A 114,357-nucleotide genomic window follows, 5' to 3' on the forward strand; every position below is an offset into this window, starting at 1 on the left:
GCGCCCATAGCCACCGGAGCCCCGGAAGTTGACGCGCAGCACGGCAAAGCCCTGGCTGGCGAGCAGGGCCGCTTCGGCGTCGTACGCCCAGTGATCGAACACCTCGTAAGGACCGCCATGCGCGACCACCACCATCGGCAGGCGTTCCTGCGCACGGCCGGGCGGGGTGGTCAGCAGGGCATGCAGCTGTTCGCCATCACGGGCCTGGAAACTGACGCCACGGGTCGACGGGATGGGCTTGCCAGCCAGCCAGCCAGGGCATGCTGTGGGCAAGCAGGGATGCCTGTCGCGCGGCACGATCGAACAGGTAGAAATCGCCGGGTTGGGTATCGCTGGAGACGTCGACCACCACCAGGTTGCGGTCTGCGGATGCGCTGACCACGCGCACGAGCTTTCCGGGGAACGCCGCCAGGATCTGCTTCAGTGGCGGGATGTCGGGATGGCTGGCGTCCCACAACACCGGCCGCGGCCGGACCGGGTCGAAATAGGCACCCACGGCGACGTTCCCGTCGAGCGACATGATCATCCAGATCGGGTCGGACACCGCGTCCGCATACACGTCGCTGCGCTGCCCGTCGGCGATCGCGTAGCGCTGCACCATCGAAGTCCCCTGCTTGCGTTCGGTCAACAGGAAGGCATGGCGACCATCCGCGTCGATCCCCAGTGGGGTCGAATCGACCCCGGAGACGGCGGCATCGTTGACCAGTGTCCAACCTTCGCCGCTGCTGCGATGGACGTGCAGGCGGCTCTGGCTTTCATCGTTCCACGAGATCGCGAACCGGACCTCGCCCTTGCGGTCGGTCACCAGTTCCGAGCGCGCATCGGGTGCGGCGATGACCAGCTCGCCGGTCTTGGTGGTGTGCCCAACCTCGACCTTGCGCACCTCGTCGATGCAGCCGTCGCCGCCCGCGCAACTGTAGCGGGTGACCAGCAGGTGCTCGGGATCGCCATCGATGGTCGCCAGGAAGTTCGCGGGCATCTTCGCCTTGGAACGGCCGTCGCGGCCGACGATGTACAGCGCGGGCTCGATGAGGGCGATCCGGTAGCGGGTATCGGCGCGGCTGGCGCCGATCACCAGGCGGTCGTTGTCGATCCACTTCAGGATCCCCACTTCGCCCAGCGCTCCCGGATTGAAGCGGACGAGTTCCTGCAAGCTGCGACGGTCGCGGATGACCACCATGGTGCGGCTGTTGTCGCGTTCGGCGATGGCCAGGTGATTGCCATCGGGCGACAGCTTGATCGTCTCGATGGTGCCTCGGCGCAGGTGGTCGCGCCAGTCGGCCTGGGCATGGCCGGCCTGCGGCAAGCCAATGCCCAGCACCAGCAGCAGGGCGAGCGAGCGGAGCCGAAACTTCGAAGGCATGGGACGTTTCCAGGCGATGGATGCGTCGCGGATTCTGGCGTCGCCACGCAGGTCTTGCATGAACGTGCAGGCGCGGGCCTTGCCAATTGCAGGTGCAACCGCTGCAATGCCCGCATGACCATGCCGCGCCTGACACGCCTCGCGATCACCTGCCTGCTGGTTGCGGGCTGCAGCCACGCGCCGCAGGCACCACGCAACGCGCTGGCCGAGTGGGTGCCGTCGCCGAACTTCGACGCGCGCCGTCCGGTGGCGATCGTGATCCACGCGACCGAGCAGGGTTCGGCCGAACAGAGCCTGGAGACGCTGCGCACGCGCAATCGCGGCGGGCCGGTGAGCGCGCATTACCTGATCGGCGACGATGGCCGGATCTACCAGCTGGTGGGCGATGGCGACCGCGCCTGGCATGCGGGCGGCGGGCGCTGGGGCACGATCACCGATCTCAATTCGGCGTCGATCGGCATCGAGCTGGACAACGAGGTCGGCGAGGCGTTCACCGAGGAGCAGATCGCGTCGCTCTTGCGCCTGCTCGAAGACCTCACCAAGCGCCTGTCGATCCCGAAGGCGCAGGTGATCGGGCACGCCGACATGGCGCCCACGCGCAAGCGCGATCCGGGATCGCTGTTCCCGTGGCAGCGGTTGGCCGAGGCCGGGTTCGGCCTGTGGCCGCAAGGCGAATTGCGCGATCCTCCTGCCGGCTTCGATCCATGGCTGGCGATGGCGGCGATCGGTTATCCGCTCAACGATCGCCCTGCGGCGGTGCGTGCCTTCCATCGCCACTACCGCGGCCGCGACGACGGCGAGGATCCGCAGGCCGCGTTCGATGCCGACGACCTGCGCATCCTGCATGCGCTGGCGCAGCAGCGACTGCAGCCGGTGGCGCGATGAGTGCGGCCTGCTTGCTGTCCCGGCACATATCGCAATGGAGCGCGACGCCTAGCGCGCGTCGCCGCGCAACTGCGAATACGGATTGATCGCGGTGCCCTTCCACCACTGCTGTTCCGGGCCGAGTTCGAAGATCGCGAAGTGCAGGTGCGGGGCGGCGGGATTCGCATTGCCGGTGGTGCCGACGTAGCCGAGCACTTGCCCGCGCCTGAGCGATTGTTTCTCCGCGATGCCGGGCGCGTAACCCTGCAGGTGGGCGTAGTAGTACGCCAGCGTGCGCTGCGGATTGAACTGGTACAGGGTGGTGCCGCCGAGCTCGCTGTCGAACAGCTTCTCGACCGTGCCGTCCGCGACCGCCAGCACCGGCGTGCCGGCCGGCGCCATGATGTCGATCGCATCGTGCACGCGGCCGCCGCTGCGCGCGTCGGTGAAGGTGTCCTGCAATTGCGCGGCGGTGATGCCCTGTACTGGCAGCAGCAGGCCCTCGCCGGTCATGGTGGCTGCATCGCCGCTTGCTGGCACCGCTGTGGGGCCGACGCCGGTGGCGCGTACCGCGGGCGGCGGCAACATCGGGCCGGTGGAAGGCGATGCGGGATTGCTGTTGTTCGCACTGGCATCCGGCTCGGTCGCGGGCTGCATCGGCAGTGGTGTTTCGATGCGCTCGCCTGCTGGCGTTGCGGTGCGCGGGCCGGCATCGCGCGTCATCACGAAATACGTCGCGTTGGCACCGACCAGCGCGCCCAGCACGAACAGCAGCAGGCCGCGCAGGACGGGACGCTGGCGGCGTTCGCCGCGCATCCTCTACTCGACCATGCTGACGGTCATGCCGACCGTGGACGCCGCCGCCACTGCGGTCGCGCTCCAGTTGGTCAGGCGCACACAGCCGCTGCTCTGGGTGCGACCGATGAGATGCGGTTCCGGCGTGCCGTGGATGCCGTAATGCGGCTTCGACAGCGCCATCCACATCGTGCCCACCGGGCCGTTCGGGCCGGGCGGGAGCTTGGCCTTGCGATCACCCTTGCGCGCGGTGACGATCAGCGCGGGATCGTAGTTGTACCAGGGGTCGGGCGTCATCGATTCGATCGTCCAGTCGCCGATCGGCAGCGGGAATTTCGCGGTGCCGCTGGTGATCGGGAACATCGCGTAGGCCTTGCCGCTGGCATCCAGCAGGCGCAGCGCGGCATCGGACTTGTCGACCTCGATCTTCGCGGCGGTGGGCATCGGGGTGATGCCGGCGACATTGGGCACGCGGATCGTGCCGCCGGCCACGTCTAGGCGGATGCCGGGATTGAGCGCGGCGAGCAGCTTGGGGCTGGCGTGGAACTTCTCGCCCAGCGCTTCGGCGGCCGACTGGAACGGGATCGCCTTCAGTTTCGCCTTCGCCATCATTCCCGAGGGCGTGGGCGCGAACGGACCGGCGACGTCGGCCTCGGTGATCGTGTAGTCGACCAGTGCGGGTGCGTTGGCCCGGCGCAGTTCCGCCCAGGTCGCGGCATCGAGTTCGCCGCTCACGGTCAACCCGCGCGACAACTGGAAGCCGGCCACCGCCTTGCGGCTCTTGCTGCCCCATTCGCCATCGATCTCGCCGGGCGAAAACCATGCGCGCTCCAGCAGCACCTGCGCTTCCAGGTGCTCCGATGCCGCACCGGCGGTTGGGGTGGCTGGTGCCGTTGCCGGCGCGACGGCCTGCGGCTCAGTGGCTGCGGGCGTCGTGGTCACCGGCGTGGCCGGCTTGGGATCCTGGGCCTGCAGGGTGGCGGTGGCGAGCAGGAGCGAGGCGAACAGCAGCGATCGATTCATGGGGTCACCTGAGGAATGCCGATGCAGGCTGCGGGAGTGCGGATCGTCATCGCGTGAAAGGGGTGCGGTCGCGAGTCGCGCATTCATCCGGTGTTTGCACTAGATTCGACGGATGCACGGGGACCCGTCGACCATCGAGGTGCTGGACGCGCTGGCCACGCCGGTCTTGCAGGTGGCCGGCGACGGGCGCATCCGCCACGCCAATGAAGCCGCCGGGCGCTGGCTGCGGGTTGGTCGCAAGCGGCTGATCGGTTTGCCGCTGGCGGCGCTGGAACGCGACGGCCAGGCGGTGACGGCGGCGCTGGCGCAGACCGACGGCAGCCCGCACCTGCTGCGGCGCGTGCAACTGGCGTTTCCCGGTGCGAATGAATCGCTGTTCGCCGACCTGTGGCTGAGCCCGGTCGCCGATGGCACGTGGTGCGAGGCGCATCCGGTCGACGAATTCGCCGGCAGCGATCCGTCGGAAGTGCTGCCGCTGGCGTTGTCGGCCTCGCTGAAGGGATTGGCGCACGAATTGCGCAATCCGCTGGCCGGGATCAAGGGTGCGGCGCAGCTGCTCGCCCGGCGCAGCGATGCCGATGCGCGCGAGCTCACCGCACTGATCGAAAGCGAAGTGGAGCGACTGGCCGGCCTGGTCGACCGCCTGTTGTCGCCGGCACCTGCGCGCCCGTTCGAGCCGGTCAACATCCACCTGGTGCTGGAACGCGTGCTGCGCCTGGCCGAGAGCGAAGCCGGCTGGGCCACCCAGTTGCAGCGCGACTACGATCCCTCGCTGCCCGAATTCCCCGGCGATGCCGACCGCCTGACCCAGGCGGTCTGGAATCTGGTGCGCAACGCGATCGAAGCCGGCGCCGCCAGCGTGCAACTGCGCACCCGCGCCGAGCACCACGTGCGCATCGGCGAAGACGCGCATGCGCTGGCGCTGCGCCTGGAGATCGTCGACGACGGCCGCGGGGTGTCGCCCGAGCTGGCCGAACAGGTGTTCCTGCCGCTGGTCAGCGGGCGCGCCGAGGGCACCGGCCTGGGCCTGGCGCTGGCCCAGCAGGTGGCGCGCGAGCATCGCGGCACCCTGGGATTCCGCTCGCGGCCGGGGCATACCGTGTTCACCCTGTTGCTGCCCCTGGAACCGATGGCCTGAGCGGCGTTTCGGCGCGATGAACTGGGCTAGGATGCACCTTCATGGTGCAAATCCGATGGGGCAGGCAACGATGAGCGGCAATGCACCCGACGTCTGGGTCGTGGACGACGACCGCTCGGTGCGTTTCGTGCTGGCCACCGCGCTGAGCGAGGCCGGCTACCGCGTGTCCGCGTTCGGCGATGCTGGCGAGGCGCTGGATGCGCTGGCCGGCCATCGCCCGCCGGCGCTGGTCATCACCGACGTGCGCATGCCCGGCGACAGCGGCCTGGTGCTGCTCGACAAGCTCAAGCAGGCGCGACCGAACCTGCCGGTGATCGTGATGTCCGCGCATACCGACGTGGCCAGCACCGCCGGTGCGTTCCGCGGTGGTGCGCACGAATTCCTGTCGAAACCCTTCGACCTGGACGAAGCCGTCGCGCTGGCCCGTCGCGCGCTGCCGCAGGCCGAGGAGATCGCGCTGCCGGCATCGCCACTGCCGCAGGCGGCCGACGAATTCCCCGCCCTGGTCGGCGATGCGCCGGCGATGCGTGCGTTGTTCCGGGCGATCGGCCGGCTGGCGCAGGCACCGCTGTCGGTGCTGGTGACCGGCGAAACCGGCACCGGCAAGGAACTGGTGGCGCGCGCCCTGCATCGCGAATCGCCGCGCGCGTCGCGTCCCTTCGTTGCCCTCAACACCGCGGCGATCCCGTCCGAACTGCTGGAAAGCGAACTGTTCGGCCACGAGGCCGGCGCGTTCACCGGCGCCGGCAAACGCCACATCGGCCGCTTCGAACAAGCCGACGGCGGAACCCTGTTCCTCGACGAGATCGGCGACATGCCCGCGGCGCTGCAGACGCGCCTGCTGCGCGTGCTGGCCGAGGGCGAGTTCTTCCGTGTCGGCGGGCGCGAGCTGATCCGCGTGGACGTGCGCGTGGTCGCCGCCACCCACCAGCCGCTGGAGGCGCTGGTCGAGCAGGGTCGCTTTCGCGCCGACCTCCTGCACCGGCTGGACGTGGTCCGCCTGCGCCTGCCGCCGCTGCGCGAGCGCCGCGAGGACATCCCGCAACTCGCCGCACGCTTCATGGCCGGTGCGGCGAAACGCCTGCAGGTGCCGACGAAAACCCTGTCGTCCGCCGCGCTGGAACGGATGCGCGCGCACCACTGGCCCGGCAACGTGCGCGAACTCGAAAATGTCTGCTGGCGGCTGGCCGCGCTGGCCCCGGGCGAGGTGGTCACCGCCAACGATCTGGCCGACGTATTGCCGGAAGCGCAGGTCGCTGCTGCCGATGCCGGTGCCGCCTGGCTGCAACCACTCGATGGTTGGGTGCGCCAGCAGTTGCAGGCCGGCGTGGAAGACCTGCATGCACAGGCGAAGGTTGCCTTCGACCGCACCCTGCTGCAGGCCGCGCTGGATCATTGCGATGGTCACCGCGGCGAGGCGGCTTCCGTACTCGGCCTGGGTCGCAACACCGTCACCCGCAAACTCGGTGCGTCGCGCAAGCGTCGCTGAGGCGGCTTGCCTTCATCGCGAATGAAGGCGGGCGCTGCCACAGTCCCGCACCACGACATCCCTGCAAGGACATCCCCACACATGGCCCGCACCTCCACCGCATCGACCCTCATGCTGGCGATCGCCGCCGCCCTGCTCGCCGGTTGCGCCAGCACCGGCACGCCGACCGCCACCGCTGCCGCCGCGGCACCCGCGAAGAGCACGGCCAGCCGCGCGACCGTCAACCTCGCGCCGGCATCCGCCAGCCTGGTCAGCGGCACGCTGACCCTGGTGCCGATGGGCGACGGCGTGCACATCACCGGTGAAGTCGGCGGGCTGAAGCCGGGCGACACCCGTGGTTTCCACATCCACGAGAAGGGGGATTGCAGCGCGGCCGATGCCTCCACCGCCGGTGGCCACTTCAACCCGGCGGCGCAGGCGCATGGCCGCAGCGGCCATGGCGCGCACCATGCCGGCGACACCGACAACATCGTCGCCGACGCCAGGGGCGTGGCACGCATCAATGCCCATGTGCGCGGCGTGACCCTGGGCGGCGGCGCGGCCAACGACATCGCCGGCCGTGCGGTGATCGTGCACGCGGCGACCGACGACTACACCAGCCAGCCCACCGGCAACGCCGGCGCGCGCGTGGCCTGTGGCGTGATCAGGGTCGCGCCGTAACCGCGCAGGCAACGTAGCCCGGATAAGCGAAGCGCATCCGGGACTGCATGACATGGCGACATCATCCCGGATGCGGCCTGTGGTCTTATCCGGGCTACAAGTGATCGAATGAAGTGATCGCATGCGGCTTTAGCGCGGTCGCCGCGCTCACCAGGCTGGCAGGAGAATCGCGGGTATCAAGCACGGTGGCGGATTGCAGCGGGCGTGACTGGATCCGCGGCTGTTTCCCGCTAGTGAGGGAACACCCCGCCGGAATCCTGTCATGCCTGCTTCGTTCCGCACCTGCCTGCCGCTTGTCATGCTGGTGCTGGCGGCATGTTCGCCGCAGCCCGACAAGGCAGTCACTACGCCTGCTGCAGATTCGCCGATGGCCAAGGCCAAGGCCGAATTCTCCCGCCTGCAGGCGCAGGGCCCGGACGCGACCGCGCGCGAAATCACCAAACTCGAATACGCGCTCACCCGCAACCTGATGAAGGCGGGCGGACTGGACGCCGCGCTGGGCGGCGAGGCCAAGGCGGAGGCCGCGCTCACGGCGTTGTACGCGGACTACGAACGCAAGGCGCGTGCGCTGCAATCCGGATTGCCGCAGGCGTTCGTGCCGGTAAACGAAGGCGGTGGCGGCAGCCTGGGCGGCGAAGGCTGGGGCGGCGCGGCGGCTTCGACGGTGCTGGGTGGCGCGCAGGCGGAGACCGCGGCAGAGGCGTGGGAACGCGGCCAGGATCGCGGCGAAACCAACGGCCACGCTGAGTCGGATGCGGGCGGCGACAACGTCTCGGTGGTGTGGACGATGGACACCGTGACCCTGACCACCGAAGTGAAGGCCAACGTCGCCGGCATCAAGGGCAAGGTCAGGACCACGGTGAAGATGAAGGTCTGTCCCGATCCGCAAGGCAAGGTCAAGGCCGAGTTCGAATCCGTCTCCAGCATCGCCGCCGGCGGCGGCAACGCCAATACCCGGATCAGCGCATCGGTCGAAGCCAGCGTTGACGACGACGCCAACCTGATCGAAGGCAACGACGATACCGAATCCACTGCGCAGCAAAGTACCGACCACGGCGATTTCGTCGATGTCAGCGACCGCATTTCCACCAGCACCGGGCAAATGGGGCCGAAGGTCAACGGGCAGGGCGGCAGCGCCAGCGACCAGGACGTGCAGGCGGCCCAGTTCATGGCCAGGATGGGCCGCTTCGCCGCACACCAGACCATGCGCGCGGCGCAGAAGGCCTGGCAGTCGGGCCAGTGCATCGACCTGCAGGTGCGCAGCGATCCCGCCAAACGCAAGGGCGCGAAACCGAATACCGCCTACACCCTGTACGCCGAGCCGCGCGCGAAGTCCGATGGCGCGCCGGCGGGCGGCACGGTCAAGGCCACGCTGAGCGGCGGCAGCCGGCTCAACCCGACCGGCAAGGTCAAGGCCGACGCAACGTTCGACTACCAGAATCCGACGAAGAAGGACGAGCGCGCCAGCATCGACTTCGAATCGCGCAGCAAGCGCGGCGTCGGCAAGGCGACGGTGGAATTCGATACGAAGAAGCGGCCTTCCTACCGCATCGATTTCGCCCAGTGTCCCGGCGGCGGTCGCGAAAGCATGCGCGCCTGCGACGTGAGCAAACCCTTCACCGTCACGGCCTGCGGCGGCATGGCGAGCATCACCCACATCCCCAGCAGCGACCGGGCCGGCACGTGGACGTTCAAGTTCAGTGGTGCCGGCGGCTTTGCCGACGCCACCGGCAGCTACACGTTGAGCGGGACGGAGGAGTCGCTGACCCAGCGTGTCGTCAGCAACAAGGTCTGCGGGCATGCCGCCGGCCGGACGGTCTGCGCCACGCCGAAGCCGAGTACCGCCACCTGGACCAAGATCGAGGACTGCGACGAATGAACATGCACGACGAACATGGCCATCCGATGCGCAAGCATGCGGTCGTTTCCGCCTTCGCCATCGCATTCGCGCTGTTGGCAGTGGCGGCGTGTTCGCCCGAGCGCGATCACACACCCATCGCGGCGCCTTCGTCCGCGCGTACGCCTGCAAGCGCCGCGATTGCAGACGCAGCGGATGAGCGCACATGCACCAACGAGCCGCGCACCGATGAAAACGACAAGCGGCCACGTTGCGAAGGCATGGGTGCCACGCCGCCTGCGGCGCGCGCATACCGCGTGGTCGGCGGCGGCGATCCGGTCGACCAGGTGGTCTGCGACATCGAGCAGACCTTCGTGCTGGATGGAAAGCTGTTCGGCGTGGAGCTCAGCGGCGGCATCGATGGCACTTATCGTTTCGTGCGTACGCCGAACATCCCAGGCCTGAGCTGGACGGCGGCCGGCCGTTACCACATCGAATTCCCCGACGGTGCCGACCAGCCCGGCACGCTGACCACCGCAGGCGGTGGCACCACGACCGCCGGCAGCACGTCCCGCGCGACATCGGGTGGCGAGCGCTTCACCCTGACCCTAGTCGAGGCCTGCGCGCCATGAACGACCGCATTCGATGCAGCACCACGATACGCCGGCCTGCCGGTCCGCTGCTGCGCGTGCTCCTTGTCCTGGTCTTCCTGCTCGCCGTGCCGTGGGCGAACGCGCAATCGCAGCCGGCCGCCACCCGCTTCACCCCGGTCGCCGGCGACGATTCGGTGAAGCAGCTGGCCGACAGCCTCGGCAACACCCCGGAGGAGCGTGCGCAGATCCTGCAACTGGCCGGCGCGGGCAAGGAGCTGTTCGCGCAGAAGTACAAGGGCAAGTGGGCCAATACGCTGGCCGGCGCGATGACTTTCCTCGTGGTCGCGTCCCACATCGTCAGCATGGACCAGGAGCCTTCAGCCGCTGCCGAGGCCGAACTGTTCGCCTCGCTCGACGCGATGCTGGCGCAGTCGGAGATCGGGCGCGCCCCGAACAGGGAGAAAACCGCGCTGTACAACACGCTGCTGGCCAGCGCGGGCTTGCCGTTGGTGATTTACGTGGAAGGCAAGCAGGGCAAGAACGATGCGCTGGTCGGACAGGCAAAAACGATGGCCGCCGGGTTTGGCAGGAAACTCTTCAACATGGAAATGCCGGCCTTGCTGGCCTTGCTGGACTCCGGCACCGGCGCGAATGCGGTCGCGTCCGCACCGGGTGCTCCGGCTGCGCGCGCGTCCGCCAGCGGGGCAGGGCTCGATGGTCGCTACGACTGCCAGATGAACGCGATGCAGTTCAACGGCGCGAGCTTCGTCGTGCAGTACCAGCCCACCGGGATGTGGTTCACCATCGCCGGCAATCGTTATTCCGCCCAATCGGGTGGCGGCACGATCGATGCCTCCGCGGATGTCGTCGGTTTCCGCGGCGGTGCCTACGATGGCTGGCGCGGCGCGCGCCGTGGCGATGCCATCGTGTTCCGCAAGGACGACCACGCAAACCCGCGCGCCGGCGAGGGCATCAAGGTCGGCGATTTCCGCTGCGGCAGGCGCTCGGGCTGACATTCCGCGATGAGCAGCGCACTCAGCGCGATGGCGCGGCCGCTGCCTCGGCACCGATCCGGCGCTTGAGCTCCAGCAGCGGCGCGCTGTCGGCCTTGTCGAGAGTCGCCAGTGCGCGGCGGTAGTGGTCCGCGCGCTTGCCCGCGTCGCCCAGCTTGCCCCAGGCCATCCCCTGGCCGGCGAGGATCTTGGCCTCGGTGCCGGGCTGGACGGCCTTGCCGGCGATGATGCGTTCCGCGCGTGCGTAGGCCTCGAGTGCCTCGCGCGGGCGCCCGAGGTCGTTCAATGCGCCGCCGATGCCGATGTGACCATTGACCAGCGCCGGATTGTCCACGCCGTAGATGCGGCCGGCGATGTCGGTCGCCTGGCGGAAGCTGGCCAACGCGCCGGCGGCGTCGCCGAGGGGCTTCTGCGCCGTGGCCTTCAGGCTCAGCAACACCGCGCGCCCATCCCAGTCTGCTGCCAGTCCCTGCCGGTCGGCGAAAGCCGTGGCGTCGTCGACGGTGCGCAATGCCGCTGCGTACTGCGCCTGCGCGTTCAGCGCACGGGCCAGCCCGATCGAAGCCACCAGCGCATCGATCGCCTGCACCTGGTCGGTGATGTCGACCTTCTTGAATGCAGCGATCGCCTGTTCGTAGTTCCTGCGCGCATGGTCGTGGTCGCCATCGCCGAGATAGGCGTCGCCGAGGTTGCGCAGCGAGACCGCCTGTTCGAACACGTCGTCGGGCAGGTACTGCCGGCGCAGGGCCGTCGCGCGCTGGGCGGCCGCGATCGCTTCCTTCGGCTTGCCCATCACGCCCAGCACCTGCGCGTAGTTGCCGAACTGCGCCGCCAGCTCCGTCGCGTCGTCGCGGTCGTAGGGCGCTGCGGGATCCTGCAAGCCCTGCCGATACAGCGTTTCGGCAGTGCCCCAGTCCTGGCCGATGGCATACAGGTTGGCCAGGGTCCGCTGCATCGCCTTGCGTGCCTGCGGGTCGAATTGCGGATCCTGCTCCAGTGTCTCCCGCGACCGTGCCAGCAGGTCGTTCAGGCTGAACTGTGCGTCGAGTTGGCCCTGCGGCGCCACGCCAAACATCGCATCCTGCAGGAAGACGAAGGCTTGGCGCGCCCGCTTGGCCTGCAGTTGCGCTTCGCTGCGCTGCTGCCCGGCGATGCGCGCCTGAGACCGCGCCTCGTTGGCCTGCCAAAGCGCAATGCTGGTGCCGGCAATCAACGCAATCGCGACCGCACCGACCGCGGCGGCCAGCAGGCGATTGCGTCGCAACCACAGCGCGACGCGTTCGCCCTTGCCGAGCTGCGCCGCGTCGACAGGCCGGTGCTCCAGCCAGCGTTGCAGGTCAGCGGCCAGCGCGTCCGCGCTGGCGTAGCGTGCCTCGGGGCTGCGCCGCAGGCAGGTCTCGACGATCGCGGCCAGTCCGCCGCGCAGCGACTTCGCCAAGGCCGATGGATCCGCTTCGCCACGCAGTGCGGCCTGTTGCACGCTGGCCTGCGTGGCGGCGCGGGTCAGCGGTTCCGGTTCGCGTTCCAGCAGCTGCAACTGTTTTGCCAGCGGGGTGTCGCGGGCCAGGCCGAACGGGTGCGAGCCGCTCAGCAGGCGATGCAGCACGATGCCCAGCTGCCAGATGTCGGTGGCGGTCGTGATCGGCGCGGCGTGCAGTTGCTCGGGCGAGGCGTATTCGAAGGTCAGCGCGCGGTCGCGGGTGGCGGTGGCGTCGTTGCCTTCGAGCTGCTTGGCGATGCCGAAGTCGAGCAGCTTCACCCGGCCGTCCGCATCGACCAGCAGGTTCGAGGGCTTGAGGTCGCGGTGGATGACCAGGTTGCGGTGCGCATGGCCGACCGCCTCCAGCACCTGCACGAACAGCTGCACGCGCTGGCGCAGTCCCAGCGTGCGGGTGTCGCACCACTGGTCGATGGGCGCGCCGTCCACGTACTCCATGACGAAGTACGGGTCGCCGTCGTCGCTGAAGCCGCCGTCGAGCAGGGTGGCGATGTTCGGGTGGCGCAGCTGCGCCAGCAGCTGGCGTTCGCGCAGGAAACGCTCGCGCGCGGCCGGCGAATCCGCGGCGGTGCGGATCAGCTTCAGCGCAGCCCGTTGCGCATACGCGCCGTCGCTGCGTTGCGCCGCATAGACCGTGCCCATGCCGCCGCGGCCGATCGCCTCGACGATCCGCCACGCGCCCAGTTGACGGCCCGTCATCGGCTCGCCGTGGGCACCGTTGCCGCCTTCGTGCAAGGCCTGTCCCCAGGCCGCGGCATCGCCACGGAAGGGCTGGCCCTCGCGGGCGTCCGCCGCCAGCATCGCGCGCACTTCTTCAAGCAGGTCGGCATCGTCGCCGCAGACCTCGCGGATCCGTCGTTCGCGCGTATCGCCATCGAGGTCGACCAGCGCATCGAACGCCGCCATCGCGCGACGCTGGCGTTCGACCGGATCCGTCACGGCGCGGTTTCCTTCATCAGGAAGGCGCGCGCGCGCCGCCAGTCGCGACGCAGGGTGCTCTCGCTGATGCCGAGCATGCCGGCGACTTCCGGTTCGGTATAGCCGCCGAAGTAACGCAGTTCCACGACCTGCGCGGCGCGCTCGTCGAGCCGGTGCAAGGCATCCAGCAGCTCGTCGAGCTTGAGTACCTCGACCGCCGCGGCTTCGCCGGCATTGGCGAGCGCGCCGAGGGTGAGCGCGTCCTGCCCGCCACCGCGCTTGTCCGCCTTGCGCGCGCGTGCATCGTCCACCAGCACCTGGCGCATCGCCCGCGCGGAGAGCGCCAGCAGGTGGTTGCGGTCCTGTGCCGCCAGTTGTGCGCCGCCGAGCTTCAGGTAGGCCTCGTGGACCAGCGCGGTGGTCTCGAAATCGTCGTGCATGCGCCCAACTGCAGGCGCGCGGCACGCTTGAGTTCGTCGTACAACGCCGAGAACACGTCGCCCATCGCCTGCGCGTCGCCTGCGCGCGCGCGCGCCAGCAGGCGGGTCACTTCGATCGGGGCGCGGGCTCCACCGTGTCTTGCTCGGCATCAGGGGATCGGCCCGGAGTGTCGCACAGGCGTTGCCGGGTGCGGCTCGTCCCTACCGGTCCGCGCGGCTAGCGCAGGCAGTCGCCGCCGCCATCGACGCAATGCACGAACTGCACCGGCACGCCATGCGCGTCCAGCACCGCGGCGAACTGCCGCTGGCGCGCCTGGAAGTATGCGAAGCCCCGCTCCAGCCGCGCGCAGTCGGATTCGTTCGCGGCATTGCGGGTGCGCCACGCGGCTGGATCGAGCAGGGCGATCCGCACTTCGCCGTCGCCGTAACGCGCCAGCGGCTCCGGCGGTGCGTCCAGCCAGGCCTCGGCGTCGGGTTCCAGCAGGGCGGTTTCCAGCAGTGGCCACAGTGCGTCCAAGCCGGTATTGCGGTATTGCAGGGCGATCATCGCGGCCAGGTCGTGGAGGCTGAGGTAGCGCGCGTGTTCGACCTGCGCCCCCAGCCCGTCCTGCAGGGCCAATGCGGTATCCGCCGCCGCCATGCCGCGATCCAGCAGAACCTCTTCGAGCGCATCGCCGGCATCGCGCGCGGCCTCGCCGTGCAGCACGAACGGCAGGATCCGCAGGCCACCGCCGTGCAGGTCGGGATCGCACTGCAGCGGCATCGGTACATCGCCGGCCGCATCTGCGCCGATGCCGACCATGCGTGCGCCTTGCGCCTGTCCGGGTGCGCGCTGCAACAACTCCGAGGCACGCCTGTGCAGCGGCCAATCGGGGCGCAACGCTTCGGCGGCATCGAAATGCGCAGCGAGCAGGGCGAGGTTGCACTCGCGCACGCCCAGCACCAGCGCGGCAAGGTCGCGGCCGAGCATCGCCACCAGGTCGCCGGCCGCGTCGGCGGTGAGTGCCGCATGCCGGGGAGGCGCGCCGTCGCGCAGTTCCAGGGCGATCAGGCCGCGGAAGGTCGCGGGTTCTGCGGGTGTCGACGGCATGTGGAGCTTCGGCTCGGGAAGGCGGCGTTAGACTGCGGCCATTATGCCCGCGGTTGCGGGCGCAGCCAGGTGAAGCCCATGCAACACGGCCGTCCCGTCGCCATCCTTGGTGGTGTCCGCATCCCGTTCTGCCGGCAGAACACGGCGTATGCCGATGTCGGCAACCTCGGCATGTCGGTGCGCACGCTGGGCGCGCTGGTGGAGAAGTACGGCCTGCACGGGCAGCAGCTCGGCGAAGTTGCGATGGGCGCGGTGATCAAGCATTCGTCGGACTGGAACCTGGGCCGCGAAGCCGCGCTGAGTTCCGGCCTGTCGCCGCTGACCCCCGGCATCACCCTGCAGCGCGCCTGCGGCACCTCGCTGGACACGATCATCCACATCGCCGGCAAGATCGCGACCGGGCAGATCGAGGCCGGTATCGGCGGCGGTTCGGACACCACCTCGGATGCGCCGATCGTCTACGGCCGCACATTGCGGCAGCGCCTGATCAAGGCCAACTTCGCCAAGTCGATGGGCGACCGCCTGCGCGCGTTCAAGGGCTTCCGGCTCTCCGAGATCAAGCCGGATTTCCCCGGCGTGGCCGAGCCGCGCACCGGCAAGTCGATGGGCCAGCACTGCGAAGACATGGCCAAGGAATGGAACATCGCCCGCGACTCGCAGGATGAGCTGGCCGTCGCCTCGCACCACAAGTTGGCCGCGGCGTACGCGCGCGGTTTCTTCGACGACCTGGTGGTGAGTTTCCGCGGCGTCTCGCGCGACAACATCCTGCGTCCCGATAGCAGCATCGAGAAGCTGGCCACGCTGAAGCCGGCGTTCGACAAGACCTCGGGCAAGGGCACGCTGACCGCGGGCAACTCGACGCCGCTGACCGATGGTGCATCCGCCTGCCTGCTGGCCACCGACGAATGGGCCGAGCAACACGGCCATGAAGTGCTCTGCCACCTGCGCGACGCGCACGTGTCCGCCGTCGATTTCGTCCACGGCGAAGGCCTGCTGATGGCGCCGACCGTGGCCGTGGCCGAGATGCTCAAGCGCAACCACCTGACGTTGCAGGATTTCGATTTCTACGAGATCCACGAAGCCTTCGCCGCGCAGGTGCTGTGCACGCTGCGTGCCTGGGAAGACGAGGCCTACTGCAAGAACCGCCTCGGCCTGGATGCGCCGCTCGGCCGCATCGATCCGGCAAAGATCAACCCGAACGGCTCGTCGCTCGCTGCTGGCCATCCGTTCGCCGCGACCGGCGCGCGCATCGTCGCCGCGGCGGCGAAGGAACTGAAGCAGCGCGGCGGCGGCCGCTGCCTGATCAGCATCTGCACCGCCGGCGGCATGGGCGTGGTGGCGATCCTGGAGCGTTGATGGCGCTGGCGGCAGCGATGTTGCTCGCGGGCGCCACGGCGCCTGCTCAGGTCGCGCCGGTCGATGTGCAGCACTACCGGGTGCGCTTGCAGCCCGACATCGTGGCGGGCACGTTGCGCGGCGAGGAGGACGTCCGCCTGTGCCTGCTGGGCGATGGCGATACGGTGTTGCTCGATGCCGGCGCGCTGGTGATCGAGCGCGCAACGTTGGGCAAGCAATCACTGACCACATCGCGTGATGGCAAGACACTGGCGATCACGCTGCCGCGCATGTATCGCACGAGTGCGTGCCTGACCTTGAACCTGCGCTACAACGGCAAGAGCTCCTACGGGCTGCAGATGCATCCCGAACACCGGCAGGCGTACACGATCTTTTCGACCAGCCAGTGGATGCCGACCAACGATGCGCCGGCGGACCGCGCGACCCTCGATCTTGATGTCGTGCTGCCTCGCGGATTGCAGGCGATCGGCACCGGCGTTGCGCAACCGCTGCGTCATGCGGAGGAATCGGCGACGCATCGATGGCGGCTGCGCCAACCGATGCCGAGCTATCTGTACGGCTTCGCCGCGGGACCCTTCGCCCGTGTGCAATTCGATGCGAACGGCATCCATCACGAATGGCTCGGCGACGGCTTCGATGACGCACAACTGCGGCACATCTTCGCGGACACGCCGGCGATGCTCGCGTTCTTCGCCGACAAGGCCGGTGTGGCGTATCCCCATCGCACCTATTCACAGGCATTGGTCGCGGACACCGTGGGCCAGGAGCTGGCCGGGATGGCGCTGGTCTCGGAGGTCTACGGGCGCGAGGTGCTGGACGATGAAACGCGACAGGGACTGATCGCGCACGAAGCGGCGCACCAGTGGTGGGGCAATGGCGTCACCAACCTCGACTGGCGGCAGTTCTGGTTGAACGAAGGCATCACCACCTTCATGGCGGCGGCGTGGATGCAGCACCGCTTCGGCGATGCCACGTACGACGCGCAGGTCGAGCGCTGGCGCGTGCGCGTGGAGAAACTGCGCGCCGACGGCAAGGACAAGCCGCTGGTGTTCCCCGACTGGAACAAGCCCGGCAGCGACGACCGCGCGGTGGTCTACACCAAAGGTGCGTACGCGATGCACCTGCTGCGCGTGCAGCTTGGCGAGGACGCCTTCTGGCGCGGCCTGCGCGACTACACGCGCACGCACTTTGGCAAGTCGGTGACGACGGCCGACCTGCAGGCAGCGATGGAGCGCAGCAGCGGCCGCGACCTGTCGGCGTTCTTCCGCGAATGGGCGGGTATCAACCGCTGACTGCTGCCGGGTCTGCCGGCGAAGCTGGGCTTTTGCTCGTCATCCCTGCGAAGGCAGAGATCCAGTGTCTTCGAATCATTGAAAGACACCGGACTCCTGCCTTCGCAGGAGTGACGAGCAAAGATCGAATTTTCCGGACTTGTTCCGGGACCCAAGACTCAACCGCTCCCGACGATGCTCCGCGCCACCGCTTCCGCCGTCTTGATCCCGTCCACGCCCGCGGACAGGATGCCGCCTGCATAACCCGCGCCTTCGCCGGCCGGGAACAGGCCGCGCGTGTTGAGGCTGTGGCCATCTTCGCCGCGGGTGATGCGCAATGGCGATGAAGTGCGGGTCTCCACGCCGGTCAGTAGCGCATCATCCATGTCGAAGCCGCGAATCTGCTTCCCGAAGGCGGGCAGGGCTTCGCGGATGGCGTCGATCGCATAGCGCGGCAGCGCTTCGTCCAGTGAGCCCAGGGTCACGCCCGGCGTGTAGGAAGGCTGCACCGCGCCGAATCCGATCGACGGGCGATTGCGGATGAAGTCGCCGACCCGTTGCGCCGGGGCCGAATAGTCGCCGCCGCCGAGCACGAAAGCCTGCGATTCCCAATGCCGCTGCAGGGCGATGCCGGCCAGCGGGCCTTCGCCATACGGCGCGTAGTCTTCCGGCGTGATGCCGACCACGATGCCGGCATTGGCATTGCGTTCGTTGCGCGAGTACTGGCTCATGCCGTTGGTGACCACGCGGTTCGGCTCGCTGGTCGCGGCGACCACGGTGCCGCCCGGGCACATGCAGAAGCTGTACACCGAGCGCCCGTTGCTGGCGTGGTGCACCAGTTTGTAGTCGGCCGCGCCGAGCAGCGCGTGGCCGGCTTGCGGGCCGAAGCGCGCCTGGTCGATCAGCGATTGCGGATGTTCGATGCGGAAGCCGATCGAAAAAGGTTTCGCTTCGACGAACACGCCACGCGCATGCAGCATCGCGAAGGTATCGCGCGCGCTGTGGCCGAGCGCCAGCACCACGTGGTCGGCGCGCAGCTGTTCGCCATTCGCCAGGGTGACGCCGCGCAACCGGCGCACGCCGGCCGCATCGACTTCGACCAGGATGTCGTCGACGCGATGGCCGAAGCGGATTTCGCCGCCCAACGATTTGATGGTCGCGCGCATGTGTTCGACCATCGACACCAGCCGGAACGTGCCGATATGCGGCTTGCTGACGTAGAGGATTTCCTCGGGCGCGCCGGCGGCGACGAATTCCTCCAGCACCTTGCGGCCGTGGTGCTGCTTGTCGCTGATCTGGCTGTACAGCTTGCCGTCCGAGAACGTGCCCGCGCCGCCCTCGCCGAACTGCACGTTGGATTCCGGATCCAGCACGCGCTTGCGCCACAGGCCGAAGGTGTCGACCGTGCGCTCGCGCACCGCCTTGCCGCGCTCCAGGATGATCGGCCGGAAGCCCATCTGCGCCAGCACCAGCCCGGCGAACAGGCCGCACGGGCCCATGCCGATGACCAGCGGGCGCAGCGGCAGGTGCGCTGGTGCCTGCGCGACGAACTTGTATGCCGTGTCCGGGGTCGGGATGACCTTGCTGCCGGACGTACCAGGATCTTGTTGCAGACGCGCCAGCAGTTCCGCCTCGCGCGGCGTGTCCACGTCCACCGAATAGATCAGCACGATCGCACCGCGCTTGCGCGCGTCGTAGCTGCGCTTGGCGACGGTGTAGCTGGTCAGCTCATCGGCGGTGATGCCCAGCCGTGCGACGATCGCCGCGGCGAGCGCATCGTCATCGTGGTCCAGCGGCAACTTGAGGTCGGTGATGCGCAACATGGGGAAGATCCGGAATTACTTCAGCGTGCGCTCGAACAGTTCGTAAATGCGCCGGTATTCGTCGTACCACGCGTCCGGGTGGGTGAAGCCGTGCCGTTCCAGCGGATACGGCGCCAGCTCCCACTTGTCCTTGCGCAGCTCGATCAGCCGCTGCGCCAGCATCACCGAATCCTTGAAGAACACGTTGTCGTCGATCATGCCGTGCGCGATCAGCAGCGAATCCTGCAGGCCTTCGGCGTATTCGAGCGGGCTGGAGCGCTTGTAGGCCTCCGGATCGAATTCCGGCGTGTTGAGGATGTTGCTGGTGTACTCGTGGTTGTACTGCGACCAGTCGCTGACCGGGCGCAGCGCGGCGCCGGCCTTGAACACGCCGGGCTTCTGGAACAGGGCGGCGAAGGTCATGAAGCCGCCGTAGCTGCCGCCGTAGATGCCGGCGCGGTCGCGGTCGGCCTGCTTGTTGGCGACCAGCCAGTCGAGGCCGTCCAGGTAATCCTCGAGCTCCGGCTTGCCCATCCAGCGATAGATCGCGGTGCGCCAGTCGCGGCCGTACCCTTCGGACGCGCGGTAGTCCAGGTCGAGGACGATATAGCCCTGGTCCACCAGCAGGTTGTGGAACATCTGCTCGCGGTAGTAGTTCGGATAGCGCGCGCTGACGTTCTGCAGGTAGCCGGCGCCGTGCACGAACATCACGACGGGATATTTCCTGCCCGGCTCCATCGTCGCCGGCCCGTAGTACTTGCCCCAGATGGTGCCGGCGCCGTGCTTGCTTGGGACCTGGACGATCTGCGGCTGGATCCAGGTGCGCGCCTTGAAGTCGGCGGTGCGGGTGTCGGTGAGTTGCGTGGCCGCGCCACCTGCCGCATCGACCACCGACAGCTGCGGCGGCATGTACGCGGACGAATGCCGCACCAGCAACTTCGAACCGTCCGGCGACGGTACGAAGCTCTCCACGCCATCCAGCGACGTCACTTCGCGCACCGCACCGCCGCGCGCAGGCACGTTGCACACCTCGTAGTCGCCCGGCTGCGCGCGGTTGCACACGAAGAAGAAGCTGGCGCCATCGCGTGTCGGCACGACGGCGGAGGTTTCCCATTTGCCGTCGGTGAGCTGGGCCTTCTTCGCGCCTTCGAGTGTGTAGAGATGTGAAAAGCCGCTTTCCTCGCTCAGGTACCAAAGCGTCTTCGCATCCGGCAGCCAGCCGAATTCGTTGAAGCCCCAGTTGATCCACGCCGGGTCGGTGAGCCGGTGGCGCGGCTGCAGCTTCGCATTCGCAAGATCGATGCTGGCGATCCAGCGATCCTTGTTGTCGATCGCACGCACCATCACCGCGGCGTTGCGACCGTCGTTGCTCCACAGCAGGGTTGGCGCGCTGCCGTTGTCGCCGCTGGTCGCGACCTGCGCCGCGCGGTTGCCTTTCAGCGCGTCCTTGCCCGCCGCCTTGCGCAGTGCCGCCAGTGGATCGGTGGCGATGCCGGGCAGTGCGTCGAACTTGAGTTCACGGACGTTGCCGGTGGCGACCTCGGCCAGCCAGAGTGCCTGCGGCAGCGGATCGCCGCGGCCGACGCGGGTGCGCACGTCTTCGAATTCCTCGTAGCCGGACTCGGTCACGTACTTCGGCATCTTGCCGGTGGCGCCCGCATCCGCGCCCTTGACCGTGGTCGCGACCAGCAGCCAGGCGCCATCCGGCGACAGCGCGGAATCGACGATGTCGACGTCCTTGCCCAGGTAGATCGGTGCAGGCGCGCGGGTGGGGTCGCTGCTGCGCCAGGCTTCGGCCTGGTCGCGCACGGCATCGCGGCGCGCGCGGTCGTCCTTCAGCGTGGCGATGAGGCGCAACTGGCGGTCGCGCAAATCATCGGGCTTGGGCGCGGTGGTCGGTGCGTCCTCGGCCTTCGGCACGGCGGCCTGGGTGATGACGCGACCGTCCCAGCGCTGCCAGGCCGCACCGCTGCGCCAGGTCAGTGCACCGTCGCGGCTCCACTGCAGGCGGCCGGCATCGCCACCGCTGCGGGTGAGCTGGGCCAGTGCGCCGCTGCGCAGGTCGCGCACGAACACATCGCCGTTGCGCACGAACGCGCTGCGCATGCCGGATGCGTCGAGCACTGCATCGGCGGTGTCGAGGTCGGCGCGTGCGCTGCCATCGAGGCGTATCGGCGTGCCGCCGTCGATGCCGACCTGCCAGGTGTCGCGGATCGTCGCGCCATTGCGCTTGAGCAGGTACTGCGCGGCCTTGCCGTCCCAGCGCCACCACGCGCTGTCGACCGGCGGGCCGATCCAGTCCGGATCCGCCATCGCCTGGGTCAATGTGATCGGTTCGGCGGCCGTGGCGACGGGTGCCGTCACCAGCGTGGCGAGCAGGGCAAACGCAAGGGGAGCAAGGCGCATCGTGCGATCCGGGATCGAAGTCGGCGCAGGGTAGCAGCCGGCACGCGCACTGCATGCGCCGGAAGTCCCCTGTCACGTTGGCAGGCGGGCCGGGATCGATATTTTGAATCGCTCGCGCCGCGCGTGCGTGGGACAATACCCGGCGCGACGCCTCCCCCTCTGCGTCGCGGAGCGCATGCGTGGATGCACTGCTGCTGTCCCGGATCCAGTTCGGGTTCGTGATTTCGTTCCACATCCTGTTCCCGGCCTTCACCATCGGCCTGGCGAGCTGGCTGGCTTTCATCGAATGGCGCTGGCTGCGCACGAAAGACGATCTCTGGCGCGACCTGTACTTCTTCTGGTTGAAGATCTTCGCCGTGTCGTTCGGCATGGGCGTGGTCAGCGGCATCGTCATGAGCTTCCAGTTCGGCACCAACTGGGCGGTGCTCAGCGAAAAGGCCGGCAACATCCTCGGCCCGCTGCTCAGTTACGAAGTGCTGACCGCGTTCTTCCTGGAAGCCAGCTTCCTCGGGGTGATGCTGTTCGGCTGGAAGAAGGTCTCGGACAAGCTGCATTTCTTCGCGACGATGATGGTCGCGATCGGCACCCTGATCTCGACGTTCTGGATCATCTCCGCCAACAGCTGGATGCAGACGCCGCAGGGTTTCAGCATCGATGCGCAGGGCGTGTTCCAGCCCGAGAGCTGGTGGGCGATCGTGTTCAATCCGTCGTTCCCGTACCGGCTGGCGCACATGGTGCTGGCGGCGTTCATCACCACCTGTTTCGTGATCGGCGGCGTCAGTGCGTGGTACCTGCGGCGTGGCGTGCATGTCGAGGCCGGCAAGCGGATGCTCCAGCATGCGGTGGCGTTCGCCGCGATCGCGGTGCCGCTGCAGATCTTCGTCGGCGACCTGCACGGCCTGAACGTGGGCGAGCACCAGCCGGTGAAACTGGCGGCGATGGAAGCGCACTGGCGCAGCGAGCCGCCGGGCCATGGCGTGCCGCTGATCCTGTTCGCGGTGCCGAACGAGCGCGAGGAACGCAACGACTACGAGGTCGCAATCCCGAAACTCGGCAGCCTGATCCTCACCCACACGCTGGATGGCGACATCCAGCCGCTGACCGCGGTACCGCGCGAGGAGCGCCCGCCGGTGGCGCCGGTGTTCTATGCGTTCCGGATCATGGTCGGCCTGGGCATGGCGATGCTGCTGCTCACGTTGGCGTCGTTGTGGGCGTGGAAGCGCAAGACGCTGTTCGAGTCGAAGTGGTTGTTGGATGGCTGGCGCCTGCTCGCGCCGTCGGGCTTCATCGCATTGCTGGCAGGCTGGTACGTGGTCGAAATCGGCCGCCAGCCCTATGTGGTCTATGGCCTGCTGCGCACGAGCGATGCGGTGAGTCCGAACATCGTCGCGGCGGCGGTGCTGTCATCGCTGATCATTTACGCCTTGGCGTATGCCTTCGTGTTCGGCGCCGGCATCTGGTACCTGCAGAAGCTGCTGCGCAAGGGGCCGGTGAAACAGCCGCCCAAGGACACCGACGGCGGCGAGAAAACCCCGGCACGGCCGTTGTCGTTGCCCGACGAAAAAATCGAAGGGAGCGCGTGATGGAGTATTGGCTTCCCGTCATCTGGTTCGGGGTGATCGGTTTCGGCGTGCTGATGTACGTGCTGCTGGACGGCTTCGTGCTCGGCCTCGGCATCCTTGCGCCGTTCGCGGAGGACGAGCACCAGCTCGACCACATGATGAACACCGCGGCGCCTATCTGGGACGGTAACGAGACCTGGCTGGTGCTTGGGGGTGCCGGCCTGCTGGCGGCGTTCCCGAAAGCGTACGCGCTGATCCTCTCCGCGCTGTACCTGCCGGTGCTGATGATGCTGATCGCGCTGGTGTTCCGCGGCGTGGCCTTCGAGTTCCGCTTCAAGGCCGAGCGTTCGAAATGGCTGTGGGGCTGGGCGTTCGTGCTGGGGTCGCTGTGCGCGGCGTTCTGGCAGGGCGTGATCCTCGGCGCCATCGTCGAGGGCATGCCGATGCAGGAAGGCAAGTACGTCGGCGGGATGTTCGGTTTCTTCAGTCCGTTCTCGATGCTGACCGGTGCCGCGGTGGTGTTCGGTTATGCGCTGCTCGGCGCCAGCTGGCTGATCCTCAAGACCGAGGGCGAGCTGCAGAAGACCGCGCGCACGCTGGCGCGGCCGCTGGTGCTGGTGGTGGTGGCGTTCATCGGCCTGGTCAGCGCGTGGCTGCCGTTCCTGAGCTCGAAGATCATGGCGCGCTGGTTCGATACCGGGAATTTCTGGTGGCTGTCGCCGGTGCCGCTGCTGGTGCTGCTGGTGGCGTTCGCGCTGTGGCGCGCGGCGATGGAACAGGGCCGCGATGGCAAGCCGTTCATCCTCACCCTGTGCCTGTTCGCGCTGGGCTTCGCCGGGCTGGTGCTGGGGATCTGGCCGTACATCGTGCCGCCGGCGCTGACGATCTGGCAGGCCGCGTCGCCGCCGTCCTCGCAAGGCTTCGTGCTGGTCGGGCTGGTGGTCCTGCTGCCGGTGATCCTGGGCTACACGTGGTGGTCGTATCGCGTCTTCGCCGGCAAGGTGGAATCGGATTCCGGGTACCACTAGGCACCATCCGCTCGCCGGGATCGCTTGTGCAACCGCTGCGGGTCGCGCCGCCGGGCGCTTTCCCGCACAATCGGGCCTGTTCCCGACACGGCGGTTCCCCCGGATCGCGCGATGCACGCCTACGTCTACAAGAGCCTGAAAAAGGCCGATACCTACGTCTACCTCGCCGCCCGCGACGATTTCGCGCGTCTGCCCGAACCGCTGCGCAAGCAACTGGGGGAACTGCGCTTCGTGCTGGACGTCGCCCTGGTCGAAGGGCGCAGGCTCGCCCAGGCCGATCCCGCGGTGGTGCGCAACAACCTGGCCGCGCAGGGCTTCCACCTGCAGTTCCCGCCGACCATGGCGGATCCGATGACCGACGACTGGGGCACCGATGCCTGAGCGTCATCCCGGGATCGGCGTGGCCTTGTTGCTGGCCGGCCTGCTGCTTGCGGCCGCGTGCTGGTTCGATGTCGGCAGCGCCGGCGCGGCGGCATGGCTGGCGCAGGTGCCGATGGCGCTGGGCATCGCCTGCCTGCGCGGCACCCGCAAGCGTGCGCGCCTGCTGGCCGATGCCGGCAGCCTGGCCCTGCTGTGGGCCGGCGGGTTTGCGTTGGCGGGTGTGCTGGTGGCCTTGCCGCTGCAGCGCGTCCTGGCGGCTCCGGCCTTGCTGCCGGTGCTCGCGCTGAGCGCGGCTGCGGGCCTGCTGCTGGTGCTGCTGTGGTGGCACTGGCCGCTGTGGCACGGCACCGAACGCGAAGGCGGCCGCCTGGGCCTGCGCTTCGCCCGCCAGCACCTGCAGGATCGCCAGGCTTGGCGCGCGCTCACCCAAGTGGCCTTGCCGGTGTTCCTGTTGCTGGCCGGCGGTGTGTTGTTGGCCTGGCCCGGCCTGCTGGCCGGCCAGGTGCGCATCGTCGCCACCGCGATCTACGCGGGCCTGCTGCCGATCGCCCACCTGCTGCTGCAGGCCGCGCCCGTGCTGGCGTTGGCGCGCGGCCTGCCGGTGGTGGAAATGGATGCGGTCGAAGACGAAGCGGACGACGTCGATGCCGACGTCGAGGATGCGCCGGAACTGGCGCTGCCGCTGGCCACGGTGCCGACGATCGATACCGTCGCGCTGGGCCGCGAGCTGTACATCGCAGCGCGCAACGGTCGGGTCGAGAAAGCCCTGCAATTGCTGGAGGCCGGTGCCGACCCCAATCTCCCGCCGGAGCCAGGCGCGCGCGATCGTCGCGGCCTGGCGGTGCTCGCCGCAGTGCTGCCCGACCTGCGCCTGCTGCGCGCGCTGATCGAGCGCGGCGCCGACGTGAACAGCATGCTGGCCGGGATGAACCCGCTGCTGGCCGCCACTCGCGACAGCTGGCACGGCCGCCCGGAAGCGGTGATGACCCTGCTCGCCAACGGGGCCGACCCGCGCGCCACCGACGCCGAGGGCAACACCCCGCTGCACCACGCCGCGCGCAGTTCCGATCCCGGCGTCGCTGCGCTGCTGCGCGACGCGGGTGCGGAGATGGATGCGTTGAACGCCGATGGCGTGTCGCCGCTCGGCACCGCCTGCAGCACCGGCAACTGGCGGCTGGCGCGCTTCCTGCTGGAGCGCGGCGCGAAGACCGAACCCGCCGGCGGGCAACCGGTGCTGCTCGCCGCCGCCGGCACCGAGGAAGACGACGCCGCCGGCGTGCAACTGCTGCTGCGCCACAAGGCGCGCGTGGATGCCCGCGACGCGCGCGGCCGCAGCGCCCTGCACGAGGCTGCCTTCGCCGGCCACGCCGGCATCTGCCAAACCTTGCTCGATGCCGGTGCCGACGCGAATGCGCGCGATGGCGAAGGCCGCACGCCGCTGCTGGACGCGGCCCGGGCCGGTGCGCTGGTCGCCCTGGAGGCGCTGGTCGCGGCCAAGGCCGAGGTGCAGGCCAGCGATGGCCAAGGCGCGAATGCATTGCACCTGGCCTGCGCCGCGGAAGCGCCGTCGGCGGCGATGGTCCGACGCCTGCTGGAACTCGGCGTCGACCCGCGCGCCAGCGATGCGCAGGGCCAGGGCGCGATCGACCTGGCCTCCGCGGCCGGCCGCTGGACGCTGGTGGCCGCACTGGATCCGCAACGCGCGCTGCCGGTGTCGATGGACGAGGACGACGGCGCACCGGACCGGCCACCGCCGCTGCTGCTGCGCGAGCGCCTGCTGGACGAGGCGGTGGATACCCAGCTCGCGGCGCTGTTGCCGTTGCTGGCCCGTGGCGATCTGGACGGCCTGCTCTGCGATGCCGACGTGGCCGCGGATCCTGCGCGCGTCGCCTGGCTGCTGGCCCGCGGTGCCAATCCGGAAGCGCGGGTCCGCGCCGCGCCGATGCCGGTGCCCGCCGCATTGGCGCGCGGCACCGCCGGCATCGACAACGCCCGCCTGCTGTTCGCGCGGGGTGCGTCGCCGGCCGGCGCGGGCGGGCTGGCCAGTTATCTCGCCGCCTGCCTGACCGAAGGTTTCACCGATGCGCGCGGCGAAGGCTTCGCCTTGGAACTGCTGGAGCGCGGCGCGGATCCGTATGCGGCCTCGCCGGCCGGCGATCCGCTGGTGGCGCTGGCGGTGCGCCTGCACTGGCCGCGCCTGCTGCAGCGGCTGGTCGCCCATGGCGTGGACCTGGATGCGCGCGACAGCCACGGCATGAGCGCCCTGCACCTGGCCGCGGCGCTCGGCCGGATCGACGAGCTCAAGCAGCTGATCGCCGCTGGCGCGGCACCGGATCGGCGCGCGGCGGACGGACAGACCCCCTTGGGCGTGGCCCTGGCGGCGGGGCGTCGCGACCTGGCCGGCTGGCTGGACTGGCGCGGCTGGAAGCTGCCGCGGCGACCGCTGCAGCCGGTGGACGTGCCGGCCGCGGCGATCGTGGGCGACCTTGACGCGGTCCGCCGCCTGCTCGACCTCGGGTTGCCGGTGGATGCCACCGACAGCCAGGGCTGCAGCGCCTTGCTGCGGGCCGCCGGTGGCGGTCATCGCGCATTGGTCGAACTGCTGCTGGAACGTGGCGCGGATCCCGCCCTGGCCGCGAATACCGGGGCCACCCCGTTGTCGGCGGCGGTGAGCATGCGCCAATTCGAGATCGTCGAGCGCCTGCTGGAGGCCGGTGCGGGGCTGGAACAGCGACTGCCGGGAGACGTCACCGTGCTGATGCTGGCCGCGGCGCTGGGCCTGCCGGAACTGGTCGCGCGCTTGCTCCAGGCCGGCGCCGACCTGCATGCAGTGGATGCGCAGGGACTCACCCCGCTGCACTGCGCCGCCCTGTACGGCTTCACCGCGCGCGATCGCACCCGCCTGCTTGCCCTGCTGGATGCGCTGCTGCTGGCCGGTGCCGATCCGCAGCGGACCGCGACCGGCGGCGCCACCCCGTTGCTGCTGCTGCTCGGCGCGCGCGCCGAGCCCGGCACGCCGAGCGCCGAGGACGTGGTGCTGGCCGGCGTGGAACGGCTGTTCGACGAGGACGTGCGCCTGGACGCGCGCGACCAGCGCGGGTTCGGCCCACTGCATCTGGCTGGCCTGCACGGGCTGCTGCGGGTCGCCCGGGCGCTGCTCCGCGAGGGTGCCGATCCCGACCAGCGCGACCTGCTCAACCGCAGCCCGCGCGAGATCGCCCTGATGCGCGGCTACGTCGACGTCGCCGCCGAACTGGCATTGCCCGGCAATGCGCCGCAGGCGCCGGTCTCGATGGCGCGCTTCCTGCGCGAATAACGCAACCCGCCGGGGCAGGCCCGTGTTGGATTGCCGTAGGGGCAGGCCCCCGTGCCTGCCCTTGGTTTGTCGGAATACCGGGCCGGATATGGTCGGAAAAGCGGGCAGGCACGGGGGCTTGCCCCTACAGTTGTCGACGGGCGAAACGGGATCAGTCCTTGCGTTCGACGATCCGGCCCAGCGTGCCCTCGCCGACATCCGCCTCGAACAGTTCGGCCAGTTCCAGGCGCGCTTCCTGGGTGCTCTGCAGCAGGGCCGCCTCGTCGTCCTGCAGCAGGCGCTGCGCTTCCAGCAGCTTCTGGTCGAAGGTGCGGAAGCGCTGCGCGCGGTCGTCCGCCTGCGCCGGCGAAAGGCCCAGCGCGACCAGTACGTCGCGGCCCATTTCCAGGCTGCTGCCGAAGGTCTCGCGGAACACCCGTGCGCCCAGGTCCATCAACTGCCAGGCATGCCGGCGGTCGCGCGCGCGGGCAAAGACCAGGGCATCGGGGTATTGCTGGCGGATCAGTCGGGTCGCGGCCATGCTGGCGGCGACGCCGTCAATCGCGACCACGAAGACCTTGACCCGCGCCGCGCCGGCGGAGCGCAGCAGTTCCGGCCGGGTCGGGTCGCCGTAGTACAGGGTGTTGCCGAACCGGCGGGAGAAATCGACCTGTTCCACGTCGGGGTCGATGGCGATGAACGGGATCTTCTGCGCGCGCAGCAACCGCGCCACGATCTGGCCGAAGCGGCCGAAGCCGGCGATCAGCACCTGCGGGTGCTCGTCCGGGATCTCGTCGAAGGCGCGCTTCCCGGACTTGTCGGCCTTGGGCGCGAAGCGCGAGATCAGCAGCAGCAACAGCGGCGTGGCCGCCATCGACAGGCCGACGATCGCCACCAGCCGGTCGCGCAGCGGTTCGTCCAGCAGGCCGGCCTTGGTCGCTTCGGCGAACACCACGAAGGCGAATTCGCCGCCCAGCGCCAGCACGCCGCCGAGCAGCATCGCCCCGCGCAGGTCGAGCCTGCCGGGACCCAGGCCCAGCGCGAACAGCAGGGCGAGCTTCACCGCCAGCAACACCGCCACCCAGGTGCCGATCGCCACCGGCTCGGCGGCGATCTGCTGCAGGTCGATGGTCATGCCCACCGCCATGAAGAACAGGCCCAGCAGCAGGCCCTCGAACGGCTTGATCTGTGCTTCCAGCTCGTGCCGGTATTCGGACTCCGCCAGCAGCACGCCGGCCAGGAACGCACCCAGGCCTGCGCTCAGTTCGACCAGTTGCATCAACCAGGCGCTGCCCAGCACCACCAGCAGGGCAGCCCCGGTGAACACCTCCGGCATGCCGGTGCGCGCGATGAACCGGAACACGTGGCGCAGCAGGTAGCGGCCACCCAGCACCAGCGCGGCGATCGCCAGCACCGCCTTGGCCACGTCGTCCCCGCCCAGCCCCTCGCCGCCGGCCTTGCCGAGCAACGGGATCGCGGCGAGCAGCGGGATCGCCGCCAGGTCCTGGAACAGCAGGATCGCGAAGGCGAGGCGGCCGTGCTCGGCGGTGAGCTCCTTGCGTTCCGCAAGCAACTGCAGGCCGACCGCGGTGGACGACAGGGCCAGCCCCATGCCCACCACCAGCGCCGCCTTCCAGCCCAGGTCCTGCGACATCGCCAGTGCGCCCAGCACCAGCCCGGACAGCAGCACCTGCAGCCCGCCCACGCCGAAGATCGGCTTGCGCATCACCTTCAGCCGCGGCAACGACAGCTCCAGGCCGATCACGAACAGCAGCATCACCACGCCGATCTCGCTGGCCGCCAGCACCGGTTCCGGATTGCGCACCAGCCGCAGCGCATGCGGCCCGAGCAGCGCGCCGGCGACCAGGTAGCCGAGCACCGCACCCAGCCCGAAGCGCTTGAACACCGGCACCGCGACCACCGCCGCGAGCAGGAACACCAGAGCGAGCTCGAGGCCTTCGCCGTGCATGCAGGATGACTCCGTTCAGGGACTTCAGTATCGGCGATCGATGCGTCCGCCGGCACTGGCATATTCCAGCCCTGCACCCCGGGAGACTGCACGATGAAGATGCGTTTGATGGCCGCCGTCGCGTTGCTGGGCGGGATCCTGCTCGCGATGCCGGCGCTGTCCGGTTCGCGCGGAGCGGCGGCGGTGCGCAAGCAGGCCGAATCCAGCCTGCAGGTATCCGGCACGATCACCATCGGCAAGGACGGCAGCGTCATCGCCCATACCCTCGATCCCGACGCACCGCTCGGCGCCACGTTGACCGTATTCGTGGACAACGCCGTCGCCGGTTGGCGCTTCGCGCCGGTGATGGTCGATGGCCAGGCGGTCAACGCCCGGGTCCCGATGCACCTGCGGCTGGTCGCGAAGCGCGCCGAGGGCGACAAGGTGAACGTGACCATCGCCAGCAGCTATTTCGGCAGCAATGATGCCGCGGCCAGCACCGACAATCCGGGAAGCACGAGGCTTTCACCTCCGAAGTATCCGCAGGTGGCGCAGCGGATGGGTGGCGAGGGCACGGTCTACCTGATCGTGCAGGTCGATCGCGCCGGCAAGGTGGCGAATGTCGACGCCGAGCAGGTCAACCTGCGCGTCGCCGGTACCGAGAACGGGATGACGCGCTTGCGCGACATGCTGACCGCGGCGGCGGTCCGCGCCGCCCGTGACTGGAGCTTCACCCCACCGACCACCGGCGAAACCGCGGACGACGACCACTGGCTGATCCGCGTGCCGGTCGACTTCGTGCTCGTCGGGCCCGGCTACAAGCAACGCAAGGAAGGCGAGTGGGATACCTACATCCCGGGTCCGCGCAACATGGGCATGCCGTGGGCGCAGGAAAAACTGAAGACCGCGGGCAGCCCGGATGCACTGCCCGGTAGCGGAGCGTATCCGCTGCGCCAGGGCGCGACCCTGCTGACGCCGCTGGGCTGACCATGAAGACGCTATCGCTCTGCGTCGCGATTGCCTGCGCGGCCGCGCAGCCGGTCGCCGCGGCCGATGACGCGGCCGACGCCGATGTCGTGGCCTTCAATGCCTCGGTGCGCGTCGAGGTGGATGCCGCTGGCAAGCCGGTCAGGATCGAAGCACCCGCCGACCTCCCCGAGGCAATCCGCGCCTTCGTGGAAAAGCGGGTCGCATCGTGGCAATACACGCCAGCGCAGGTGGCAGGCGTGCCGCAGGCCGCGGTCACCTATGTCGGGGTCAACGCCTGCGCCGTCCCGGTCGGGGCGGGCTCTCGGCTCGGCGTCGATTTCGCCGGCAACGGGCCGCGCACCGCGGCCGACCGGACGCTGGTGCCGCCGATGTATCCGCGCCTCGCGCAGCGGCGCAATACCTCGGCGGAGTTCGTCCTGATCCTGGGGATCGAGGCGGATGGCCGTGCGGTGATCGACCAGATCGAACGTGCGGACATCTCGGGCAGGGCTGGCGCGAGCGAGTTCGAGATGGTGCTTCGGCAGTGGGTCAAGACCGTGCGTTTCGATCCCGAGCACGTCGCCGGGAAGCCCGTCCGTGGCCAGGTCCGCATGCCGGTCGAATTCTCGATGCGCGACCTCGGCGACCGCGAGGCCCGGCGCGAGGCGCTGCAGGTCCAGGCGAAGATCTCGCGTGAATGCCGGATCGCATCCGGCGCAGGCGACATGAAGCCCGTGGCGGTGCAGTCGGTCGTGACCGTGATTCCGACGCCTGCGGGCTGATTGCCATGGAACTTGGACTTTCACAAGGATTCGCGATGAAGCGTGGCATGTGGCTGTTGCTCGGAATGGGTTTGATGGCGCCCGCCGTGGCCGCGGATGACGTCCGCAAACCCGGCGTGGTGGCCTTCAACGCCAGCGTCCGGGTCGATGTCGATGCCAGCGGCAAGCCGGTCAAGGTGGAAGCGCCCGCCGACCTTCCGGACTCGATCCGCAGTTTCATCGAGAAGCGCGTTGCCTCGTGGCAATACCAGCCGGCGAAGGCGGCCGGGGTTCCCGTCGGGGCAACCACCTACGTCAAGGTTGGCGCCTGCGCGATACCCGATGCGACCAGTGGCGGCTACAAGCTTGGCGTGGACTTCAAGGGCAATGGACCGAGGCTCGTCAGTGCGTCGGGCAACCTGCCGCCGCCGCAATACCCGATCGAGGCGCTTCGCAAGAGCGTGACGGGGACGTACATCGTGAACTATTCGATCCAGCCGGATGGCAGCACGCAGGTAGGCGACATCAAGCTCGCGGATGGCCCCAACCAATCCGCGAAATGGCTTCGACCTGCCATCGCCCGTTGGGCGGAAAGCCTGCGCTATGAGCCCGAGCAAGTGAATGGCCAGGCGGTCGTGACGACCATGAGTTTCCCGGTGGAATTCAAGATCAACACCAGCACGAAGCGCGAAAGCACGGAAGCGTGGCGCACGCGTTACAAGGCGGAATTGGAGGCGCGCGCGATGGCGTCTACCGAGTGCCTGCTCGCCTCGGGTGGCCCGCCGGGCCTGACGCCGATCGCGCTGGACTCACCGGTCAAGGTCACCCCCACGCCCGCAGGCTGAGCGGCACGGGTCGCCAGGCTGGCGGCCGCTGCACCACCCGCTTCGCGTTGCCACCTGTATCGAGGGTGGATGGGGAGCGGGTCATGCGTGCATCGCGATTCGGGTTCTGCGTGGCGCTGCTCTGTGCCGCGCTGTCGGCAGGCGCCACCGACCGCGGCAGCGGCCACTTCCGCAAGGGCGAGGTGCGCCTCGAGGCGAAGCACGTCATCGCGGTGACCGTCGATGAAGAGGGCGATGCCGCCAGCGCGCAGACCTACGTCTACCTGAGCAGCGTGCCGATGGACGCGGGCAAGGTGGCGTCCGCGTTCCAGCCCAGCTCCGCCGCCGAGGAGCAACTGCGCGACGCCAGCGCCGGCTATGTGCGCATCTGCATCAACGCGGAAGGCGGCGAATGCGGCCTGTACTTCTCGCATAACAATCCGAATGCCTCGTTCAATTCCTCCGGCTATGGCGTGTTCAAGCTGGAGGCGGCGCCTGCGGGCCGCATCAACGGGCGCTGGGTGCTGGCCGAACCCGACGATTTCTTCGGCGAAACCTACGACTTCGACCTGAATTTCGATGTCGCGATCACCCCGCCACCGGGCAAGCCGTTGCCGGCGGACGGCGGCGAGCCGGGCAAGGCGTACCGAACGTGGACGACCGCGATTGCAAAGGGCGACCTGCCGGCGTTGCGCGCCCTGGTCGGCGACGACTACAACAGCTGGCGGATCAAGTCCGACGACCAGGACGACGTGAAGGGCGCGCTCAAGGACCTGCGCGACGGCACCCCGGTGCAAGCCAAGGTCCTGCGCGGCCGCATCGACGGCGACAACGCCGTGCTCTGGGTCGAGGGCAAGGACCGCGACGACATCCTGCGCCGCGGTCGGGTGTCGCTGGCACGCGTCGAGGGCGCGTGGCGCTTCATGGAAGCGGACCTGGACAGCGTGTCGGAGTAACCTGCCCGTTCGCGCAACCGGTAACGAAAAAGCCCCGCGAAGCGGGGCTTTTTCTGATGGTCGTCTCGCGCGGTCAGCGCTTCATCGAGCCGAAGAACTCGTCGTTGGACTTCGTGCTCTTCATCTTGTCGAGCAAGAATTCCATCGCCGCGATTTCGTCCATCGGGTGCAGCAGCTTGCGCAGGATCCAGATCTTCTGCAGCAGGTCCGGGTCGATCAGCAGGTCCTCGCGGCGGGTGCCGGAGGCGTTGACGCCGATCGCCGGGTACACGCGCTTCTCGGTGATGCGGCGGTCCAGGTGCACTTCGCTGTTGCCGGTGCCCTTGAACTCCTCGTAGATCACCTTGTCCATCGCGCTGCCGGTATCGATCAGGGCGGTGGCGATGATGGTCAGCGAACCGCCCTCCTCGACGTTGCGCGCGGCGCCGAAGAAGCGCTTCGGGCGATGCAGCGCATTGGCGTCGACGCCGCCGGTGAGCACCTTGCCGCTGCTAGGCAGCACGTTGTTGTAGGCACGGGCCAGGCGGGTGATCGAGTCGAGCAGGATCACCACGTCCTTCTTGTGCTCGACCAGGCGCTTGGCGCGCTCGATCACCATTTCGGCGACCTGCACGTGGCGCGCGGCGGGCTCGTCGAAGGTCGAGGAAATCACTTCGCCGCGCACGGTGCGCTGCATCTCGGTGACTTCTTCCGGGCGCTCGTCGATCAGCAGCACGATCAGGTGCACGTCGGGATGGTTGTAGCTGATCGCGCTGGCGATCTGCTGCATCATCATCGTCTTGCCGGCCTTCGGCGGGCTGACGATCAACGCGCGCTGGCCCTTGCCCTGCGGCGCCATCAGGTCGAGGATGCGGCCGGTGATGTCCTCGCTGGAGCCGTCGCCGCGCTCGAGCTTGAACTTCTTGCGCGGGAACAGCGGAGTCAGGTTCTCGAACAGCGCCTTGTTCTTCGAGGCCTCGATCGGCTCGCCATTGATGGTGTCGACGATGTTCAGCGCGAAGTAGCGCTCGCCGTCCTTCGGCCAGCGGATGCGGCCGGAGATGTGGTCGCCGGTGCGCAGGTTGAAGCGGCGGATCTGGCTGGGGCTGATGTAGGTGTCGTCCGGTCCGGCAAGGTAGGACGCCTCGGCCGCGCGCAGGAAGCCGAAGCCGTCCGGCAGGATTTCCAGCACGCCGTCGGCGGCCACGCCTTCGCCGTGGCGGGTCAGCACCTTGAGGATGCCGAAGATGATGTCCTGCTTGCGCGCGCGGGCCACGCCCTCGCTGATCTGCAGCTGGTCGGCGATCTCGAGCAGCTTGTGCGCCGGCATCCGCTTGAGGTCGCCCAGCGAGTACTGCGGGAAGCCCTCGGGTACCTGCGGGTGCGGGCGGGCGACGAAGCCCTCGCCATTGCCGCCGCCGTTGTCATCCGGGAAGCCCTGGTCGCGCGGGCGGTCGCGATTGCGGTCGCGGCGATTCTTGAAGCGGTCGCGGCGATTGCCCTGCTGGCCCTGGCCGTTGTTGTGGTGCTGCTGGTCGCGGTTCTGTCCGTGCTGCGGGCCCTGCTGCGGGGTGTTGCCGCCGGCATCGCCACCGTCGTTCGAACCGGAGGTTGGCGCGGGCGCCTGCTGGACAGCGGCGGGTGCCGGCGGAGGTGGCGCTGCGCTCGGCGGGGGCGCGGGCGGTGCGGGGGCGGGCTGCGGGGCCGACGGTGCGGCGTCCAGCGGCGGGATGGTCAAGCTGTCCTTGGGCGCGGCGGTCTTGGCCACGCGGGTCTTGCGCACGCGCTTTTCGGCGGGTTCGCCGGGATCAACGGTCGGGTCTGACAAGGGAAATCCTCGCTAACGTTGCGAGCGCCCGCGGGTGTCGCGGGCGGGGTCGTGGGGAGTGGATCAGAAGGGGTGCGGCGCGCCCGAAGGCTGCATTTCGCGATGGATCGGCGCCGGGTTCAGCGGAAAACTAGCACTGGCGCGGCAGCGCGCGCAAGTTGCGGGACGTTCGGTGGTTCAGTTGCCGCGACCCTCACCCCGGCCCTCTCCCGCCAGCGGGAGAGGGAGAAAACAGGTTCGAAGCGCGGCGCGTTACAGCGCCTTTTCGATCAGCTGCGCGAGCTGGGCCTTGCCCACCGCGCCGATCTGGGTGGCCTGGACCTGGCCGCCCTTGAACAGGAGGAGCATCGGGATGCTGCGCACGTGGTACTTCAGCGCGGTGGCCTGGTTCTGGTCGACATCGACCTTCACGATCTTGGCGCGGCCGGCGTAGGTGCCGGCCAGGTCATCCAGCGCCGGCGCGATCATCTTGCAGGGGCCGCACCACGGCGCCCAGAAGTCGACCAGCACGGGCTGGTGGGAGGACAGCACCTGATGGTCGAAGTCGGCGTCGGTGGCGTGCAGGACGGTGTCGCTCATGGTGGCTCCAATGACTCGCGGGGCCGTGCGCAAAGGGGGGGGGCGCCGGCCGGGGTGGTAGGATGATGGGGTTGCATTCCGCCCGAACCAAGGCGGATGCCGTGCCGGGAATGACCAGACCCGGAACCTGTCCCGGCAGTCTGCGTGGCTGCCCCCAATTCATGCAAGCGCGGATCGTGGCGTCCCCTGGAACGCTGCGTCAGTCCGCCGGAGGCCGCCCCATGTCCGACAAGCCGTTGACCGACGTCACCTTTTCCTCGTTCGACCTGCATCCGGCGCTGATCGCCGGGCTGGAGGCCGCCGGCTTCACCCGCTGCACCCCGATCCAGGCGCTGACCCTGCCGCTGGCGCTGGCCGGCCGCGACGTCGCCGGCCAGGCACAGACCGGCACCGGCAAGACCCTGGCCTTCCTGGTGGCGGTGGTCGATCGCCTGCTCAAGCGCCCCGCGCTGGCCGACCGCAAGGCCGAAGACCCGCGCGCGCTGATCCTGGCGCCGACCCGCGAGCTGGCGATCCAGATCCACAAGGACGCGGTGAAGCTGGGCGACCAGCTCGGCCTGAAGTTCGCCCTGGTCTACGGCGGCGTGGACTACGACAAGCAGCGCGAACTGCTGCAGCGCGGCGCCGACGTGATCATCGCCACCCCCGGCCGGCTGATCGACTACGTCAAGCAGCACAAGGTGGTCAGCCTGCACGCCTGCGAGCTGTGCGTGCTGGACGAAGCCGACCGCATGTTCGACCTCGGCTTCATCAAGGACATCCGTTTCCTGCTGCGGCGCATGCCGGAGCGCACCACCCGCCAGACCCTCCTGTTCTCGGCCACGTTGAGCCATCGCGTGCTGGAGCTCGCCTACGAGCACATGAACGAGCCGGAAAAGCTCGTGGTCGAGACCGAAACCATCACCGCCGCGCGGGTGCGCCAGAAGCTGTACTACCCGGCCGACGAGGAAAAACTGCCGTTGCTGATCGGCCTGCTGTCGCGCAGCGAAGGCGCGCGCACGATGGTCTTCGTCAACACCAAGGCGTTCGTCGAGCGCGTGGCCCGCGGGCTTGAACGCGCGGGCTACCGCGTCGGCGTGCTCAGCGGCGACGTGCCGCAGAAGAAGCGCGAATCGCTGCTGAAGAAGTTCCAGGCCGGCCAGCTGGAATTGCTGGTGGCCACCGACGTCGCCGCGCGCGGCCTGCACATCGACGGGGTCTCGCACGTCTACAACTACGACCTGCCGTTCGATGCCGAGGACTACGTGCACCGCATCGGCCGGACGGCCCGTCTGGGAGCAGAGGGCGACGCGATCAGCTTCGCCTGCGAGCGCTACGGCATGTCGCTGCCCGACATCGAGGCCTACATCGACCAGAAGATCCCGGGCGAACACGTCACTCCGGAAATGCTCATCGCGCTGCCGCGCAAGCCACGCGAAGGCGTGGAAGCGAACGCAGAGGAAGGCGAAAGCATCGGCGAGATCTTCAAGGAAGTGCGCGAGGCCCGCGCCGCCGAGGACGCCAAGCGTGGCGGCGGCCGTGGTGGTCCGCGCAGCGGTGGCGGTGGTGGACGCAGCGGCGACCGTTCCTCGTCCGCGCCGCGTTCCGGTTCCGGCGATCGGCCCGCGCGTGGCCCGCGTCCGCCGCGCAAGCCGCGCGTCGAAGGCGAGGCCGTCGCCAACGCCAGTGTGGATGCCGCCATCGTGCAGTCTGCTGCCGCCCAGGCGCCGCGCCCGCCGCAGCCGACCACCGGACTCGAGGACGACGCGCGCAAGCCGCGCAAGCGTCGCCGTCGCCGGCACGGTCGTCCGCTGGAAGGCGAGGCCGGTAGCACGTCGAACGCAACACCAGCGCCCGGCGACAAGGCCGCAACCACGCCGGCAGCGAGCGGCGACAAGCCCTCGTTGCTGAGCCGGATCGGCCGCCGCATCAAGTCGCTGGTCGGCGGCTGATCGCGCCGGCGCGTCAGCGCGCCTGGCACGCCGCGGCGGTCGTGCAGACCCGCGCGCGCACCTTGTCCAGGTAGGCCAGCATGCTGGGCGCGGGATCCTTCACCGGGGCCAGCACCGCGTCCGCGCGCCGCAGTGCGGCAGACGCACCGGCCACGTCGCCGTTGGCCAGGCGCACGTCCGCCACGGTCGCCCAGGTCGAGGCATGGCGGCCGTTCGGCGCATCCGCATAGACGCGGTCGGCCATCGCACCCGCCGCTTCCGCCAGCGGCAGCGCCTGCTTCGCCTCGCCGGTCTCCAGCGACATCCGCGCGACGTTGGTCAGCGCGGTCAGGGTCATCGGGTGCTCGCTGCTGAACACCTTGCGGCGCATCGCCAGCGATTGCCGATGCAGGGCCAGCGCGCCGGCGCGGTCGCCGCGATCCTCGGCCAGCAGGGCGCGGTTGTTGAGCAGGATCGCCTGGTCCGGGCTGCCTTGCGGGTACGCGATCGCCATCGCCGCCTGCGCGCGCGCGTACAGCGCGTCGGCGCGCGGCAGGTCTTCCAGGCCGTGCGCGGCATGGGCGAGGTTGGACAGGATGTTGGCGCGGTCGTTGGCCGCTGCCTCCGGGTGCGCATCGAACCAGGCCATCGCCTTGCGCAGCCAGGGGTCGGCCTGGCGGTAGTCCTCGCGGACCAGGAACAGGTTGCCGAGGTTGCCCAGCACATTGCCGTACAGCGGATCGTCGGTCAGGCGGTTGCGTTGCAGCCGCGCGATGACGTTGCGGAAGCCGGCTTCCGCCTCCTGGCCGCGATCCTGTTCCTGCCGCAGGTAGGCGATCGCATCGCCGACGCGCAGGGTGCGGATGTCGTCCTCGCCGAACGCCGTGCGGCTCTCCGCCAGCGCCCTCGCCAGCTGCGTGTCCGCCGCCTCCAGCCGGTAGCGGCTGAGCATGCTGTAGCCGATGCCGAAGCGGAGTTCCGCGGCCAGCTCCGGGCGGCCGGCGAAGCGCTCGTCGATGCGCGTAGCGGCGACATCCAACGCCTCGCTGAGGGTGAGCTCGCGGTCGGCATCGAAGGGATCCGAGGCCTGGGTGACTTCGAGCAGGAAGTGGTTCATCTCGCGCAGGTCGGCAGCGCCCTGGCGTGCCTGTCGGGCCTGCCAGAGCGCCATTCCGGATGCCGCCAGCACCGCCACCAGCGCCAGCGTGCCCGCGATGACGCCCAGCGGATGCCGGCCGACGAACTTGCGCATCCGATAACCGGCAGAGTCCGGATGCGCCAGCACCGGCTTGCCCTGCAGCCAGCGCTCGATGTCGGTGGCCAGCGACTGCGCGGTGCCGTAACGGCGCGCGGCGTCCTTGTGCATCGCCTTCGCCACGACCTGCTGCAAATCGTCGGTCAACTGCGAGGCACGCATGGCGCCGGCCGGATCGTCCTTGGCCGCGCGTTGCAGCGCGTTGCGCAACGACGGCGGATCGCCATCGCAGATCGCGCGTTCGGCCTCGGCCGGTGTGAGGCCGTCCAGGCGATACGGGCGCTCGCCGGTCACCAATTGGAACAGCAGCACGCCCAGGGAATACACATCCGATGCGGTGGTCAGCGGTTGCCGCCGCACATGCTCCGGGCTGGCATACGCCGGCGTCATCGCGGTCAGCTGGGTCGCGCCGGGATCGCCACCGGCATCCTCGCCCAGCGTGCGGGCGATGCCGAAGTCGAGCAGCTTCGGTGTGCCGTCGCGGGTGACCAGGATGTTGTCCGGCTTCAGGTCGCGATGCACCACCAGGTGCCGATGCGCCTCCTGCACGCCGGCGCAGACCTTCAGGAACAGCTGCAGGCGCGCATGCAGGTCGAGGGCCTGGCGGTCGCAGTGCTCGGTCAGCGACACGCCGTCGACGAATTCCATCGCCAGCCACGGCAGGCCGGACGCGGTGCGCCCGCCGTCCAGGATGCGCGCGATATTGGGGTGCTGCAGGCGCGCCAGCAGGACGCGCTCCTGCTCGAAGCGCGCCAGCATCTGTCGGCGGAACTCGGGCGCGGCCAGCAGGTGCAGCGGGCGGATCAGCTTGACCGCCACGTCCTGCTCGTAGCTGCCGTCGGCGCGGCGCGCGCGATACACCACGCCCATCCCGCCGGCATCGAGCCGCGCCAGCAACTGGTAGTTGCCGACGTGTTCGCCGACCGCCGGGAAGCCTTCCGGTTCCGGCGCGCTGGCGCTCTCTTCGAGGAAGCCGCCGAGCGACGATTCGGTCTGCAGCAGGCGCTGCACGCGCAGGCGTAGCGCACCGGGCAGCGATTGAGCCGTGAGCCACGCCTCGCGTTGTGCGGTGGGCTGATCCAGCGCGCGCTCGAACCAGTCCAGCACGGCGCTTTCGGTCGACGACTCGGTCGGCGCGTTCATCGCTGCATCCCCTGTCGTCGCATCGCGTCCCGGCACGACGACCAACCTAGCAGATGGCGATGCGCACCAGCCGTGCACGCGCCGTTGCTAGACTCGGGCGCATGTCTTCGAGCGACGATTTCACCGCGCTGCTGGGCGCCTGGCGCGCAGGCGACGAGCATGCGCGCGACCGCCTGGTCGGCATCGCCTATCCAGAGTTGCGCGCGATCGCACGCCGGCAACTGGCCAACGAACGCGGCGACCACACCCTGCAGCCCACCGCGCTGGTCAACGAGGCCTACATGCGGCTCAGCCGGCTCGATCGCATCGACTGGCAGGATCGCGTGCATTTCGTGCGGATGGCGTCGCGGGTGATGCGCGAGATCCTGGTCGACCACGCGCGCCGGCATGGCGCGGGCAAGCGCGACGGCGGCGAGCGCGTGCCGATCACCCAGGTCGACGTGGCCGCGCCGGTGGGGGACATCGACATGCTCGCCCTCGACGGTGCGCTGGACCGATTGGCGGCGATCGACCCGGCGCGCGCGCAACTGGTCGAGCTGCGCTATTTCGGCGGCCTCACCATCGAGGAAACCGCGGAGGCGCTGGCGATCTCCCCGGCCACCGCCAAGCGCCACTGGCAGGCCGCACGGGCGTGGCTGTTCGAGGCCCTGTCCGAGCCGTCCTGAAGGTTCGCGGGGCGACATCGCGCGCATCGTGGCTCCGGGCCTTGGCAGGCCGTCCTGCATGCACAGGCGCAATCCGGGGCGATGCCGGCTCAATCGCGTGTCGCGACCGAGGCGTGAGCCGATTCGCCGGCGTCCTGCGCCTGATCCATCGACAGGACATTCCGTCCGGGGGATCGGCACATGGCAGGGCATCGGGGAACGGGACTGGCGGTGATCGCGGTATTCGCGCTGGCGGCATGTCAAGGGGGCGGTGATCCGGCGCAGGCGGCCGTGGTGCAGGGCGCTCTTGCGGCCAATGTGCCGCCCGCCGCGAACGAAACGCCACCCGTGCAGGCGGACGCCATCGCGGCGATGCCGCCACCGCTCGACACCAGCCGCATGCAACCGGCGCAGATCATCGACCAGAACGGCTTCGGCCAGCCGATGGTCGCCGCCGATGTGCAGGTCCCGGCGGGTTGGCAAACCGTGGGCGGGGTGAGCTGGAACGACAACACGAACTGCGTGGCCAACCAGTTGCAGCTGGGCTGGAGCGCGATGGCGCCGGACAGCCTGACCGCGGTCGAGATCCTGCCCGGCTTCAACTGGCAGGTGTCGGGCACGGAGAACCAGATGAACCCGTGCCCGGCCGCGCCCTGGCGCAGCACCCGCGAGTTCCTGGAGGCCACGGTGCAGCGCACCCGGCCGGGCGCACGCGTGCTCGGCTACGAGCGGCTGGCCGATGTCGAGCAACGGATGGCCCAATCCGCGCAGGCCAACCCGCAGGCGCAGCTGCGGCATGACGCCGGCCGCCTGCTGATCGGCTACGCCAAGGACGGCGTGGCGATGCAGGAGCTGCTCAGCGCCGCGATCACCTTCTCGTCGATGCAGGGCAACGTGGTCGCCGGCACCGCGACGATCTCGTCGCTGCGCGCGCCGGAAGGGCGGCTGGATCGCGAGCTGGGCAAGCGCATCGGCGACAGCATGCGCGCCAACCCGCAATGGATGCAGGCGATGCAGCAACGCAGCATGGCCAGCCTGCAGCGCTACGACAACGCGCAGCGCAGCAGCATCAATGACTGGCACCACCGGCAGATGGCGATCATCAATGCCCGCGGTGCCGCCGACCGCGCGGCGATCCGCATGCGCGGCAACCAGGAAGTGGCCGGCATCTACAGCGCGATCGCCGCCAACAGCAGCGCGACCAGCGACCGCATGCACAAGACGACGATGTCCGGCGTCCAGCAGGTCGACAACTACGCTGGCGTGGATGGAAGCACGGTGCAGGCCAGCATCCACGGCGGCGACCGCGTGTTCCAGGACACCGCAAACCCCGGCAATGCCTACGCCACCGACGCGCCTTACGCCGAAGCGCCGGCCGGTTACGTGGAGCTGCAGCGGGAGCAATGACCAGGAGGCTGGCCCGGATCGCCACGGCAACCCCCGCCGTGGCGATCCGGGACATGCCGCACGCTCCTGATCCTTGTGCTGGTCGCGGCCGGCGGCTCGGGCGATACTCCACCCCCGCCCGCTCACGATCCCCCGCGATGACGGTCCTGCGTTTCGACAGCGTCAGCAAGCAATACCCCGGCGGTCACGCGGCCCTGTCCGAGGTGAGCTTCGCCGTGGACGCGGGCGAAATGCTGTTCGTCACCGGTCATTCCGGCGCCGGCAAGAGCACCCTCCTCAAGCTGATCCAGCTCGCCGAGCGGCCCAGCCGCGGCGCGGTGCTGTTCGCCGACCGCAACCTGCTGAAGGTGCGCGGCGGTGCGATCGCCCGGCATCGGCGCAGCATCGGCGTGGTCTACCAGAACCACCAGCTGCTGATGGACCGCAGCGTGGCCGAGAACGTCGCCCTGCCCCTGGTCCTGCGCGGGATGAAGCGCGCGGAAACCGGCAAGCGCGTGCGCTCGATCCTGGAACGCCTTGGGCTGGGTGCGCGCGACCGCGCATTGCCGTCGCAGCTGTCCGCGGGCGAGCAGCAACGCGTCGGCATCGCCCGTGCGGTGGTCGCCGAGCCGACCCTGCTGATCGCCGACGAACCCACCGGCAACCTGGACCCCACCCTGTCCGCCGAGATCATGGCGCTGTTCGCCTCGCTGCCCGAGCGCGGCACCAGCGTGCTGGTGGCCAGCCACGACCTGGGCCTGGTCAAGCGCATGAAGAAGCGCGTGCTGGTGCTCGACCACGGCCAGCTGTTGGACGACATCTCGCCGGAGGACCTGGCGGATGAATGAGCGCGCGGCCGCGAACGCCCAAGCCAGTCGCTTCGGTGCGTGGCTCGACCATCACGGCTTCAGCATCGTCGCCAGCCTTGGCCGGATGCTGCGCAAGCCGTGGGCGACCATGCTCACCGTCGGCGTCATGGCGGTCGCGCTGGCGTTGCCGCTGGGTCTGTGGGTGGTGATGCAGAACCTGTCCCGGCTCGGCGGTGAGGTGCAGTCCTCGCGCGATGTCGCCGTCTTCCTCAAGCCGGAGGTCGATGCCGCCAAGGCGCAGGCCATCGCCGACAGCCTGCGTGCGCGCGGCGACGTGGCGAAGGTCGACCTCATCGCCCCCGAACAGGCCCTGCAGCAGTTGCGCGCCCGAGAAGACCTCGCGGCCGCGATCGACGCGCTTGGCGAGGACGCCGCGCGCGCCGCGTTGCCCAGCGTGCTGCGGGTCAGTCCGCGCGGCGACGAATTGCTGCTGGCGGAATCGCTGAAGGCATTACCCGATGCCGAGCGCGTGCAGCACGACGCGGTCTGGCGCGAACGGCTGGATGCCTGGCTGCGCTTCGGCGGCCGCGCGGTGCTGGTGCTGGCCGCACTGCTCGGCCTCGGTGCGTTGCTGGTGGTCGGCAATACCGTGCGCCTGGACATCCAGTCGCGCCGCGAGGAGATCGGCGTGCTGCAATTGCTCGGCGCCAGCGACGGATTCGTGCGGCGGCCGTTCCTGTATCTCGGCGCGTGGTACGGGCTGGGCGCGGGTGCGCTGGCGCTGGGCGTGCTCACGCTGGCCTGGCTCGCCCTGCGCGAACCCCTGGCCGACCTCGCCGCCCGTTACGGCAGCAATTTCGCCTTGCAGGGCCTGCCGCCGCTGCCGGCCCTCGCCGTGCTCGCGACTGCGGGCGTGCTCGGCTGGCTGGGCGCCGGCCTGGTGACCGGTCACTATCTGCGGCAGACCCGGCCGGTGGAGCGCTGACATGGCCAACGATCTCCGTCACGTCGTCAGCGATGCCCCGCGGGTCATGGTCGTCGATGGCAGCAAGCTGGTGCGCAAGTTGATCGGCGACACCTTGTTGCGCGAATTGCCCGGTACCGAGGTAATCGGTTGCGCCGGCATCGCCGAAGCGCGCGAGATCCTGGCCCGGGGCGCGGTCGATCTGGTGACCACCGCGCTGGTCCTGCCGGACGGCGATGGCCTCGCACTGGCACGCAGCGTGCGCGAGGCACAGGGGCAGGCCTATGTTCCGGTGATCGTGGTCTCCGGCAACGCGCAGGAAGCGCTGGAATCGCGCGCGTTCACCGAGGACGTGACCGACTATTTCGACAAGTCGCTGGGCCACGGCGCGCTGGCGGCGTTCATCCGCGGCTACGTGCAGCCGGCGCCGATCGAGGGTGCGCGGGTCCTGTACGTCGAGGACAGCCGGGTGGTGGCGGTGGCGACCAAGCGCATGCTGGAACGACAGAACATGCAGGTACTGCATGTCCTCAGCGTGGAGGATGCGCTGGAGCACCTGCACCGCTTCCGCGGTCGCACCGATGGCGACGTCGGCGCGGATCTTGTCCTCAGCGATGTCTATCTGAAAGGCATCCTCAATGGCCACGATCTGCTGGCGCAGATCCGCACCGCGTTCGGTTACGGCAAGCGCCGGCTGCCGATGGTGATGATGACCGGCGATGACAATCGCGATAACCAGGCCTCGTTGCTGCGCGATGGCGCCAACGACCTGGTGCTGAAGCCGATCGAGGAGCGCCTGCTGGTGACCAAGGTGCTGTTCCAGCTGCGCCTGGCGAAGTTGCCGGAGCCGGGAAAAGGGTGATTCGCGTGCTCGTAAACGACGGCTGGACGGGTGTCCGCCGATCAGCAGCCGGTTGGGTGGGGGTTGCGCAACCAAGCGAGTATCGGGGAGCGACTAGCGCAACTCCCACCCAGCCGGCTGCGAAGTGGCATGGCTGACATCCGCCTCGAACCCAACTGGAAATCCCGCATCGGCGACTGGTTCGCCCGCGAGGACATGCAGCAGCTGTCCGCCTTCCTGCGCCAGCGCAAGGCGGCCGGCGCGTCTATCTACCCGGCCGGTGCCAACATCTTCGCCGCGTTCGATGCCACCCCGTTCGATGCGGTGAAGGTCGTGATCCTCGGCCAGGATCCGTACCACGGGCCAGGGCAGGCGCACGGGTTGTGCTTCTCGGTGCTGCCCGGCGTCGACGTCCCGCCGTCGCTGCAGAACATCTACAAGGAGCTGGCCAGCGATGTCGGTTTCGCGCGTCCCGACCACGGCTGCCTGCTGCCGTGGGCGCGGCAAGGGGTGCTGCTGCTCAACAGCGTGCTGACGGTGGAGGCCGGCCAGCCGGGCTCGCACCAGGGCAAGGGCTGGGAAGGCTTCACCGACCACGTGGTCGATGTGCTGAATCGCGAGCGCGAGGGCCTGGTGTTCCTGCTCTGGGGCAGCTACGCCCAAGCCAAGGGCAAGGTCATCGACGCGCGCCGGCATCGCGTGCAGAAGGCGCCGCATCCGTCGCCGCTCTCGGCGCATCGCGGTTTCCTGGGCTGCCGGCATTTCTCCGCGGCCAACGAGTATCTGATCCGCAACGGACAGGCACCGGTGGATTGGACGTTGCCATCGCGCGCTGCGCTGGATCTCGCCGCCCTCCGGTGAGTGCCTGGCGCGAGCCGCCTTGCGTGCGCGAGGGTCGATGTGGGTTCGACGCTCTACGCATCCGCATCGCGCCGCGCGGTTGATTTGCCGCGCCGGCAGACGCATCTCGATCGGATCGCACTCTCGTTGCAGGACGCCATGGACAACCCGCTGCTCGATTTCTCCGGCCTGCCGCGCTTCGACGCGATCCGTGCCGCACACGTCACGCCCGCCATCGATGCCTTGCTCGCCGAGGCTGAGGCGGCGGTGTCGCAAGCGGAAACCGTCGCGCCGGTGACATGGGCCAGCTTCGTGACGCCGCTCGAAGACGCCACCGAGCGCCTGTGGCGGGCATGGGGGCAAGTCGCCCATCTGCAGGCCGTGGTCGATACCCCCGAACTGCGGGAGGCCTACAACGCCAACCTGCCCAGGGTCACCCGTTTCGGTACCGCGCTGGGCCAGAACCTGGCGTTGTTCGCGCAATACAAGGCGCTGGCGGCATCGCCCGAACATGCGCAATACGATGCCACCCGTCGCAAGGTCGTCGACAACGCGCTGCGCGATTTCCGCCTGGGTGGCGCCGAGCTGGACGATGCCGGCAAGGCGCGTTTCGCCGCGATCCAGGAAGCACTCTCGGCGCTGTCGGCTACCTTCTCGCAGAACGTGCTCGACGCGACCGATGCCTTCAGCCTGCACCTCGACGACGAGGCGCGGCTGTCCGGCCTGCCCGCCGACGTGGTGGCCACTGCCCGCGCCACCGCCGGAAAAGCCGGAAAGCCTGGCTGGACGCTGACCCTGAAGATGCCCTGCTATCTGCCGGTGCAAACCTACGCGGACGACCGCGGCCTGCGCGAGGCGCTGTATCGCGCCAGCGGCGTGCGTGCCTCGGAACAGGGACCGGCCACGCTCGACAACAGCGGCCACATCGACCGCATCCTCGCGTTGCGCACGGAGCTCGCCGCGCTGCTCGGTTTCGCCAGTTATGCCGACTATTCGCTGGCGACCAAGATGGCGAAGTCGCCGGCCGAGGTCCTGGGCTTCCTGCGCGATCTCGCCGGACGCGCGCTGCCTTTCGCGCGTCGTGATCGCATGGAGCTGGAGGCCTTCGCCCGCGACGAACTCGGCATCGACGACCTGCAGCCCTGGGACGTGGCCTACGCCAGTGACAAGCTGAAGCAGGCGCGCTATGGCTATTCCGGACAGGAGGTGAAGCGCTACTTCACTGAGCCCAGGGTGCTGGCCGGCCTGTTCGACGTGATCGAGTCGCTGTACGGCGTGCGCGTGCGCGAGGACGAGGCACCCACGTGGCACGCGGACGTGCGTTTCTTCCGCGTGGAGGATCGCGACGGGCGCTTGCTCGGCCAGTTCTATCTGGACCTGTACGCCCGCGAGGGCAAGCGGGGTGGCGCGTGGATGGACGACTGCCGCAACCGGCGCGTCGTCGCAGGCGGCACGCAGACACCGCTTGTCTATCTGGTCTGCAATTTCGGCAAGGGCGTGGACGGCCAGCCAGCGACCTTCAACCACGATGAGGTCACCACCCTGTTCCACGAGATGGGCCACGGCCTGCACCAGCTGCTGACCGCGGTCGACGTGCTGCCGGTGGCCGGCATCAACGGCGTGGAATGGGATGCGGTGGAACTGCCCAGCCAGTTCATGGAGAACTTCTGCTGGGAGTGGGCGCGGGTGCAGGCCATGACCGCGCACGTGGACACCGGCGAGCCGTTGTCGCGCGCGCTGTTCGACAAGATGCTGGCGGCGCGCAATTTCCAGAGCGGCATGGCCACCGTGCGCCAGCTGGAATTCGCCCTGTTCGACATGGCCATCCATGGCGACTTCGATCCGGCGAACGACAGCGTCGCCGCGCTCCTCGAGCGGATCCGCGACGAGGTCGCGGTCAACCGCCCGCCAGCCTGGCACCGCTTCCCGCAGCAGTTCAGCCACATCTTCGCCGGCGGCTATGCGGCCGGGTACTACAGCTACAAATGGGCCGAGGTGCTCAGCGCCGACGCCTATGCCGCCTTCGAGGAAGCCCCGGACCGACTCGCCGAGACCGGCGTGCGGTTCCTGGCCGAAGTCCTGTCGCGCGGCGGCAGCCGCAGCGCGCTGGAGAACTTCACCGCTTTCCGTGGCCGCGCGCCCCGCATCGATGCCCTGTTGCGGCATGCCGGCATGGCCGCAGGGGCGGCCTGACCCGGCCCGGAACCATGGGCTTGTACCCGCCTGCAGGCATCCCCACGTCGGGTTGACGGGGCCTGTGCCTCAATGGGGTTCGGAGCGCGCCAGCGTTCCATGAATGCAACAGTAGTGAACTATCGGCACGGTTAGCAGTCGGATATGTCGACTGCTAAGATCGCCCACATGAACGGAGCCACCATGTCCACCGCCCTCGTCGCCAACAACCTGCCGATCCCCAGCGCCATGGGTTCGCTGGAGGCCTACATCGGCGCCGTGCACCAGATTCCCGTCCTCACCGTCGAGGACGAGCAGCGCCTGGCCCATCGCCTGCGCGAAGACAACGACATCGCCGCGGCGCAGGAACTCATCCTGTCGCACCTGCGGTTCGTCATCCACGTGGCCCGCGGCTACAGCGGTTACGGCCTGCAGATCGGCGACCTGATCCAGGAAGGCAACATCGGCCTGATGAAGGCGGTGAAGCGTTTCGATCCGACCGTCGGCGTGCGCCTGGTCAGTTTCGCCGTGCATTGGATCCGCGCGGAGATGCACGAGTTCATCATCAAGAACTGGCGCATCGTCAAGGTCGCGACCACCAAGGCGCAGCGCAAGCTGTTCTTCAACCTGCGCAAGAGCAAGACCCGCCTGGGTTGGCTCAACGCGGACGAAGTGCGCGCGGTGGCCAAGGACCTCAACGTCTCCGAGCGCGAAGTGCTGGAAATGGAATCGCGCCTGTCTGGTCGCGACATCGGCTTCGATGCGCCGGACGATGCCGACGACGACAACGCGCCGCCGGCGCCGGTGAACTACCTCGTCGCGAGCAACGACATCGATCCCGCGATGGCCTACGAGTCGGCCAACGACGAGGATAACCAGCTGGAACTGCTGCGCGAAGGCATGGCCTCGCTGGATGCGCGCTCGCGCGACATCATCAAGCGTCGCTGGCTGGATGCCGACAGCAAGGTGACCTTGCAGGAACTGGCCGACGAATATGGCGTCTCCGCCGAACGCATCCGCCAGGTCGAGGCCAACGCGCTGAAGAAGATGAAGGCGTTGTTCGCGGCGTAAGCGCAGCGGCATCGATGCATTGAAAACGGCCCGGAGCGATCCGGGCCGTTTGCATTTGTGGATCAGGGCGTGTCGGCGTCGCGCGCCACCGGCAAGCGCCAGCCGCGGCGGATCGCCATGAAGCGCAGGCCGAAGCACAGCAGGGCGCCGACCACCATCGCCGGGGCCTGAGGCCAGCCGAGCGCATGGGCGATGGCGACGATGCCGCCGCCTGCCAATGCTGCGACGGCGTACAGCTCGGTCTGCTGCAGCACCACCGGCGTGCGCGCGACCAGCAGGTCGCGGGCGATGCCGCCGCCGATGCCGGTAATGATGCCGAGCAGGGTGGCCGCGAACGGCGACAGCCCGAAGGCCAAGGCCTTGCCGGTGCCGAGCACCGCATACAGCGCCAGCCCGGCGGCATCGAACATCAGCACCGGGTTGCGCAGGCGCTCGATGATGCGGTGCCAGCGGAACGTGACCAGGCCGGCAAACATCGCGGTGGCCAGGTAGCGCCAGTCGGCCAGCGATGCAGGCGGAATCGCGCCGATCAGCACGTCGCGGACCATGCCGCCGGTAACCGCGGTGGCGCAGGCCAGGACCAGCACGCCGAACAGGTCCAGCCGATGGCGCACCGCCAGCACGCCGCCGCTGAGCGCGAACACGAAGATGCCGACCAGGTCGAACAGCTGCAGGGCGAAGGCGAAGGACACGGAGAGGATCGCGGGCGTGGGGTGGCGGCAGGATCGCAGCAGCGTGCGTGATTGTCATGCGCAGCGCAAGAAACGGTGTTCGCGGCGTGCGTGCGGTTGCGATGCTGCTGCTCCCACGAAGGAGTGCCGCCATGACGTTCCAGCTCCATGCGTTGCCTGTCGAGCCATTCGCCGCCGACTTCCCGCTGGGCGATGGCGTCCTGCGCGAGCGCGGGATCCGCCGCGTCATCGCCGATGGCAAGCCGCACTATCCCTGCCGGGTCAGCCTGGAGGATGCACGCGAGGGCGAGCGCGTGTTGCTGTTGCCCTACCTGCACCATGACGTGGACACGCCGTATCGCGCATCGGGGCCGATCTACGTGCGCGAAGCCGCCATGCGTTCACGGCCCGCCGTCGGCGAAGTACCCGAACAACTGCGGTCGCGCCTGCTGTCGCTGCGCACCTACGATGCGCGCGGGATGATGGCCTGGGCGGAGGTGGTGCCGGGCAACGGCATCGAGGCCGGCATCGCCGCATTGTTCGCCCTCGAGCGCGTGGCCTACCTGCACGTGCACTACGCCAAGCCGGGCTGCTACGCCTGCCGCGTCGAGCGTGCCTGATCGGTGTCTTCCGCATCGCGGCCGAGGATGATCCGCGCCGCGCGCTGGTAGCTCCAGTACGCCCACCACCAGTTGAGCAGCACGACCACGCGGTTGCGGAAACCGATCAGGAAGAACACGTGCATGACCAGCCAGAACCACCATGCCAGCAGGCCGGAGAATTTCAGCTTGCCCAGGTCCACCACCGCGGCCATGCGGCCGATGGTGGCCAGGTTGCCGTAGTCCTTGTAGGCGAACGCGTTCGTCTTGCCGCCCGACAGCCGCGCGCGGATGTTGTGCGCGACCAGTCGTCCCATCTGCTTGGCGGCGGGTGCGACGCCGGGCACTGGCTTGCCATTCGCCTGCGTCAGCGCGGCGAGGTCGCCGGCGACGAAGATGTCGAGATGGCCGGGCACGCTGAGGTCCGGCTGCACCTGCACGCGCCCGGCGCGATCCAGCGCCGTGCCGAGCATCGCGCCCAGCGGTGATGCGGCCACGCCCGCGGCCCAGACCACGGTTTTCGCCGGCACGAAGGCCTCGCCCAATTGGTAGCCATCGGCGTTGATCTCTTTCACCGGCGTGCCTGTCGATACTTCGACGCCGAGTTTTTCGAGCTGGCGTTTCGCCTTCGCCGACAGGTCGTCGGGGAATGCCGCGAGCACGCGCGGTCCGGCTTCGACCAGGCGCACGCGCGCACTGGCCGGATCGATGTTGCGGAACTCGTCCTTCAGCGTGTGCTTCGCGATCTCGGCCAGGGTGCCGGCGAGCTCCACTCCGGTCGGGCCGCCACCGACGATGGCGAAATGCAGCCAGGCTTCGCGCTCGGCGGGATCGCTGGCGGCTTCGGCGCGCTCGAACGCGAGCAACAGCTTGCGACGCAGGTCCAGCGCATCGTCCAGCGTCTTCAGGCCGGGCGCGTGCTCGGCCCAGTGGTCGTTGCCGAAATAGGCATGCGTCGCACCGCTGGCCAATAGCAGGAAATCGAAATCGAGCGACGTGCCATCGTCCAGCGCAATGCGCTTCGCGTCGGCCTCGATGCCAGTGACCGAAGCCATGCGCACTTCGACATTGCGCTGCTTGCGCAGGATGTGCCGCAGCGGCGCGGCGATGTCCGGCGCGGACAAGCCTGCGGTGGCGACCTGGTACAGCAGCGGCTGGAACAGGTGGTGGTTGCCGCGATCGACCAGGGTGATGCGCACCTTTGCCGTGGCCAGCGCGCGCACTGCCCACAGGCCGGCGAAACCGCCGCCGACGATGACGACGTGGGGACTTTTCTTCATGCAAGCCTGTCCTAGATGCTCATATAGGGTCTTGCTCTAGACTGTTGCCACAGGATCGAGAGAAGGCTAATGATTCGCCGAAACCACGTCGATGTGCAGTTTTTTAACTCGAAAGCCAAACTCCCGTTCGAGTTGCGTCTGAAGGACTTCGAGTTGGCGATGCAGGATATTTATGACTTTTTCTACGATGTGAATACTGCGCTCATCGGGAAGGGTCTGCAGCGGATGGATGACATGCTAAGGCCCGCGATCATGTCCGGTTTGCTATCCGACATGCTCACGGCGAGCGTGGCGCGGCATTCGCGAGCATTGACCGAGAATAGATACTTCAACGGTCATCCAGATCTGATCGTCAAGGGCGTTTATGCTGGTGATGCGATCAAGTCCGGTAGCGAAGGTGTCGAGATCAAGACAACGCGCAAGGCGGGTGGTGCGGTCGATACCCACGGTGCCCGCGACCAGTGGATGTGCGTTTTCGTCTATATGATCGACGCAGAGAGCGAGCCGGCGAACGCGCGGCAGCCGATGACATTTACCGAGGTCTATATGGGTGACGTGACGCGCGAAGATTTTCGCAAGAATGCGCGAGGCGAACTCGGAACAAGGACTGCGACGCTGCACAAGGACGGCGTCGCCAAGTTGCGGTCGAACTGGATCTACAAATCTCAGGGCTGAAATTTCGCGAGTTTGGGGATCGCCCCGCGGGCAAGTGCGAAATACTCGGCGTCGCGTTCGATGCCGATACTCGCGTACCCAACGGCTTCTGCGGCAGCCAATGTCGAGCCTGAACCTGCGAACGGATCGCACACGATGCCTGTTCCAAGGGGAAGCGATGCGCGAACCAGTTTTCGCATGAAATCCTGGGGCTTGAGGCTTGGGTGCGGCACGATCGAGCGCTCTCGGGCGCGAGTCGGTGCGGAAGGAATCACATCGCCGAATGGCTTGTCGCGAGAGGGGCGGCGGAATCCCCCGGTTCCCCACTTCCGGAGATTGTCCTGAGCCCTGCCTTCTAGCGGCTTGCGGAAGGTCAGCCACGGTTCCCACATGGAACGAGGCATGACGCTGACATCCGGAAATTCTTCGTGGGCGGCCTTGGGCCTATCCCCGCCACGCATTGTCATCACCAACCTGGCGATCTCGCCCCTTCGCTCCAAACCAGCCTTTGCCAGAGCAGTGGAAACCACATGCGATAGAAGGGGATTGGAGGCGACGACGACATTTGCGCCCGGCACAAGTGCCCGCAGGAGTAGCTTCCCCCATTGTAGAAAGAACTCCTCGAGCGCGACGACATCCTGCTGGGTCAGAACCGTGAATCTTGGGAGAGGCGTGCGTTTGGCGCCGTCGAATGAAGGGGGGATTCTCCACACTCCACCCTTTCCACCGCGTAGCTTGGCTTGCTCGACATCGCTGTACTCGATCAAGCCATAAGGTGGGTCGGTAATTACCGCATGCAGAGACGAAGCAGGCCGTGTCCGCAACCAATCGAAGCAGTCCGCATGCACCAGAGACGCGGCTCCAAAGCGGAATGTTTCGGAAGCTGGACTATCGTTGGCAATTCCTTTCTCGAAAAGATCAAAGCGAGAGGAGTCGAACATGTCTTCGTGCAATCGATAGACGCCGCGCTCACTTCTGACGAAATAACGGCCTGCATTGAGGTTCAGATAGGAGCGTATCGAAGAAGCAGGTGTCGGGCCGAGCTTGTCATTGACTGCATCGATGATGTCCTTGACGGGCGCGCCCTTGGGTCGGGCCGAAAGGGCGCGGATGATGGAGTCGCGAACTGCGCCTGGCATCTGTTTCATGTTGGATCTCGCATATACACCCTGACCCAGGCACGACAATAGACGTCAAGACGTCTTTTTGCAATCGCGGACGAACAGAGTCCCGCAGGGGTGTCGCACCGTTTGCGAATCCGCGACCGCGTAGTCGGAGGACCGGGCGCTCTCTATCCCAGCTTCGCGGCCAGCAGCGCTTCCAGCTTGCGCTGGTCCACCGCGAACTTGCGGATGCCGTCGGCGAGCTTGTCGGTGGCCATCGCGTCCTCGTTGTGCTGCCAGCGGAACGCGGCTTCATCGAGGCGCGCGGGCGGCACGGTGCGCGTGCCGGCGTCGACCAGCGCGGCGTCGACCGCGGCATCGGATTGCTCGAGCGCGGCCAGCAGGTCGGGCGAGATCGTCAGCCGGTCGCAACCGGCCAGCGCCAGCACTTCGCCGGTGTTGCGGAAGCTCGCGCCCATCACCACGGTGTCGTAGCCGTGCTGCTTGTAGTAGTGCCAGATGCGCTGCACCGACTGCACGCCGGGATCGTCCTGCGGCGTGGCCGGTTGCTGCATGCCGTTGGCCAGGTGCCAGTCGAGGATGCGGCCGACGAAGGGCGAGATCAGGAACACACCGGCTTCCGCGCAGGCGACGGCCTGTGCGAACGAGAACAGCAGGGTCAGGTTGCACTGGATGCCGTCGCGCTCCAGCCGTTCGGCGGCACGGATGCCTTCCCAGGTCGATGCGAGCTTGATCAACAGGCGTTCGCTGCCGATGCCGGCATCGGCATACAGCTGCACCAGCTTGTGCGCCTTGGCGATGCTGGCCTCGGTATCGAAGCTCAGCCGCGCATCGACCTCGGTGGAGACGCGGCCGGGCACCAGCTTGAGGATCTCGCTGCCGATCGCCACCGCCAGCCGGTCGCAGGCGTCGCCGACCTTGTCGTCGCCATGCGCTGCGGCGACGGCGGCCTCGATATGCGATGCGTAGGCGGGCAGCGATGCCGCCTTCAGCAACAGCGACGGATTGGTGGTGGCGTCGATCGGCTTGAAGCGGGCGATGGCCTCGATGTCGCCGGTGTCTGCGACCACGACGGACTGCTGGCGGAGCTGTTCGAGCTGGTTGGTCATGGCGACGACTGCGTGGGGTGTGCCGCGATTGTCGCCGATGCGGCGCGCGCGACCAATGCGGAGGCGTGATCGCCGATGCCGAAAACGGCATGGCCGTTGCGCTCAGTACAACTCGACCGGATCCACGTCCAGCGACCAGCGCAGCTTGCGCGCGTCCGGCGCGGCGTACAGCACGGGCAGCATCGCATCCAGCGCGCCATGCAGGTCGCGGCGCTGCGCGGCGGACAGGATGAGTTGCGCGCGCTGGTAGCCGGCGCGGCGCGGCATCGGTGCGGGCAGCGGGCCGGCGACGCCGACCACGGCATCGCGCAGTGCGTCCTTTGCCCGTTGCAGGAACTGCATCGGCGGGTCGGCGTGCTTCGCTTCCGCGCGCAGCAGGGCGAGATGGGCGAACGGCGGAAAGCCGGCGGCCTGGCGCAGCGCCAGTTCGCCCTCGGCGAAGGCGTGGTAGCCGCCATGGACCAGGATCTGCAGCAACGGATGCTCGGGATGGTGGGTCTGCAGCAGCACGGTGCCGGCCTTGTCCGCGCGGCCAGCGCGACCCGCGACCTGCACCAGCAATTGCGCGAGCTTCTCGCTGCTGCGGAAATCGGCGGAGAACAGGCCTTCGTCGATGCCGACGACCACGACCAGGGTGAGGTCGGGCAGGTCGTGGCCCTTCGCCAGCATCTGCGTGCCGACCAGGATGCCGGGCCGGCTGCCGAGGTCGTCGAAGTGTTGCTGCAGGGCATCGCGATGCCCGGTGCTGCCGCGGTCGATGCGCAGCACCGGCACGGCGGCGAAGCGCGCCTGCAGTTCGGCCTCGATGCGCTCGGTGCCATTGCCTTGCGGTTGCAGGCCCAGGCTGGCGCAATCCGGGCAGGCCAGCGGCGACGGCTTGCGATGGCCGCAGTGATGGCATTGCAGGCGCCGGCCATGCGCATGCACGGTCATCGGCGTGGGCTTGTCCGGCGTGCTGCAACGCGGGCAGTGCGCGCTCCATCCGCAGTCGTGGCAGAGCAGCACCGGCGCGTAGCCGCGACGATTGCGGAACACCAGCACCTGGCCGCCTGCCTCCAGCGCGCGGTGGATCGCGGTGAGTGCGTCCTCGCCCAAGCCCGCGTGCAAGGGCCGCTTGCGCACGTCCAGCACCTGCACGTGAGGCGGCCTCGCGTTGCCGGCGCGATGGCGCAGCCGCAAGTGCGCGTAACGACCGGCCTGCGCGTTGTGCAGCGATTCCAGCGAGGGCGTGGCGCTGCCCAGTACCACCGGCACGCCGAGTGCGCGGGCGCGGACGATGGCGACATCGCGCGCGTGGTAGCGGATGCCGTCGAACTGCTTGTAGCTGCCGTCGTGCTCCTCGTCGACGATGACGATGCCGGCTTCCGGCAACGGCACGAACACTGCCGATCGCGTGCCCACGATCACCCGTGCCTGCCCGCGCGCGGCGGCCAGCCAGACCCGCGCGCGCGCGTTGTCGTTCAGGCCGGAATGCAGCGCGTGCACCGGCACGCCCAGGCGCGTGCGGAAGCGGGCGAGCGCCTGCGGGGTCAGGCCGATCTCCGGCACCAGCACCAGCGCCTGTTTGTCGCGCGCGAGACAGTCGGCAATGGCGTCCAGGTAGACCTCGGTCTTGCCGCTTCCGGTCACGCCGTCCAGCAGGAACGCGGCGAAGCCGTCGGCGGCGCGGATTGCGTCGGCGGCAGCGCGCTGTTCGTCGTTGAGCGCAGAAAAGGGGTCAGAGTCATGTTTTCGGTCGTGATGTCTCGGTGGTTCGTGCTCTTCGACCGAAAAATGACTCTGACCCCTTTTCTGCTCGATCTCGACACGCTCGACCAGCCCGCGTTCGCGCAGGCTGCGCAGCGCCGTGCGCCAGCCGGGCGCGGCATCGTCCAGGCCGTCTTCGTCGCGCAGGCTTTCCAGCAGCATCGCCAGTGTCTTCGGCTTGCCCGCGCGCATCGCCGGCAGGGCGGTGCGGCCGGCCTCGGTCAGCACCCAGCCGTATGCCGTCGTGTCTGCGGCGGGTTCGCCACGCCGCAGTGCGGCCGGCAGGGCGGTGGCCAGCACCTCGCCGAGCGGCGCGTGCAGGTAGCCCGCCAGCCACTGCAGCGAGGCCAGCAGCTCGCCCTGCAGCAGCGGCGCCGGATCGGGCAGGGCCAGCGCCTGGCGCAGCTCCACGCCGGGTTCGGCATGGCCGTGGCCGATGACGATCCCGCAGACCTCGCGCGCACCGAACGGCACCCGCAGCCGCTGGCCGACGGCGACCGATCCGGCGTCGCAGCCGGTGGGTGGCAGGTAGTCGAACAGCCGCGGCAGCGGCACCGGCAGGGCCACGTGCAGCACGGGGGTGGAGGTCGGGGCCGGCATCGGGCCAGTCTAGCGGGCCCGGGTCTGGTTGCTGCCGAGTTGCAGCGCAAAGCTGAGCCGATCCGCACCAAAGTGCCACAAGTGCCTGTTCCTGCTGGGAAAGCCCGCTTATCCACATTGCATGTGGATAAGTCTGTGAATCGCCTCAGGATGACCCTGCGCGAGGGCCGTCACATGGGCCTTGTCCTGCCGCTGGCGAAAAAACCACCATCCAAGCCATTTCCTTGGAAATCAGTCACTTGACCGTGAAACACGGTTGTCACGCGGTGTTCCGATTGCGTGAAACCGGCTTGCGTGACGATTTCTTGACGGCTGTGCACAACTGGTTTGCCCGCCACCCGCGCCATTGCTTGCGGAGCCGCCCGCGGAGGGCGTGTCAAGCGGTTTTTTGGCCGGCCTGCGACGGATTGCCCGGCTAAGATGGGGCGTGCCCATGACTTGCCCATGACCCCCGCCGCATCCGACACCCCTTCGCCGGCGGCGGTGACCGCGTTCCTGCGCGGCATCGACAGGCGCGCCCGCCTGTTTGCCGAGGTGCAGGCCGGCGACGAGGCGTCGGCCCGGCATGCGCTGGCGGTGGTCGCCCGGGTCTTCGCCAGCGAGGCCGGGCAATGGCCGATCGCCGAATGGCCGCGCCAGTACTGGCGGCTGCTGCTGGCCGCGCCGTCGATGCGCAAGCCGCCGGTCGCCGGCCCCGCAGCACGCTTGCCGGGCATCGCTCGCCTGCCGGTGGAGGCGCGGGCGGCGGTTCTGCTGCACCTGGTCGCGGCGCTGGACGATGCGGATGCGGCCGGCGCGCTCGGCATCGGCACCGCCGCCTACCAGGCACGCATTCGCGACGCCCTGCCGCTCGACGCGCTGGACCAGCCCGATGTCGATGTCTGGCGCGCCTGGCGCGCGGCGGCGGAGCGTGAACTGGCGCAGCCGACGGAACCCGAAGCACCCACCGCCGTGCCGGCGAGACCCGCTCCGCAGGTGCGTGCGCACTCCCCATCGGTCGATGTCGATACTCGCCACCGCCATCGCCTGCGTTGGCTGTGGATCGGCGTGGCGCTGTGCGTCGTTGCGATGGTCGCCACGTTCTTCCTGCATCCGCGCGGACGCGAGGTCCTGGGCCAGTGGCGCGCGGAGATCAAGCGCGAGCCCCTCGACGCCGCGGCATCGCCCCGGGCGCGCTTCGATGCCGACGACCTCGCCCTGCACCCGGACCGCGAGCTGTTGGCCGCGCCGGGCGAACTGGCCATTGCGCGGCAACTGCCGTTGCTGGCCTGGCTGGGCGACGCCGCAGACGATGCGAAGGCCGCGGATGCGCCACGCCTGCCGGTGGTGATCGCGCCGCTCGATGCGCCGCCGGCCGCCCCGTCCGCCGATGCCGGCGACATCGCCCGGCGCATGCGTGGATGGGATGCGTTACCTCCCAAGCAGCGTGCGCTGCAACGCGCTGCCTGGGCCGCATGGCGCGCGCTGCAGCCGGCGGAGCGGGTCCTGCTGCGTGCCATCGCCGCGCGCTGGCAGCGTGTCGGCAGCGAAGACCAGGACGCCTTGCGCATGCGCTTCCGCGCCTTGCCCGCGGACGCACGCCAAGGGTGGTGGCTGGGTCCGAAGATGGGCCGCGATTGGCCACGCGTCGCGCCGCTGTTCGCGTTCGCGCCGGAAGCGCAGCGCGTCCCCTTGCTGGCCCTCTTGCGCGCCGCCGACGCGGTGGACATCGACGCGCTGGAACGGCTGGCGCAGATCACTCCGCCGGAGGAGCGCGACGCATTGCGGCTTGACCTGCTGCGGGTGCCGGCGGCAGAGCGGCGGGCGTGGATGCTGGCGAAAGTGCAGGGCTGAAGCGGCCTGCACTACATCGCCACCAGTCCGATCGCCGCGCTCGCCACCAGCGCAAAGCTGAGCAGGACCGTGTAGCAGGTGCCCAGCAGGAAATACTTCAGCAGGGTCATCGGCCACCCCTGCGCATACACGCGCTTCTGCATCAGCAGCAGGTGGATCGGCATCCACAGGATCAGCAGTCCTTCGATCCAGCCGAAGACCGTGGCCAGCGCGCCGGGGTTGGGCGCCACCCAGCCTTCCAGCGCGCGCACCAGCAGTACCAGCAGCAGGTCCAGGCACAGGAAGGCGTGGCTGTGCAGCGCCACCACGATGTGCTCCATGTACAGCCTGCGCTTGAACACGAAGGCCAGCTTCAGCATCAGCGCGAACACCGGCACCAGCACGAACAGGGTGGTGGGCACCGCACTCAGCACCGCGTCCTTGAAGGCGGTGCGGTCCTTCTTGAGCCGCTGGATATTGCCGTTGGCGCGCGCGATCTGATCGTTGACCCAGCCATCGACAAAGCCGGGCCCCCATGTGTCGAGGGGATTCTTCTGCCGATCCCAGCGTTCGCCGTTGACCTTGAAGTTGAAGCTGTCCTGCATCGGCGGTGGCGGCGCTTCACCTTTCGCCTGTGCCTCCCGCAGTTGCCTGATGCGTTCCGTCGCGGTGGCGCGCACTTGCGCCTCACCTGCCTCGATGCCGCCAATCCCGGTCTTGGCCGGCGTGTTCGCCATGCGTGCCTTCGCTGCGGCCAGGTTGGCCAGGCGTGCGTCGCGCGCCTTCTCGACCTCCGCCACCGTGCTGGCGCTGCCGATGTCGTCGTTGTCGTTGTCGTTGCTGTCTTCGGCGTTCACCTGGACGATGTCGGAGCCGACATCGGTGGTCAGCTGGGCGACGAAAAACGTGATGATCGCGAGGAAGAAGAACAGCCGCACCGGGGTGACGTAACGCACCTGGCGGCCGGCGAAATATTCGGTGGTCAGGAAGCCCGGCTTGGCGAACAGCGGCGGGATCGTCCGCAGCACCCGCGTGTCGATGTTGAACACGCTGTCCAGAAAGTCGCCGAACAGGTTGCCCAGCGGGCGCACCAAGCCTTTCACCGGTTGCCCGCAGGCATAGCAGTGCGGGCCGTGCAACGGCGAGCCACAGTTGCGGCAGGTCGCTTGCGCGGGCGTGCCCGCGCTGTCCGTGGTCGCTGCGGCTTGGTCGGTGGTGGTGTTCATCGGCATCGCTCCATGTGCCGTTAAGATGGCAGCCCGCGCGTGCCAACGCCACCGCGCGTGATCGAATCCATGACACCCGAAGCCCTGCAGACGCCGCGCTTCCGCACGGAAGTGGCCCGCACCGCGCGCCTGGCCGCCCCGCTCGCGGCCGGGCATCTGTCGCATGGGCTGGTCGGTTTCGTGGATGCGGTGGTGGCCGGCCACCATGGCACTGCGACGCTGGCGGCGGTCGCTGTGGGCACCGCGCTGTTCTGGCTGCCGATGATGCTGCCGATGGGCGTGCTGATGGCCTTGCCGCCGTCGGTCTCGCAGCTGGACGGCGCCGGTCGTCGCGGCGAGATCGGCCCGCTGTTCCGCCAGGCGCTGTGGCTGGCGGTCGCCCTGGGCCTGCTGCTGTTCGGATTGATGACGCTGGCGCCGCTGGCGCTCGCACCGATGGGCATGGCCGCCGACATCATTCCCGGCGCCACCGACTTCATCCACGCGATCCGCTGGGGCATCCCGGCGTTCACCCTGTACCTGGCGATGCGCTACCTCAGCGATGGCCTGCACTGGTCGATGCCGACGATGGTGCTGGGCTTCGGCGGCCTGCTGCTGCTGGCGCCGCTGGGCTACGTGATGGCGAATGGCTTGTACGGTTTCCCGGAGATGGGGGCGGTTGGCCTCGGCATTGCCTCGGCGCTGATGTTCTGGGCGCAGGCGATCGCGTTCGCGCTGTACCTGTGGCGTTCGCGCCGCTTCGCCGACCTGCAGCTGTTCTCGCACTGGCAGGCACCGCATTGGCACGTGCAGCGCGACCTGCTGCGCACCGGCCTGCCGATCGGGGTGATGGTGGCGATGGAGGGCAGCCTGTTCATCGTCACCGCGTTGCTGATCGGGCGCTTGGGCGAACTGCCGGTGGCCGCGCACCAGATCGCGATCAACGTTGCCTCGCTGTGTTTCATGATTCCGTTCGGCGTGGCCGAGGCCACCACGATCCGGGTCGGCCATGCACTCGGCCGCGGTGATCGCGGCGGGCTGCGCCGCGCCTACTTCGCCGGGTTGGTCCTGGTGCTGGCCATGCAGGCCACTTCCGCGCTGGTGCTGCTGTTCGGCAACCAGGCGATCGCCGTGCTGTACACCGGCGATGCCGCGGTGGTCGCATTGGCCGCGTCGTTGCTGCTGTACGCCGCTTTGTTCCAGTTCCCGGACGGCATCCAGGTGCTGTCGGCCGGTGCGTTGCGCGGACTCAAGGACACGCGTGTCCCGATGTTGCTGGCGATGCTGGCTTACTGGGGCATCGGCATGCCGGTCGGTGCCGGGCTGGGCCTGGTGCTGGGCTGGGGGCCGCGCGGGATGTGGCTGGGCCTGACCGCCGGACTCACCGTCGCCGCCTTCCTGATGGCGCGTCGATTCTTGCGCAGCAGCCTGCGCGTCCCCATCGTGTCCCCCGCGCCATCGGTCACGGTGACCGACGGCGGATGAGCGTTTCACGCCCGCCCGCTAGCATGCCCATGTCCACGCGCCGCATCGGCGTTGCATTCCCGGAGTTCCCCGCATGAACGAACCGCGCCGTCGCGGACCCATCGCCCGCATCGCCATCGGCCTGTGGGACACGGTCAACTTCACCCGCCGGCTGGTGTTCAACCTGCTGTTCCTGGCCCTGCTGGTCCTCGTGCTGGCCATGCTGTTCGGCGGCGGCAAGCTGGCGCCGATCGGCGAACGCTCGACCCTGGTGATCGCGCCTGAAGGCCGGCTGGTCGAGCAGTACAGCTGCGATCCGCTGAGCCGCAGCTTTGCCCGTGCCACCAACAGCCAGGACTGCCGCGAGGTGCGCCTGCGCGACCTGCTGCGCGCGCTCGACGCCGCCCGCACGGACACCCGCATCGAGCGCGTCGTCCTGCACCTGGATGACCTGCAGCCCAGCGGCTTCGCCAGCTTGCGCGATGTCGCCGCGGCGATCGCCAAGGTCAAGGCCGCGAAGAAGCAGGTGGTCGCGTTCGGCGACAACTACAGCCAGGGCCAGTACCTGCTGGCCGCGCAGGCCAACGAGATCTACCTGGACCCGATGTCGCAGGGCGGGGTGATGCTGGAAGGCCTGGCCTCGTACCGCCAGTACTTCCGCGAGGCGCTGCAGGACAAGCTCGGCGTGGACGTGCACCTGTTCAAGGTCGGCGAGTACAAGTCCGCGGCCGAGCCCTACATCCTCGACGGCGCATCGCCGGAATCGAAGGAAGCCGACCTGTTCTGGATGAACGACCTCTGGCAGCGGATGCTGGCCGACGCCGGCAAGGCGCGCGGCATCGCTCCGGCCACGCTGGCGCTGCAGGCCGATGCGCTGGCCGAGCAGGTGAAGGCGGTCAATGGCGACCTCGCCCAGCTGGCGTTGAACCAGAAACTGGTCGATGGCCTGAAGACCCGCGAGGAGGTCGAGGACCTGCTGCTCGAGCGCGGCGTGGCCGATGAGGGCGCGGCCGGCGGTTTCCGCCAGGTCGCGCTGGACACCTACCTCCAGCACCTCGACGGCGCGTTGCCGCAGGCGGACGTGCGTCCGCAGGTCGCGGTGGTGGTGGCCGAAGGCGCGATCGCCGGCGGCGAACTGCCACCCGGCCAGGTTGGCGGCGAATCCACCTCGATGCTGCTGCGCGACGCGCGCGACGACGACAACGTGAAGGCGGTGGTGCTGCGGGTGAACTCCCCGGGCGGCGAAGTGTTCGCCTCCGAGCAGATCCGCCGCGAAGTCGCGGCGCTGAAGCAGGCCGGCAAGCCGGTGGTGGTCTCGATGGGCGATGTCGCCGCATCGGGCGGCTACTGGATCAGCATGAACGCGGATCGCATCTACGCGGATCCGTCGACGATCACCGGCTCGATCGGCATCTTCGGGCTGTTCCCGACCATCGACCGCAGCCTGGGCAAGATCGGCGTGCGCACCGATGGCGTGTCCACCGCGAAGTACGCCGGCGCCTTCGACATTACCCGTCCGCTGGATCCGGGCGTGGCCACCACGGTGCAGTCGGTGATCGAAAAGGGCTACCGCGACTTCACGGGCAAGGTCGCGCAGGCGCGCGGCCGCAGCGTGCAGCAGATCGACGAGGTCGCGCGCGGTCGCGTGTGGAGCGGCGCGCAGGCCAGGGAACGCGGCCTGGTCGACGTGCTCGGCGGCCTGGATGCCGCGCTGGCCGATGCCGCGGCGCGCGCCAAGCTCGGCAAGCCCGATGCCTGGCAGGCGCGTTACATCGAAGACAGCGCCACGCCGCTGTCGCAGTGGTTCGGCGGCATGCTGCAGAGCCGCGCCGGATTGTCGGTGCTGCAGGCGTCCGGCATCGGCGAGCTCGTGCTGGCGCGCCAGTTGCAGGCGCAGGCACCGTTGCGCTTCATCGAGAACGCGCTGCGCACGCCGGGCAACGCACGGGTGACGCCGTTGGCCTATTGCTTCTGCATGCCGCAGTAAGCACACGCGCAGCCTCGTCCGCAGGCCGACGTCGCGGCGCTCGCCATTCGCTGGTGCGGTGTCACCATGCGGCCCTGGACCAGTCTTCCACCGTGGCTGACACGTCGAGGTGCGCGGTCGCTAGAATCAAAGCAGGTCAGCTGCCCAGCGAAGAGCAAGCCCGACAATGATCGCTCGCAGGAAAGCCGCCGGTTCCGATGCCTCTGCATCGGGCAAGGCCTCCACGATCAACGACATCGCGCGCCTGTCGGGAGTGTCGAAGAAGACCGTATCGCGGATCATCAACGACTCGCCGCTGGTGCGGAAGGACACCCGCGAACGGGTCGAGGCGGTGATGCGCGAGGTCGGCTACAGTCCCGACCCGATGGCGCGCGGATTGGCGTTCCGCAAGTCGTTCCTGATCGGCATGGTCTACGACAATCCGACCGCGCAGTACATCGTCAACATGCAGTACGGCGCACTGGACGCGCTGCGCGATTCCGGCTTCGAGCTGGTCGTGCATCCCTGCGACAGCCGCAGCCCCGGCTACATCGATGGCGTGCGCCGCTTCGCCCAGCAGCAGAAGCTGCACGGGGTGATGCTGGTGCCGCGCGCCTCGGAAGACCAGGCGCTGGCCGACATGCTCGCCGACATCGACTGCCGCTACACCCGCATCGCCTCGGTGGCGATGGACGAGCCCTCGCGGATGGTGGTGACGCACGACCGCAACGGCGCGGCCGAAGTCGCCGATTACCTCTTGGGGCTGGGCCATGCCGACATCGCCCTGATCACCGGCCCGCAGGCGTACCGCTCGGCGATCGAGCGCACCCAGGGCTTCATCGAGGCGATGGCCAGCAAGGGCGTGCAGGTGCCGAAGGCGCGCGTGGTCGAAGCCGGCTACACCTTCGAATCCGGCGTGGCTGCGGCGGAGAAGTTGCTGTTCGGCAAGCAGCGTCCCACCGCGATCTTCTGCAGCAACGACGAGATGGCCGCCGGCGTGTACAAGGTCGCGATGCGCGCCGGCATCGCCATCCCGCGCCAGCTGTCGGTGGTCGGCTTCGACGACAGTCCTTTGGCCTCGCGCCTGTGGCCCTCGCTGACCTCGGTGCGCCGGCACACCCGCGATACCGGCCGCATCGCCGCGGCCATGCTGATCCAGCCGGAAGCCGCGGTGGCCCTGTCCGCGGCCAGCATTCGCCCGCACCTGATCATCCGCGATTCAGCCCGGCCACCCGAGTGACCCGTACGCGGCTTGTTGACGGGTTTCCCCGCAGAAGGGACCGCTGGTCCTGTTGCGACTGGTGGAACGGTTTCGACTAGCGACTCACTGCGTCGCGGCGTCGAGCGCCGCCTTCTCCTTCGCGGCCGCGTCTTCGGTCTTCGCCACCGCGGCACGCGCGGCATCCTTGTACGCATCCGCGGCCTGCACGACCCCCGCAGCCTGTGGCTCCGGACGACGTTCCTCTTCCGGCGGCTTCGGCGGCGAGCATCCCGACAGTGCGACCACGAGCAGCCAGGCGAGGGACGTTGCGATGCGCATGACAGGCTCCAGCGGTGCGGACGTGGCCTATCCTACGCCCGACCCCACGCATCGGAGCCGCGCATGGCATCGCACCGCTGGACCCTGGATGGACAACGCGCGCTGGTGACCGGCGCCAGCGCCGGCATCGGCCTGGCCATCTGCCGCGAGCTGCTCGGCCTGGGCGCGCAGGTGCTGATGGTCGCGCGCGACGCCGACGCGCTGGAGCAGGCGCGCGCCGAACTGGAAGACGAATTCCCCGGTCCCGAGGACGCAGTGCTGGCGTTGCCGGCCGACGTCACCGACGAAGAACAGCGCAACGAGATCCTCGACTGGGCGACCGACCTGGGCGGCCTGCACCTGCTGGTCAACAACGCCGGCGGCAACATCACCCGCCCGGTGCTCGACTACGGCGAAGACCAATGGCGCGGCATCTTCGAAACCAACCTGTTCTCCGCCTTCGAGCTCTGCCGCGGCGCGTATCCGTTGCTCGCGAAACACGCGGCCTCCGCCATCGTCAACATCGGCAGTGTCTCCGGCATCACCCACGTGCGCAGCGGTGCGCCCTATGGCATGAGCAAGGCCGCGTTGCAGCAGATGACCCGCAACCTGGCGGTGGAGTGGGCCGAAGACGGCGTGCGGGTGAATTCAGTGGCACCGTGGTACATCCGCACCCGCCGCACCAGCACCAAGCTGGCCGATCCCGACTACCTCGACGAAGTCCTGCTGCGCACCCCGCTCGGCCGCATCGGCGAACCCGAGGAAGTGGCGGCCGCGGTGGCGTTCCTGTGCATGCCGGCGTCGAGCTACATCACCGGCGAATGCATCGCGGTGGATGGCGGGTTCCTGCGTTACGGGTTTTGAGTTTCAGGCGTGGGCGGCCAGCGATTCATATCCACACCGACAACGAAATCGCCAGGTTGGCCTTGAAGCCTTTCGCCGATTCCATCGGGATCGCGAACACCGACGACGCATCCTGCTCGATGCCGACCGCGCCACCGCCCAGGCGGACCAGCTCCGCTTCGGATTTCGATCCCGATGCCCAGCGGTCGTCGGCCCAGACGTAGCGGAGTTTCCACTGCTTCGCGTCGTCCTGCTTCGCGAACAGCACCAGGGTGTTGCGGAACAGGTATTCGCCCGGGATGTGGCTCTTGAGGAACAGCGCGCCATCGACTTCGTAGCCCGCGTTCGACACGGCGAGGTCGATCGAGAACGCCACTTCCTTGCCGGTCTCGATCTTGGATGAATCCAGGAACACGGAGAACAGCACCGGCGAGCGCGCGGCCGCGCCCAGGTTGCCGTCCTTGTCGAACAGTTCGGCATAGTCGCGGCGCACCGCACTCGCATGCGCCTGCGTGCGCGAGGTCAGGTCATAGGTGTAGGCGCCGCGCGGCGCCACCGTCGCCTCGATGTAGTACGACGAGGCGATGCGCTTGCCACGTTTGCGCGCCTGTTCGATCTCCGGCGGGAACGGCAACGCCTTGATCTCCATCCGCGCAGTCGCGCTCATGTCGCCAAACAGGAAACGCACCAGGTTCTGGTAGCCCTCCTCGGAATTCACGATGCCGAAGTGGCCGCTATGGCTGCGATTGACGAAGGCGCGCGGGCTGCGGTCGACGTAGGCGTTCTCGATCCGCACCAGCCCATCGCTCATCGGGCCCACCGCGAACGACGACAGGCCGTTCGCCACGGTGTAATCCCGGCTGTTGGTCCCGATCAGGCAGAAGAAGCGCTCCTCCGGAAAGCCCGAACCCTCCAGGCTGTTGACCTTGGCCTTCGGCACGCCGAGGTACTTGGCCATGTTCGTGCGGTTGAAATTGTTCATGTCGTTCATCGACAGGAAATTCGGTACGTTGATGCCGCCGAGTTCGATGCCGTTGTGCGGCGTGGCGTAGGTGAACACCTTGTCGACCATGCCGCGGACTTCCTCTGTGGTCACGGTCTTGTTCTGCAGCAGGCAGCGGCAGATCAGCCCGCCCATCGAGTGCGCGACCAGGTAGACCTTGAAGTCGCGGCGTGCCGCCTCGGAAGTCCCGCAGATGCTGTCCCGCAAGTCCAGGATCTTCTGTGCCAGTGCCGCGGCCGCATCGGGGATCGACGGCTTCCTGCCATTGCCGAAGGCGGGATCGGCAGGATCGTAGTAGCGGTGGATCGCAATGGTGCGCGCCGGCAACTTGTTGTCCCGGCGTTCGGCGCCGGAGGCATAGTTGTCCCGGTAGTCGTAGTCCTTCATCAACCGCACCAGCGGCGACTCGAACACGAACTTCACGATGCTGCCGTCGTGCGCCTGGCGGATCTTGGTCGACCCCGCCTCGAAGCCCATGAACGGCGTCGAGGTAGTCTGCACGATCTCGTCCTGGGTCATCGCATAACCGCGCACATAGATGATCGGATAGGAGGGTCGCTCGATCCTGGCCACGTCCGTGTCCTGCTGTTGGAGGGGGAGTGTTGCGTGGTGCCTAGGCGATGGATTCACCGAGCTTCGTTCGCCGACGCAGTTCGGCCAGCATCGCGCTGTCGCGCATCGCCGATGCCCATGCAGGCCGCAACTGGAAATGCGGCTGGTCGACGATCGACGTCCAGTTGCCGCCCCATTCCAGTCCCAACTCCATCCCCAGCGCGCCGACCGCCTTGTACAGCGGCGACTCCGGCAGGTAGCGGTTGCCGCTGAACACGCCGATATCGAAGGCGATGCCGAAGTTGTGGTTGGAATACCCGCCGCGTGCGTTGGTCACGATCTCGCCGCCGGTGGTGCGGCCCTGCGCGTACAGCGCGTCCTGCTCGGCATGGGTGCGGGTGCCGCTGATGATGTTGATCGCGATGCCGTTGTCGCGCGCCTTGAAATACAGCGCACGCGCATATGGCCTGACATGCGGCAGCAGGGTGGCGATCATGCGCTCGCTCCTGGCGTTGGCCTGGTCGCGTGGCCCGGTGAACGCGACCGAGGGCGTTGCTCGTGGACGGACGATGGTCTGGTAAATGGCGCCCCATGTCTGCGGCCCCGCCTTGCCATCCACCTCGATGCCGAGCTTCTGCTGCACAGCGCGGATCATTGCCTCGGTCTTCATGGCGGACGCCTCGCTGATTGATCGCTCGCACTGGATTCAACGCAGGTATGAGCGATGCTCGGTCAGGTTTGCGCGAGACATCGAGAGGCAATATGAACAGCGCCGCCGGCGCTCGACGTGACAAGCCATCGGCCGATGGCGTGTGCGACTCGCGCGCTACCAGTGCTTCGGCAGCTTCTTCACGATCGTCATCCGGTGCCGCTCGTCCTTCAGGATGAACCCGCCGCGCACCAGGTCGCGCAGCACGTGGTTCACCATCTCGCGGCTGGCGCCGACCCGCTTCGCGATCTCCAGTTGGGTGAAGGAGCGGGGCACGCGCAGCACGTCGCCGTCCATCACTGCTGCGTCCGCCAGCAGGGCCGCCACCCGCTCGTACACGCCATCCAGCGCCAGCCCGCGGATCTTGCTGGTGGCGTTGCGCAGGCGGGAGATCAGCGTCAGCACCAGGCATTCGGCGAACTCGGGATGCGCCAGCAACAGGCCGCTCAGTTCGCTGCCGGGCACCAGCACGCATTCCGCGTCCACCACCGCCTTCACCGACGCCGAGCGCGGTTCGCCGTCCAGCATCATCTCGCCGAAGAACTCCCCCGGCTCCAGGATGTTGTAGACCACCTCGCGGCCCTTGCTGTTGCAGGCGTACACCTTCAGCTGCCCCTCGATCAGCACGTAGAGGAAGTCCGCGGAGTCGCCTTCCGTCAGCAAGGTCGTACCAGCGGGGAAGCGCTGCACGGGCATGCTCGCCGCCAGCTCGCGGAGCAGGTTGCCTGAGAGACGGCGGGTGGTCGCGTTCAAGGTCATGGGGACGTCGCGTGCCGGTGATGGCGCGACTGCATACATAGACCAAGTCGGGCCGGCAGGGGAAGCACGCTGGTGGATAACGTGAAATATTACCGTTGTGGACTGGTGGGGGACGTCCAGAGGCTACGTCGACGTCCGACCCGAAGCGGACGTGAGGTTGCCGCGTCATGGCGGCTACCGGGCGCCTAGAACGTTATACGGCTCACTGGAGTTCGTTTCCCACGCTTGCCTTCTTTGGAGGCGATCAGTGCTCCGAACAGGTCCAGGATCAAGTCCTGGGAGCGTCGTGGCACTGATCGAAACAGGGCAAGCAACTCCCGCTCATTCTCGGCATCGACAAGTTCGGCATGTGCCGCGGTGCCCGCCTGGGCCGGCAGCGCGCCGTCGGCCCGTTCCTGCTGGAGGCGGCGGAGCTGGGCCTGGACATCGACACGGTCGAAGACCTCGCAACCGCCCGCGAGAGGGGCTGGCTGGACGGCTGACCAGTCGGATCGGGCGGTTTTTGCCGGTTTTCAAGGGGTTTTGCCTGTGCGGCGCGTGACTTATCGCGCAGACGATGATCCAATCTCGCTGTCCAGTGGCGACCAACCCAAGGAGATTCGAAATGGCAACGAAGAAAGCGGCTCCGGCCAAGAAAACCGCAACGAAAACCGCGGCTGCTCCCAAGCCGATCAAGGAAACCATGACCAAGACCGGCCTGGTCGCGCATATCGCCGAAGTCAGCGCGGTTGCAGCCAAGGACGTGCGCGCGGTGATGGCCGCGCTGGAAGGCGCGATCCATGGTTCGGTCAGCAAGAAGGGCGCCGGCGAATTCGTGCTGCCGGGCATCCTCAAGATCACCTCGGTGAAGGTCGCCGCCAAGCCGAAGCGCAAGGGCATCAATCCCTTCACCAAGGAAGAAGTCTGGTTCGCCGCCAAGCCGGCTTCGACCAAGCTGAAGGTGCGTCCGCTCAAGAAGCTCAAGGACGCGGCGCTCTGATCGCGTCGCCAAGACGCAATCGCCAGTAATTCGCGGGGCGTTGGGCAGTGATGTCCAACGCCCCGCGAGCGTTTTGGGGCTTCGTTGATCACGTGATCCGGCGCAGTCCCGTCGGTGGTTCGACGGTTCATCACGAACGCGGCTGGGCCAGTGCTACGACTAGGGCTTGGCCGGATCTTCCGCGGGCGCCACCGTCGAACAATTGCTCGCCTTGATCTTCTTGTTGATCGTGTCGAAGGCGAATTGCCGATCACGGCGGTTGTCGTTGCCGGCGTATTTCAGCTTGAACTCGGCATCGTCCAGGTGGCGGTACCAGGACGCGCATAACTGCTCAGCGGGGATCGCGGTGCAGGTGTCGTATTTCATCTCGCAGGCGCTACCCATGCCCAACGCGGCGCTGCCATCGATGCCGACGACCTCCAGTCGCGCGCAGGTAGGTTCGGGGCTGTCGGTTTCGCCCAGGTAGTCCTTGTTTTCCCAGGTGCGGCACTGGAACAGCGCCGGGGGCGCGGGCAGCGCGGCTGCTTCCGGTGCGGGCGCGCGCTTCATCGCCGGGCCGCGCACCATCACGAATTCGCCGTACGCCGGCTTTTCCTCCGGCGCTTCCATCACGACGGGTTTCTTCGCGGGCACCGGCACGGTCTTCACTTCGCCGATGCGCCGCACTTCCTGCTTCATGCCGGCGGCGCAGGGCACGCCGTTCTGCATCGAGACATTGCCCTTGGCGTCGGTGCACTTGTAGAAGACGGTTTCCTGCGCGCAGGCCGCGTGCGTGGCGAACAGCAACGCAAGCGCGAGGACCAGGCGGCGCATCTCAGCGGCCACCGCAGTCGTCGGCAAGGCGCGTGTTGATGCCGCGTTCCTCGAGGCGCAAGGCATCGCGTTCCTTTTCCTGGGCGTTGAAGAAGCGCGTGCGGATCGCGTCGCGGCGATCGCGCAAACGGTTGCAGGTTTCGCGCGGCGGCAGCATCGCGCACTGGTCGCGGATCCAGGTACCGCCACCGCCGACCATTGGCCGATGGAGGCCGCCATGTGGAGGACGCATCGGACCCGCCGGTTGCAAGGGCGCTTGTGCGAGACCGCTGCCGGTGGATCGTGTCGGCCGACCGACGGCGTGATAGCCCAGTGTCCACAACGGCACCCAGCGCGGATTGCCTTCGCCGTTTTCGCTGGTGTAGCGGTCGCCGTCGGGCGTGGTGCATTCGTACATCGGCCGCGGCGGTGCCAGGTAGACCGTGCGCACCTCGGGCGTTGCCACGACCGGGCCGGGTGCGGGTGTCGGCACGGGAACAGGCTTCGGCTTCGGCGCGTCCTGCGGGCGCAGCATCTCGCGCGCCTGTTGCTGCTGGCCCTTCGGGCACGGCGTATCGCGCAGGCTCTGCTTGCCACCGGCATCGGTGCAGCGGTAGACGGTGACCGTGCTGCCGGTGGGCTTCGCCTGTGCGACCACAGCGCCGGTGAATGGCAGCAGCAGGCTCGACAACAGGACGGTGGCGCTTCGCATCGGTCTATCTTGGCCGCGCACGCGCCGGCGCGGAAGTGCGCGCGTGGGTGGCGTTCAGCGAAAAGGGGTCCAGCTGTGAAAAGGAGTCAGAGTGAATGTTTCGGCGAGCCTGCTCACCTCATCGGCAGACGGAATCGAGAAACTTCACTCTGGACCCTTTTCGTCGCGCTCAGGCGGACTCCAGTGCAGCCGGGATCGCCTTGACCCCGCGCAGCACCATGCGCGCGATGCTGGCGGCGGCGTCGCGGCCTTCCTGCACCGCGGTCACCACCAGGTCGGCGCCGCGCACGCAATCGCCACCGGCGAACAGCTTGTCGTGGCCGGTCTGGTACGCAAGCCGACCGTTGCCGCCCACCGCCAGGCGGCCGTTGGGCTGGGCCTGGACGCCCTGCGCGGCCAGCCAGTCCGGCGCCTTCGGCGAGAACCCGAACGCGATGATCACGATGTCGGCCTCGACCACCGATTCGCTGCCGGCGATCGGTTCCGCGTTGCGGCGGCCCTTCGCATCCGGCGCGCCGAGGCGCGTTTCGACCATGCGCACGCCGCTGGCGGCCTTGCCGTCGGCGCTGTCGATCGCCAACGGTTGCCGGTTGAACAGGAAGTGCACGCCTTCCTCGCGGGCGTTGGCGACCTCGCGCGCGGAGCCGGGCATGTTGGCCTCGTCGCGGCGATAGGCGCAGGTCACGCTGGCCGCACCCAGGCGGATCGCCGAGCGCACGCAGTCCATGCCGGTATCGCCGCCGCCCAGCACGACCACGCGCTTGCCGGCGAGATCCGGCATCGCCAGGGTGTCCTCCCAGCCGGCGATGGGGCGACCGTGCGGATCGCTGCCGGTGACGATGCGGCCGTTCTGCACCAGGAAGGGCAGCGCCGGCAGCACGCCGGCCAGGTCCTGACCGGGCAGGCCGCCGTCGGTGTAGCGATAGGCGCCAAGCCCGAGGAAGACCGCGTCGTAGCCGGTCAACAGATGCTCCAGGCTGAGGTGGCGGCCGATCTCCACGCCCAGCTTGAACACCACGCCCATGCCTTCCAGCACCTCGCGTCGGGTAGCGATCACCGCCTTGTCCAGCTTGAAGCTGGGGATGCCGAACTGCAGCAGCCCGCCGATCTGCTCGTAGCGGTCGAACACGGTCGCTTCGATGCCGCTGCGCGCCAGCCGATCCGCGCAGGCCAGCCCCGCCGGTCCCGCGCCGACGACGGCCACGCGCCTGCCGGTGGGCTTCACCTTCGACAAGTCGGGCCGCCAGCCCTGCTCGAAGGCGGTATCGACGATGTACTTCTCCACTGCGCCGATGGTGACCGCGCCGAAGCCGTCGTTGAGCGTGCACGCGCCCTCGCACAGGCGATCCTGTGGACAGACGCGCCCGCACATCTCCGGCAGCGGGTTGGTTTCGTGGCAGAGCGCCGCCGCCTCATGGATGCGGCCTTCCTGCACCAGCTGCAGCCAGTCGGGAATGTAATTGTGGACGGGGCACTTGGCTTCGCAATACGGATTGCCGCAATCCAGGCAGCGCCCGGCCTGGTGCGCCGCCTCGGCCTGCCCGAAACGCCCGTACAGCTCGTCGAAGCTGCCGGCGACGCGATCGGACAGCGGCACCTTGGCCGGCATCTCGCGCGGCGATTCCAGGAACTGGAACAGCTGCTTCTTGCTCATCACGCCGCCCTCTTCAATTCGTCAGCCAACGCTTCCAGGCTGGCCGCCTTCGGCTTGACCAGCCAGAACTTGCCGACGAAGTCGCGGAAGTCGTCGCGGATGCGCGCACTCCAGGCACTGCCGGTCAACAGTGCGTGCATCTCGATCAGGTCGGTGAGGTGCTGGCGGTAGCCATCCAGCCCTTCCGGGGTGATCCGCGAGATATCGACAAGTTCGTGGTTGTAGCGATCGACGAAATCGCGCTCCAGATCCAGCACATAAGCCAGCCCGCCGGTGAAGCCGGCGCCGAAGTTCAACCCGGTGCGGCCCAGCACGACCACAGCGCCGCCGGTCATGTATTCGCAGCAGTGGTCGCCCGCGCCCTCGATGACCGCGGTGGCGCCGGAGTTGCGCACCGCGAAGCGCTCGCCGGCGCGGCCTGCGGCGAACAACTCGCCGCCGGTGGCGCCGTACAGGCAGGTGTTGCCGAGGATCGGCGTGTCCTGCGAGGCGAACCGGCTGCCACCCGGCGGCTGCAGCACGATGCGGCCGCCGGCCATGCCCTTGCCGACGTAGTCGTTGGCTTCGCCCTGCAGGTGCAGGTGCAGGCCGCCGGCATTGAACGCACCGAAGCTCTGGCCGGCGCTGCCGCTCAGGCGCACGTCGATGGGCGTAGCGCTCATGCCGGTATCGCCATGGACGCGGGCGATGCGCCCGGACAGGCGCGCGCCGATGCTGCGGTCGGTATTGCGGATGCTGCCGACGAAGGCGCCGCCGGCACCGCTGGCAATCGCATCGGCCAATGCCGCGTCCAGCTGCGCGGCCAATCCGTCCGGCGGCGCCTGCAACGCGGGCGAACCGCAGTAAGCGGAGGCCTGCGCCGGATCGCGCGCCAGCAGCCGCGACAGGTCCACGTCGACATCCTCGCGCGTCGCGCGCAGGTGCTGTTCCAGCAGGTCGGTGCGGCCGATCGCCTCGTCCAGCGTGCGCAGGCCCAGCAAGGCCAGCCATTCGCGCACGTCTTCGGCGACGTTGCGGAAGTAGCATTCGACGCGCTCGGGCAGACCCTTGAAGTGGTCGCGGCGCAACCGTTCGTCCTGCGTGGCCATGCCGGTGGCGCAGTTGTTGAGATGGCAGATGCGCAGGTATTTGCAGCCCAGCACGATCATCGGCGCGGTGCCGAAGCCGAAGCTGTCCGCGCCCAGCAGCGCTGCCTTGATCACGTCGAGGCCAGTCTTCAGGCCGCCGTCGGTCTGCAGCAGCACGCGCCCGCGCAGGTCGTTGGCCTGCAGCGCCTGACGCGCTTCGGACAGGCCCAGCTCCCACGGCACGCCGGCATAGCGCACCGAGCCGATCGGGCTGGCGCCGGTGCCGCCGTCGTGTCCGGCAATGGTGATGAGGTCGGCGCCGGTCTTGGCCACGCCGGCGGCAATCGTGCCGACGCCGGCATGGCTGACCAGCTTCACCGAGATCAGCGCCTCCGGATTGACCTGGCGCAGGTCGAAGATCAGCTGGGCCAAGTCTTCGATGGAATAGATGTCGTGGTGCGGCGGCGGCGAGATCAGGCCGATGCCGGGCTTGGCATGGCGCAGCCGCGCGATCAGCGGGTTGACCTTGCTGCCCGGCAGCTGGCCGCCCTCGCCGGGCTTGGCGCCCTGCGCCAGCTTGATCTGCAGCACCTCGGCATTGATCAGGTAGTCCGGCGTCACCCCGAAGCGCCCGGAGGCGATCTGGCGGATCTTGCTGCGCCTGTCGGTGCCGTTGCGCGCCGGGTCTTCGCCGCCTTCGCCGGAGTTGCTGCGCCCGCCGAGCCGGTTCATCGCGATCGCCAGCGCCTCGTGCGCCTCGGGCGAGAGCGCGCCCAGACTCATCGCCGCGCTGTCGAAGCGGCGCACGATGCTTTCAACCGGCTCCACCTCGGACAGCGGCAGTGGCGTGGCAGCGGCTTTCAGCCGCAGCAGGTCGCGCAGCGCCGCCGGCGGGCGCGTATCAACGTGATCGGCGTAGACCTTCCAGTCCGCGCGGTCGCCGGTCAGCACCGCGTGCTGCAACGACTGCACCACGTCGGGGTTGTACTGGTGGTATTCGCCGCCGTTGACGTAGCGCAGCAGGCCGCCCTGCTCGGGCAGCGCGCAGTCGTCCCAACCGAGCGCGGCGACATGCCAGGCATCGGCCTCCAGACGGGCGAAACCCGCGCCGCCGATCCGCGACGGCGTGCCGTCGAAGCAGCGCGCCACCACCTCGTCGCTCAGGCCGACGATCTCGAACAACTGCGCGCCGCGATAGCTCGCGATGCAGCCGATGCCCATCTTCGACAGGATCTTCAGCAGTCCTTTCTTGACCCCGCGCCGGTAGCTGCGACCGATCTGCTGCGGCTCGCCACTGGCCTTGCCGCCCAGGATCCCGCGACGACCGAGCGCGTGCAGGGTCTGGTAGGCCAGGTACGGATACACCGCGGTGGCGCCGAAGCCGACCAGGCAGGCGAAGTGGTGCGGATCGCGTGCGGTGCCGGTTTCGACGATCAGGTTGACCTCGCAGCGCAGGCCGGTGCGGACGAGGTGCTGGTGAACCGCGCCGGTGGCAAGCAGGGCATGCACGGCGGCGGTGTCGCGGCGCGGGCGACGGTCACTGAGGATCAGCAGTTCGATGCCGGCGCGAGCGGCGGCTTCGGCCTCGGCGCAGATGCGCTCGAGCGCCAGTTCGAGCGAAGACTCGGCATCGAAATACAGGTCGATGTAACGGTGCGAGGCAGCGAAGCGCGGCAACGCCAGCAACTGGTGCAGCTTGCGCTGCGACAGCACCGGCGAGTTCAGCAGCACGTGGTCCACGTTCTCCGGGCCGTCGTGGAAGATGTTGCCCTCGCGCCCGATCTGGGTGGACAGCGACATCACGCAGTCCTCGCGCAGCGGATCGATCGGCGGGTTGGTCACCTGCGCGAACGCCTGGCGGAAGCAGTCGTACAACGGCCGCACCTTCTGGCTGACCGCCGCCATCGGAATGTCGTCGCCCATCGAGCCGATCGCTTCCTGCTCGGTCTCTGCCAGCGGCCTGAGCACCCCTTCCTGTTCCTCGCGGGTCAGCAGGAACAGCTTCTGGAAACCGAGCAACGTGTCGTCGGCGAACGGCGCGTCGGCCAGCGCGGGATCGATCAGCTCGGTGTGCAGGTAGGTCATGCCGCGCTTGAGCCACTGCTTGTACGGCCGGCGCGCGCGGTTGATCGCATCGATCGCGTCGTTGTCGAGCAGGCGGCCCTCGACCAGGTCCACCGCGATCATCTCGCCCGGACCCAGCTTGCCCTTGGCGCGCACGCGCTCTGCCGGCAGATCCCACACGCCGGTCTCGGAGGCGATCACGAAGATGCCGTCCTCCGACAGCGTCCAGCGCGCCGGGCGCAGGCCGTTGCGGTCGAGCGCGCAGGCCGCGTGGCGGCCGTCGCAGGTGACCACGCCGGCGGGGCCGTCCCACGGCTCGGAATTGATCGCGTAGTACTCGTAGAACGCGGCGAGGTCGGTGTCCTTGTACTCCAGCGACTGGGTGGCCGGCGGCATCAGGATGCGCATCGCCTTCGGCAGGTCCATGCCGCCCAGCAGCAGCCACTCCAGCATGTTGTCCAGGCTCTGCGAATCCGAGCCGTGCTGTGAAACCACGCTGTCGAACTCGGCCACGTCGAGCAGCGGCGAGCGCCACACGTTCTTGCGCGCATTCGCCCAGCAGCGGTTGCCTTCGATGCTGTTGATCTCGCCGTTGTGGGCGAGCCGGCGGAACGGATGCGCCAGCGGCCAGCGCGGCAACGTGTTGGTGGAGAAGCGCTGGTGGAACACCACCGCGCGCGCTTCCAGTTCCGGCCGCGACAAGTCGGGGAACAACTGGCGCAGGTGGCTGGGCAGGACCATGCCCTTGTAGCCCAGCAGCCGCGGCGACAGTCCGACCACGTGGAAATCCGGGTATGCCCGCAGGGTGTCCTCGCTGCGCTTGCGGGCCAGGAACAGCGCGCGCTCGAAGGCGTCGGTGTCGGCCTCGTCGCTCTCCACGAAGACCTGCTGGATCCGCGGCATCGACGACCGCGCCAGTTGCCCGCAGGCGGCCGGATCGACCGGTACGTCGCGCCAGCCGGCCACGCGCACGCCGACCTTCGCCAACTCGCCTTGCAGGATGCTGCGGCAATCGGCCGCGGCATTGTCGTCGGCTGGCAGGAACACATTACCGGCGGCGATGCTGCCCGGATGCAGGGCGATGCCGGCCTCGTCCGCCAGCACGCGCAGGAAGCGCTGCGCGCCGTGGATCAGCACGCCGCAGCCGTCGCCCGAGAGACCATCGGCGGCCACGCCGCCGCGATGCGCCATCCGCGACAGGGCCTCGAGCGCGATATCGACGATGGCACGCGACCCGGAACCCTCGACCTGGGCGATGAGGCCGAAGCCGCAACTGTCGTGTTCGCTAGCGGGGTCGTAGAGACCCCGATCCGGGCTGGGCCGCATCGTCGTGATCGTCTTCGGGAGGGGGGGCGACGGCGCGACGTGGCAGAGGCCAAGAAACGTATCGCTTCATCCGAATAGAACACATTTTGTGCGATGCGACAACTCAGTTCCGGAAGAAAATTTCGTTGCCGCAGAAACTACTTACGCGTCATCCGGTAAGACGCTTCAGCGCAGGCTGCGACCATCGCGGGCGTCGCGGATCGGGGTGGCCTGCAGCAGCCCGCCGGTTTCGCCGGGGGCGATCGCATCGACGCCGGCGACGATGCGCGGATCCAGTTCTTCACGGGTGCGCGGCGCCGGCAGGGTGGCGATGTTGGCGCTGGTCGACACGAGTGCGCCGCCGAAGGCATCGCAGAGCGCAATCACCACCGGATGGGCGCTCACGCGAACCGCGATGCCGTCGTGATCGCCGGTGATCCAGCGCGGCGCACTGGCCGATGCAGGCACGATCCAGGTGTTCGCGCCCGGCCAGGTGGTGCGCACGGCGTCGCGCTGATCGGGCGCCAGTGCATCCATGTCGATGAAGGGCGCGAGTTGCGCTTCATCGGCGGCGATCAGGATCAGGCCCTTGCCGACCTCGCGTTGCTTGAGCGCGAGCAGGCGCATCGTCGCGGCTTCATCGCGCGGATCGCAGCCCAGGCCCCACACGCCTTCGGTGGGATAGGCGATGACGCCGCGCTTCTGGAGGACGGCGACGGCTTCGTCGAGCGTTGCTGTTGCGATCATGCTGCTCTTGCTCATCATCCCGGCGAACGCCGGGATCCAGTTCTTTCGTCCGGATTGCCGTGTAGTTGCCGGCGCGCCGAGCCACCCTCACCCCAGCCCTCTCCCGCCAGCGGGAGAGGGAGAAAGACTCAGAACGGCGCGTCTTCGCGCGAGGCCTTCTTGATGATGCGTTTCTTGCCCGGCTCAACCTTGCTCGCGGTCAGCAGCGGCTTGGCCGGCTCCGGATGCGGGCTGACGTAGGCCTTCTTCGCGGCGACCTTCTTGGTCGCTTTCTTGGCGGTTTTCTTCGCCGCCTTCTTCACTGCTTTCCTGGCGGCGGCCGGTTTTTTCTCGGCAGGCGCTTTCTTGGCGACGACTTTCTTCGCCGCGGCCTTCTTCGCGCCGAAGCCCTTGCGTGCCGGCTTGCCGGTCTCCGCCATCAACTGTTGCGCTTCCTCGAGGGTCAGCGAGGCCGGCTCGCGATCCTTCGGGATCTTGCCGTTGAACTTGCCGTCGCTGAGGTACGGGCCGAAGCGGCCATTGAGGACCTGGATCTCGCTCTCCGCCCATTCCTTGATGATGCGGTTGCGCGCGATCTCTTCCTTTTCCTCGATCAGGAACACCGCGCGGGCGAGGTCGATGGTGTACGGATCGTCTTCCTTCTTCAGCGAGGCATACGTGCTGCCCCGCTTGGCGAACGGTCCGAAGCGGCCGATGCCGACGCTGACGTCTTCGTCCTTGTCCTGGCCGAGCTTGCGCGGCAACTTGAACAGTTCCAGCGCATCCTCGATCGAGATCGTGTGCATCGACTGGCCGGGACGCAGCGAGGCGAACTCCAGCTTCTCGTCGGTGTCCTTGTCGCCGATCTGCGCATACGGCCCGTAGCGCCCCAGGCGCACGCTGACCGGCTTGCCGGACTTCGGGTCGGTGCCGAGTTCGCGCGCACCGGTGGCCTCGGTGCGGTCCACCGATTCGGATTTTTCGTCGACCAGTTGCTTGAACGGACCCCAGAACTTCTCCATCAGCGGGATCCAGTCCTCCTCGCCGGCGGCCACCGAGTCGAGTTCGTCCTCGAGCTTCGCGGTGAAGTCGTAGTCCACGTAGCGGGTGAAGTGCGAGCTGAGGAAATTCGACACCGCGCGACCCACGTCGGTCGGCCGGAAGCTGCGGCCTTCCATCTCGGTGTACTTGCGGAACAGCAGGGTCTGGATGATCGACGCATACGTCGACGGCCGGCCGATGCCGTATTCCTCCAGCGCCTTGACCAGCGCGGCTTCGGTGAAGCGCGGCGGCGGCTGGGTGAAATGCTGGTCGGCGTGGATGCGCTCCAGCGGAATGGTGTCGCCGGGCTTCATCAACGGCAGCTTGCGGCCTTCGTCGTCGTCGTCCGCCGACTTGCTGTCCTTGCCTTCCTCGTAGACGGCGAGAAAGCCGGATACGACCACGGTGGTGCCGCTGGCGCGGAAACTGTGCTCGCTGCCGGCGGCCAGTTCCACGGTGACGGTGTTGAGCGTGGCCGGGATCATCTGGCTGGCCACCGCGCGCTTCCACACCAGGTCGTAGAGCTTGCGTTCGTCGTCGCTGAGGAAGCGGCCGACCTGCGCCGGCGTGCGCAGGGCCGAGGTCGGGCGCACCGCTTCGTGCGCTTCCTGCGCGTTCTTCGACTTGGTCTGGTAAGTGTTCGGCTTGTCCGGCAGCGAGGCCGTGCCGTAGTCGCGCGCGATCACGTCGCGGATCTCGTCCAGCGCGTCCTGCGACAGGTTGACCGAGTCGGTACGCATGTAGCTGATCAGGCCGACCGTGCCTTCCTCGCCGATCGCCACGCCTTCGTACAGCTTCTGCGCAACCTGCATGGTCTTGCGGGTGGTGAAGCCGAGCTTGCGCGCGGCTTCCTGCTGCAGGGTCGAGGTGGTGAACGGCGGCGCCGGCCGGCGCTTGCGCTCCTTCGCACCGACATCGGTGACGTGCAGCGAACCGCCGGCGGCCTTCTGGATGCGCGCGCGCGCGGCTTCGGCGTCCTCGCCGTTGGTCAGGCTGAACTCGAGGTTCTTGGTGTCGCTGACGAACTTCTTGCCATCCAGCTTGGACAGGCGCGCGGTGAAGCCCTGCGAGGGATGCGCGACCTCGGCCTCGATCGACCAGTATTCGTGCGCCTTGAACGCCTCGATCTCCTCCTCGCGCTCCACGATCATGCGCAGCGCCGGCGATTGCACGCGGCCGGCGGACAGCCCGCGCTGGACCTTGCGCCACAGCACCGGCGACAGGTTGAAGCCGACCAGGTAGTCCAGCGCGCGGCGTGCCTGCTGGGCATCGACCAGGTCGCTGGCGATCGCCCGCGGTTGCTGCATCGCTTCCTTGATCGCGCGCGGGGTGATCTCGGTGAACACCACCCGCTGCAGCGGCTTGTCGCCGACCAGCCCGCGCTCGCGCAGGATCTCGGCGATGTGCCAGCTGATCGCCTCGCCCTCGCGGTCAGGGTCGGTCGCCAGGAACAGGTTGTCGGCACCCTTGGCCGCCTTGGCGATGGCCTCGACGTGCTTCTCGTTCTTCTCGATCAGGTCGTAGCGCATCGCGAAGCCGTGTTCGGGATCGACCGCGCCTTCCTTCGGCACCAGGTCGCGCACGTGCCCGTAGCTGGCGAGGACGGTGAAGTCCTTGCCGAGGTATTTGTTGATCGTCTTGGCCTTGGCTGGCGATTCGACGACGAGCAGGTTCTTGGGCATGCGGCGCAGCTTCCGAGGGGGCGGTGAAGGCGGCGTGACATCCCATCGGAGCCGCCGCCGCAGAAGCCAACGCCCGGGGTGCTTGGCCCCGGGCGCTCGATTCATCTCTTTTACAGTGGACTCACGGCGCGGGGGCTGTGTCAAGCCTTTGCCGCCGGCCGGTGGCCGGCCAGGCCCCGCTCGGACGGTGTCAGGCACCCGCGGCGGCGGCGCGCTCCACGTAGCCCTGGTAGGCCGGGATCGCGATCGCCAGCACGATGCCGAGGTAGAGCAGCGCGACAAGCGCGAGCACGATGACGGTCACGGCGCCCAGTCCTTTCTGCTGGCGACCCGGCTCCTGGGTGAAGGCCCAGCGATCCACCACCAGGGTGCTGGCGACCATGTCGTGCAGCCCGCGCTTGCGCTCGGTGAAGGCGGCCATGATGTAGCCGATGTAGAGGGTCATGTAGCACAGCAGGTGCGAGGCCCAACGGCCCAGGCCGCGGCCGCGGCTGATCCTGCGGCCATCGGCATCGGTGACCTTGATCCCCACCGCCATCTTGCCCAGCGTGGCTTGCGTGCCGGAGGACTCCATCCCGACGAAGTAGAGCGCGCTGATGACGGGGTAGGCCACGTAGATCGCGACCAGGAATCCCCCGATGGCGCCGGCGCCCAGCGCGTCGGGGTTCTCGAACGCCGCCAGGCCGCCACCGAGGGTCATCAGCCCACCGAAGAACAGGGCGTAGAAGACGATGCCGACCAGGATCGAGTCGATGCACAGGGCCGCCAGTCGTCGCCAGAAGCCGGCATACACCACGGCGTCGCCCGCACGGAACCCGTCGCCCATGTCCTCCACGACTGCTCTTGGCGGGGCGTACAGCGAGCCCTGGCCTTCTGCCAGCGCGGTGTCGCTCGTGTTCAATGCACCGGCTCCGGTTCGTCGAGGAACATCTGCGTTTCCATCCAGGCATAGGCCGCTTCCGACCCCGGCTGGTTGAACAGGACCATCAGCACCACCCACTTCAGGTCGTCCAGGTCCAGCTCGTCCTGGTCCAGCGCCATCGCCCGGTCCAGCACCAGTTCGCGTTGGTCGGCGTCGACGACCCCGTGCTGTTCCAGGAACAGCAGGAAGCCGCGGGATTCGACGTCCAGCTTGTCCAGTTCGCTGCCGTGGAAGATGCGGGTCGGGCCATTCACCCGCGGCTGGCCGACGGTGGGCCGTTGGCGTGCCAGGGTGTCGAGCCAGTCGAAGGCCTTGCGGATCTCGGCGCCGGAGAACCCGGCTTCGGTCAGTTCCCCGACCAGTGGGCTGTCCAGCGCGGTGAAGTCGTCGCCGGTGAGGATCGCGTCGTTGGCGAAATAGTGTTCGAAGAGGTACAGCAGGACGTCCAGGATGCTTTCTTTCATGTCCCCCGGCCTGCGCCCGGGCGGGCGCCGTGAACCGCTGTCAGGGCCCGATCCTGGCATAGCGTCCGTGTTCCGACGCGATCCGGCCGTCGAGCTCCAGCGCCAGCAGCATGGAGGACAGTGCCGCAGCCGTCAATCCGGTGCGCATCACAAGTTCATCCATACCGGTTGGGTCATGGCCGATGGCTTGCCACAAGCGGTTGTAGTCGCTGTCGGCGTCGGATGGTGTCGGCGCAGGCCCTGGAGAGTCCCCCGGCAGCGGCTCCAGCTGTCCGCGCAAGGCCCGGGCCAGGTCGACCACCAGCGGTGCCAGCGCGTCCAGCACCTCGACCGGCGATTCCACCAGCTGCGCACCCTCGCGCAGCAGGCGGTGGCAGCCGCGCGCCATCGGGTTGTGGATCGATCCGGGGATGGCGAACACCTCGCGGCCCATGTCCGCGGCCAGCCGGGCGGTGATCAGGGCACCGGATTTCTCCGCGGCTTCCACCACCAGCGTGCCCAGGCTGAGGCCGGCCAGGATCCGGTTGCGGCTGGGGAAATGCTGGCGCAACGGCCCGGTGCCCGGCGCGTGTTCACTGATCACCGCGCCCGCCATGGCGAGCCGGTCCAGCAGTGGGCGATGGCGCACCGGGTAGGCGATGTCCGGCCCGGTGCCGAGCACGGCCACGGTCGGCCCGGCGACGTCGAGGGCGGCTGCGTGTGCGGCGGCATCGATCCCGGCCGCCAGTCCGCTGGTCACGCACAGCCCGGCCCGGGCCAAGGCGCGGGCGAACAGGGCGGCATTGGCGCAACCGCCGGCGGTTGCCGCCCTGCTGCCGACCACCGCGACGGAGGGTCGCCACAGCAGGCCGGGGTCGCCGGCGACGAACAACATTGCCGGCGGCGAGGCGATCCGCCGCAGCAGCGGTGGGTAGGCATCGTCGCGCCAGCCGAGCAGGTGGTGGTGGCCGGCGTCCAGCCAGCGCTCGGCGCGGGCAATGGCCTCCGGCGCAGGGGTGCGGATAGCCCTGCAGGCGTCAGGGTTCAGGCCGTGGCTGGTCCAGTCGCGCGGGCCGGCGCGGCAGGCGGCCTCGGCGCTGCCATGGGTGTCCAGCAGCCGGCGGAGGGTGCTGGCCGGGGCGCCGCTGAGCAGCAGGCGAAGCAGCGACGCGGGTTCGGACGTGAGCGGCATGCGACCAGCATCCGCCGCAAACGACGACGGCGCCCGAGGGCGCCGTCGCGTGCCGGGGTCGGAAAACCCCGCGATCTCGAGCCGATGATCAGTAAGGCGCGTCCGGATGCTTGAGTTCGTAGCCGATCTGGGTCGGCTTGACGCTGCTCATCACCAGCGCGTAGCTGACATTGTTGAAGGTGCGGAACACCATCGCGTGGCCAGCGAACTCGTCCGGCAGGCGCACCTTGGACTCGAACAGGGTCAGGGTCTCTTCCTTGTCGAGTCCGCCCTTGATGGTGTCGAAGGTGGAGCTGCCGCGCCGCCAGATCGAGAACACGGTGCCGTTGTCGATGCCTTCGCGGGCGCCACCGGAGATCGCGATCACGTCGTGCGGGCCTCCGGTGCGGTACTTGTCAGCCACCGACATCACCGTCAGCCGGCCGTACTTCTGCTGTTCCTTCGGCGGGTGCGGGAAGAACTGCAGGTCGTAGGGCTGTGCCTCGACCGGCACCAAACGGTCGCCGACGCGGACGTCGCGGCCTTCGGCATCGAGTAGCAGGGTGGAGGCCTGGATCCCGGCGACTTCGCCGCGGGTCACGGTGCCGGTGGTCTGGGTGATCAGCTCATAGCCGAGCATCTCGGTGTTCTTGCTCGGGAACACCGCATTGGTCCAGAACTCGCCGGTGCCGCGGAACGTATCCCCGCGGGCATCGAGATCCTCGCTCTGGAACAGGTCGCAGCACAGGCCGGCGCGCTCGACGAAGCGGTAGCGCTTCTCCGCGCGCACCACCAGGTAGCGCTGGCCCGGCGCAGCTTGCAGGCCGCGGACATAGGCGACCTGGCCTCGCGTGCTGCGCAGGCGGTCGTCTTCCAGGCCGACCACGTAGGGCAGGTCGTCGATGCTGTCGACGATCCGCAGGTCCTTCAGGAAGGGCTCGATCTCGGACAGGTTGACCGCATTGACCGGGCCTTCCGCGCGCTGGCCTGGCTGCACCGCGACGCGATCCAGGTAGGCCAGGCTGAGCACGTCACCGGGATAGATCAGGTGCGGGTTCTTGACCTGCGGGTTGGCCTGCCAGATCTCCGGCCACAGCCACGGGCGCTGCAGGAAACGGCCGGCGATGTCCCACAGCGTGTCGCCACGCTTCACCACGTAGGTGTCGGGATGGTCGCCGCGCAGTTCCACCGCGGCAGCAAAAGTCGCAGCCGTCAGCAGTGCGACGGCAAGCAGAGTGCGTACACCACGTGCACGCGGCACGGCGGGACGTAGCGCCTTAGAAACACGTTCAAGCATTGCGGCCATCTCCCCGCTCCCCTTGGTAAAAAACCCCCTGAAGCCGACCCACTATAGTCCACAAACCGGCCCTGCTGGCAAGCACCGGCCCGGTCCGGGGCGGGTACAATCGCGAAGACTGTCGCAAATACGGACGATGACGTCCCGGACGCCCTGCCATGGCCCTGCTCCCCATCCTCGAATTCCCGGACCCGCGCCTGCGCACCAAGGCGGCCGCCGTTGCCCCCGCCGAACTGGCCGAACCCGCCTTCCAGCGCCTGTTCGACGACATGTTCGAAACCATGTACGACGCCCCCGGCATCGGCCTGGCGGCCAGCCAGGTGGACGTGCACAAGCGCTTCATGGTGATTGACGTGACCGAAGACAAAAGCCGGCCGCTGGTGTTCGTCAACCCGGTGATCGTTGCCCGCCAGGGCGAACAGGTCTACCAGGAAGGCTGCCTGTCGGTGCCCGGCATCTATGCCGACGTGACCCGCAGCGACGTGATCACCGTCGACGCGCTGGATCGCCATGGCGTGCCGTTCACCCTGGAGGCCGACGGCGTGCTGGCGGTCTGCATCCAGCACGAGATGGACCATCTCGACGGCAAGCTGTTCGTCGACTACCTCAGCCCGCTGAAGCGGGAGATGGTGCGCAAGAAGCTGGCCAAGGCGCGCCGCGCCGCCTGACCTGCCCCCGGATCGGCGGTCGCCGGCGTCCTGTCGCCGCGCCGCCGTCCACGTTTGGAGAACCACGCTTGAGGATCGTCTTCGCCGGCACGCCGGAGTTCGCCGTGCCCTGCCTGCGCGCCTGCGCGCGCCATGGCGAGGTGGTGGCCGCCTACACCCAACCGGACCGGCCGGCCGGCCGCGGTCGTGGCCTGCAGCCATCGCCGGTCAAGCTGGAAGCCGTGCAGCGCGGCATCCCGGTCCATCAGCCCGAGAATTTCCGCAGCCTCGCCTCCAAGGCCGAGTTGCGCGCGCTGCAGCCGGACCTGATGGTGGTGGTGGCCTACGGCCTGCTGCTGCCGCAGCCGGTGCTGGACATTCCCGTGTACGGTTGCTGGAACGTGCATGCCTCGCTGCTGCCGCGCTGGCGCGGCGCGGCGCCGATCCAGCGTGCGATCGAAGCCGGTGATACCCGCAGTGGCGTCTGCCTGATGCAGATGGAGAAGGGGCTGGATACCGGCCCGGTGCTGCTGGCGCAGGCGATCGACATCGGCCCGGCCGAGACCGGTGGCCAGTTGCACGACCGCTTGAGCGAACTTGGCGCGCGCGTGCTCGGCGATGCGCTGGGGTTGCTGCGCGCCACCATCCAGCTGCCGCCGCATCCGCAGCCGGAGGACGGCGCGACCTACGCCCACAAGCTGGACAAGGCCGAGGCGCGGCTCGACTGGTCGCTGCCGGCGACCACGCTGGCGAACAAGGTCCGCGCCTTCAACCCGTGGCCGATGGCCGACGCGATGCTGCTCGGCGAGCGCGTGCGCATCCACGGCGCGGTCGCGCTGGATGAGGCGCACGGCGCCCGTCCCGGCGAGGTCCTGCGCAGCGGCCGCGATGGCATCGACATCGCCTGCGGCGACGGTGTGTTGCGGATCCGCGTGCTGCAGCGCGATGGCGGCAAGGCGATCACCGCGGCGGATTACGTGAACGCGCGCCGAAACACCAGCGCATGAGTGCCGGCGTCAACGCACGCGTCAGTGCCGCCCGCGTCCTCGACGTGGTCCTGCATCGTGGTCGCTCGCTGAAGGCGACGCTGGCCGCGGCCCTGCCCGCGCTGGACGATCCGCGCGACCGCGCGCTGGTGGAAGCCATCGTGATGTGCGCGTTGCGGCAACTGGCGCGTTTCGATGCAGCGCTCGCGCAGTGGATGGCGAAGCCGCTCGAGGCCCGCGACCACGAATTGCGCGCGTTGCTGCTGGCCGGTTTCGCCCAGCTGGAAATGGGCTTGCCCGCGCACGCGGCGGTGGCGGCCAGCGTGGACGCGGCGCGCGCGTTGGGGCGTCCTCACCAGGCCGGCCTGGTCAATGCGGTGCTCCGACGCGCGCAGCGCGAGGGCCTGCCGCAGGCGGGCAATGAGGCGGCGTGGCCCGCCTGGCTGGCGCAACGCATCCGTGGCGACTGGCCCGCCCAGGCCGAAGCGATCTTCGCCGCCAGTGCGCAGGAAGCGCCGATGTGGCTGCGCGTGAATCGTCGCCTGCAGGCCCGCGATGCCTACGCCGAATGCTTGCAAGAGGCCGGCATCGCAGCCCATGCCGCGCCCGCGCTGGCCGATGCCTTGCGCCTGGACACCACACTGCCGGTGCATGAATTGCCGGGCTTCGATGCCGGTGCGGCTTCGGTGCAGGACGCTGCCGCGCAGGCGGTGGCCGATGCGCTGGCACCGCCGGGCGGTGCGCGCGTGCTGGATGCCTGTGCGGCCCCCGGCGGCAAGGCCGCGCACCTGGCCGAGCGCGATCCGTCGCTGCGCATCACCGCGCTCGACGTGGACGCGCGGCGGGTGCGGCGGATGCAGGATACCTTCGCGCGGCTCGCGCTCGACATCGACGCGCGCACCGCCGATGCGCTGCGGCCGGATGCATGGTGGGATGGCGTGGCCTACGACGCGATCCTGATCGATGCACCGTGCAGCGCGACCGGCATCGTGCGCCGCCAGCCGGACATCCTGTTGCACCGGCGCGAGGGCGACATCGACGCGCTGGTCGACATCCAGGCCAAGCTGCTCGACGCCGCATGGCCGCTGTTGGCACCGGGCGGGGTGCTGCTGTACGCGACCTGCTCGATCCTGCGCGCGGAGAACACGGCACAGGTCGAGGCCTTTCTGGCGCGCATGCCGGGCGCGGTGCTGGAACCGCTCGATGACACCTTCGGTCGCGATACCGGTGCCGGCCACCAGCGCCTGCCCGGCGATGACGGCATGGACGGGTTCTTCTACGCGCGGCTGAGGAAGCCGTAACCACGCATCGCTATGATCCCGCGATGACCCAAACCCGTCGCGAGACCTGGTTGTTCTGGCTGTTCGCCCTGTTGATCCTGGGCGCGGGGCTGGGCCTGCGCGATCCGTGGCCGGCGGACGAGCCTCGCTTTGCGCTTGTCGCGAAGCAGATGGTCGAAAGCGGCGACTGGCTGTTCCCGCATCGCGGCAGCGAGCTGTATTCGGACAAGCCGCCGTTGTTCATGTGGCTGCAGGCGGCGTTCCTGTGGCTGACCGGGAACCTGCGCATCGCCTTCCTGTTGCCCTCGCTGCTGGCGGCACTGGGGACGTTGTGGTGCGTGACGGATCTCGGTGCGCGGTTGTGGTCGCGGCGCGTCGGCTTGTACGCCGGCTGGGCGGTGCTGCTCACCATCCAGTTCACCTGGCAGGCGAAAAAGGCGCAGATCGACCCGCTGGTGGTGTTCTGGATCACCCTGTCCTGCTACGGCCTGCTGCGGCACGCGCTGCGTGGTCCGGACTGGCGGATGTGGGCGTTGGGCTGGGCCGCGGCCGGGCTGGGCACGATCAGCAAGGGCGTGGGCGTGATCGCGCTGTTCGTGCTGCTGCCGATGGCGTTCGCTTCGCTGCGTGGCTGGCCGGGCGTGCGCCTGCATGCGCGCAGCGCGAAATTCTGGTTGGGCCCGCTGGCCTTCCTCGCCGCCTGCGGGGTGTGGCTGGTGCCGATGTTGCTGGCTGCGCTGGGCAATGGCGGCGATGCGTATCGCGCCTACGTCAACGACATCCTGCTGCGGCAAACGCTGACCCGCTACGCCGATTCCTGGCACCACGGCCAGCCGGCCTGGTATTTCATCGAAGTCGCGCTGACCGCATGGCTGCCGACGATGCTGGCGCTGCCGTGGGCGATCCCGGCGTGGCGTCGTCGCTTGCAGCGTCACGATGCACGTTATCTGTTGCCGCTGGTCTGGGTGCTGCTGGTCTTCGTGTTCTTCAGCATCCCCTCCGGCAAGCGCGACATGTACATCCTGCCGGCGCTGCCGATGCTGTGCCTGGCGCTGGCGCCGTTGTTGCCGGGCATCCTGCGCAAGCGCGATGCGCAGCGGTTGCTCACCGGGTTCGTCGCGGTGTTCTCGCTGGCCTTGCTGGGCGCGGGGCTGGCGATGCTGTTCGGCGAGCCCGGCTTCGAGCGCAGGTTCATGGACGGTCGCGATTCGGTTGTCGCGCATGGGCTGGCGGCGATGTTCGTGGCGTCGGGTGGCGCGGGTGTCGGTGCGCTGCTTTGGCTCGGGCGTCGGCGGGCGCAAGCGGCGTTGGTGGCGATGCTGGCCACGCTGTGGGTGCTGTATTCGCTGGTGGGTGCGCCGTTGCTCAATGACGGGTCGTCATCGCGCGGGTTGATGCGCGCGGTCGGCGCGGCGCTCGGGCCCGACGCGCAACTCGGCCTGGTGGGCTGGCGCGAACAGCAGTTGCTGATGGCCGATCGACCGGCCACGGATTTCGGTTTCAAGCGCGATCCGAAGCTTCAATTCGCAGATGGATTGAAGTGGCAGCGACAGGCCCCGTCGTCGCGTTGGTTGCTGGTCGAGGGTGAAGCCTTGCAGGCATGCGTGGACAAGGCGTTGTCGCGCGACATGGGCAATGCCAACCGCCGTCGCTGGTGGTTGCTGCCGGACGCCGCGACGTTGTATTGCCCCTAGGCGTGGTGCGAGCTGGTCTGCTCGATTGCGTTCAGAATCGGTTGCCAGAATGCCCGCACGTGATGCTTGTCGAAACCGTGACAGGCAAATGGAAGGCGGCCCGCATTCATCTTCATCGCCAAGCCAGGGCGGCGATCCATGCAGAATGCAACGGCTTCGCGGTAGTCGGGAATACGCATCTCAGGGATATGGTTGGGTGCCACGATCGACATGTAGCGGTCCTCGATATGGCGGTCCCGGTGATCAGGGTTCGCCAAGTGCCAATCGATGTCCTCGCGCAACTCGGCCACGATTCGACGCATCATGCTCAGACGGCGAAGCGAGAAGCCGCCATTCCCCACCTTGAAAAAATACTCGTCACTCTTCTTGCGCTTGCGGAACAGGTTGTTGAAGTTAAACAGCGCGCGATTGAGCGGTGTGCGCTTCGTCGCGATCCATGGTGCCCCAATGTAGTCGTACGCTTTGGCGCACCAATGATCTAGTCCGTCGTGAAAGACATAAGCATCTGTCTGGCAGACCAGGAGGTAGTCATGGTTTGCGAATCGCTCGTACAGTGCCTGCGAGAGCATCAACCGGTTGTAACCGACGATCCCGTCGAAGTAGCTTGCATCGAAGCGTTCCACTCGAGGCTTTGCCGGTGCCAAAAGGGCATCAAGCGGGCTCAAGTCCAGCCCCTGAGGGCAGACAATCGCGAATGGGTGGTGGCCGAGTACGCGCACTGAACGGGCCAGCGATAGGGCGGCGTCAGCGGACAGGTGTGAGGTATACAACGGCACCATCACGATCGCAGATGGCTTCTGGTCAGGTATGTTTGGCGCAATGGTGTGAGATGCATCGAGCACTAGAGTATTCTGCCGCTGGGCGGATGGCCGGTCACCATTTGTAGCAAGAAAGATCAGGCATATGCCGGCCGAACCATCCACAAATTCTCACTATCCAGTCCCGAGTCGGGTGCGCGTCCTCCATTTCGTCACCGGCGGCTTTTCCGGTGGCGCGACGCAAGTGGCGGTGCAACTGGTCAACGCCGCACGAGAAAGCACGGCGATCGAGCCGCTGCTGGTATTGCGACGCAAGCGCCATGCCGATCCCGCGCGCATCGACGAGTTGCGCCGCGCCGGCGTACCACTGGAACTGGTCGCCGGCTGGTCGCATGCGGCGACCATCGCTGCGCTGGTCGGCGTGTGCAGGCGCTTCAAGCCCGACGTGCTGGTGGCGCACGGTTTCAGCGAACACCTGTGGGGTCGCTACGCGGGCCTGCTGGCGAAGGTGCCGCACCTGGTGCATGTCGAGCACAACACCCGCGAGCGCTACACCGCGTGGCGACGCGCGCAGACGCGCTGGCTGGCACGGCGCACCGACCGCATCGTCGGGTGTTCGGAAGGCGTCCGACAGGCGCTGCTGGCGATGGACATGCCGGCCGAGCGCACCATCGCGATCCCGAACGGCGTGCGCCTGGAACCGTTCGCGCAGGCCGATGCGCATCCGTTCGCGCAGCGCATCCCCGGCATCGTCATGGTCGCGCGCTTCTCGAAGCAGAAAGACCACGCCACGGTGTTGCGTGCCCTGGCCCTGTTGCGTGAGCGTGGACTGTCGCCGCCGCTGCTGTTCGCGGGTGGCGGCAAGGACCTGCATCGCAAGCCGCTGGAGCGATTGGCCGATGAACTCGGCATCGCTGCCCAGGTGCAATTCCTTGGTGTGGTGCGCAACGTGCCGGAGTTGTTGATGACCCACCAGCTGGCGGTGCTCGGAACCCATTACGAAGGCATGCCGCTGGCTTTGCTGGAAGGCATGGCGGCCGGTTGCGCGGTGGTCGGCAGCGCGGTGCCCGGCGTGCGCGAGGTCCTCGAGGACGGCGTCGATGGCCTGCTGGTGGCGGAATCCGATCCGATTGCGATGGCCGATGCGCTGGAGCGCGTGCTCCGCGATCCCGAACGCGCCTCACGCATGGCGGCGACGGCGCGCGACGTTGCCTTGCAGCGCCACGGACGCGGGCTGATGAACCAGCGTTACGAGGACCTGTTCGTGTCGCTGGTGGGAGGCGCGTGATCCAGCTCCGCCGCGTTCCGCTGCTCGCAGGCCCAGGCGTGGGCCACGATGGTCTGCAGGTCCGCGTAGCGCGGCGTCCAGCCCAGCGCGGCGCGCGCGGCGGTGGCATCGGCCACCAGCGACGGCGGGTCGCCGGCGCGGCGAGGCTCCATCACCACCGGGATCGGATGGCCGGTGATCCGGCGCGCGGTGTCGATCACTTCGCGCACCGAGAACCCGTTGCCGTTGCCCAGGTTGTAGCGTGCGCTGCCGGCGCCGGCCAGCAGCTGGCGCAGGGCCAGCAGGTGGGCGTCGCAGAGGTCGGCCACGTGCACGTAGTCGCGCACGCAGGTGCCGTCCGCGGTGGGGTAGTTGTCGCCGTACACGCCGATTCGCGGGCGACGGCCGGACGCGACCTGCAGGATCAGCGGCACCAGGTGGGTCTCCGGATCGTGGCGCTCGCCGATCTCGTTGTCCGGATCCGCGCCGGCGGCGTTGAAGTAGCGCAGGCAGACAGACTTCAATCCGTAGGCGTGGTCGTAGTCTTCCAGCAGTTGCTCGACGAACCACTTGCTGCGCCCGTACGGATTGATCGGCGCCTTCGGATGGGCTTCGTCGATCGGCACGTACTGCGGTTCGCCGAAGATCGCCGCGGTGGACGAGAAGATGAAGCGCGCGATGCCGTGCATGCGCATCGCGTCCAGCAGCACCTGGGTGGCGCTGACGTTGTTGCGGAAGTACTTGCCGGGATCCACCACGGACTCACCGACCTGGATGAAGCCGGCGAAATGCATCACCGCCGCGGGCCGGACCTCGGCCAGCACGCGATCGACGAACGCCGCATCGCCCACGTCGCCCACGTGCAGTTCCTCGTCGCGCACCGCGCTGCGATGGCCGCTGCTGAGGTCGTCCAGCACCACCGGGCGGAAGCCGGCCTGGCGCAGCGCCTTGACCATCTGCGAGCCGATGTAGCCGGCGCCGCCGGTGACCAGGATGGTGTCTGCCATGGGAGAAGGGACATGCCGTTGGGGATCCGGATTGTCGCCGATGCGGGCATCGCCGCGCCTTGCCGGTGCGCGCCATGATCCGTGCCGTCGAGTGGCGCGACCTGCGCCTTCCGCTGCTGGCCTGGGCCGTGGTCGCGCTGGTCTCGATCTTCCTGCACGGGCCGGTGCCGCTGTATTCCACCCGCAGCCTGGCGGTGGCGTGGGAGATGTGGGACCGCGGCAGCTGGCTGGTGCCGTTGTTCAACGGCGCGCCGTATTCGCACAAGACGCCGCTGCTGCCGTGGCTGATCCACGCCGGCTGGCTGGTGGGCGGCGTCAACGATGTCTGGCCCCGCCTGCTGATGGTGTTGCTGGGCGGCATCGTGGTCGCCCAAACCGGCGTGCTTGCGCGACGGCTGTACCCGCAGCGCGCCGGCATCGCCGCGAATGCGGCATGGGCGATGGCGGGTTTCTGGTACTTCTTCCTGTTCGCCCTGCAGGTCATGTACGAGCTGCCGCTGGCGGTGGCGGTGCTCGGCGGGCTGATCGCCCTGTGCCGGCGCGATGGCGAGGCATGGCGGCCGTGGTGGCCCGGGGTGGCGCTGGCGATCGGCGTCGGCCTGCTGGCGAAAGGCCCGGTGGCCCTGCTGCACCTGGGCGTGCCGATGCTGGCCGCGCGCTGGTGGCATCCGGCGGCGCGGGCCGATGGCAGGCGCTTCGCGAAATCCGCGCTGCTCGCCTTGCTGGGCGGCATCGCCCTGTTCGCGCTCTGGCTGGTGCCGGCCCTGCTGCTGGGCGATCCCGAATACCGCGAGGCCCTGCTGGTCACCCAGACCGCCGGGCGGATCAAGGACAGCTTCGACCATGCCGAGCCCTGGTGGTGGTACGCGCCGACGCTGCTGGTGCTGATGGCGCCGTGGTGGTGGCAGGCCTGGTGGTGGCGGCAGGTCCCGGCGCTGTGGCGCGATCCCGGCAACCGCTTCGCCTGGATCTGGGCGCTCGGCATGGTGTTCTGCTTCAGCCTGATCAGCGGCAAGCAGCCGTACTACCTGTTGCCGGGCTTCGCTGCCTTCGCGCTTTTGCTGGCGGTCGCCGCGGATGCACGGCCACGCCTGGGGGTAATGCCGGGCATCGCGGTGGCGATGCTCGCCTTGGTCCTGCTGGCCTTCCCGCTGTATGCCGGTCGCATCGCCCTGCCGTACCCGGCGCAACTGCGCTGGTCGTTCCCGGTGGCTGGTGGCGCGATGCTGCTGGTGGCGCTGGCGATGCTGCGCTGGCGGCACCTGCCACTGCTGGCGGGTGGCGTGTTGGTGGCCGCCGCCTTGCTACACGCGGGCGCAACCCCGCTGATCCGCGACCAGTTCGACTTCACCCAGACGGCGCATGCGCTGGCCAAGGCGCAACGCGAGGGCGCGCGAGTCGCCTTCCTCGGCGAATACCAGTTGCAGTTCCACTTCGCCGGGCGGCTGCACGATCCGCTGGAGGTTGTCGATGAGGCTGCGGCGCGCGACTGGGCGATGCGGCATCCGCGCGATGTCATCGTGGTCAACACCCGCGACCGATGGACGCATGCGGGTGCGCAACCGATCGTGCAGCAACGTTTCCGCAAGCGCTGGATCCAGGTCTGGCGCGCGGGCGAGTGGCGCGCCCTGCCAGCCCAGCAGATCCCGCTAGGCCCGGCGGCGGGCGAGTTGCGCTACCAGCCGCGCTGACAGCTCGCGCGCCACGCCGGCGGGGAGTTGCCGCAGGTGCAGGGGCGCGCCGAACGGCGAGGCCCCGGCGGTATCCAGCAACAGGCTGGCCATGCCCAGCCGGCGATCCAGCGGCGATTGCGCCAGCCGCACCGCCTGGATCTTGCCGATCTCGGCGAAATTCCAGGTCTTCGACAGCCAGCCGGTCCGCCACGCCACCAGCCTTTCATTGCAGGCATGGCCGCAGGCGTCGGCGATCCGGCGTGCGCGCCACAGTTGCAACGGCAGCAGTGCCAGCACGGACAGGCCGGTAGCGCCGAAGCGCCAATACAACGCCGCGCTCGCGGCCAGCACCAGCAGCAGGCCAGGCACCGCGATCCGCAGCCAGGCGCGACGATGCAGCGGCTGCCAGTCCAGCGCATCCCAACCGGCATCGGGCAGGAAGTGGCGGATCAAGGCATCGCAATGCACGGGGGGGGCGATCGGTGCGAGCTCCTTCAGCGATTGCTGGTTGGGGTCGCCGCGCTGGCCGGAGGCGGTCTGCACGCGCAGGCTGCGCCGCTTGAACCAGCGATGCAGCACGCCCTCGTGCAGCGACCACGACTGGATCCGCCGGCGCTTCGCGCTGGAGCGGTAGCGGGCCAGCAGGCCGCGTTCGACGCGGATCCGCGCGTCGTCCTCGCGCAGGGTGAAGCCGTGGTACTGCAGGAAGGCGAGCAGGACCGAAAGCAGGCGTACCAGCACCAGCGCGGCCAGCACCATGCTGGCCACCGCCAGGCCGATCACCAGCGGGCTGTCGTGCGCATGTGCGCCGGCGAAGCCGGTGAACCAGCCGAACGCGACCTTGCCCCAGCGCTCCACCAGCACGCCGAACACGTTGTCGCCGGTCTGCGCCAGCGCGCCGAACGCGGCCGCGACCACCAGCATGCCGCGGTTGGAGATCAGCCCCAGCCGGAACACCTCGGCGTTCGACATCGCCAGCAACGGCGGCGCTTCGAGCGCATCGACCGCCTGCGCGTCGTCGCCGGCGGCCTGCCCGCGCTGGCGGATCAGCGCTTCCAGCGCTTCCGCCTGGTCCAGGCGCAGCACCCGCATCTGCGCTTCCGGCTTGATCCCGCCGGCGGACTCCAGGCGCACTTCGGCCACGCCGAACAGGCGGTGCAGCAGCGATTGGTGCAGGTTGACGTTGTGGATGCGCGCGTACGGGATCTCGCGCACGCTGCGGTGCAGCCAGCCGCTGCGCACGACGATGGCGTCGCCGCGCAGGCGGTAGCGATAGGTGAAGTACTCGGCCAGCGAGACCGCCACCAGCACGCCGACCGCGATCAAGCCCCACAAGTCGTTGCGGTCGCCGCGTCCGGCGAACAGCAGGACCAGCAGCGGCAGGATGAACTGCTTGAGCTGGGCGATCAGCACGAACATCCACGACAGCGGATGCAGGCGATGTTCCAGCCCGTCCTGTGGCAGTGCGGCGGTGTCGATGGCGGGGTCGTTCATCGGTCAGAGCGCGTCGCCGGCATCGTCCAGCTGCTTCGCCAGGGTGTCGCGCAGGTGCTGCGCATCCGCGTCGTCCAACCCGCGCACGGTGATCCCGCTCAGGTGCACCGCGGCGGTATGCACCACCAGCGTGGCCAAGCCGAAGCGGCGCTCCAGTGGCCCATGCTTGAGGTCGACATGCTGGACGCGGCTCACCGGCACCCGCGTTTCCCGCCACCACAGGCGGCCCTGGCGCAGCCACAGGCCGGCATCGTCCAGGGTCCAGCGCTGGTAACGCAGGCGCGCGCCCAGCAACGCGCCGGCCAGCAATCCGATCACGGTCGCGCCCGCGCACCACGCCAGCCGCCGCGGCAGTTCATCGCCATCGGCGGCGTACAGCGGGATCGCGAACGCCAGCAGCGGGATCGCGCCACACCACAGTGCGCTGGTCGCGGCATGCAGGCGCACCGCACGTGCCGGCGGTGCGCGCCAGTCGGTGGCGTCGTCGGTCGCGCGGTCGGGGTCGGCGTCGCTCATCGGTACAGGTCCAGGTAGGGATTGGCTTCGCCGCTGCCGGGCGGGCGCAGGGTATAGCGCTTGTAGGTCCATTGGTACTGGCTGAAGTCACGTCGCGCGATCGCCTCGATGCCGGCGTTGAGCGCGGTCACCGCACGCACCGGATCGGCATCGCCGACCGCCTCGGGTGCGGCTTCGACATGCAGCGCGAAGCGCGGCGGCGAGGTGCCGGGCAAGCGTTCGCACCAGGCGAACAGCACGCGCGCATCGCTGCGCGCGGCGAGCCGGCCCAGCAGCGTCATCGTCAAGGCCGGCTTGCCGAAGAACGGCGCGAACTCGCCCTCGCCGGCCTTGGGTTGCTGGTCCGGCAGGATCCCGACCACGCCGCCTTTCTGCAGGCGCTTGAGCAAGGTGCGCACGCCGGCGGCCTCGGCGCGGACCTGTTCGACATCGCCACCGGCATTGGCCCGCACGCGGCGCAGGAAGGCCTCGCCGATGGCCGATTCCGGCGGGCGATAAAGGATCGCCAGCGGCGTCTTCATCGCCAGCCAGTGGTTCAGCAGCTCCCAGTTGCCCATGTGCGGCGCGGCGACGACCAGCCCGCGCGGATCGGCGAGGGCGGCATCGAACAGGGCTTCGCCGCGGACCTCGGCGATGTCGGCCAGGTTGCGTGCCGCCGGTCGCGTCCACATGCGCATCGTCTCGAACGCCTGGCGGGCGGTGATGCGGACGATGTCGCGGACCAGCCGCTCGCGCGCCGCCGCGTCGAGGTCCGGGCGGATCAGTTCCAGGTTGCGCCGCGCCACCCGCGCCTCGCGCGCATCGGTGGCGATCGACAGCCGGGCCACGCCATCCGCCAGCAGGCGTAGCAACGGCCACGGCAGGCGGGCCACGGTCCAGGCCAAGGCATACAGCAGCGCGGCGGCGAGTTCGCTCATCCGGTTCAGTCTAGCCGGCGACGCGGGTTAGGCTTTCCGCATGCTCAGCCTCATCCAGCGCGTGACTTCCGCCTCGGTGGCCGTGGACGATGCCGTGGTCGGCGCCATCGGTCCGGGCCTGCTCGCGCTGGTGGCAGTCGAGCCCGGCGATACCGACGCGATGATCCGGCGCATGGCCGAGCGCCTGCTGGGCTACCGGGTGTTCGAGGACGCGGGCGGCAGGATGAACCGCTCGCTGGCCGACACCGGCGGCCGCCTGCTGCTGGTCAGCCAGTTCACCCTGGCCGCCGACACCCGCAGCGGCATGCGCGCGAGCTTCACCACCGCGGCCCCTCCGGACGAGGCGCGACGGGGGTTCGACCGCCTGGTCGAGGTCTGCCGGGAGCGGCACCCGCCGGGGGTGGAAACCGGCCGGTTCGGTGCCCATATGGTGGTGAGCCTGGTCAACGACGGCCCGGTCACCTTCCTGCTCCGGCCCTGATCCAGAGATCCTGAACGGCCCTGCGGGGCAGGTGTCCCCCCGGCTGGTATAATGCTGGGTTCCCCGCGTCCATCCCGACGCACCCCCGACACGGTAGCCCGATCCATGGCCAACGAACGGCAGACAGCCCCCCAGTCCGACATCAAGATCCTCATCAGCAAGGGTCTGGAGCAGGGCTACCTGACCTATGCCGAGGTCAACGACCACCTGCCGGACGACATGGTCGACCCGGAGCAGATCGAAGACATCATCGGCATGATCAACGGCATGGGCATCGAGGTCCATGAAGTGGCGCCGGATGCCGAGACCCTGCTGCTGGCCGGCCAGTCCGCCAGCGGCCGCGAGGTCGACGACACCGCCGCCGAGGAAGCTGCCGCCGCGTTGACCGCGCTGGATTCCGAGGGCGGCCGCACCACCGACCCGGTGCGCATGTACATGCGCGAGATGGGCACCGTCGAGCTGCTGACCCGCGAGGGCGAAATCGCCATCGCCAAGCGCATCGAGGAAGGCCTCGCGCAGATGAACGCCGCGCTGGCCAGCTTCCCGTGGTCGGCGCAGCTGCTGCTGGAAGACTACGAACTGCACAAGGCAGGCAAGAAGCGCCTGGCCGAGATCGTGGTCGGCTTCAACGATGGCGAGCCGGAACCCGAGCCGATCGCGGCCGTGGTCGTGGCCGACGAAGATGCCGAGGCCGATGACGCCGACGACGCCGAAGAGACCAGCGACGAGGCCGACGAACCCGCGCCGACCGGCCCGGACCCGGTCGAAGTGGCCGCGCGCATGGAGGCCATGGGCGCCGCGTTCGCGCGCTTCCAGAAGGCCTACGCCAAGGGCGGCGCGACCGCCAAGCCGGCGCTGAAGGCACGCGAGGAAATCGCCGAGGTGTTCGTCACCTTCAAGCTGCCGCTGCCGCTGACCGACGTGCTGGTGCGCAAGTTGCGCGACGTGGTCAACCAGGTGAAGGACCACGAGCGCCGCATCCTCGACCTGTCCACGCGCCAGGCGAAGATGCCGCGCAAGGACTTCCTGAAGGCGTGGGAAGGCAACCAGACCAACCTGGAATGGGTGGACGAACTGCTCAAGCGCAAGCAGAAGTGGGGCTCGGCCCTGCGCGACGTGCGCGAGAAGATCATCGCCGAGCAGGAAGCGACCATCGCGATCGAGAACGCGATGCACGTGACCCTGGCCGACCTCAAGGAAATCAACCGCGCGATGGCCTATGGCGAAGCCAAGGCGCGCAAGGCGAAGAAGGAGATGGTCGAGGCCAACCTGCGCCTGGTGATCTCCATCGCCAAGAAGTACACCAACCGCGGCCTGCAGTTCCTCGACCTGATCCAGGAAGGCAACATCGGCCTGATGAAGGCGGTCGACAAGTTCGAGCATCGCCGCGGCTTCAAGTTCTCGACCTACGCGACGTGGTGGATCCGCCAGGCGATCACCCGCTCGATCGCCGACCAGGCGCGCACCATCCGCATCCCGGTGCACATGATCGAGACGATCAACAAGCTCAACCGCATCTCCCGCCAGATGCTCCAGCAGTACGGCCGCGAGGCCACGCCGGAAGAGCTGGCGAAAGAAATGGACATGCCCGAGGACAAGATCCGCAAGGTCATGAAGATCGCCAAGGAACCCATTTCGATGGAGACCCCGATCGGCGACGACGAAGACTCGCACCTTGGCGACTTCATCGAGGACACCAACGTGATGTCCCCGATCGACGCGACCACCGACATCAACCTGACCGAGACCGTGCGCAGCGTGCTGGCCGGGCTGACTCCGCGCGAGGCCAAGGTGCTGCGCATGCGCTTCGGCATCGACATGAACACCGACCACACCCTCGAGGAAGTCGGCAAGCAGTTCGACGTCACCCGCGAGCGCATCCGCCAGATCGAGGCGAAGGCGCTGCGCAAGCTGCGCCACCCGTCGCGTTCGGAAACCCTGCGCAGCTTCCTCGACATCGACTGATCGAGCGTTGCCGCGATGTGCCCGCGAAACCCCGCTTCGGCGGGGTTTCGCATTTCTGCCGATGCGGCGGCGCGTGCCGGCGTTCGCTGGGATCAGCGGCGGCAGCCTACGAGTTCGACAGCAAGCGCCACAGCAGCCATGCCGGCGCGCCGATGAAATAGAGCGTGCGGGCACTGCCTTGCAAGGCAGCGCGGACGTTGCCCGCGTGCGCGGGCTGCAGGAGCAGCGCGGCCAGCGAGCCCAGCTCCACCAGGAGGCGCAGGGCCATTGCCAGCAATGCCGTGCCGATCGACCACGCCGCCCACCAGATCAGCAGGGCCGACAGGTAGGCCTGCAAGCCGAAGTTGGTGTACTCGCCGAAGCTGCTGCCGAAGGCGATGTGCTGGTGCAGGCGGAAGGCGGGCAGCGCCAGCAACAACGGGAACAGGCCGAACTTGAAGCCGGGGTGGTCGATCCGCCAGCGCGGCGCGGCGGCGCGTGCGCGGGCATCGGCCAGCACGGGAGACGCATGCCCGATCGCCAGCTCCGGCGCGCTTGCTTGCGCCAGCAACGTAGCCAGTGTCGCCGGATCGGCCGCACCGAGGCTCAAGGACGATTGCGCTCCCACGGCGCCGCGCACGTGCAGTCCGTGCATCGGCAGCGGCAGCCGCCATGGCGTGATGGCCGCCATGCCAGCCACCGGAAGCCTCTGACGTTGGCCGCGGCGGATCAGTACGAGTGCGTCACCCTCGATCCGTGCGGTGGCGATGCACCAGCGCCGCACCCACCATCCGCATACGGTGGGCAGCACCACGCCGAAAGCGAACAGCTTGAGTTGGACCAGCGAATTCACCTGCAGGCCATCGCGCAGCAGCATGCGCAAGCCGAGCCACCCCAGCGTGGCCCAGGCGGCAAGGGTCAACAGGCCGAGCAGGACGCGCATCGCGGGCGGCAGCAGTAGCACCTCGAGGCGGTCCGGGGTTGCCTGGGCCACGGGCGCGGCCGCGCGTTGTCGACGCCGGCGAAGCCGCCACAGGTCGGCGGCCGCAAGCAGCAACAAGCCGGCGAGCGCGGCCGCGCCGAGCCAGTTGCCCCATGCCACCATCAGGGTGCGCACGGGCGTACGGATCGGCATCGAGACGGTCAGCAGCGCCGGCTGGCCGATCGCGGTGGTCGCCAACCGCGTGCCGGACGGATCGATCACCGCGCTGATTCCGTTTGCGGTGACCCGGAATTGCGGCAGCCGGGTCTCGATGCTGCGGAACGCCGCCACCGCAAGATGCAGTTCGGCACCCTGCGCATGCGTGCTGAACCAGGAGTCGTTGGACATGCCGATGATCGCCTGCGCACCGAGGCGCGCGCCCTCGAGAGCCAACGAAACGTCCACGTCGTCCAGGCAGATCAGCGGCACCACCGGGATCTCGCGGCCGTCGGCCAGTTGCAACGGGAACACGCGCGCGCCATTACCCGCCTGCCAGCTGCCGGTCCACGGCATCCAGCGCCGCAGCGCGGGGCTGTCCAGCCAGGGCGGCACGTGTTCGGTCAGCGGAAACGGATGGGTCTTGCGGTACATGCCCACCAGGCGTCCGTCGGCAGCCATGAATGCAGCGGCGTTGTACTCGCCGGCGGCATCCATGTCGTAGGTGCCGAACACCAGCGGCACGCGCGCGTTGGCGACGAACGCGCGAATCTCGTCGTCGAGCGCCGCACCGTCCTCGCTCCTCGCTTGGCCGAAGGTGGTCGGGTACACGGTCTCCGACCACAGCATCACGTCGGCACCGCCCTCGACCGCCGCGCGCGACATCGCGAAATGGGTATCGAGCACCTCGCGCACCACCGCGTAGGCGCCGCGTTCGCGGCGCAGGCGCTCGTAGTCGACGATGTTCGACTGCACCATCCCGATGCGCAGCGGATCGCCTTCGCTTGCGGCGGCCGCGAGGGTGGAGGCACGCCAGCTTCCGTACCCCAGCCATGCGACGACCATCGCGCAGACCAGCCCCAATGGTCGGATCCACGCACGCGCGCCGGCATCGCGACGGCGGATCGCCAGCGCGATGCCTTCGTTGGCCAACAGCAGCAGCACGGTGATGCCCGCGGCACCGCCAAGGTCGGCCAGTTGGCGCAGCGGCAGCGAGGGATACAGTCCATGGCCAAGGGTGTCCCCCAGCAGCTTCGGGAACAGCCATTCGCAGCCGACCCACGCGCAGGCGCCGGCAAGCGCGCGCAGCCCCGCGCCGTGCTGGCGCCCGACCTGTTGGCGCACTAGTGCAAACACGAGCAGTTGCGGTTGCAGCAGTGGCGATGCGAGCAGCAGCAACAGCATGCCAGCGGGACTCCCGAGGCCGGTGAAGTCGCCGATCGCATGGCCGAACCAGGCGAATGCCGCAGCGCTGAAGGCAACGCTCATCGCGACCCCGCCCGCGAGCGCGCGGGCAAGCGAGGTGCGTGCGTCCAGGGCCAGCAACTACGGCACCAGCGCGATGAAGCCGAACAGGTATGCATTGCCGCCGCGGGCGTACAGCCCGAGCAGCAGCCCGCTTGCCAGCACGCCGGCCAGCAGGTGCCAGCCGGACCCGAGGCGGTGAAGCGGATTCAGGGCGAGGGGTCCGGGTCTTGCGGCGGCGGAATGCGCACCTGGCGGATTGGCAGGCCCGCGGGTGCCTGCGCGACCCGCACCACGCGATCGGCGGGGATCTCGATCGCCTGCCCCGCGGCATCCAGGAACTCGTAGTCGGGCGAGTACATCAGGATCGGTTCGATCGCCTGGCCGTCATCGGTGGCCTGGAAGTGACGGACGTAGCCTTCGGGCAGCGGGTAGTCCTCCGGCACCGCCAATCCCACCAGTGGCGGGCTGGTGCCCGGTGGATTGAAGGCGCCAAGGCCGGTGCGGATGCCGACCTCGTGCAGGCCCGCGATCACCTCGCCCATCGTCGGCGCCGGTTGTCCCGCCACCGCGTAGTTGGCAAGGTCATTCGGATCGCGCGGATCATGGTCCGCTCCGCTGGCGGTCGATTTCCGGCGCACGCCGGTCACCACCGGGACGCCGCCGTCGACGCTTGCATTCGCAGCATCCTGCGGCCCTGAAGTGCCGGCCGCGCCTGCTGCGCTGCCCGGACGCGCATGCACGGGCTCATGCAGCGCGAAGTAACCGATCCCCCCGGCCAGCATGAGGACCAGCGCCACGGCCAACGCGCCCTGCAGCCGACCCGCGCCAACGCGGTCCTTGCCGGGCGGCGTGGCCGGGCGTTTCCCCGGAGCATCGAGTTGCATGTGGGTTGCGCGTGCTTAAAACGGGCTCGCCGGCATGTACAAGGACAGCAGCCAGCCCATCCGCTCATGCCCGTACAGGTTCCAGATCGGGTTCTTGCCGCCGCTGAACGTGGTGTAGCGCGCCGCCCCGGTACCGGTGCTGCCACCGAACAGGCCGGCGGTCACGGTGCTGCCCTGGTACGTCGGGTGCACGTCGTCGGACTGGATGTAATCAGCGCTGCTGGTGGACGAGATGAAGCGGGTGTTGGCATCGCGCAGCGTGCCCTTCAGGGGGCCGGTGATGCGTGCCACGTAGCTGGCCTCGGTCTCGCCGGCGATGTACTTCAGCGCCTGAGAGTCGATCTGGCCATCGCCGTTGCTGTCGTAGTCGCCACCCATGTATTCGGCGAAGTTGTCCACGCACGTGAAGCCCTTCTGGCGCGCGTATTCGCACATCCAGTAGTTCATGCGGCTGAGCACGGGCAGGAACTTGTCGCGCATGTTGATCCGCGTGCCGGTGGTGGCGTCGGTGCACGAGCTCTGCACGTTGTCCGCGTTGTAGCCGGGATAATGCAGGTTGGCGATGATCTTGACCTTGGTGCCGGCATAGGCATTCGCGTTGATGTAGTCCATCGCGCGGGCCACGTAGAGCTTGCAGTTGGCCTCGGCGGTGGCCATCACGTTGTAGTTGCAGGTGCCGGTCTGGCTCTTGAAGCTGGAGCGCGCCTGCAGGCCGTCGTTGCCGCACATCTCGAAGGTAACCACGCGGGTGGAGCTGGCCTGCATGTAAGAGCGCTCGGCCACGATCTTGTTGTTGTAGACGTCCGACGCCACCGCGCCCGACTTCGCCCGGCGCACGCTTTCCACGTCGGCGTTCCACAGCGCGGCCAGGTATTCCGCATCCACCGTCGGCGCCGAGTACCTGGCGGCACTGGTGGTGGAGCCGTTGTATCCGGCGTAGATCGAATCGCCGTAGGCGACCACGCGGTACTTGGTGGTGGTGCCGGAGCGGTCGATGGTCCACGACACGTTCTGGTTCAAGGTGTTGGCCAGCGTGGGCGCGCTCAGCAGCGCCAACGCCAGGCCGGCGAGCAACGGACGAGCAGTCGTGCAGGCACGTAGAGAAGCCATGATGCGTCCCCGAGATTTGTGTCGTGGGCGCCGGCCGGTGGCCTGCGCAGGATGAGTAGCAACTGCAACGCCGATCCGGCAGCCGGCTTACCCCCAGCCGTCCCCACTGCCGAACCGTACGCTACCGTCTTGTCCCGGGGCGGTCATCTTGCGCCGGAGCACACTTTCTTCGTGACCGAACGCACGTTATGCGGGTGCCGGTGCTGCTTCCGCCCCGGCGGGGTTCCCGTTGGTTGGCGGGCGTACACTCCAGCAAGGCCAGACGGGGAAACCGCATGCGCATCGTCGTCATTGCATCGTGCCTGCTGGCTGGTTGTGCCGGCGCACCTGCGGAAAAGCAGCCGATCAGCACCATCGGCATCGACCACATGGTCATTCCGGCGGTGCCTGAAGTCGGCGGCCCGGTCGCTGCCTACGCGGGCTTCGACAACCGCGGCAGCGAGGATCGCCTGCTTGGCATCGACTGCACCTGCGCGGCGTCGGTGGAGTTGCACCAGGTGATCCGCAACGGCGGTCAGGTCAGCATGACCAACACCTTTCCGCTGGCGTTGCCCATGGGACGCACCGAGGTGAAGCCGCCCGGCGTACCGCTGCATTTCATGCTGATCGGCACCAACCGCGCGTTCTCAGCGGGCCAGCGTGTGCCGATGCGCCTCCGCTTCGAGCGTGCCGGCGTGATCGACGTGGTGTTCACCGTCGCCGAGGACAGCAAGGGCGGGTGGGAGCGCTGGCGGCCCGATTGAGTGCGGCGACGCGGTGCGTGCTAGCGTCCCGCGTCAGCACAACGAACGGGACATCGCATGCGCAATTCCTTCCAGCGGATCCTGGTCCCCGTGCTGCTCGCGAGCGCATGGGCCAGCTCCCCGGCGATCGCCGCGGACGCAGCCGGGCAGCGCGCTTTCGCCGCGGTCGATCCCTTCATCGGCACCGGTGGCGAGGGCCACACCTTCCCGGGCGCGACGGTGCCGTTCGGCATGGTCCAGCTGAGCCCCGACACCCGCATCCAGCTGCGCAAGGATGCCTACGGCTGGGCCGCAGGCTATCGGCATTCCGACACCACCATCGTCGGCTTCTCGCACACCCATTTCTCCGGCACCGGCCATTCCGACCTGGGCGACGTGCTGTTGATGCCGCTGTCGGGAGACGTGACGCTGGAGCGCGGCGATCCGGATACGCCAGGCAGCGGCTACACATCGCGCTTCCGCCATGCCAGTGAGCGTGCCGAGCCCGGCTACTACGCGGTCACCCTGGACGATGCCGGCGTGCGCGCCGAACTCACCGCCAGCGCGCGGGTCGGCGCGCATCGCTATGCATTCGCACAAGGCAAGCCGGCGCACGTGCTGCTGGATCTGCGCACCTCGATGTACGACTACCCCGGCAAGGTGCTGTGGTCGCGGATCCGCGTGCGGCCGGACGGCACCGTGACCGGCTTCCGCGAAACCCGCGGCTGGGCACCGGGCCGGCAACTGTATTTCGCGATGCGTTTCTCGCAGCCGCTTGCAGGGCATGCGCTGCACAACACGGAAACCGACATCGCCTACAAGGGCTTCCCGCCGCCGGGCGAGAAGGATCCGAAGCGGCGCGCGCAGGTGGAGGGCCGGCAACTGGTGGCCAGTTTCGACTTCGGGAGCGGACTGACCGCACCGCTGATCGCCAAGGTCGCGATTTCATCCGTCGACGAAGCGGGCGCGATCGCCAACCTCGATACCGACATGCCGGGCTGGGATTTCGATGGCGTGCGTGCGGCAGCGAAGGCGCAGTGGGCGCAGGCACTCGGCGTCGCCGATGTCGATGCGCCGGAACCGATGCGCAAGGCGTTCTTCACCGCGCTGTACCACACGCTGCCGGCACCGAGCCTGTTCATGGACAGCGACGGTCGTTATCGGGGCCCGGACAGCGCCGTGCACCAGGCGAAGGGCTGGACCAACCATTCCACCTTCTCGCTGTGGGATACCTATCGCGCGCTGCATCCGCTGCTGACCATCGTGCAGCCGGAGCAACGCAATAACGACATCGTGCAGTCGCTGCTCGCCGCGCGGCGCGAAAGCCCGTACGGCGTGCTGCCGGTATGGGCGTTCCACGGCCAGGAGACGTGGTGCATGATCGGCTACCACGCGGTGCCGGTGATCGCCGACGCGTACATGAAGGGCATCCGCGGCTACGACGCCAACGAAGCGCTGGACGCAATGGTCGCCAGCGCGAACTACGGCCCGTACGACGGCATCGCCCAGTATCGCGAACTCGGTTACGTGCCGATCGACGAAGAAGGCGAAGCCGCGTCGAAGACCCTGGAATACGCCTTCGACGACTGGACCATCCATCGCGTCGCGCAGGCGATGGGGCGCAAGGACGTCGCCGCCGAGTTCGGCAAGCGCGCGGCCAACTGGACGCATGCCTTCGACGAGGACACCGGTTTCATGCGCGCGCGCAAGCGCGACGGCAGCTTCCGCGTGCCGTTCGATCCCGATGCGAGTGGCTACGGCACCGACTACACCGAGGGCAACGCCTGGCAGTACTCCTGGTACGTGCCGCAGGACGTGGCCGGGCTGGCGGCCGCGCACGGCGGCAGCGATGCCTTGCTGAAGCGGCTCGACGACGTGTTCGATGCCAAGGTGGACCCCAAGGTGTTCGCGCACATGGAAGACATCACCGGCCTGATCGGCTGGTACGCGCACGGCAACGAACCCAGCCACCACGTCGCGTACCTCTATGCGCACGCCGGCCAGCCGTGGCGCACGCAGGCACGGTTGAAGCAGATTATGGACACGCAGTACAAGCCGACGCCCGATGGCCTGGCCGGCAACGACGACCTCGGCCAGATGTCCGCGTGGTTCGTGTTCACGTCACTGGGCTTCTACCCGGTCGCGCCGGGCAGCAACGAATACATCCTCGGCCGCCCGTTCGTGCGCAAGGCCACGCTGGACCTGCCCAACGGCAAGCGCTTCACCGTGATCGCCGACGCGCTGGACGATGCGCACACCTTTGTCGGTGGCGTGATGCTGGACGGTAAGCCACTGGACCGCGCCTTCATTACCCACCAGGAGTTGATGGCCGGCGGCGAATTGCGCTTCACAATGCAGGCGATGCCGAACAAGGATTGGCCGGGTGCGGCAGCGAAGGCCCCTTATTCGATCTCCGTTCGATGACTTGCGCACACGCCCGGTAGAATTGCGAGGCTGGCGCGGGCCTGTAGCTCAATGGTTAGAGCAGAGGACTCATAATCCTTTGGTTCCAGGTTCGAGTCCTGGCAGGCCCACCACAGCGCAGTCGCTGGCGTCGTTCCAGTCGGGTAGCGCGGAATGACGCCAAGCGATCGTCGGAATTCGCACATGCATTGCCGGCCCTGAAACAGAACAGGCCCCGTGTGGGGCCTGTTCGATTGATGCAGTTGCAACGAGCCGAAACGGCTGACGCTCAGCGGCCGTCGCGGTCGGCATCACCCGGCAGCACGCGTTCCACGCCGTGCCATGCATCGCGCACCGCACCCTTTGCTTCTGCCCACGCCATCCGCGATGTGCCCTTCGCGGTGTCCCAGCCGCGCTCCAGGTCGGCTTCCAGCGAGTCGTCCCACTGGCGTCCGGCATGGTTGGCGCGTGCCTGGGTACCGTAGCGGTAGGCAGGACGGTAATCGCCGGCGTAGTCGTAATCCTCGCGGTAGTAGTCCGCGGTCTTGTGCGCGCTGGCGTAGTAGTCGTCGGTCGCTTCATAGGTGCGATACGTGCGATCACTGCGATCGAACGCGTCGCGCACCGCGTCCTTGGCCTGTTCCCAGGTCAGGCGCGACTTGGCCTTGGCCGTTTCCCAGCCGTCGCGGATTTCGGATTCCAGGCTGTCGTCCCACGTGCGGCCGACATACCGAGCGCGCACGTCGTCGCCGTAGGCATACGCGGGGTTGTAGTCGTCGTAGGTGTACTTGTTGTCGTAGTAGGGGCGCGACGCATGGGCGGATTCCCAGTACTGCGCTTCGCCCGTGGGGTCGATGCGCTCGGCGACGCCCTTGCCGGCAGCCGCACCGGCGATGGTGCCGGCTGCGCCACCGATCAGGGTGCCGATCGGGCCGAGCAGCGAACCGATCGCGGCGCCGACGACGGCACCACTGGTGCCGCCAAGGCCGACGCCGACCGGATGGGAGCCCGGCGCGCCAGTGATCGGATCGGGATTGCTGTCGCGAGTCGTGGTGTCATTCATTCGAGTTCTTCCTCAAGGGTTGGGGGACTCCCGCCTTCCTCGGCGAGGTGGGCCACTCTTGCATCGGACTTGTGCACGCCACGTCGTGAAACCCCCCGTTCGCGACCGCGGCGGGACGAATACTGCTGAACAAGCTGAATCGGCGCGATTGGCGTAGTGAACGCTGTGAGCATGACGCGGCCGCGCGCGCTCGCCCGCCCGCATCGATGCAGGATGCTCTCCACGCGGCGATCTTCAACGTGCTGCTTTCGAGGAGGGTTCACGCGTCCATGATGACGTGCTGCAGACGATGATCCTTGATCGACGCATCGAGATCCGGATGGCACTCGAACACTATCGAAGCAAGCGCGAGTTCACGGCGACGCCGGAGCCGATCGGGCGATCGCGCAAGCACGGTGGGGCGCGTCCGATCTTCGTCGTCCAGCTGCACCATGCGAGCCATCGCCACTATGACTTCCGCCTGCAGGTCGGCGACACGCTGAAGAGCTGGGCGGTGCCGAAAGGACCGAGCTTCGATCCTTCGGTCAAGCGCATGGCGGTCGAGGTCGAGGACCATCCGCTCGACTACGCAGGCTTCGAAGGCGATATCCCGAAGGGGCACTACGGCGGCGGTCACGTCGCCGTGTTCGATCGCGGGACCTGGACGACGGAGTTTGATGTCGAGGCCCAGCTTGCGAAAGGCCATCTGCGTTTCGAGTTGCACGGCGAAAAACTGAAGGGCGGCTGGCATCTGGTGCGATCTGGAAAGCCCGCGCGACAGCCGCAATGGCTGTTGTTCAAGCAGGACGACGCCTGGGCCGGCTATGGCGAGGCCGACGACCTGCTGGAGGATGTGGCACCCGCGCCGGCGGAGGACGCCAAGCGCGCGCGCCGTCCGGGTGCCAAGGCAGTGCGCAAGCCCGTCGCGCCCATGAAGAAGCGGACGCGATCCGCGAGCCCCGCCACGGTCGATTGGCCAGCCGAAGCCCTGGCGTTGCCGGGCGCGCGCAAACGCAAGCTCATGACTAGGCCACCCGCGCCCCAGCTTGCGAAGCTGGTCGAGGATCCGCCCGATGGCGACCAGTGGTTGCATGAACTCAAATGGGATGGCTATCGCTTGGTGTGCGTGGTCCGCGCAGGCGAGCCGAGCCTGTGGTCGCGCAACGCGCTGAACTGGAGCGATCGCGTGCCCGAGGTGCGCGATGCCATCGCGCTGCTCGGCTTGAACGAAGCGGTGTTGGATGGCGAGCTGGTCGCCGGACACGGCAGTCGCGAGGACTTCAACATCCTGCAACAGGTCCTGTCCGGCGAAACCCAAGGGGCGCTGCGCTACGTGCTGTTCGACCTGCTGCATCTGGAAGGCGTGGATCTGTCGCGCGTTCCGCTGCTGCAGCGCAAGCAGTTGCTTGGGCGACTGCTGGCCAGCGCCTCGTCGCGATTGGCCTACAGTTCGCATGGCATCGGCAACGCCGATGCTGCGTTCCAGGCTGCCGTGGATGCCGGGTTCGAGGGTATCGTGTCCAAGCGCATCGACGCGACCGTGCATCCGGGTCGCAGCGATGCCTGGCGCAAGACCAAGGCGCTCGGCAGCGACGAGTTCGTGGTGGTCGGCTACACGCCGCCGAAGGGATCGCGCACCGGCATCGGCGCACTGCTGCTGGCGACGCCGGATGCGCAATACGGCTGGCGCTATGTCGGCCGCGTCGGCAGCGGTTTCAACGATGCGCAGCTTGCGGCACTCGGCAAGCGCTTGCAGGGCAAGGGCTCGGCGACACCGAGCGTACATGTGCCGGAGAACCACACCGATCTGCGGCAGGCGCGCTGGCTGCCGAAGCCGGCCTTCGTGGTGGAGGTCTTCACACGTGGCCACGGCGGCCGAGGACTGCTGCGGCAGGCCAGCTTCAAGGCGCTGCGCCCCGACAAGCGCGTCGCGTCGTTGCACGACAGCGATCGTGCCCCTGCAGGCCGCACGAAGAACGAGGCAAAGCCGATGACGGAAAGCACAGCAAAGCGCGTTCGCAAGACAGGCAACGCGCGGCAAGCACCGGAATTGAGCAGCCCGGACAAGCTCCTCTTTCCCAAGGACGGCATCCGCAAACAGGATTTGGCGGACTACTACAACGCCGTCATGGATTGGCTGTTGCCGGAGATCGTCGACCGGCCGCTGTCGCTGGTGCGCTGCCCGGGCGGGATCGGCGCGCAGTGCTTCTTCCAGAAGCACGCCACGCCCGGCCTCGAACTCGTCTCGCTGGTGCCTGTCGTCGAGTCCGACGGCGGCAGCGAGGACTACCTGGTCGTCACTGATGCGGCCAGCGTGATGGAGCTGGTGCAGTTCAACGCCATCGAGTTCCATCCCTGGGGGTCGAAGGTCGCCGACCTGGAGCACGCGGATCGGCTCGTGTTCGACCTCGATCCGGACGAGGCGGTGGCATGGAAGGACGTCATCGCCGCGGCGCGGCAACTGCGCGGCTATCTGGAACAGGCAGGATTGCAGTCGTTCGTGCGCACCAGTGGCGGCAAGGGCCTGCACGTGGTGGTGCCGCTGGCGCCCGCCGCGCCGTGGGAAAAGGCGCGCGCGTTTTCGCAGGCGGTCGCGGAGGCCGCGCGCGAGATGGATCCGCTGCGCTATGTCGCCACGGCGTCCAAGCAGAAGCGCAAGGGCAGGATCTTCATCGACTGGCTGCGCAACGGGCGCGGTGCGACCAGCGTGGCCAGCTTCTCGGTGCGTGCACGGCCGGGTGCGCCGGTGTCGATGCCGCTGCGCTGGGAGGAACTCGGCAGGGTGGCCAGCGGGCACGCCTTCGACATCCGCAACGCGCCGGCGCGCCTGAAACGGTTGAAGTCGCATCCGTGGCACGGCATCGACAAGATTCGCCAGTCGCTGCCCGGGTGAGGGCCTCGACAAGACCGTGACGCCGCGCGGTGCAGGCTCGGGATCCCGTCATCGAGTCCCTCGCCATGGCCCGCCCCATCTGGACCGGAAACCTGTCGTTCGGCCTGCTCAACGTGCCGGTGTCGCTGATGTCCGGCACGCGCGGCACCGACCTGTCGTTCCGCATGCTCGACGCGCGCGACCGCAAGCCGATCCGCTTCGAACGGGTGAATGCGGACACCGGCGAGGAAGTACCGTGGAAGGACATCGTCAAGGCCTTCGAATACGACAAGGGCAGCTACGTGGTGATCGAGAAGGAGGACATCGCCTCCGCCGCGCCCGAGACCCATGAGTCCGTGGAGATCGAGACCTTCGTCGACGCCGATGCCATCGATGTCCGCTTCTTCGAGAAGCCCTACGTGCTGGTGCCAGGCAAGAGAGCGGAGAAAGGCTACGTCCTGCTGCGCGAAACCTTGAAGAAGGCGAAGAAGATCGGTGTCGCACGGGTGGTGATCCGCACGCGCGAGTACCTGTCCGCGGTGATGCCTCTGGGCGATGCGCTGGTGCTGGTGCTGATGCGCTACCCGCAGGAGCTGGTCGATCCCGGCGAATACAAGCTGCCGGGTGGCAAGGCCAGCGCGTATCGGATCGCGCCGAAGGAACTGGCGATGGCGACCGAGCTGGTCGATTCGATGGCGAGTGCGTGGCAGCCGGACGACTACCACGACGAGTTCCGCAACCGCCTGTCGGAGATCATCCGCAAGCGCATCAAGCAGAAGGGCAAGACCACCAAGGTCCTGGAGGCGGCGGACGAGGTCGAGGAAGGCACGGCGACCAATGTGGTCGACTTCGTCGCGCTGCTGCAGAAGAGCCTGGGAGAGAAGGGCGGCAAGACCGGCAAGACCGCCCCGCGGCAGACGGCGAAGGCCACTGCCGGCAAGGCGCCCGCGAAGAAGGCCGCCAAGCCGCGCAAGAGCGCCTAGAGGCGAAAACGCGACGTCGTGGCCGGCGATGCCTCGTCGGCCAGGATCGAGATGGCCGTCGGAGACGCGAACACCGCGCGCCATCCCAGCCGCGCCGCCAGTCGATCCAGCAAGGCGGAGCCGCTGCCGCTGTCCGCACGCGCGGGCGGGGCGGGCGATGTCGCCGCGTCGCTGGCGGTGAGGAAACGCAGCTCGATGCGGTCGTCGTGCAGTTGCAATCGCAGTTCACCGACGACATGCGGTTGTGCCAGCCCGCGGGCCAGGCCGGCGATCAGCAGCAGCACTTCGCGGCGCGGTGCGTGCAGTTCGCCGCTGGCCTCGATGGTCGATGCGATGTCGGGCTTGCCGGCCAGCGCAATGCTGCACGCATCGCTGAGGAGTTCGCGTGCAGGGATCGATTCGGTCTGCAGCGGAGTGCGGCGGGCGGCGGACAGCATCGCTTCGAGCAGGTGGCGCATGTCGCGCACGCCGCGTTCCAGCCGCTGCAGGCGCGCGGCCTGCGCTGGCGGGCCGGGTGGATCCTCCAGCAGCACGTCGGTGACGCCCTGGATCACGGTGAGCGGGGTGCGCAGTTCGTGGCTGGCATCGGCGAAGAACGCCTGTTCGCGCGTATCCGCCGCGAGCAGTCGCGCCTGGTAGGCATCGATGGCGCTCGCCAGCCGGCCCAGTTCGTCGTTGCTGATGCCGGCGGTCAGGTGCGAAGGCTGCGGTTGCACCGGCAACGCATCCGCGCCCTCGGCCAGCCGTCGTAGCGGCTGCAAAGCCAGGCCCGAAAACAGCCAGCCCAGCCAACCCGCGAGTAGCGTCCCCAGCAGCACCATCGCCGCGACGAAGACATGCAGGTGCTTCTCCAGTGTCGATCAGGCGCGCATGCGGCACGATCCGCGGCGCATCCTGCAGCAGCGCGGCCAGCAGCGATCCCTGCAGGCGGGTCAGCGGGATCCGGCGCGCGTCGCGTTCGGCGATCATGCTGCGCGGATCGTACGTCAGGCCGGCGAAGGCCAAGGCGCCACCGGACGACTGGCGATGCCGGCGCACTGCATGGATCCGCGCCTCCAGTTCGCGCATCGCGAACGACTTGACCAGGTAGTCGTCCGCACCTTCGGCGAAGCCGCGCAACTTGTCCTCGAGGGTGTCGCGCGCGGCCAGATCGACATCGCGCCGACCGTGCTCGGCCTGCTGGGCATGGACTACGACAGCCGTTTCTACGGCGTGGACGTGCTCCGCCAGCCGCCCGGCCATGAGCGCGCCTTCATCGGCACCTACCAGTTGCTTGGTTACCTGCGTGGCGGCACCCTGGCGCAGCTGTCGCCGCACCGCAAGGTCGACACGCTGAAGCCTTCGCTGGAACGCGACCAGCCGCAGCCGGCCCTGCCCGAGGATCCTGCGCTGACCCTGCAGGCCATCGCCTACTACCAGGATGCCGCGGCGGCGTTCGCAAGCGGTGCGATGCGGCTGCATGGCGATGCACGGACATCCGCGGATGCCATCGCCATGCAGACGGGTGGCGCGGGACGATGACGGCTTGCCGGCAACCCAGCCTGCGGTGACCAACGCATCGCCGGGCGTGGCAGTCGGCACCGGATGATGTTGGACGGCTTGTGGCATCGGCCGGGCTGCCCGTAGCATCGGGCCCCGTTCCCGGGCCATGACAAGGACGCCACATGCTCAAGCCGCTCGTTGCACTCGCGTTGTCGTCGCTGGCGGTGCCCGCCCTGGCTGGCGAATGCGAATCCAACTTCAAGAAATCCGGCAACCCGCTGGTGATGACCACCTACAGCAGCGCAGTGACGGTGCCGAACCTCACCACCCGCGATGCATTGGCGCAGATGCGCGGGATCCTGGTCGCCGAGAAGATGGATGTCATGGCCGACGATCCCGACGGCGGCACCCTGCTGGTGGAGCAGCGCCAGGACAAGGCTGCCAGGCCGATCCCCACCACCATCACGGTGAGCGAAGTCGCGTCCGGCACGCGCATCGAGATGGCGGTGAAGATGGAGCGCGGCGTGTTTTCCAAGGTCGAGCAGATCCAGCCCTACATGTGCGGCCTGTTCGCCAAGGTCAAGGGCGGCAAGGAGGGCGTGGCCGCGGCGAAGAAGGGTGCGGGCGCTTCGAACAACGAAGCCACCGGCAACCAGGACGTCTACCTGTTCTCGCGGATGATCGCGCGCGAAGCGGACAAGAACGCGATCGCGGTCAACGCGCGCCACAAGGGCCGCAAGTACACCCTGACCGGGCGCATCGAGACGCTGATGGAGGATGGCGAGGACTACAACCTGATCTTCGACATCCCCGAGGTCGGCGACACCGCGCTGCCGAACCTGCCGTTCGATGCCAAGTTCAAGGTCAGCGTGTCCTGCCTGTTCCGCCCCAACCAGCTGACCACGGTGCTGGCGATGCGCGAGGGCCAGAAGGTCACCCTGACCGGCACCGTCTACAAGTACGACAACTTCCGCAAGGTGATCTGGCTGGAGAACTGCACCAAGGCGAAGTGATCCAACGGCGAGGCCGCCATCTGGCGTGACGTGCTTCGCGTTTCCGCGTTGCGACATCCGGGCAACATCGCGCTGTCATGATCGAGCGGCAGGCTCCCCCGACTTCCAACGGGGGAACGGGCCATGCACCCGATGCAACGCACCGGCGCGATCGCGCTGGCCACGCTCCTGCTTGCCGCATGCGGTGCCGCGCCGGGGCCTGCCGTCGACGCATCCGTCGTCGCACCAGGCACGACGGCGATCGACGGCGCGCCCGCCGCGGGTGATGCCGATGCATTGCGCGAACGCGCGCGCCAGGCGATGCAGGCCACGCGGATGTTCGCGCCGGCCGGCGATAACGCGCTGGAACACTATCTCGCCCTGCGCGCGCAGGCAGCGGGCGATGCCAGCGTCGATGCCGCGCTGGTGGACCTGCAGCCGCAGTTGGTGATCGCGATCGAACAGGCCATTGCCAACGGCGCCGATGCGGAGAGCCGGCGACTGCTGGCGCTGCTCGCGCGGGTGGATGCGCAGGCTCCGGCATTGCCGCGGCTGCGTGCCACCGTGGCGAACGCCGAAGCCGTTGCCCGCCAGCGCGAACTGGCGGTGGATGCGGAGGCGCGCGCCAGCGCCGAACGCGCCGAGG

The 114,357-nt window shown here is 68.4% G+C and carries 92 protein-coding genes, 1 tRNA gene and 1 pseudogene (2 of these 94 only partly in view); 51 read left to right on the forward strand and 43 right to left on the reverse strand.

All coding sequences use genetic code 11. The features are described from left to right. Positions 1-273, reverse strand: the 5' portion of a protein-coding gene (locus ACE3T8_RS00495) for an alpha/beta hydrolase family protein (RefSeq protein WP_374605907.1). The gene continues 543 nt to the left of window position 1, outside the view; the window shows 273 of its 816 coding nt (coding positions 1-273); it begins with the start codon at positions 271-273; the stop codon falls past the left edge of the window. Next, a complete protein-coding gene (locus tag ACE3T8_RS00500; protein WP_374605909.1) occupies positions 197-1,363 on the reverse strand; it encodes an LpqB family beta-propeller domain-containing protein in 1,167 nt (388 codons plus the stop codon). The genes ACE3T8_RS00495 and ACE3T8_RS00500 overlap by 77 nt, the downstream gene beginning before the upstream one ends. Before the next feature lie 114 nt (positions 1,364-1,477). Here ACE3T8_RS00500 and ACE3T8_RS00505 point away from each other — a divergent pair, with 114 nt between their 5' ends. Beyond that, complete coding sequence (locus tag ACE3T8_RS00505) at positions 1,478-2,248, forward strand: N-acetylmuramoyl-L-alanine amidase (RefSeq protein ID WP_374605910.1); 771 nt, start codon at positions 1,478-1,480, stop codon at positions 2,246-2,248. Positions 2,249-2,296: 48 nt separating this feature from the next. Here ACE3T8_RS00505 and ACE3T8_RS00510 read toward each other — a convergent pair whose 3' ends face one another. Both ACE3T8_RS00510 and ACE3T8_RS00515 read right to left on the reverse strand, forming a co-directional pair. After that, a complete protein-coding gene (locus ACE3T8_RS00510) occupies positions 2,297-3,013 on the reverse strand; it encodes a M23 family metallopeptidase (RefSeq protein ID WP_374606123.1) in 717 nt (238 codons plus the stop codon). 33 nt (positions 3,014-3,046) lie between these two features. Next, positions 3,047-4,045, reverse strand: coding sequence for a L,D-transpeptidase family protein (locus ACE3T8_RS00515; RefSeq protein WP_374605911.1), 999 nt, complete (start codon positions 4,043-4,045; stop codon positions 3,047-3,049). A gap of 112 nt (positions 4,046-4,157) precedes the next feature. Between ACE3T8_RS00515 and ACE3T8_RS00520 the strand changes: the two genes are divergently transcribed. The 6 genes from ACE3T8_RS00520 (at position 4,158) to ACE3T8_RS00545 (ending at position 10,775) form a co-directional block, all read left to right on the forward strand. Beyond that, complete coding sequence (locus ACE3T8_RS00520) at positions 4,158-5,183, forward strand: nitrogen regulation protein NR(II) (RefSeq protein ID WP_374605913.1); 1,026 nt, start codon at positions 4,158-4,160, stop codon at positions 5,181-5,183. A 55-nt stretch (positions 5,184-5,238) separates the two neighbouring features. Continuing rightward, complete coding sequence (gene ntrC, locus ACE3T8_RS00525; RefSeq protein WP_374605915.1) at positions 5,239-6,672, forward strand: nitrogen regulation protein NR(I); 1,434 nt, start codon at positions 5,239-5,241, stop codon at positions 6,670-6,672. Between the two features lie 81 nt (positions 6,673-6,753). Further along, positions 6,754-7,332 carry a superoxide dismutase family protein gene (locus ACE3T8_RS00530; protein ID WP_374605917.1) on the forward strand — a complete coding sequence of 193 codons (579 nt, stop codon included), beginning with the start codon at positions 6,754-6,756 and terminating at the stop codon, positions 7,330-7,332. 262 nt (positions 7,333-7,594) lie between these two features. Next, on the forward strand, positions 7,595-9,211 hold the full coding sequence (locus tag ACE3T8_RS00535; protein WP_374605919.1) for a hypothetical protein: 1,617 nt from the start codon (positions 7,595-7,597) through the stop codon (positions 9,209-9,211). Further along, positions 9,208-9,801, forward strand: a complete 594-nt coding sequence (locus tag ACE3T8_RS00540) for a hypothetical protein (RefSeq protein WP_374605921.1) — start codon at positions 9,208-9,210, stop codon at positions 9,799-9,801. The genes ACE3T8_RS00535 and ACE3T8_RS00540 overlap by 4 nt, the downstream gene beginning before the upstream one ends. Continuing rightward, positions 9,798-10,775: a DUF6683 family protein gene (locus ACE3T8_RS00545; RefSeq protein WP_374605923.1), complete on the forward strand. Its 978-nt coding sequence runs from the start codon at positions 9,798-9,800 to the stop codon at positions 10,773-10,775. Before ACE3T8_RS00540 ends, ACE3T8_RS00545 begins: the two co-directional genes overlap by 4 nt. Positions 10,776-10,797: 22 nt before the next feature. On the opposite strand, the gene ACE3T8_RS00550 is transcribed toward ACE3T8_RS00545, so the two are convergent. The 3 genes and pseudogenes from ACE3T8_RS00550 to ACE3T8_RS00560 all read right to left on the reverse strand — a co-directional run bounded on the left by ACE3T8_RS00550 (position 10,798) and on the right by ACE3T8_RS00560 (position 14,721). After that, on the reverse strand, positions 10,798-13,212 hold the full coding sequence (locus ACE3T8_RS00550) for a protein kinase (protein WP_374605925.1): 2,415 nt from the start codon (positions 13,210-13,212) through the stop codon (positions 10,798-10,800). Then, positions 13,209-13,696: pseudogene (locus tag ACE3T8_RS00555) on the reverse strand (ECF-type sigma factor). The gene ACE3T8_RS00550 and the pseudogene ACE3T8_RS00555 overlap by 4 nt, the downstream one beginning before the upstream one ends. A gap of 152 nt (positions 13,697-13,848) precedes the next feature. Further along, entirely contained in the window at positions 13,849-14,721 is an 873-nt protein-coding gene (locus tag ACE3T8_RS00560) for a hypothetical protein (protein ID WP_374605926.1), read from the reverse strand. 78 nt (positions 14,722-14,799) lie between these two features. Between ACE3T8_RS00560 and ACE3T8_RS00565 the strand changes: the two genes are divergently transcribed. Continuing rightward, entirely contained in the window at positions 14,800-16,077 is a 1,278-nt protein-coding gene (locus ACE3T8_RS00565) for an acetyl-CoA C-acetyltransferase (RefSeq protein WP_374605928.1), read from the forward strand. After that, positions 16,077-17,369 (forward strand): M1 family metallopeptidase, encoded by a 1,293-nt coding sequence (locus ACE3T8_RS00570; RefSeq protein WP_374605930.1) that lies wholly within the window; start codon positions 16,077-16,079, stop codon positions 17,367-17,369. Before ACE3T8_RS00565 ends, ACE3T8_RS00570 begins: the two co-directional genes overlap by 1 nt. 158 nt (positions 17,370-17,527) lie before the next feature. Here ACE3T8_RS00570 and ACE3T8_RS00575 read toward each other — a convergent pair whose 3' ends face one another. Both ACE3T8_RS00575 and ACE3T8_RS00580 read right to left on the reverse strand, forming a co-directional pair. Further along, entirely contained in the window at positions 17,528-19,171 is a 1,644-nt protein-coding gene (locus ACE3T8_RS00575; protein WP_374605931.1) for an NAD(P)/FAD-dependent oxidoreductase, read from the reverse strand. Between the two features lie 15 nt (positions 19,172-19,186). After that, positions 19,187-21,556, reverse strand: coding sequence for a prolyl oligopeptidase family serine peptidase (locus tag ACE3T8_RS00580; protein WP_374605933.1), 2,370 nt, complete (start codon positions 21,554-21,556; stop codon positions 19,187-19,189). A 179-nt stretch (positions 21,557-21,735) separates the two neighbouring features. Between ACE3T8_RS00580 and ACE3T8_RS00585 the strand changes: the two genes are divergently transcribed. From ACE3T8_RS00585 to ACE3T8_RS00600, 4 genes are all read left to right on the forward strand, one after another. Beyond that, a complete protein-coding gene (locus tag ACE3T8_RS00585; protein WP_374605935.1) occupies positions 21,736-23,139 on the forward strand; it encodes a cytochrome ubiquinol oxidase subunit I in 1,404 nt (467 codons plus the stop codon). Next, positions 23,139-24,146, forward strand: a complete 1,008-nt coding sequence (gene cydB, locus ACE3T8_RS00590) for a cytochrome d ubiquinol oxidase subunit II (RefSeq protein WP_374605936.1) — start codon at positions 23,139-23,141, stop codon at positions 24,144-24,146. Before ACE3T8_RS00585 ends, cydB begins: the two co-directional genes overlap by 1 nt. 111 nt (positions 24,147-24,257) lie before the next feature. After that, a complete protein-coding gene (locus tag ACE3T8_RS00595; protein WP_374605938.1) occupies positions 24,258-24,527 on the forward strand; it encodes a YcgL domain-containing protein in 270 nt (89 codons plus the stop codon). Then, on the forward strand, positions 24,520-27,843 hold the full coding sequence (locus ACE3T8_RS00600) for an ankyrin repeat domain-containing protein (RefSeq protein WP_374605940.1): 3,324 nt from the start codon (positions 24,520-24,522) through the stop codon (positions 27,841-27,843). The genes ACE3T8_RS00595 and ACE3T8_RS00600 overlap by 8 nt, the downstream gene beginning before the upstream one ends. Positions 27,844-27,994: 151 nt before the next feature. On the opposite strand, the gene ACE3T8_RS00605 is transcribed toward ACE3T8_RS00600, so the two are convergent. Further along, entirely contained in the window at positions 27,995-29,791 is a 1,797-nt protein-coding gene (locus ACE3T8_RS00605; protein WP_374605941.1) for a monovalent cation:proton antiporter-2 (CPA2) family protein, read from the reverse strand. A gap of 93 nt (positions 29,792-29,884) precedes the next feature. Here ACE3T8_RS00605 and ACE3T8_RS00610 point away from each other — a divergent pair, with 93 nt between their 5' ends. The 4 genes from ACE3T8_RS00610 (at position 29,885) to ACE3T8_RS00625 (ending at position 33,280) form a co-directional block, all read left to right on the forward strand. Next, a complete protein-coding gene (locus tag ACE3T8_RS00610) occupies positions 29,885-30,757 on the forward strand; it encodes an energy transducer TonB (protein WP_374605943.1) in 873 nt (290 codons plus the stop codon). A 2-nt stretch (positions 30,758-30,759) separates the two neighbouring features. Beyond that, complete coding sequence (locus tag ACE3T8_RS00615) at positions 30,760-31,521, forward strand: hypothetical protein (RefSeq protein WP_374605944.1); 762 nt, start codon at positions 30,760-30,762, stop codon at positions 31,519-31,521. A 35-nt stretch (positions 31,522-31,556) separates the two neighbouring features. Continuing rightward, positions 31,557-32,345: an energy transducer TonB gene (locus ACE3T8_RS00620; RefSeq protein WP_374605946.1), complete on the forward strand. Its 789-nt coding sequence runs from the start codon at positions 31,557-31,559 to the stop codon at positions 32,343-32,345. Between the two features lie 83 nt (positions 32,346-32,428). Further along, complete coding sequence (locus tag ACE3T8_RS00625; protein WP_374605948.1) at positions 32,429-33,280, forward strand: hypothetical protein; 852 nt, start codon at positions 32,429-32,431, stop codon at positions 33,278-33,280. A 73-nt stretch (positions 33,281-33,353) separates the two neighbouring features. Here the strand turns inward: ACE3T8_RS00625 and rho are convergent, their stop codons facing one another. Next, positions 33,354-35,087 carry a transcription termination factor Rho gene (gene rho, locus ACE3T8_RS00630; protein ID WP_374605950.1) on the reverse strand — a complete coding sequence of 578 codons (1,734 nt, stop codon included), beginning with the start codon at positions 35,085-35,087 and terminating at the stop codon, positions 33,354-33,356. 252 nt (positions 35,088-35,339) lie between these two features. Continuing rightward, positions 35,340-35,666: a thioredoxin gene (gene trxA / locus ACE3T8_RS00635; RefSeq protein WP_374605952.1), complete on the reverse strand. Its 327-nt coding sequence runs from the start codon at positions 35,664-35,666 to the stop codon at positions 35,340-35,342. 221 nt (positions 35,667-35,887) lie between these two features. Here trxA and rhlB point away from each other — a divergent pair, with 221 nt between their 5' ends. Further along, a complete protein-coding gene (gene rhlB, locus ACE3T8_RS00640) occupies positions 35,888-37,597 on the forward strand; it encodes an ATP-dependent RNA helicase RhlB (protein ID WP_374605953.1) in 1,710 nt (569 codons plus the stop codon). A gap of 13 nt (positions 37,598-37,610) precedes the next feature. Here rhlB and ACE3T8_RS00645 read toward each other — a convergent pair whose 3' ends face one another. Continuing rightward, the gene (locus ACE3T8_RS00645; protein WP_374605955.1) at positions 37,611-39,974 is read right to left on the reverse strand and encodes a protein kinase; all 2,364 of its coding nucleotides are present in this window, start codon (positions 39,972-39,974) and stop codon (positions 37,611-37,613) included. Between the two features lie 101 nt (positions 39,975-40,075). Here ACE3T8_RS00645 and ACE3T8_RS00650 point away from each other — a divergent pair, with 101 nt between their 5' ends. The 8 genes from ACE3T8_RS00650 (at position 40,076) to rpoH (ending at position 48,701) form a co-directional block, all read left to right on the forward strand. Then, entirely contained in the window at positions 40,076-40,639 is a 564-nt protein-coding gene (locus ACE3T8_RS00650; protein WP_374605957.1) for a sigma-70 family RNA polymerase sigma factor, read from the forward strand. Positions 40,640-40,819: 180 nt separating this feature from the next. Further along, positions 40,820-42,025, forward strand: coding sequence for a hypothetical protein (locus tag ACE3T8_RS00655; protein ID WP_374605959.1), 1,206 nt, complete (start codon positions 40,820-40,822; stop codon positions 42,023-42,025). 137 nt (positions 42,026-42,162) lie between these two features. Beyond that, positions 42,163-42,852, forward strand: a complete 690-nt coding sequence (gene ftsE, locus ACE3T8_RS00660; protein ID WP_374605960.1) for a cell division ATP-binding protein FtsE — start codon at positions 42,163-42,165, stop codon at positions 42,850-42,852. Continuing rightward, complete coding sequence (gene ftsX / locus ACE3T8_RS00665) at positions 42,845-43,798, forward strand: permease-like cell division protein FtsX (protein WP_374605962.1); 954 nt, start codon at positions 42,845-42,847, stop codon at positions 43,796-43,798. Before ftsE ends, ftsX begins: the two co-directional genes overlap by 8 nt. Before the next feature lies 1 nt (position 43,799). Then, the gene (locus ACE3T8_RS00670) at positions 43,800-44,639 is read left to right on the forward strand and encodes a response regulator (RefSeq protein WP_374605963.1); all 840 of its coding nucleotides are present in this window, start codon (positions 43,800-43,802) and stop codon (positions 44,637-44,639) included. Positions 44,640-44,768: 129 nt separating this feature from the next. Further along, the gene (ung, locus tag ACE3T8_RS00675) at positions 44,769-45,479 is read left to right on the forward strand and encodes a uracil-DNA glycosylase (protein WP_374605965.1); all 711 of its coding nucleotides are present in this window, start codon (positions 44,769-44,771) and stop codon (positions 45,477-45,479) included. Positions 45,480-45,617: 138 nt separating this feature from the next. Further along, positions 45,618-47,651: a M3 family metallopeptidase gene (locus ACE3T8_RS00680; RefSeq protein ID WP_374605967.1), complete on the forward strand. Its 2,034-nt coding sequence runs from the start codon at positions 45,618-45,620 to the stop codon at positions 47,649-47,651. 168 nt (positions 47,652-47,819) lie between these two features. Further along, positions 47,820-48,701 (forward strand): RNA polymerase sigma factor RpoH, encoded by an 882-nt coding sequence (gene rpoH, locus ACE3T8_RS00685; protein ID WP_374605969.1) that lies wholly within the window; start codon positions 47,820-47,822, stop codon positions 48,699-48,701. Between the two features lie 62 nt (positions 48,702-48,763). Here the strand turns inward: rpoH and ACE3T8_RS00690 are convergent, their stop codons facing one another. Continuing rightward, positions 48,764-49,393, reverse strand: a complete 630-nt coding sequence (locus tag ACE3T8_RS00690) for a trimeric intracellular cation channel family protein (protein ID WP_374605970.1) — start codon at positions 49,391-49,393, stop codon at positions 48,764-48,766. Between the two features lie 131 nt (positions 49,394-49,524). On the opposite strand from ACE3T8_RS00690, the gene ACE3T8_RS00695 reads away from it, so the two are divergent. Continuing rightward, the gene (locus tag ACE3T8_RS00695) at positions 49,525-49,992 is read left to right on the forward strand and encodes a DUF1203 domain-containing protein (RefSeq protein WP_374605972.1); all 468 of its coding nucleotides are present in this window, start codon (positions 49,525-49,527) and stop codon (positions 49,990-49,992) included. Here ACE3T8_RS00695 and ACE3T8_RS00700 read toward each other — a convergent pair. Further along, the gene (locus ACE3T8_RS00700) at positions 49,965-51,251 is read right to left on the reverse strand and encodes an NAD(P)/FAD-dependent oxidoreductase (protein WP_374605973.1); all 1,287 of its coding nucleotides are present in this window, start codon (positions 51,249-51,251) and stop codon (positions 49,965-49,967) included. The genes ACE3T8_RS00695 and ACE3T8_RS00700 overlap by 28 nt on opposite strands. Positions 51,252-51,320: 69 nt before the next feature. Between ACE3T8_RS00700 and ACE3T8_RS00705 the strand changes: the two genes are divergently transcribed. Next, positions 51,321-51,926: a hypothetical protein gene (locus tag ACE3T8_RS00705; RefSeq protein ID WP_374605975.1), complete on the forward strand. Its 606-nt coding sequence runs from the start codon at positions 51,321-51,323 to the stop codon at positions 51,924-51,926. Here the strand turns inward: ACE3T8_RS00705 and ACE3T8_RS00710 are convergent. The 3 genes from ACE3T8_RS00710 to ACE3T8_RS00720 form a co-directional block, all read right to left on the reverse strand. Next, the gene (locus ACE3T8_RS00710) at positions 51,917-53,053 is read right to left on the reverse strand and encodes a site-specific DNA-methyltransferase (protein WP_374605976.1); all 1,137 of its coding nucleotides are present in this window, start codon (positions 53,051-53,053) and stop codon (positions 51,917-51,919) included. The genes ACE3T8_RS00705 and ACE3T8_RS00710 overlap by 10 nt on opposite strands. 143 nt (positions 53,054-53,196) lie before the next feature. Next, positions 53,197-54,138 (reverse strand): transaldolase, encoded by a 942-nt coding sequence (gene tal / locus ACE3T8_RS00715; protein ID WP_374605978.1) that lies wholly within the window; start codon positions 54,136-54,138, stop codon positions 53,197-53,199. 102 nt (positions 54,139-54,240) lie between these two features. Continuing rightward, a complete protein-coding gene (locus tag ACE3T8_RS00720; protein ID WP_374605979.1) occupies positions 54,241-56,484 on the reverse strand; it encodes a primosomal protein N' in 2,244 nt (747 codons plus the stop codon). A gap of 444 nt (positions 56,485-56,928) precedes the next feature. On the opposite strand from ACE3T8_RS00720, the gene ACE3T8_RS00725 reads away from it, so the two are divergent. Continuing rightward, the gene (locus ACE3T8_RS00725) at positions 56,929-58,317 is read left to right on the forward strand and encodes a DUF3106 domain-containing protein (RefSeq protein ID WP_374605981.1); all 1,389 of its coding nucleotides are present in this window, start codon (positions 56,929-56,931) and stop codon (positions 58,315-58,317) included. Between the two features lie 11 nt (positions 58,318-58,328). Here ACE3T8_RS00725 and ACE3T8_RS00730 read toward each other — a convergent pair whose 3' ends face one another. Continuing rightward, positions 58,329-59,522, reverse strand: coding sequence for a DUF3667 domain-containing protein (locus tag ACE3T8_RS00730; protein WP_374605983.1), 1,194 nt, complete (start codon positions 59,520-59,522; stop codon positions 58,329-58,331). A gap of 69 nt (positions 59,523-59,591) precedes the next feature. Here ACE3T8_RS00730 and ACE3T8_RS00735 point away from each other — a divergent pair, with 69 nt between their 5' ends. From ACE3T8_RS00735 to ACE3T8_RS00745, 3 genes are all read left to right on the forward strand, one after another. After that, positions 59,592-60,986, forward strand: coding sequence for an MATE family efflux transporter (locus ACE3T8_RS00735; RefSeq protein ID WP_374605984.1), 1,395 nt, complete (start codon positions 59,592-59,594; stop codon positions 60,984-60,986). Positions 60,987-61,059: 73 nt separating this feature from the next. Next, positions 61,060-62,952, forward strand: a complete 1,893-nt coding sequence (sppA, locus tag ACE3T8_RS00740; RefSeq protein ID WP_374605986.1) for a signal peptide peptidase SppA — start codon at positions 61,060-61,062, stop codon at positions 62,950-62,952. A gap of 166 nt (positions 62,953-63,118) precedes the next feature. Further along, entirely contained in the window at positions 63,119-64,171 is a 1,053-nt protein-coding gene (locus ACE3T8_RS00745; RefSeq protein WP_374605987.1) for a LacI family DNA-binding transcriptional regulator, read from the forward strand. Positions 64,172-64,255: 84 nt separating this feature from the next. Here ACE3T8_RS00745 and ACE3T8_RS00750 read toward each other — a convergent pair whose 3' ends face one another. Next, positions 64,256-64,471 (reverse strand): hypothetical protein, encoded by a 216-nt coding sequence (locus ACE3T8_RS00750; RefSeq protein WP_374605988.1) that lies wholly within the window; start codon positions 64,469-64,471, stop codon positions 64,256-64,258. A 63-nt stretch (positions 64,472-64,534) separates the two neighbouring features. On the opposite strand from ACE3T8_RS00750, the gene ACE3T8_RS00755 reads away from it, so the two are divergent. After that, entirely contained in the window at positions 64,535-65,314 is a 780-nt protein-coding gene (locus ACE3T8_RS00755; protein ID WP_374605989.1) for an SDR family oxidoreductase, read from the forward strand. A 25-nt stretch (positions 65,315-65,339) separates the two neighbouring features. On the opposite strand, the gene ACE3T8_RS00760 is transcribed toward ACE3T8_RS00755, so the two are convergent. From ACE3T8_RS00760 to ACE3T8_RS00770, 3 genes are all read right to left on the reverse strand, one after another. Next, the gene (locus ACE3T8_RS00760; RefSeq protein ID WP_374605991.1) at positions 65,340-66,869 is read right to left on the reverse strand and encodes an esterase/lipase family protein; all 1,530 of its coding nucleotides are present in this window, start codon (positions 66,867-66,869) and stop codon (positions 65,340-65,342) included. A gap of 40 nt (positions 66,870-66,909) precedes the next feature. Further along, positions 66,910-67,518, reverse strand: coding sequence for a M15 family metallopeptidase (locus ACE3T8_RS00765; protein WP_374605993.1), 609 nt, complete (start codon positions 67,516-67,518; stop codon positions 66,910-66,912). A gap of 156 nt (positions 67,519-67,674) precedes the next feature. Beyond that, the gene (locus ACE3T8_RS00770) at positions 67,675-68,316 is read right to left on the reverse strand and encodes a Crp/Fnr family transcriptional regulator (protein ID WP_374605995.1); all 642 of its coding nucleotides are present in this window, start codon (positions 68,314-68,316) and stop codon (positions 67,675-67,677) included. Between the two features lie 347 nt (positions 68,317-68,663). On the opposite strand from ACE3T8_RS00770, the gene ACE3T8_RS00775 reads away from it, so the two are divergent. Together ACE3T8_RS00775 and ACE3T8_RS00780 are read left to right on the forward strand one after the other, a co-directional pair. Beyond that, positions 68,664-68,798, forward strand: a complete 135-nt coding sequence (locus ACE3T8_RS00775; protein ID WP_374605997.1) for a hypothetical protein — start codon at positions 68,664-68,666, stop codon at positions 68,796-68,798. Between the two features lie 122 nt (positions 68,799-68,920). Next, entirely contained in the window at positions 68,921-69,295 is a 375-nt protein-coding gene (locus ACE3T8_RS00780) for an HU family DNA-binding protein (protein WP_374605999.1), read from the forward strand. A 159-nt stretch (positions 69,296-69,454) separates the two neighbouring features. Here the strand turns inward: ACE3T8_RS00780 and ACE3T8_RS00785 are convergent, their stop codons facing one another. The 10 genes from ACE3T8_RS00785 to ACE3T8_RS00830 all read right to left on the reverse strand — a co-directional run bounded on the left by ACE3T8_RS00785 (position 69,455) and on the right by ACE3T8_RS00830 (position 84,171). After that, positions 69,455-70,108: a DUF4124 domain-containing protein gene (locus ACE3T8_RS00785; protein ID WP_374606000.1), complete on the reverse strand. Its 654-nt coding sequence runs from the start codon at positions 70,106-70,108 to the stop codon at positions 69,455-69,457. Position 70,109: 1 nt separating this feature from the next. Then, complete coding sequence (locus ACE3T8_RS00790) at positions 70,110-70,799, reverse strand: DUF4124 domain-containing protein (RefSeq protein ID WP_374606002.1); 690 nt, start codon at positions 70,797-70,799, stop codon at positions 70,110-70,112. A 169-nt stretch (positions 70,800-70,968) separates the two neighbouring features. Then, positions 70,969-72,453: an FAD-dependent oxidoreductase gene (locus tag ACE3T8_RS00795; protein ID WP_374606004.1), complete on the reverse strand. Its 1,485-nt coding sequence runs from the start codon at positions 72,451-72,453 to the stop codon at positions 70,969-70,971. Next, the gene (gene gltB, locus ACE3T8_RS00800; RefSeq protein ID WP_374606006.1) at positions 72,453-76,910 is read right to left on the reverse strand and encodes a glutamate synthase large subunit; all 4,458 of its coding nucleotides are present in this window, start codon (positions 76,908-76,910) and stop codon (positions 72,453-72,455) included. The genes ACE3T8_RS00795 and gltB overlap by 1 nt, the downstream gene beginning before the upstream one ends. Before the next feature lie 165 nt (positions 76,911-77,075). Then, positions 77,076-77,636: a Sua5/YciO/YrdC/YwlC family protein gene (locus ACE3T8_RS00805; RefSeq protein WP_374606008.1), complete on the reverse strand. Its 561-nt coding sequence runs from the start codon at positions 77,634-77,636 to the stop codon at positions 77,076-77,078. Between the two features lie 128 nt (positions 77,637-77,764). Next, the gene (locus ACE3T8_RS00810; RefSeq protein ID WP_374606009.1) at positions 77,765-80,338 is read right to left on the reverse strand and encodes a DNA topoisomerase I; all 2,574 of its coding nucleotides are present in this window, start codon (positions 80,336-80,338) and stop codon (positions 77,765-77,767) included. A gap of 190 nt (positions 80,339-80,528) precedes the next feature. Next, on the reverse strand, positions 80,529-81,239 hold the full coding sequence (locus ACE3T8_RS00815) for an RDD family protein (RefSeq protein WP_374606011.1): 711 nt from the start codon (positions 81,237-81,239) through the stop codon (positions 80,529-80,531). Further along, positions 81,236-81,724, reverse strand: coding sequence for a DUF494 family protein (locus ACE3T8_RS00820; RefSeq protein WP_374606012.1), 489 nt, complete (start codon positions 81,722-81,724; stop codon positions 81,236-81,238). Before ACE3T8_RS00820 ends, ACE3T8_RS00815 begins: the two co-directional genes overlap by 4 nt. Before the next feature lie 40 nt (positions 81,725-81,764). Beyond that, the gene (dprA, locus tag ACE3T8_RS00825) at positions 81,765-82,895 is read right to left on the reverse strand and encodes a DNA-processing protein DprA (RefSeq protein ID WP_374606014.1); all 1,131 of its coding nucleotides are present in this window, start codon (positions 82,893-82,895) and stop codon (positions 81,765-81,767) included. A gap of 88 nt (positions 82,896-82,983) precedes the next feature. Then, positions 82,984-84,171: a LysM peptidoglycan-binding domain-containing protein gene (locus ACE3T8_RS00830; protein WP_374606125.1), complete on the reverse strand. Its 1,188-nt coding sequence runs from the start codon at positions 84,169-84,171 to the stop codon at positions 82,984-82,986. Between the two features lie 158 nt (positions 84,172-84,329). Between ACE3T8_RS00830 and def the strand changes: the two genes are divergently transcribed. The 4 genes from def (at position 84,330) to ACE3T8_RS00850 (ending at position 88,778) form a co-directional block, all read left to right on the forward strand. Further along, positions 84,330-84,839, forward strand: coding sequence for a peptide deformylase (gene def, locus ACE3T8_RS00835; RefSeq protein WP_374606016.1), 510 nt, complete (start codon positions 84,330-84,332; stop codon positions 84,837-84,839). A 68-nt stretch (positions 84,840-84,907) separates the two neighbouring features. Beyond that, positions 84,908-85,825, forward strand: a complete 918-nt coding sequence (fmt, locus tag ACE3T8_RS00840; RefSeq protein WP_374606017.1) for a methionyl-tRNA formyltransferase — start codon at positions 84,908-84,910, stop codon at positions 85,823-85,825. Beyond that, positions 85,822-87,105 (forward strand): 16S rRNA (cytosine(967)-C(5))-methyltransferase RsmB, encoded by a 1,284-nt coding sequence (rsmB, locus tag ACE3T8_RS00845; protein ID WP_374606018.1) that lies wholly within the window; start codon positions 85,822-85,824, stop codon positions 87,103-87,105. The genes fmt and rsmB overlap by 4 nt, the downstream gene beginning before the upstream one ends. Before the next feature lie 23 nt (positions 87,106-87,128). Further along, positions 87,129-88,778: an ArnT family glycosyltransferase gene (locus tag ACE3T8_RS00850; RefSeq protein WP_374606019.1), complete on the forward strand. Its 1,650-nt coding sequence runs from the start codon at positions 87,129-87,131 to the stop codon at positions 88,776-88,778. On the opposite strand, the gene ACE3T8_RS00855 is transcribed toward ACE3T8_RS00850, so the two are convergent. Next, positions 88,775-89,620: a DUF5672 family protein gene (locus tag ACE3T8_RS00855; protein ID WP_374606021.1), complete on the reverse strand. Its 846-nt coding sequence runs from the start codon at positions 89,618-89,620 to the stop codon at positions 88,775-88,777. The two genes, ACE3T8_RS00850 and ACE3T8_RS00855, sit on opposite strands and share 4 nt — an antisense overlap. A gap of 109 nt (positions 89,621-89,729) precedes the next feature. Between ACE3T8_RS00855 and ACE3T8_RS00860 the strand changes: the two genes are divergently transcribed. Then, positions 89,730-90,824: a glycosyltransferase gene (locus ACE3T8_RS00860; protein WP_374606023.1), complete on the forward strand. Its 1,095-nt coding sequence runs from the start codon at positions 89,730-89,732 to the stop codon at positions 90,822-90,824. Here ACE3T8_RS00860 and galE read toward each other — a convergent pair. Further along, positions 90,785-91,810: a UDP-glucose 4-epimerase GalE gene (galE, locus tag ACE3T8_RS00865; protein WP_374606025.1), complete on the reverse strand. Its 1,026-nt coding sequence runs from the start codon at positions 91,808-91,810 to the stop codon at positions 90,785-90,787. The two genes, ACE3T8_RS00860 and galE, sit on opposite strands and share 40 nt — an antisense overlap. A gap of 74 nt (positions 91,811-91,884) precedes the next feature. Between galE and ACE3T8_RS00870 the strand changes: the two genes are divergently transcribed. Then, positions 91,885-93,501, forward strand: a complete 1,617-nt coding sequence (locus ACE3T8_RS00870) for an ArnT family glycosyltransferase (RefSeq protein WP_374606027.1) — start codon at positions 91,885-91,887, stop codon at positions 93,499-93,501. Here the strand turns inward: ACE3T8_RS00870 and ACE3T8_RS00875 are convergent. Genes ACE3T8_RS00875 through ACE3T8_RS00885 form a run of 3 tightly spaced genes read right to left on the reverse strand, consistent with a single transcriptional unit; the run spans position 93,460 to position 96,410 of the window. Further along, entirely contained in the window at positions 93,460-94,977 is a 1,518-nt protein-coding gene (locus tag ACE3T8_RS00875; RefSeq protein ID WP_374606029.1) for a PH domain-containing protein, read from the reverse strand. The two genes, ACE3T8_RS00870 and ACE3T8_RS00875, sit on opposite strands and share 42 nt — an antisense overlap. Positions 94,978-94,980: 3 nt before the next feature. Next, positions 94,981-95,493: a PH domain-containing protein gene (locus tag ACE3T8_RS00880; RefSeq protein ID WP_374606030.1), complete on the reverse strand. Its 513-nt coding sequence runs from the start codon at positions 95,491-95,493 to the stop codon at positions 94,981-94,983. After that, entirely contained in the window at positions 95,490-96,410 is a 921-nt protein-coding gene (locus ACE3T8_RS00885; RefSeq protein ID WP_374606031.1) for a lauroyl acyltransferase, read from the reverse strand. Before ACE3T8_RS00885 ends, ACE3T8_RS00880 begins: the two co-directional genes overlap by 4 nt. A gap of 40 nt (positions 96,411-96,450) precedes the next feature. Between ACE3T8_RS00885 and dtd the strand changes: the two genes are divergently transcribed. Together dtd and rpoD are read left to right on the forward strand one after the other, a co-directional pair. Beyond that, a complete protein-coding gene (gene dtd / locus ACE3T8_RS00890) occupies positions 96,451-96,891 on the forward strand; it encodes a D-aminoacyl-tRNA deacylase (RefSeq protein WP_374606033.1) in 441 nt (146 codons plus the stop codon). 105 nt (positions 96,892-96,996) lie between these two features. Continuing rightward, positions 96,997-98,856, forward strand: coding sequence for an RNA polymerase sigma factor RpoD (rpoD, locus tag ACE3T8_RS00895; RefSeq protein ID WP_374606034.1), 1,860 nt, complete (start codon positions 96,997-96,999; stop codon positions 98,854-98,856). Positions 98,857-98,962: 106 nt separating this feature from the next. Here the strand turns inward: rpoD and lnt are convergent, their stop codons facing one another. From lnt to ACE3T8_RS00910, 3 genes are all read right to left on the reverse strand, one after another. Beyond that, complete coding sequence (gene lnt / locus ACE3T8_RS00900; protein WP_374606036.1) at positions 98,963-101,299, reverse strand: apolipoprotein N-acyltransferase; 2,337 nt, start codon at positions 101,297-101,299, stop codon at positions 98,963-98,965. Positions 101,300-101,427: 128 nt separating this feature from the next. Continuing rightward, positions 101,428-102,105 carry a hypothetical protein gene (locus ACE3T8_RS00905; RefSeq protein ID WP_374606038.1) on the reverse strand — a complete coding sequence of 226 codons (678 nt, stop codon included), beginning with the start codon at positions 102,103-102,105 and terminating at the stop codon, positions 101,428-101,430. A 15-nt stretch (positions 102,106-102,120) separates the two neighbouring features. After that, positions 102,121-103,215 (reverse strand): SGNH/GDSL hydrolase family protein, encoded by a 1,095-nt coding sequence (locus tag ACE3T8_RS00910; protein WP_374606039.1) that lies wholly within the window; start codon positions 103,213-103,215, stop codon positions 102,121-102,123. A gap of 275 nt (positions 103,216-103,490) precedes the next feature. Between ACE3T8_RS00910 and ACE3T8_RS00915 the strand changes: the two genes are divergently transcribed. From ACE3T8_RS00915 to ACE3T8_RS00925, 3 genes are all read left to right on the forward strand, one after another. Beyond that, positions 103,491-103,958: a copper chaperone PCu(A)C gene (locus ACE3T8_RS00915; RefSeq protein WP_374606040.1), complete on the forward strand. Its 468-nt coding sequence runs from the start codon at positions 103,491-103,493 to the stop codon at positions 103,956-103,958. Positions 103,959-104,015: 57 nt separating this feature from the next. Continuing rightward, complete coding sequence (locus ACE3T8_RS00920) at positions 104,016-106,361, forward strand: GH92 family glycosyl hydrolase (protein ID WP_374606042.1); 2,346 nt, start codon at positions 104,016-104,018, stop codon at positions 106,359-106,361. A gap of 37 nt (positions 106,362-106,398) precedes the next feature. Further along, a tRNA-Ile gene (locus ACE3T8_RS00925) sits at positions 106,399-106,474 on the forward strand. A 155-nt stretch (positions 106,475-106,629) separates the two neighbouring features. Here the strand turns inward: ACE3T8_RS00925 and ACE3T8_RS00930 are convergent. Further along, positions 106,630-107,403 carry a hypothetical protein gene (locus ACE3T8_RS00930; RefSeq protein WP_374606044.1) on the reverse strand — a complete coding sequence of 258 codons (774 nt, stop codon included), beginning with the start codon at positions 107,401-107,403 and terminating at the stop codon, positions 106,630-106,632. A gap of 319 nt (positions 107,404-107,722) precedes the next feature. On the opposite strand from ACE3T8_RS00930, the gene ligD reads away from it, so the two are divergent. Together ligD and ACE3T8_RS00940 are read left to right on the forward strand one after the other, a co-directional pair. Beyond that, positions 107,723-110,275 carry a DNA ligase D gene (ligD, locus tag ACE3T8_RS00935; RefSeq protein WP_374606127.1) on the forward strand — a complete coding sequence of 851 codons (2,553 nt, stop codon included), beginning with the start codon at positions 107,723-107,725 and terminating at the stop codon, positions 110,273-110,275. Between the two features lie 65 nt (positions 110,276-110,340). Continuing rightward, positions 110,341-111,237, forward strand: a complete 897-nt coding sequence (locus tag ACE3T8_RS00940) for a Ku protein (protein WP_374606046.1) — start codon at positions 110,341-110,343, stop codon at positions 111,235-111,237. On the opposite strand, the gene ACE3T8_RS00945 is transcribed toward ACE3T8_RS00940, so the two are convergent. Beyond that, positions 111,234-112,058, reverse strand: a complete 825-nt coding sequence (locus ACE3T8_RS00945; protein WP_374606048.1) for a sensor histidine kinase — start codon at positions 112,056-112,058, stop codon at positions 111,234-111,236. The genes ACE3T8_RS00940 and ACE3T8_RS00945 overlap by 4 nt on opposite strands. A gap of 220 nt (positions 112,059-112,278) precedes the next feature. Between ACE3T8_RS00945 and ACE3T8_RS00950 the strand changes: the two genes are divergently transcribed. The 3 genes from ACE3T8_RS00950 to ACE3T8_RS00960 all read left to right on the forward strand — a co-directional run. Then, positions 112,279-112,758 carry a hypothetical protein gene (locus ACE3T8_RS00950; protein WP_374606049.1) on the forward strand — a complete coding sequence of 160 codons (480 nt, stop codon included), beginning with the start codon at positions 112,279-112,281 and terminating at the stop codon, positions 112,756-112,758. Positions 112,759-112,901: 143 nt separating this feature from the next. Then, positions 112,902-113,732 (forward strand): hypothetical protein, encoded by an 831-nt coding sequence (locus tag ACE3T8_RS00955; protein WP_374606050.1) that lies wholly within the window; start codon positions 112,902-112,904, stop codon positions 113,730-113,732. A gap of 123 nt (positions 113,733-113,855) precedes the next feature. Then, positions 113,856-114,357: the start of a TonB family protein gene (locus ACE3T8_RS00960; protein ID WP_374606051.1), read on the forward strand. The gene runs 515 nt beyond the window's last position; 502 of the gene's 1,017 nt are visible here — the first part of the coding sequence; its start codon is at positions 113,856-113,858; its stop codon lies off the right edge, out of view.

It is taken from the genome of Thermomonas sp. (assembly GCF_041919455.1).
Classification (GTDB): domain Bacteria; phylum Pseudomonadota; class Gammaproteobacteria; order Xanthomonadales; family Xanthomonadaceae; genus Thermomonas.

What these genes read in the sequence shown, in the direction of transcription:
- ACE3T8_RS00500 (WP_374605909.1), bottom strand. Translation starts at nt 1,363, where the DNA reads ATGCCTTCGAAGTTTCGGCTCCGCTCGCTCGCCCTGCTGCTGGTGCTG.
- ACE3T8_RS00505 (WP_374605910.1), top strand. Translation starts at nt 1,478, where the DNA reads ATGACCATGCCGCGCCTGACACGCCTCGCGATCACCTGCCTGCTGGTT.
- ACE3T8_RS00515 (WP_374605911.1), bottom strand. Translation starts at nt 4,045, where the DNA reads ATGAATCGATCGCTGCTGTTCGCCTCGCTCCTGCTCGCCACCGCCACC.
- ACE3T8_RS00520 (WP_374605913.1), top strand. Translation starts at nt 4,158, where the DNA reads ATGCACGGGGACCCGTCGACCATCGAGGTGCTGGACGCGCTGGCCACG.
- ntrC (WP_374605915.1), top strand. Translation starts at nt 5,239, where the DNA reads ATGGGGCAGGCAACGATGAGCGGCAATGCACCCGACGTCTGGGTCGTG.
- ACE3T8_RS00530 (WP_374605917.1), top strand. Translation starts at nt 6,754, where the DNA reads ATGGCCCGCACCTCCACCGCATCGACCCTCATGCTGGCGATCGCCGCC.
- ACE3T8_RS00535 (WP_374605919.1), top strand. Translation starts at nt 7,595, where the DNA reads ATGCCTGCTTCGTTCCGCACCTGCCTGCCGCTTGTCATGCTGGTGCTG.
- ACE3T8_RS00540 (WP_374605921.1), top strand. Translation starts at nt 9,208, where the DNA reads ATGAACATGCACGACGAACATGGCCATCCGATGCGCAAGCATGCGGTC.
- ACE3T8_RS00545 (WP_374605923.1), top strand. Translation starts at nt 9,798, where the DNA reads ATGAACGACCGCATTCGATGCAGCACCACGATACGCCGGCCTGCCGGT.
- ACE3T8_RS00560 (WP_374605926.1), bottom strand. Translation starts at nt 14,721, where the DNA reads ATGCCGTCGACACCCGCAGAACCCGCGACCTTCCGCGGCCTGATCGCC.
- ACE3T8_RS00565 (WP_374605928.1), top strand. Translation starts at nt 14,800, where the DNA reads ATGCAACACGGCCGTCCCGTCGCCATCCTTGGTGGTGTCCGCATCCCG.
- ACE3T8_RS00570 (WP_374605930.1), top strand. Translation starts at nt 16,077, where the DNA reads ATGGCGCTGGCGGCAGCGATGTTGCTCGCGGGCGCCACGGCGCCTGCT.
- ACE3T8_RS00575 (WP_374605931.1), bottom strand. Translation starts at nt 19,171, where the DNA reads ATGTTGCGCATCACCGACCTCAAGTTGCCGCTGGACCACGATGACGAT.
- ACE3T8_RS00580 (WP_374605933.1), bottom strand. Translation starts at nt 21,556, where the DNA reads ATGCGCCTTGCTCCCCTTGCGTTTGCCCTGCTCGCCACGCTGGTGACG.
- cydB (WP_374605936.1), top strand. Translation starts at nt 23,139, where the DNA reads ATGGAGTATTGGCTTCCCGTCATCTGGTTCGGGGTGATCGGTTTCGGC.
- ACE3T8_RS00595 (WP_374605938.1), top strand. Translation starts at nt 24,258, where the DNA reads ATGCACGCCTACGTCTACAAGAGCCTGAAAAAGGCCGATACCTACGTC.
- ACE3T8_RS00600 (WP_374605940.1), top strand. Translation starts at nt 24,520, where the DNA reads ATGCCTGAGCGTCATCCCGGGATCGGCGTGGCCTTGTTGCTGGCCGGC.
- ACE3T8_RS00605 (WP_374605941.1), bottom strand. Translation starts at nt 29,791, where the DNA reads ATGCACGGCGAAGGCCTCGAGCTCGCTCTGGTGTTCCTGCTCGCGGCG.
- ACE3T8_RS00610 (WP_374605943.1), top strand. Translation starts at nt 29,885, where the DNA reads ATGAAGATGCGTTTGATGGCCGCCGTCGCGTTGCTGGGCGGGATCCTG.
- ACE3T8_RS00615 (WP_374605944.1), top strand. Translation starts at nt 30,760, where the DNA reads ATGAAGACGCTATCGCTCTGCGTCGCGATTGCCTGCGCGGCCGCGCAG.
- ACE3T8_RS00620 (WP_374605946.1), top strand. Translation starts at nt 31,557, where the DNA reads ATGAAGCGTGGCATGTGGCTGTTGCTCGGAATGGGTTTGATGGCGCCC.
- ACE3T8_RS00625 (WP_374605948.1), top strand. Translation starts at nt 32,429, where the DNA reads ATGCGTGCATCGCGATTCGGGTTCTGCGTGGCGCTGCTCTGTGCCGCG.
- trxA (WP_374605952.1), bottom strand. Translation starts at nt 35,666, where the DNA reads ATGAGCGACACCGTCCTGCACGCCACCGACGCCGACTTCGACCATCAG.
- rhlB (WP_374605953.1), top strand. Translation starts at nt 35,888, where the DNA reads ATGTCCGACAAGCCGTTGACCGACGTCACCTTTTCCTCGTTCGACCTG.
- ACE3T8_RS00645 (WP_374605955.1), bottom strand. Translation starts at nt 39,974, where the DNA reads ATGAACGCGCCGACCGAGTCGTCGACCGAAAGCGCCGTGCTGGACTGG.
- ACE3T8_RS00650 (WP_374605957.1), top strand. Translation starts at nt 40,076, where the DNA reads ATGTCTTCGAGCGACGATTTCACCGCGCTGCTGGGCGCCTGGCGCGCA.
- ACE3T8_RS00655 (WP_374605959.1), top strand. Translation starts at nt 40,820, where the DNA reads ATGGCAGGGCATCGGGGAACGGGACTGGCGGTGATCGCGGTATTCGCG.
- ftsE (WP_374605960.1), top strand. Translation starts at nt 42,163, where the DNA reads ATGACGGTCCTGCGTTTCGACAGCGTCAGCAAGCAATACCCCGGCGGT.
- ftsX (WP_374605962.1), top strand. Translation starts at nt 42,845, where the DNA reads ATGAATGAGCGCGCGGCCGCGAACGCCCAAGCCAGTCGCTTCGGTGCG.
- ACE3T8_RS00670 (WP_374605963.1), top strand. Translation starts at nt 43,800, where the DNA reads ATGGCCAACGATCTCCGTCACGTCGTCAGCGATGCCCCGCGGGTCATG.
- ung (WP_374605965.1), top strand. Translation starts at nt 44,769, where the DNA reads ATGGCTGACATCCGCCTCGAACCCAACTGGAAATCCCGCATCGGCGAC.
- ACE3T8_RS00680 (WP_374605967.1), top strand. Translation starts at nt 45,618, where the DNA reads ATGGACAACCCGCTGCTCGATTTCTCCGGCCTGCCGCGCTTCGACGCG.
- rpoH (WP_374605969.1), top strand. Translation starts at nt 47,820, where the DNA reads ATGAACGGAGCCACCATGTCCACCGCCCTCGTCGCCAACAACCTGCCG.
- ACE3T8_RS00695 (WP_374605972.1), top strand. Translation starts at nt 49,525, where the DNA reads ATGACGTTCCAGCTCCATGCGTTGCCTGTCGAGCCATTCGCCGCCGAC.
- ACE3T8_RS00700 (WP_374605973.1), bottom strand. Translation starts at nt 51,251, where the DNA reads ATGAAGAAAAGTCCCCACGTCGTCATCGTCGGCGGCGGTTTCGCCGGC.
- ACE3T8_RS00705 (WP_374605975.1), top strand. Translation starts at nt 51,321, where the DNA reads ATGATTCGCCGAAACCACGTCGATGTGCAGTTTTTTAACTCGAAAGCC.
- ACE3T8_RS00710 (WP_374605976.1), bottom strand. Translation starts at nt 53,053, where the DNA reads ATGAAACAGATGCCAGGCGCAGTTCGCGACTCCATCATCCGCGCCCTT.
- tal (WP_374605978.1), bottom strand. Translation starts at nt 54,138, where the DNA reads ATGACCAACCAGCTCGAACAGCTCCGCCAGCAGTCCGTCGTGGTCGCA.
- ACE3T8_RS00720 (WP_374605979.1), bottom strand. Translation starts at nt 56,484, where the DNA reads ATGCCGGCCCCGACCTCCACCCCCGTGCTGCACGTGGCCCTGCCGGTG.
- ACE3T8_RS00725 (WP_374605981.1), top strand. Translation starts at nt 56,929, where the DNA reads ATGACCCCCGCCGCATCCGACACCCCTTCGCCGGCGGCGGTGACCGCG.
- ACE3T8_RS00730 (WP_374605983.1), bottom strand. Translation starts at nt 59,522, where the DNA reads ATGAACACCACCACCGACCAAGCCGCAGCGACCACGGACAGCGCGGGC.
- ACE3T8_RS00735 (WP_374605984.1), top strand. Translation starts at nt 59,592, where the DNA reads ATGACACCCGAAGCCCTGCAGACGCCGCGCTTCCGCACGGAAGTGGCC.
- sppA (WP_374605986.1), top strand. Translation starts at nt 61,060, where the DNA reads ATGAACGAACCGCGCCGTCGCGGACCCATCGCCCGCATCGCCATCGGC.
- ACE3T8_RS00745 (WP_374605987.1), top strand. Translation starts at nt 63,119, where the DNA reads ATGATCGCTCGCAGGAAAGCCGCCGGTTCCGATGCCTCTGCATCGGGC.
- ACE3T8_RS00750 (WP_374605988.1), bottom strand. Translation starts at nt 64,471, where the DNA reads ATGCGCATCGCAACGTCCCTCGCCTGGCTGCTCGTGGTCGCACTGTCG.
- ACE3T8_RS00755 (WP_374605989.1), top strand. Translation starts at nt 64,535, where the DNA reads ATGGCATCGCACCGCTGGACCCTGGATGGACAACGCGCGCTGGTGACC.
- ACE3T8_RS00765 (WP_374605993.1), bottom strand. Translation starts at nt 67,518, where the DNA reads ATGAAGACCGAGGCAATGATCCGCGCTGTGCAGCAGAAGCTCGGCATC.
- ACE3T8_RS00770 (WP_374605995.1), bottom strand. Translation starts at nt 68,316, where the DNA reads ATGACCTTGAACGCGACCACCCGCCGTCTCTCAGGCAACCTGCTCCGC.
- ACE3T8_RS00775 (WP_374605997.1), top strand. Translation starts at nt 68,664, where the DNA reads ATGTGCCGCGGTGCCCGCCTGGGCCGGCAGCGCGCCGTCGGCCCGTTC.
- ACE3T8_RS00780 (WP_374605999.1), top strand. Translation starts at nt 68,921, where the DNA reads ATGGCAACGAAGAAAGCGGCTCCGGCCAAGAAAACCGCAACGAAAACC.
- ACE3T8_RS00785 (WP_374606000.1), bottom strand. Translation starts at nt 70,108, where the DNA reads ATGCGCCGCCTGGTCCTCGCGCTTGCGTTGCTGTTCGCCACGCACGCG.
- ACE3T8_RS00790 (WP_374606002.1), bottom strand. Translation starts at nt 70,799, where the DNA reads ATGCGAAGCGCCACCGTCCTGTTGTCGAGCCTGCTGCTGCCATTCACC.
- ACE3T8_RS00795 (WP_374606004.1), bottom strand. Translation starts at nt 72,453, where the DNA reads ATGAGCAAGAAGCAGCTGTTCCAGTTCCTGGAATCGCCGCGCGAGATG.
- gltB (WP_374606006.1), bottom strand. Translation starts at nt 76,910, where the DNA reads ATGCGGCCCAGCCCGGATCGGGGTCTCTACGACCCCGCTAGCGAACAC.
- ACE3T8_RS00805 (WP_374606008.1), bottom strand. Translation starts at nt 77,636, where the DNA reads ATGATCGCAACAGCAACGCTCGACGAAGCCGTCGCCGTCCTCCAGAAG.
- ACE3T8_RS00810 (WP_374606009.1), bottom strand. Translation starts at nt 80,338, where the DNA reads ATGCCCAAGAACCTGCTCGTCGTCGAATCGCCAGCCAAGGCCAAGACG.
- ACE3T8_RS00820 (WP_374606012.1), bottom strand. Translation starts at nt 81,724, where the DNA reads ATGAAAGAAAGCATCCTGGACGTCCTGCTGTACCTCTTCGAACACTAT.
- dprA (WP_374606014.1), bottom strand. Translation starts at nt 82,895, where the DNA reads ATGCCGCTCACGTCCGAACCCGCGTCGCTGCTTCGCCTGCTGCTCAGC.
- ACE3T8_RS00830 (WP_374606125.1), bottom strand. Translation starts at nt 84,171, where the DNA reads ATGCTTGAACGTGTTTCTAAGGCGCTACGTCCCGCCGTGCCGCGTGCA.
- def (WP_374606016.1), top strand. Translation starts at nt 84,330, where the DNA reads ATGGCCCTGCTCCCCATCCTCGAATTCCCGGACCCGCGCCTGCGCACC.
- rsmB (WP_374606018.1), top strand. Translation starts at nt 85,822, where the DNA reads ATGAGTGCCGGCGTCAACGCACGCGTCAGTGCCGCCCGCGTCCTCGAC.
- ACE3T8_RS00850 (WP_374606019.1), top strand. Translation starts at nt 87,129, where the DNA reads ATGACCCAAACCCGTCGCGAGACCTGGTTGTTCTGGCTGTTCGCCCTG.
- galE (WP_374606025.1), bottom strand. Translation starts at nt 91,810, where the DNA reads ATGGCAGACACCATCCTGGTCACCGGCGGCGCCGGCTACATCGGCTCG.
- ACE3T8_RS00870 (WP_374606027.1), top strand. Translation starts at nt 91,885, where the DNA reads ATGATCCGTGCCGTCGAGTGGCGCGACCTGCGCCTTCCGCTGCTGGCC.
- ACE3T8_RS00875 (WP_374606029.1), bottom strand. Translation starts at nt 94,977, where the DNA reads ATGAACGACCCCGCCATCGACACCGCCGCACTGCCACAGGACGGGCTG.
- ACE3T8_RS00880 (WP_374606030.1), bottom strand. Translation starts at nt 95,493, where the DNA reads ATGAGCGACGCCGACCCCGACCGCGCGACCGACGACGCCACCGACTGG.
- ACE3T8_RS00885 (WP_374606031.1), bottom strand. Translation starts at nt 96,410, where the DNA reads ATGAGCGAACTCGCCGCCGCGCTGCTGTATGCCTTGGCCTGGACCGTG.
- dtd (WP_374606033.1), top strand. Translation starts at nt 96,451, where the DNA reads ATGCTCAGCCTCATCCAGCGCGTGACTTCCGCCTCGGTGGCCGTGGAC.
- rpoD (WP_374606034.1), top strand. Translation starts at nt 96,997, where the DNA reads ATGGCCAACGAACGGCAGACAGCCCCCCAGTCCGACATCAAGATCCTC.
- ACE3T8_RS00905 (WP_374606038.1), bottom strand. Translation starts at nt 102,105, where the DNA reads ATGCAACTCGATGCTCCGGGGAAACGCCCGGCCACGCCGCCCGGCAAG.
- ACE3T8_RS00910 (WP_374606039.1), bottom strand. Translation starts at nt 103,215, where the DNA reads ATGGCTTCTCTACGTGCCTGCACGACTGCTCGTCCGTTGCTCGCCGGC.
- ACE3T8_RS00915 (WP_374606040.1), top strand. Translation starts at nt 103,491, where the DNA reads ATGCGCATCGTCGTCATTGCATCGTGCCTGCTGGCTGGTTGTGCCGGC.
- ACE3T8_RS00920 (WP_374606042.1), top strand. Translation starts at nt 104,016, where the DNA reads ATGCGCAATTCCTTCCAGCGGATCCTGGTCCCCGTGCTGCTCGCGAGC.
- ACE3T8_RS00930 (WP_374606044.1), bottom strand. Translation starts at nt 107,403, where the DNA reads ATGAATGACACCACGACTCGCGACAGCAATCCCGATCCGATCACTGGC.
- ligD (WP_374606127.1), top strand. Translation starts at nt 107,723, where the DNA reads ATGGCACTCGAACACTATCGAAGCAAGCGCGAGTTCACGGCGACGCCG.
- ACE3T8_RS00940 (WP_374606046.1), top strand. Translation starts at nt 110,341, where the DNA reads ATGGCCCGCCCCATCTGGACCGGAAACCTGTCGTTCGGCCTGCTCAAC.
- ACE3T8_RS00945 (WP_374606048.1), bottom strand. Translation starts at nt 112,058, where the DNA reads ATGGTGCTGCTGGGGACGCTACTCGCGGGTTGGCTGGGCTGGCTGTTT.
- ACE3T8_RS00950 (WP_374606049.1), top strand. Translation starts at nt 112,279, where the DNA reads ATGGATCCGCGCCTCCAGTTCGCGCATCGCGAACGACTTGACCAGGTA.
- ACE3T8_RS00955 (WP_374606050.1), top strand. Translation starts at nt 112,902, where the DNA reads ATGCTCAAGCCGCTCGTTGCACTCGCGTTGTCGTCGCTGGCGGTGCCC.